Below are 115,343 nucleotides of genomic sequence, written 5' to 3'. Positions count from 1 at the left end.
GATTGAATTGGCAGATGGTTGGATTATTGTTCATTTGGGTATGTCGGGCAGTTTGCGGATCTTATTGGAGGAATGCCCAGCGGAGAAACATGATCATGTGGATTTAGTCATGGCAGACGGCAAGGTTTTGCGTTATACCGACCCAAGACGGTTTGGAGCGTGGCTATGGAGTGATGATCTCAATCAGTGCTCAGTATTAACGCATTTGGGGCCTGAACCACTTTCTAATGATTTTAACGGCGCTTATCTCTACACTCGCTCAAATAGTAAAAGAACATTGATTAAGCCTTGGTTAATGGATAATAAACTGGTTGTCGGCGTCGGTAATATCTATGCGAATGAAGCGTTGTTTACTGCTCATATTCGGCCTGATCGCCCGTCATATACATTAACTGAGCGTGAGGCGAGTTTACTGGCAGAAACGATTAAAAAGGTCCTGCAACGATCTATTGAGCAGGGGGGGACAACACTCAGGGATTTCCTGCAATCTGATGGTAAACCGGGATATTTTGCTCAGGAACTGTTTGTGTATGGCAGGGCAGGAGAGCCATGCCGGATTTGTGGTGAGAAAATAGAAAGTATTAAACTTGGGCAGCGCAGTACTTTCTTTTGTCGTCGCTGCCAGTTTTAGTGGATGCCGGAGGCTTGGGGAGGCGTAGCATAGGGAGATATCCTACTGTGCGTCGCTCCCAGTAAGCTCAGTAAATTACTTGCCGAGTTTTTTTAGCATGGCTTGTGCAACAGGTTCTGGCAGGAATGATGAGATATCGCCATCGTGGCGGGCGACATCTTTAATCAAGGATGAAGATACAAACGAGAGATTTTGTGATGGCAGCAAAAAGACACTTTCTAATTCAGGCATAAAGTGGCGGTTCATATTGGCGAGCTGCCATTCATACTCAAAATCAGATACTGAACGGAGACCACGGATAAGAACATTGACTTGTTGTTTTTTGGCGAAATTAGCCATCAATTCACAAAAACCGACCACTTCTACATTATCCAGATGTGAGGTCACCTCTTTCGCTAGGGTAATGCGTTCATCTAGAGTAAACATTGGGTTCTTTCTGGCACTATTGGCGATAGCAAATAAAACGTGGTCAAACATATTTGCAGCGCGGGTAACGATATCAATATGCCCATAGGTAACAGGATCAAATGTTCCGGGATAAATAGCTTTGGTTGTCATCAATTTTTACCCTTTTGCAATCTCTTTTCCCACAACGCAACATATTTATTAAACGTATATTGAGCGTTAACGATAGCTAGTACTAACCCTTGTTTACCATCAAGAAAGCCAGCACGCAACAGCCAGGTTTTAAAGAAAGCGCCAAAAGTATGACTGAAAATCGAAAAATAACTGCACTGTTTACCTTGTTCATGACGCTGTTTTGCCCATGCTTTAGCGTAATTCAGTTGTTTTGTCTGAAACTCCATCAGATTACGACAAGTAAGATGGCGTAAATCCCCTGGCAAAATAACAATTGGAACTCCATGAGATTCAAGGGATTCATGAACCTGATTATCATTGTATTGATAACGATTGCGGGCGTAGAGGCGAATAACCCGATCCGGGTACCAGCCGCTGTGTTGCATAAAGCGGCCAAGAAACAGATTCCGGCGGGCGCAACTATAGACCTTGTTGTCATCAGCATGTGCCAGAACCTGCTCTATGGATACTCTCAGTTCTGGCGTCACACGCTCATCGGTATCAATCATAAAAATATAATCGCCAGAAGCATATTGCTGAGCTAATTGACGCTGACGACCAAACCCCGGCCAGTGAATATTAGAGAATACTTTTGCCCCCATTGCCTGTGCTATCTGGCAGGTATCGTCTGAACTGCCAGAATCAAGCACGATGATCTCATCAGCCCAACTGACTGAGGCCAGGCAATCTGCTATCAGATCCGCTGAATTCTTAGCAATCATTACAACGGAAAGGCGCTTTCTCTCATTCATTTAGTGACTCCGGGGCGGGAGGTAGGGTTCCAGTAATTTAAGCAGACGTTGAAGCGCTCCCTGATTTTCATGTAATACCTCCGCTGCATGGCGGCCATAATACAGGCGATAATCTTCGTCAGTCAGTAAACTATTGATTTCGGTGAACAAAGACTGGCTATCCGTAACGGTAATCAGACCATTAGCCTGATCCAGTTTGGCGCAGATATCTTTAAAATTAAAGGTATGTGGGCCCATTAACACCGGAATGGCATGAGCTGCGGCTTCCAGTGGGTTATGCCCGCCGCGTTCAACCAGGCTGCCGCCAACAAAAGCCAGATCGGCAATACCATAGAGCAGCATCAGCTCACCCATAGTATCGCCGATAACAACCTGAATATTGGCGTCAGGAATTTTATCGTAGCTGCGAAGGATATAACTTAGCCCGGCTTTCTTTGTTAATTCTTCAGCTTTAGCAAAACGTTCAGGATGACGCGGCACCAGGATAAGCAGCAGATTTGGACACTGTTTTAGTAACTTGCAATGAGCATCCAGAATAATGCTCTCTTCTCCATCATGGGTACTGGTCGCTATCCAGACAGGACGGCGAGCAGCCCATTGGCGTCGTAATGTTACGGCTTTAGCTGCCAATTCAGGTGTTACTGAGATATCGAATTTCAAACTACCGGTGACAGCCAGTTGAGAGCGCCTCAAACCTAGTTCAATAAAACGTTCGCTATCTTCCTGATTCTGAGCCGAAATCAGGGTAATTTTTCGTAAAATTATTTTTACGAAATTACCGACTTTCTGGTATCCCGCCGCTGAACGTGCAGATAAACGGGCATTAGCAATAACCAGAGGAATGTTACGTTGGTGGAGTTGAAAAATCAGATTAGGCCAAAGTTCTGTTTCCATAATGATGACTAACTTTGGATTAACTTGATTGAGAAAACGCTCCATGGAGCCGGGAAGATCGTATGGCAAATAGACGTGATTGACATCATTCCCCAACGCGGAGAGGACTCTTTCTGAACCCGTTGGCGTCATCGTCGTCACCGTAATCGGTAAAAAAGGGTAATGATGGCGTAAAGCTCTAACTAAAGGGATTGCAGCCAATGTCTCACCGACGGACACTGAGTGAAGCAGAATGCCCCCAGCGGCAACTTTACCGGCACAGAAACCATAACGTTCACCCCAACGTTTACGGTAAGCAGGAGCCTTGCGGCTGCGAAGTAATAAACGCAACCAAATCAGAGGTTGGATAAGGTAGAGAAGTACCTGATATAAACGCAGTAACATTCTATCAAATTCATTTATATAAATTAGCGCCAATAGTATCACACTGCTTCAAAGAAAGTATGAAAATGCGTATGGCTTCTAGAATCTGAACAGAATAGGAGCGGTAAATTAGGTTTTTGGGGTAAAATTGTGCTTCTATTATATATAAAAGTAGCAGGAGTTTTTTACAGCTTCCGAACATATAGAGACAGCTTTTTCCTTATTATCTGTGCCTTTATACTGGGAATGCCATGAGTAAATTAACAACCCGATTTAGCCGTATTCTGATAATAAAGTTACGACATCATGGTGATGTGCTATTAGTTACACCTGTTATTAATACTCTGAAGGAGAATTATCCCTCAGTAGAAATTGATGTTTTACTCTACAAAGAAACAGAACCTATACTGGCTAATTTTTCTTCTGTAGCAAACATATTTTCTATGGATAGGCAATGGAAGAAGCAAGGAACCAGAGCACGTTTTAGTCATGAATGGAGATTACTTAAACAATTAAGGAGTCGTAAATATGACATAGTTATTAATCTCTCTGATCAATGGTATAGTGCGTTTGTGACACGATTTACCAGAGCAAAAGTACGTATTGGGTTTGATTTAGCAAAACGACGAAGCTTGTTTTGGAAAAAATGTTTCACAAATCTAGTGCCAACAGAGCATAGTGAATTTTTGCATATTGTTGAGCAAAATTTGTCAACTCTTTCGCTGTTAAATCTTTCATCGACCAGTACTAAAGTGACAATGAGTTACCGTCGGGAGGATAGAGACGCTGTCCGGGCACTTCTTGAGCAGCGCGGGGTAAGTCAAAAATATATTGTTGTGCAGCCAACATCCCGCTGGTTTTTCAAATGTTGGGATGAGAAAAAGATGGGTGAAACGATTAGTGCATTACAGTCTGATGGTTGGACAATTGTTGTTACCTCCGGGCCAGATCGTAAGGAAGAAGATATGGTCGAGACTATTTTATCAAGCTGCCCAAAAGAGAGAGTTATTTCTTTTGCTGGCCTATTAACTTTACCTCAACTTGCAGCGCTGATTGATGAAGCTAATTTATTCATAGGGGTAGACTCTATTTCTATGCATATGGCCGCAGCATTGAAAACACCTTGTATTGCTTTATTTGGGCCATCAAAGTTAGTATTCTGGCACCCATGGGAAGCGAAGGGTGAAGTAATTTGGGCTGGTGATTATGGTGATTTACCTGATCCTGATGATGTTGATACTAAAACGGGCATACGTTATCTGAATGTCATTCCCAGTGATGTAGTTATTGCTGCTGCCCGGAGAAATTTATTATGAAATCAGTACGTCTTGCGATTGTTCGGCAGAAATATCGTCCGGATGGCGGCGCAGAACGTTTTGTCTCCCGCGCCTTAGAAGCTTTAGGTAATGAAAATCTGGAGCTTAATGTTATTACTCGTTCCTGGCAGGGAGACATGAGTCCTGACTGGCATGTTCATTTAGCAAATTCTCATAAATGGGGAAGAATCAGCCGTGAGAGAGGATTTGCTAAAGCGGCCAGAGCAGTATGGGAAAAAGAGCAATTTGATCTTGTTCAAAGTCACGAACGCATTGCTGGTTGCGATATTTACCGTGCGGGTGATGGTGTTCATCAGCGGTGGTTGCAACAGCGTGCCCGGGTTTTATCCCCCTGGAGAGGCAAATTACTTTTTGCGAGTCGTTACCATCGTTATGTTATGGATGCTGAGCAAAAAATGTATTCGGCGCCAGAACTAAAAATGGTTATTTGTAACTCGGAAATGGTAAAATGGGAGGTCATGGCGGATTTTGACCTTTCGGAGAGAAAAATATCAGTTATTTATAATGCGATAGACCATAAGCAATTTTTTCCGGCAATAGAATCTCAGAGAATTCTGTTAAGGAAAGAATATGATCTTCCCCAACAGGCAAAATGTTTCATTTATGTTGGTTCCGGGTTTGAGCGAAAGGGGCTAAAAGTAGCGATTCAAGCAGTTAGTGCTACTGATGCATATTTAATTGTTGTGGGTCAGGATAAAGAAGAGAAGAAATATAAGCAGTTAGCCAATTCTCTGGGGTGCAATGCGCGAATCAGATTTATGGGCGTTCAGAAAAAGACACTGCCTTTTTATCAGATTGCAGATGGTTTGTTGTTACCTACCTTATATGATCCGTTCCCAAATGTAATATTGGAGGCAATGGCTTGCGGGCTTCCGGTCATAACCAGTACGACATGCGGTGGCGCTGAATTTGTTACCTCTGGAAGTAACGGGTTTGTATGTGATGCTTTGGATATCCGGGATATTACAGAAGCGATTCAAAATACGCCTTCTGATCATTTGAATAATAAAATGTCAGAATTAGCGAGAACTAAGGTGCTGCCTTACACACCGGAACATTTATCACAACAGCTGATTGGACTATACGAAAGGGTGCTCTCATCATGAAAGGACACATATTATTTATCATTGATGGATTACCTGGTGGAGGCGCAGAAAATGTCACTATCCGGCTTTGTGATGGTCTGCAACAGAAAGGGTATGATATTACGCTACTTTCTCTGGCGGAAAAATGTGAGTATTTAGTGCCTGATGGCATTGAACTGATTATTGATGCTGACGAGTACAATGGGCCTTTCAGAAGACAGACTGAGATTTGCCGTAGGGCTAAATCTATGGATAAAGTTTTAGAAAAAATATTTCTTCGGAAGGGAATCCCCTCATTGATTGTATCAAATTTGCATAAAACCGATCGCATTGTCGTAAAATCAAAGGTACTGGCGGGATTAAATGTGTGGTTTTGTATTCATGGTGTGTTCTCGAATTCGTACCTTGGCAATAAAAGCGGATTACCCCGTTGGATAAAGAAACAGAAAATTAAATGGACATATAATAATCGGAATCTAATTTGTGTCTCTGATGCCGTCGGGAAAGATTTAGCCATTAATCTGTCACTCAAGCCTAAGAAAATGGTGACAATTTATAATCCTTTCAACATTCCTGACATTAAAGAAAAATCTTGGCAAAATAATCCTTATTCGGATGAAACGTATTTATTACATGTTGGCCGATTTCACCAGGTTAAGCGGCATGATCGTTTATTGGAGGCTTTTGCGAAAGCAGCTCTGCCATGTAAATTATTGATTGTTGGTCATGGAGATGCGTCTATTACTCAACAGATAAAACAAAAGATTGCGGATTTAAACTTACAATCTAAAGTCATCCTAACCGGATTCCTCGAAAACCCATTACCTGTTATTCGTGGGGCTAAAGCGGTTGTCTTAAGTTCTGACAGTGAAGGGCTGGGTAATGTACTGATTGAATCATTGATTTGCGATACTCCAATTGTCAGTGTGGCATGTCCGGGTGGAGTGAATGAAATTATGGTTGGTGAGCTGGAAAAATATAAATCAGAACTGACCGTTGGCTCACTTGCAGAGAAAATGACGCTTGTTTTCTTGGAACCTCCAGTCATCACAGAGGATATGTATAAGAAGTTTGATTTAGATATTGTTTTGGCAAAATATTTATCTTTATAAAGCTTAATAAGCTAACTAATTGTTTATTCTGAGTAAATAAAGTTGCACATAGCTACTCTTTTAGCGATAAGTTAATTGCGCTGTATCGCTGACCTGCGTACCATAACGCCATTATTTTGGGTTTGTTTTGGGCACATCTCTAATGACTTTACCTGCATTTATTATCACGATTGATACTGAAGGTGATGACCTGTGGCAAAACCACAGCCAGATTTCAACAGAAAATACGCGTTATTTACCAAGATTTCAGGGTCTATGTGAACGTTTTGGTTTTAAACCAGTTTGGTTGACGAACTATGAGATGGCTATGGATGATTTATACATTGACTTTGCTAAAGATGTTATTGCCAGAGGTCAAGGTGAAATAGGTATGCATTTACATGCCTGGAATAATCCCCCTCTTGTTCCTCTTACCGACGATGATATGCGCTATAAACCTTATCTGATTGAATTTCCAAAAGAACAAGTCAGAGCCAAAGTTGGTCTAATGACTCAGTTATTAGAAGATAAACTACAAACTAAAATGTTGAGCCATCGGGCGGGTCGTTGGGCATTTAATGAATATTATGCTGAATTGTTGGTGGAATATGGTTATCAAGTCGATTGTTCGGTAACGCCGCGGGTTAATTGGCGTTTCACAAAAGGTGATCCTAATGGTAACGGTGGAACTGATTATAGCCACTTTCCATCTTATGCCTATTTTATGGATTTGCAGGATATCGCCAAAGAAGGCCGTTCTTCTTTGCTGGAAGTACCAATGAGCATCCAGTATAAGCACTCTCCGTTGATGAACTCCCTGAAACAGAAATACGATAATTTGCGTGGAAAGCAGCGTTCTCCTTCGGTTAACTGGTTACGGCCAAAAGGCGGTAATCTGGAGCAAATGAAGAAAGTTATTCAGCAAACATTGGCAGAAGGCGGCGATTATGTTGAATTTATGCTGCATTCATCTGAATTTATGCCTGGTGGTAGCCCGACATTTAAAAATGAAGAACAAATTGAGAATCTTTATCAGGATTTGGAGGAATTATTTAACTATTTGAAATCTCGGGTTCAAGGGATGACATTGGCTGAATATTACCAGTTAAAGAAGTCATAATAATTGAGAAAATAAAATTGACAGGATTAACAGATGCTACTGAATTTCGGTTGGAAATTAGGTTCTTTCAGTGATTATCGAGAGGCTTATAATTTATATGGAGGAAGTGTGATCACTTCTCCAAAAGTCTTGGATTTTTTCCATAAGCGTTTTCAGCTAAATGAGAAATTCTATATAAAAAGAGATAGTTCTGGGAATATCATTGGTGGTATCTGTAGCTGGAGAGATCGTTACCTCGCTGGTGAGCAGAAAATTGTCATTAAAGAAGGGATTAACAGATATCCACTTAATTTTGATGAGATAATATTGCCGATTAGATCGAATGTTAGATCTATTATTCCATTTAAATCAAAGTTTATGTCGTCAAAAAATAAAGTTAATACTATTAACTGCTCGGATAAATTAAATTCTAAAAGACAGATCTGTCTGGTTAAGGATATCTCTAGGAAAACAAGAGAAACAAGAAATAGAGAGTTGAATCGTTTTATAAAAAGTGGGGGTAGTGTTGTTAATGTTGATCATTATGATGCGAAAGAATTAACAGATATTTATGATTATCTCTATTTTAAACGCAGGAATGAACATGCATATAAAAGTGAAATACAGGAAATTCTTGAAGAAATACCCTCTATAAATTTTGGCAATATTTTATGGTTAGAAGGAAATCCTTGCGCAATGCAATTTATTGTTAAAAAACAATGTGAAAAATGGATTTGCTATGACTACGTTAATAGCGGAATGGATTTGAGTTATCCAAATCTATCGCTAGGAACGGTTTCTACATGGGTTAATGTTAAGGATGCTATTGAATATAGTCGTGAAAATAATTTAGAGATGAGATTTAGTTTCGGACGGCCAACATTTGAATATAAAAATAGGTGGTGTAATAGAGACAACTTACAAAGAGTGATTTTCCCTTAATTGTTATGATAATAATGGAGCATTAGCACAGGATATGAAAACTTTTATTGTTAACCTTAAACATTCTACAGAGAGAAGGAAAAGAATAGAAGAACAATGTATTAAACTAAACTTAGATTATGAATTTATTGAAGCCGTTGATGGCCGCCTGTTATCACAGGAGGAGTTACAGAGACAAACAAGAGAATTAAGTGATGCTATAACGCCTGGTGAGATTGGGTGTGCTTTAAGTCATATAAAAATCTACAGGAATATAGTTGAAAATAATATTCCTATGGCATTAATATTAGAGGATGATGTTATCTTAAATGAACGATTGCCTACATTCTTAAATGAAATTCAGCAAGAAAAGATAATAGCCCCTTCTACTATTCTTTTGAGTAAAGCCAGTCAATATTTTGAACACTCCAAATATAAGCTTCCTTGTGGTGTGGATATTAAATCGGTATTGAACGCTTCATTAACCTGTGGTTATGTATTGAATAATCAGGCAGCTAAAAACTTCATTGCTTTTCTTTATCCTGTATGGCTGGTTGCAGATCGCTGGCCGTTTTTCAGGGAAAATGGAGTTATAAAATTATGTTGTACAGTGCCCGTTTTGGTTACAGAAAGTGAGGATGCTGTTAATACAACCATATCGGGGAGAGATAGTGAGCATAATATTAAGGCAGGAAAAATTTGGAAAGAAATAAGGAAAAGAAGGCCCTTTTCGGTAAAGATTAAAAATATATTATGGAAAGTCTTTGTTAGAAAAATATATAAAATTAAAAAAGATTGAATACTGGCTAAAGGTACCCTTTAACCAGTATTTTGAAACTAATTTTATATTTTTTGCCGGAGATAGGAGAGTACTTTTGATGGCGTAATACATTTGATATTCCCATCTTCTGCTTTCAAGGATATCTGTTCCTTGCCGTATCCTCCGATCAGGCCCGGATCGGTTGGGCCAAACAGCGTAATATTAGGGCGATCCAGTGCGGCGGTGAGGTGGCTCAGGCCAGTATCAACAGAGACAATAGCTTGTGCCCCCGCCAATTCCTGAGCGACTTGTGCTAACGTCAGTTTTGGCAGAACTTCCACATGAGGGAGATCTTCCGCTAGCCTCAATGCACGTTGGTGCTCATGTTCTGCTCCCCAGGGAAGTTTAATTCGCATACCAGTCGGCTGAATCTCAGCAATAAGCTGACGCCAATGGCTTTCCGGCCAGTGTTTTTCATCACGGGTAGTGGCGTGGAGAAAGACCAGATAATTCCCTTGATTTTCTGATTGCTGCTTTAAAAAGTGACGGGCAATACCATAATCGCCCAGCTCTGCGGGTTTAGCATAACCCAGGCTGACAGCAAACAGCTCGCGGATACGTTCTACGGCATGTTGCTGCTTGCTGACTGCATGGCGGCAATCATAAAAAAAACTCGCTAATGGCTCACGGATACTTTTACGGTCGTAACCATGTTTAGGGCCATGAACTAATCGAGTGACCAGAAATGCACTCTTTAATAACCCCTGAGCATCAATAATGGCATCATAATGATGTAATTTTAGTTTTTCTTTAAATAAACGGCGTTCTGCGCGGATCTCTTTACCAAACCAGTTCTTACGCCAGCGGCGAATAGCAACAGGAATAACTTGATCGACTGCACTGTGCCAACCGGGAATTTGTGCAAATCCTTCTTCTACCACCCAGTCAAAACGGACGCCAGGCAGGTTTTTTTCTGCATCAGTCAGTGCGGGGAGAGAGTGAAGTACATCTCCCATGGAAGAAGTCTTAACCAGTAAAACCCGCATTAATCCTGGTTCTCCGCTTGTAATAATTTATCCAGAGAAGCTATAACCTGCTCTGGTTGAATATCAATCAGACTCTGATGATAGCCGTGTGCACTGTCACCTTTTCTGACCTTATGATAGCCAGTAATAAGGCGGATAACTTCTGCTTTATCAGACAATGGCGGAGTAAAATCTGGGCTGCTTGGGCCGTAGAGTGCAACGAGAGGGCGATTGAGTGCCGCGGCGACATGCATCAAACCGGAATCGTTGGTCACAATAGCATCACAGGCCGCAATAATATTGACCGCCTGCTCAAGAGATGTTTGTCCGGCAAGATTGATGCAGTATTCACGGGTTTCTTCAGTCAGTGACTTGCGGATATCTTCTCCACCTTCATGATCTTTGGCGGAACCAAACAGCAGAATTTGATATCCCTTTTTAGTGATAAGCTGTTGAGCCAACGCGGCATAATGATAGTGCGGCCAACGTTTTGCCGGGCCAAACTCTGCTCCGGGACAGAAACCGATAATCGTCCGGTGATCAGAAATATTGAATGCCGCGGTAGATTCAGCAACATCTTCATCACTGACAGCCAACTGAGGCCACAGTAATGGTTGAGGAAGCTCCGTAGCGCTACTGAGTTTTGCATCGTAAGCCAATGCGATATAGCGTTGAACCATTAATGGGAAAGCCTCTTTATTCAATATACGAATATCGTTGAGCAATCCATATCTCATTTCACCGCGCCAGCCGGTACGCAGAGGAATATTGGCGAAGAAAGGCACCAACGCAGATTTAAAAGAGTTTGGCAGCACATAAGCGCGATCATATTTATGTTCACGCAGTGCGACGCCAAGACGACGGCGCTCTCCCAATGCCAGTGCTCCATGGCCTAATGGCATTGCCAGTGTCTGATTGACTTCCGGCATTTTTGCCAGTAGCGGACGGCACCAGGCTGGAGCCATTACATCAATTTCTGCATTAGGGTGCAGGGCCTTGAATGTCCGGTAAAGGCTCTGCGACATCATCATGTCACCCACCCACGAAGGGCCGATCACCAATATTTTCATAATGAGTAGGTTATTTATCCTGATTAAGCCAATGCATATATTCCGTGACGCCTTCGGCGACTGTTTTGAATGGTTTATCATAACCAGCCGCGTGAAGTTTAGTCAGATCTGCCTGAGTGAAGCGCTGATAACGGCCTTTCAAATGTTCAGGAAAATTAATGTACTCAACGGCTGGTGATTTATCTTTATGGAATTCAACAACCGCATCTGCAACTGCCTGGAAAGATTCAGAGCGACCTGTTCCACAGTTATAAATACCGGAGACGCCGTTTTTCCAGAACCACAGATTAACCGCAGCGGCATCACCAACATAGATAAAATCACGTTGAAAGCTTTCACTGCCGGCAAATAGTTTGGGGTTTTGCCCCTGATTGATTTGACTGTTCAGATGGAATGCCACACTGGCCATACTGCCTTTGTGCCCTTCGCGTGGCCCATACACATTGAAATAACGGAAACCACAAATCTGGGAATCAGCGTGAGGCAAGAGCTCCCGGACATACTGGTCGAACAGGAACTTAGAGTAGCCGTAAACATTGAGAGGTTTTTCATATTGACGTTCCTCAATAAAATTATCACTGCGTCCACCATAGGTTGCTGCGGAAGAGGCGTACAAGAAAGGAATTCCACGTTCAAGGCAATAGTGCAGCAACTCTTTTGAATATTGATAGTTATTATCCATCATATATTTACCATCCCACTCGGTTGTGGATGAGCAAGCGCCTTCATGGAAAACAGCGTCAATATCACCTAAATCATCACCGGCCAGGATGCTAACAATAAACTCTTCCTTATCCATGTAATCAGCAATATCCAGGTCAGCCAGATTGGCGAACTTAGTACCATCTTTCAGATTATCTACGACCAGAATATCTTTATATCCTTCGTCATTTAGTGCTTTGACAATATTGCTGCCAATAAATCCAGCACCGCCAGTGACAATGATCATCAGACTCACCTCTATCAATCGGGTTAATGAAGCAAATTGCTTCTATAATAACATCTAACATCTATGACGACAGCAGCTTAAGCAGGGGAATATACTGAAATATTATGGTCATTCAGGTTGCATGACGTGACGGATACAGCAAAGTTAATATTAAATGCCTGATAGAGTCGTCAGTTGCCTGATCAATGAGTAAAATATGTAACGACCCTTCACTTAAATCAGGAGAAAATAAATGTCAGCATCATTTTATCAGCAAATTAATGAACAATTAGAGCAAGCCCATTCTGAAGGGTTATTTAAAAATGAGCGCATCATCACTTCTGCCCAAAATGCTGACATTGCTGTAGCCGATGGCAGCCACGTTATTAACTTCTGCGCAAATAACTACTTAGGTTTGGCTAATCACCCTGATCTTATTGCTGCCGCTAAAGCGGGAATGGATAGCCACGGTTTTGGTATGGCATCTGTTCGCTTTATTTGTGGGACTCAGGATACTCATAAAGCGCTGGAGAAAAAACTGGCAGAATTTTTGGGTATGGAAGATGCCATTCTTTATTCTTCTTGTTTTGATGCTAATGGCGGTTTATTTGAAACACTGTTTGGGCCGGAAGATGCCATTATCTCGGATGCTCTGAACCACGCTTCTATTATTGATGGCGTCCGCTTATGTAAAGCAAAGCGTTATCGCTATGCCAATAATGATATGCAGGAACTGAGAGCACAATTGGAGCAAGCAAAAGCAGATAACGCGCGTCATATTGTGATTGCAACAGATGGTGTGTTCTCTATGGATGGCGTCATTGCTGACCTGAAATCTATCTGTGATCTGGCGGATGAATTTGGTGCAATGGTGATGGTGGATGACTCCCATGCCGTAGGTTTTGTTGGTGCGCATGGTTGGGGTACGCACGAATATTGTGACGTCATGGATCGTATTGACATCATTACCGGCACATTAGGTAAAGCGCTGGGTGGCGCTTCCGGCGGCTATACTGCGGCGCGTAAAGAAGTTGTTGAGTGGTTGCGCCAGCGTTCACGCCCATATCTGTTCTCCAACTCACTGGCTCCGGCGATTGTCGCGGCATCCATTAAAGTGCTGGATATGCTGAAAGAGGGTGATGCATTACGTGATCGCTTGTGGAAGAACGCCAACTTGTTCCGTGAAAAAATGACCGCGGCGGGTTTCACTCTGGCAGGTGCTGATCACGCGATCATCCCGGTCATGTTAGGCGATGCAAAATTGGCGCAGGAATTTGCCGCAGAATTACTGAAAGAAGGCATTTACGTCACCGGTTTCTTCTATCCGGTAGTACCTAAAAATCAGGCCCGTATCCGCACGCAAATGTCAGCGGCACATACGGAAGAGCAAATTGAACGCGCGGTTGAGGCGTTCACGCGAATTGGTAAGCAATTAAAAGTAATTGCATAAGGCATCTCTATGAAAGCATTGTCAAAGTTAAAAGCAGAAGAAGGCATCTGGATGACCGATGTACCCGAGCCGGAACTGGGGCACAATGATGTGATGATCAAAATCCGTAAAACGGCGATTTGTGGTACGGATGTACACATCTATAACTGGGATGACTGGTCGCAAAAAACAATTCCTGTACCCATGGTTGTGGGTCATGAATATGTGGGTGAAGTGGTTGCTATTGGTCAGGAAGTGAAAGGTTTTAAGATTGGCGACCGGGTGTCTGGCGAAGGGCATATCACTTGTGGTCACTGTCGTAACTGTCGTGGTGGCCGCACTCACTTATGCCGTAATACCATCGGTGTTGGGGTAAACCGTCCGGGTTGTTTTGCTCAATATCTGGTTATCCCTGCGTTTAATGCGTTTAAAATCCCAGATAACATCTCTGATGAACTGGCTTCTATTTTTGACCCATTTGGCAATGCTGTTCATACCGCGCTTTCCTTTGATCTGGTTGGTGAAGATGTGCTGGTTTCCGGTGCAGGCCCAATTGGTATTATGGCTGCGGCAGTGTGTAAACATGTTGGCGCGCGCCATGTTGTGATTACCGACGTTAACGAATATCGCCTTGAACTGGCCCGCAAAATGGGGGTTACCCGTGCAGTGAATGTCAGCAAGGAAAATCTGACAGATGTCATGGCAGAGTTAGGCATGACTGAAGGTTTTGATGTTGGTTTGGAAATGTCCGGCGCACCGGCGGCGTTTCGTACCTTATTGAATACCATGAATCACGGTGGCCGTGTCGCACTGTTGGGTATTCCACCATCAGATATGGCAATCGACTGGAGTCAGGTGATTTTCAAAGGATTGTTTATTAAAGGCATTTATGGCCGTGAGATGTTTGAAACCTGGTACAAAATGGCGACATTGATCCAATCTGGCTTGGATCTAACCCCGATTATCACTCATCGGTTCTCTATTGATGACTTCCAGAAAGGCTTTGACACGATGTGTTCAGGGCAGTCTGGTAAAGTTATTCTGAGCTGGGATTAATCAATAAATTACTACTAAAATTAACAGGCGCTTGCCGTTTTTTGGGCGCCTGTTTTATTAGTCATTTTTTTGGATGACTTTTTATTCTGTTCTACCCTGAGATTTATCGCCAGCCAGTTTCCGGATATGTTGGCTCATTGTATTCACAACAGGGTTATCAACCAGAGTATTACTAATGACCGCCAGATAGTCTTGGGTGGTAACCGTCGTTGGCACCTCTTTTATTTCACACTGCCCGCCCCATTTACGGTGATTGTCGCCAACAGATGTGCTACTTAACAGCATCCTTGGGCTGATCAATTCAATATCAGCGGGAAGCGTTGGCAGTATCTGTTGTAATGCGCGAATAGTTGTCGGATGAGGATGACCGATAGCAAGAGCTGAACCATTCTTACGGGCAATGGAAATTGCCCGGTTTAACTGATAGCGGGTTTCCGCTTCTGACTGCACATCATCCAGAAAAATATTGCGGCGGATAACGCGAACAGGAGTGCCTTGTGCTGCCTTTGTTGCTTGAGTATTTCCAATCGTCACACTATCGAGAAAATAAAGCTCATAGCGGGACAGCGAGCGCATAACCTTCCGCATTCCCGGCAAGCTTGACGTCATCGCGCTGCCCATATGGTTATTTATTCCTACCGCATAAGGGACCTTCTGTATTGCGCGCTGAATAATGCGATCAATCTCTTCACTGCTCATTGTGGGCTGGAGAGTATCCGGTTCTAACCGTTGCTTACTTAAAGGCGCCATTGGCAGGTGGATTAAAATCTCCCGTCCTTGTTTATGGGCTTTTTCAGCCATTTCCCTGCCGTGGGGAGAGTCCGGCAGAATTGCGATAGAAACCGCAACAGGCATCTGCAATATTTTGTTTTCATTATGAGGACGATAGCCAAAGTCATCGATAACAATTGCCAGACGGGCAGCACTGGCTTGCAAGCTCAAGAGTAACAGGACGATAGTGCCAATGAGTTTTGTAAACTTGTGTTGTCTCACCTGATCATCTCCCAAGCCAAGGTTGTGGGTTTACCGCTCTACCCTGACGACGGATTTCAAAATACAGGGCGGGTTGTTCCTGACCGCCACTGTTGCCGACTAGGGCAATGGGTTGCCCGGCACGAACTTGCTGGCCGACACTGACCAGAGCGCTCTGATTATAGCCATAAAGGCTCATATCGCCTTTACCGTGCTCTACAACGACAACCAGCCCATAGCCTTGCAACCAGTCAGCCAACAGTACCCGGCCATCGGATATCGCTTTGACTTCAGTGCCTTCTGTGGCAGAAATCACCATGCCTTTCCAGCGCAGTTCACCTTGCAGTGCTTCACCAAACTCATGTATTACCCTGCCGCGGACAGGCCAGATTGCCTGACCAGCCGGACGGCCAAGGCCACCCGTCCGCGCCATTAATGCGCGTTCATCTTCAGTGGGTTTATAGCTGGAACCTTTTTTCTGCGCTTGTTTCTGTTTCGCCGCAATCTGAGCACGAACACGCGCAGCTTCTCTGGCTTCCCGTTCAGCACGTGCTTTCGCTTCCCGTTCTGCCTTGGCAATTTTATCCCGTAGGCGGGTTTCATTTTGTTTTAGTTCAGCGAGACTTTTTTGGTCTTTCTTCAGGGAAGACTCCAGTTCAGTCAGGGTTTTCTGCCGGGCGCTGCGGGCCACTTCCATCTGCTGCTTTTGTTGTTGTTGTTCCGTCAGAACTTGTTTCTGCTCTTCCTGTTTTTGCTGCTCAAGTTTTTTTTGTTCAGTTAAATCAACGGTAGTTTGCTCAAGCTTAACAATAGTATCCTGGCGGGCTTGATTAAGGTAACTATAGTAAGCGAGGATGCGCTCCCCCCTCTTGCCTTCCTCACCTCTGAACATGAGCTCAAGCCCTTGATGCTGCCCTTGACGAAAAGCGGCATCCAATTGACGTGCCAGCATATCCCGTTGCGCTGTTTGTTGTTTCGCCAGTTTCTTGATATTGGCATTAAGCGCGGCAATCTCTTTATGCAGCTTACTGAGTTGAGTTTGGGTACTGTGCAGAGAGAGGCCAACCTTAGAAATTGTATTTTCCTGATCTTTCAGTTGGCTCAACAGCGTACTGCGTTTTTGCTGTTGTTGTTGCACGCTCTTCTCTTTCTCTGCAATGTCTTGCTGAATATTTTTAAGCTGATTTTTATTGTCGATAATCTGATTGGCAAAGGTATGAAAGCTGAAAACAGCGGACAGGAAAGCACAGAACAATAAGGCACGAATTTTATTCTGCCATGAGTTCTGATTGAACCGATAATTACGGCCAGGTATTTCCTTGTTATTTGCCATTTCTATAAATATACCTTGCGACTGTATAGCATCAGATTATTTCATGTTGAACAATTGGTTACCAGATACTGTGCTGATTTTTTATACTTCCGGATAGTCCGGATAATATGGTTTCAACGTTGAAATCAGATAATAACTGGGCACATTAGCCACTTTAGCCTATTTATTGCTTAAATTCCTGTATTCATTCAGTGTGGCAGAGAATCTTCTGATCGTGTACTTAACGTGTTCCATTTCCAGCGTATTTTTATTTTTTCTCGAAACTCTCCGCAAAATTTGCATTGCGCTTGTGCTATTTGGCTGTAATTGACGCAGCACAAAGGTATACTCTGAAGACTTAGATATTTGTTAATAACCAACGGGAGTTTTTGCCCCCATGCTGCAAGAAATCATGCAATTTATTAATCAGCACATGATGTTAAGCCTCATCTGGATTGCGCTGCTGGTTGCCGTTATTGTGACTACGATGAACAGTCTCTTCTCTAAAACTAAAGAGATAACCCGTGCACAAGCGATTAATCTGATCAATAAAGAAGAAGCCATCGTCGTGGATTTACGTTCCCGTGAAGATTTCCGCAAAGGGCATATCATTGGTTCAATAAACCTGACCCCATCTGAAATTAAAGACAACAACCTGGCTGAGTTGGAAAAACATAAAAAGCAGCCGGTGATTGTTGTTTCAGCGAATGGCACTGAATCGCGTACCCCGGCAGAGAATCTTCTCCGTGCTGGTTTTGAACGCGTATGTTCCCTGAAAGAAGGTCTGGTGGGTTGGACAGGCGAAAACTTACCATTGGCGCGTGGTAAAAAGTAATCATTTTGGGTGTGAGTGGAGACATTCACGTAAAAAAAATTTAATAAGGACATCTAAAGGTAGCAATTATTATGTCAGAACAAAACAACACAGAAATGGCTTTCCAGATCCAACGTATCTACACCAAAGATATCTCTTTTGAAGCGCCAAACGCACCGCAGGTGTTCCAACAGGAATGGCAGCCGGAAGTAAAGCTCGATCTGGATACGGCTTCCAGTGAGTTGGCACAGGGGGTTTATGAAGTTGTTCTGCGTGTAACTGTGACGGCAGCTTTGGGAGAAGAGACGGCATTCCTGTGTGAAATACAGCAAGGCGGTATTTTCTCTATTGAAGGTATCGAAGGAACTCAGCTGGCTCATTGCCTAGGTGCATATTGTCCGAATATCCTGTTCCCATATGCCCGTGAATGCATCACCAGCTTGGTGAGTCGTGGTACCTTCCCGCAACTCAACCTGGCTCCGGTAAACTTTGATGCTCTGTTCATGAACTACCTGCAACAGCAGGCAGAACAGCCTCAGAATGATGAACAAGCTCAACAGGAAGCTTAATGAATAGTACTGTTTCTATGACAGTTATCGGTGCCGGTTCATACGGCACCGCATTAGCCATTACCTTGGCACGTAATGGTCATGATGTTGTGCTTTGGGGGCATGACCCAGAGCATATTCAGGCATTGCAACAGGCACGTTGCAATCAGAAATTTCTGCCGGATGTCTCCTTCCCTGACAGCTTATTGCTTGAAACAGACTTGACAAAAGCACTGACAGCAAGCCGCAACATTCTTGTTGTGGTTCCCAGCCATGTGTTTGGTGAAGTATTAAAACAAGTAAAACCCCATCTGCTGCCTGATTCGCGGATCGTTTGGGCAACTAAAGGCTTGGAAGCGGATACTGGTCGGTTATTGCAGGACGTGGCCCGAGAGATATTAGGCGACAAAATACCGTTGGCGGTGCTTTCTGGCCCAACCTTTGCGAAAGAATTAGCGGCGGGTTTACCCACAGCGATAGCGATTTCAGCCACTGAATCTGCTTTTAGTGATGAACTTCAGCAACTATTCCACTGTGGCAAAAGCTTCCGTGTTTATAAAAATCCTGATTTTATTGGCGTTCAACTTGGTGGCGCCGTAAAAAACGTGATTGCTATAGGTGCGGGGATATCTGATGGCATGGGGTTTGGCGCTAATGCTCGTACTGCGCTGATTACCCGAGGATTAACAGAAATGAGTCGCCTGGGTACCGCTCTTGGCGCGGATCCTTCAACCTTTATGGGCATGGCGGGATTGGGCGATTTGGTCTTAACTTGTACAGATAACCAATCACGTAACCGTCGCTTTGGCATGATGCTGGGGCAGGGAATTAGCGTCGAAGAAGCTCAGAATCAGATTGGGCAGGTTGTTGAAGGTTACCGCAACACCAAAGAAGTACGCGCATTGGCCGAACGTGCCGGTGTGGAAATGCCGATTGCAGAACAAATCTATCAAATACTGTATTGCAATAAAAACGTGATAGAAGCTGCTCAAGCATTATTAGGAAGAGCCAGAAAGGACGAGAGCGATAATGTACGCTCTTGAATCAGAAAAAATCTAATAAAAAAGATAGGTTCTAACTGTGAGAGTAAAAAACATGTCGCTGGAAGAATTGGACGAAGTTTGGAAAAACATAAGAACAGAAGCGAGAGCACTGGCTGAATGTGAACCGATGTTAGCCAGTTTTTTTCATGCGACATTACTCAAGCATGAAAATCTCGGTAGTGCTCTAAGTTATATGCTGGCGAATAAACTGGCTACGCCGATTATGCCGGCTATAGCTGTCAGAGAGATCGTCGAAGAGGCTTATAACTCAGATCAAAAAATGATAGTCTCTGCTGCCCGCGACATCATAGCGGTGCGCTTACGTGATCCTGCGGTAGATAAATACTCAACGCCTCTGCTTTACCTCAAAGGATTCCATGCCTTGCAAGCCTATCGTATTGCCCATTGGATATGGGGAGAAGGGCGTAAAGCATTGGCTATTTACCTACAAAACCAAATCTCGATGTCTTTTAGTGTTGATATTCACCCGGCAGCCAAGATTGGTTGTGGCATCATGCTTGACCACGCTACCGGCATTGTGATTGGTGAAACGGCGGTGGTGGAGAATGACGTTTCTATCCTGCAATCCGTCACCCTTGGTGGTACAGGTAAAACAGGTGGCGATCGTCATCCGAAAGTCAGGGAAGGGGTGATGATTGGCGCGGGTTCTAAAATACTTGGCAATATAGAAATTGGTCGTGGGGCAAAAATTGGCGCTGGCTCAGTCGTCCTTCGCTCGGTTCCACCACACACAACAGCTGCTGGTGTGCCAGCCCGTATTGTCGGTAAACCTGAAAGCGAAAAGCCATCATTGGATATGAACCAACATTTTAATGGTATCAACAATGGCTTTGAGTATGGTGATGGGATTTGATTTTGTGAATAAAACCGCGTTTGAGAAATATCGTTCACAAAACTGAATAGTCAAAAATGCCGTGATCTTTTAATTGATTAGATGCACGGCATTAACTTTAAGCAATGGCAATTACTCTTTCAATAAAGCACCTGAATAACCCAATTGCCGCCAGGCTTCAAAAACCACAACAGCAACTGAATTAGAAAGATTCATGCTTCGGCTGTCTGCCAGCATTGGGATACGGATCTTTTGTTGGGGTGGCAGATTATCCAGAACATAAGATGGTAACCCTCGGGTTTCCGGCCCGAACATCAAATAATCCCCATCCTGATAACTTACCGCACTGTGTGCCGGCGTTCCTTTCGTGGTGAGTGCAAACAGCCGGGCAGAAGATTCTCCAGTTAACCCTTCATTCCCCAAAAAGGCGTAATAATCATGATGCTGTTTGATATTGGCAAACTCATGATAATCCAGCCCGGCCCGACGCAGTCGTTTATCATCCCAGGTAAAGCCCAGAGGCTGAATCAGATGTAATTGAAAGCCAGTATTGGCACAAAGACGAATAATATTACCGGTATTAGGCGGGATTTCAGGTTCAAATAAAACGATGTTTAGCATAATGCCCCCCAGAAACGAGGGGCACAGATTAGCAGAAATAAGATAGAGATGCAGGAGGATTTATTGAGGGTGACAATTCTTCAGCTACGAAAACCATTAGGATTATTCTTCTGCCAGTTCCAGCTATCGCGCATCATATCGTCAATATTGCGTATCGCTTGCCAGCTAAGAGTATTGAGAGCTCTGGATGGATCAGACCAACATTCAGCAATATCTCCAGGGCGTCTATCTGTGATCTTGTATGGAATTGCTTTACCTGCTGCTTTTTCAAAAGCATGAAGTAGCTCAAGTACAGAATAACCAGTACCAGTGCCTAAGTTGAATACCTCATAAGATTGTTGTTTAGCCAGATAGTCAATCGCGGCAATATGGCCTTCAGCTAAATCCATCACATGAATATAGTCACGAACACCGGTACCGTCTTTGGTTGGGTAATTGTTGCCATAAATGGATAAACATTCCAGACGACCAATCGCGACCTGAGTGATATAAGGCAGCAGGTTATTAGGGATACCATTGGGATCTTCACCAATCATTCCAGATGGGTGTGCACCAACAGGGTTGAAATATCTCAGGCTAGTGATTTTGAAACTTGGTTCGGCTGCGGCAAAATCTTCTAGAATTTGCTCAACCATTAGTTTGGAGGTGCCATAAGGGTTGGTTGTACCACCTACTTTGGCATTTTCAGTTAGTGGGACAAATTCAGGATCACCATAAACCGTTGCAGATGAGCTGAAAATCAGTTGATGTACACCATTGGCACGCATAGCCTGTAACAAAACTAAAGTACCAGTAACATTGTTCTGATAATACTCAAGTGGCTTTCTGGTGGATTCACCAACCGCTTTTAAGCCTGCGAAATGAATCACAGATTCAATGTTATTTTCCTGGAAAATCTTATTGAGTAAATCTAAATCAAGTACATCTCCTTGATAGAATTTCACTGATTTGCCAGTGAGTTTTTCAACTCTGCGAAGAGATTCTGGTGATGAGTTGCAGAGATTATCGATAACAACAACATCAGATCCTTTTTCTAAAAGGGCTAATACTGTATGTGAGCCGATGTAGCCGGTTCCGCCGGTGATGAGGGTTGGCATTTAAATATTCCTGTGTACTTTATTAATTATTTCTGAGTTCATGATAATCTAACCAATACAATCCCTTATTATCTCAGGTAAAAGACAGATAATGTTTAGTATATAGATTTTATATTAACTGTTATTTAAATCCCATTTATAAAAGTCGCGAGGGGTGCTATTTTCTAAAGGAACTCGCTGAATAAAACCTGTTTCAGTCATAGTATTTGATTAAGCTGAATACGAGCTTAAAAGTTTATTTTTTAAATATTCTTATTGAAGAACCTGAAAATAAACTGTTCCGTTGTCAGTGATATTCTGTATTTATAGAAATACTATGGCACACAGTTTTACCTCACGATTAATAGGCACCATCTCGTTTAATTACTACATTGACTGTTTTAAACAAAATCGCAATATCATTCCAAAGTGCCCAATTTTTTACATACCAGCTATCAAGATATACGCGTGTCGCATAGTCAACATCGTTACGTCCACTCACTTGCCACAGTCCCGTCATACCAGGTTTCGCCATGAGATAATATGACTTGTCATCTCCGTAGCGTTCAAGTTCTTCCTGAACGATGGGTCTTGGACCAACGAGACTCATCTCCCCTCTTAATACATTGATCAACTGTGGAAGCTCATCAAGACTGGTCTTACGCAGAAAGTGGCCGATAGGGGTGATTCTTGGGTCATTCTTGAGCTTGAAATCCTTCTTCCATTCTTCCATGGCGTTCTGATCTGTCTTGAGCAGATTTTCCAGCACTTCTTTAGAGTTGATAATCATGGAGCGAAACTTCAAACATTTAAATCGGCGCTCTCCTTGCCCTATACGCTCATGACCATAGAAGGGAGACGCTCCATCACGGGAAACCTTCCAGCCGATAAAAAGAAACAGAGGGGAAAGGAGTATCAACAGAAGGGAAGAAACGACAATATCGAAACCACGCTTAAGAATACTCGATGACCGTCTGGCCAGATTATTCTTAACCCTCAGCATCAAAAGTTCATGGCTAAAAGAGTGAGACACATCAGTGCCATAGAGTGGCACCCCGCGTAAGGTTGGGATCACTGAGATATTACGAACACCATGGGCAGAGAGATAACGCAGCCACTCGTCCTGTAGTTCGTTCTGTTCATACTCAAGAGCGATGAAGATCTTGTGTTGATGGTGCCTTTCAAGCAACTGCTCAGGAGTGAGATGAAAGAGCGGAAGCGTTTCCACCGGACTGACAGCACAATTATTGTTTGGAGCAACAAAGCCTATGACCCCAAAGCCAAGTAAACGCTCGCTGCATATAGCCAGATAAGCTTCACGAGCGTTATTTCCACTGCCGATGATAATAGTCGGCATACTCCAGTATCTAAGCTTAACTAGTAACAGTTTAGTCAGCCACCGGCAAAATGGCAGGGCGAACATGATAATCAACCAGAACATTGCCCACTGGTAGCGAGAGAAATTCCACTTAGAGATAGCCACTATAGCCAAATCGGCCACGGCCAGTCCGATGATCATCAGCAGAGTTTCCCTCAGCTCATTCCAGAATGGCTTGTGGTAAGTGTAATGTCGCAAATGCGCCCAAGACCAGAGAAGCGCAGCTAAGGCAATTGCCAGAAAACTCCATGCTCTAGCCACATCCGATCCGTTTTTAAATACGAGGGAGAATGAAACATCGGTACGAATACTTTCAAACCACCATGAAAGAACAAAAGCACCAGCCATAGCCAGAAAGTCGCTTGCCATCAGAGAAAAACGGTTAACAGATGCTGAATAATTTCCATATTCGAGATGTCCGTCCTTCGAGTGCCGGATCATTGCTTTTGAATCCATATAATATTTACCTAAATTCGAAAGAGTATTCGGCAAAGTGCTAAATAAGCACTTTGCCGTAAGTTGCAATCATTTTTGGGTTGCAAGTGCGTCCAGACAGGTTCTGACAGCCTCTTTTGCCCTATCTATATCGTCGGCTTCAGCGTAGCAGCGTAGCTCTGGCGCATTACCGGATGGACGCAGGTGGACAATAATATTGTTATCAAGGGTCATTCTTAAACCATCAGTGAGATCAATATGAATAATTTGGCGATTATCGAGCCCCAATGAAGCCAGTAGTTGCTCTGGAGCCTGAATTCCTTTATCCAAAATAGTGCGGCTCAATGTTGCGGGAAATTCTTTAAGCCTGTCGGAATGCGTGTAACGCGAGGGCAGAGCACCCACCAGAGAAGCAACCCCTTTATCTTTGCTTGCACTCAATACGATAAGCGCGGGTAAAAGTGCATCTCGAGTAGGAAGAGCCGCTAATACTTTGTTTCCTACATCAACATCACTGCCGAGCAAGAAGCCGCCATTAGCTTCAAAACCGGCAATACGTTTAAACTGATGTGAAAGCGACACAAATTCGGCAATAACATAGGGAGAACCGATTTTGGTCAAAACAACACTGGCGAAACGACCACAACGCTGCACTGCACTGTTGCAGCTCACGGGTACTGCCAGAGCTTCGATGCCTAAGGCATCAGCACACAATAGCCCTAGTATGTCACCTCTCAACCACTCCCCGTGTTCATCCGCTAGCAACGGGCGATCACCATCGCCGTCAGTCGAGAAGATGGCATCCAGAGCAAGTTCGTCCGACCAGTCTCTGGCTTTAAGTCGATCTTCCTCAGCTACAGCCTCTGTATCAATGGGAACAAATTTATCAGTACGCTCAAGCGAAATAACCTCCGCCCCCAATGATATGAAAAGAGGGGCATAAAGATCGCGCCCGGCACTAGAGTGTTCATAGATACCAATACGTTTTCCTGCCAGCAGATCTGCGGAAAACAGAGAGCGGTAACGATTTATATATGCTTCGGCGGCATCTGATAAGACAATCGGCGATGTCATTTCAGTAAGGGGGGCAAAAATAACCTCTGTCAAGAGGATAGTTTCTTCGTCTGCCTTACTGATTTCCCCATCGGGGCGGTAAAATTTGAGTCCATTACGGTCAAAGGGAATATGACTGCCGGTAACCATGATGCATGGCATACCATCCTGCATTGCCTTATAAGCAAGTGCAGGCGTTGGTATCACTCCATAATAGACAGGTTCAATGCAAACCTGGCGAAGGGCTGTCGCACAAGCCATGACCATATCAGGACTGCTAGGACGGTTGTCGATAGCTAATGCAACTTGGGTTACCTTATATTGCTTCTGCATTACCGATACGAAGGCGTGGGTAAAAGCGGCGCATACATCTGGGGTAAAATCAACAACTAGCCCACGGGCTCCACTGGTACCAAAGATGATACCGCTGGTGGCAATGACCTCCCGGCTACTCAGTTTTTTGTTATTCATTTTCTTCTATTTCCACTCTGCCATAACGATCACTGAGGCGGACAACATCGTCATCTCCTAGATAAGAACCAGACTGGATCTCTATTACTTCCAGCGGAACCTTACCCGGATTTTCTAGAGTATGAACAACTCCCACAGGTATATAAGTAGATTCATTCTCGGTAACCAAATAAGATTTATCTCCCTGAGTTACCCGGGCCGTCCCTGCAACCACAATCCAGTGCTCTGCACGATGATGATGCATCTGGGTAGATAGGCTTTCTCCTGGCCTCACAGTAATGCGCTTGACCTGATAACGTTGCCCTTTATCAATAGAATCGTATCTTCCCCAAGGGCGATAGACTTCCCGATGTAAACGATGCTCTGAACGTCCGGAGTCTTTCAGATTCTCGACAATCTTCTTTACATCTTGTACTTGAGATTGATCCGTAACTAGAACGGCATCTTTGGTCTGAACCACAACCAAATTTTTTACGCCGACAAGACTAACCAAGCTGTTTTCAGAGTAAACGTAATTGCTGCTGCTATTGTGTTGCAATACATCCCCTCTGAATACATTACCATCATCATCCTTTTCTGATATGTCCCACAAGGAAGACCAAGAACCGACATCGGACCAGCCAGCAGACAGAGGAACGACAACGGCATCAGCCGTCTTTTCCATAACTGCATAATCAATCGATTCACTTGGACAGGCGAGAAATGCCGACTTATCTACTCGTACGAAATCGAGATCGGGATTGACAGTTCCCACCGCTGCTGCACAGGCTGAATGAATATCGGGTCGGAACGTTTTGAGTTCATCTAGAAAACGGCTGGCACGGAACAGAAACATGCCGCTATTCCAGTAATATTCTCCACTCTGTAAATATTGTTCTGCGGTCATTGCGTCAGGTTTTTCGACAAACTGCATCACGTCGAAGGCATCCTCCTGCCTGACTCCACGGCGAATGTAGCCATATCCGGTTTCTGCATGGGTAGGTACGATACCGAAGGTGACGAGTTTACCGGCCTCAGCATAAGGGATCGCCTGTCTCACCACATCAATAAAGGTTTCTTCATCCCGAATCACATGATCGGCGGCTAACACCAATAATAGTGGGTCTTCTCTTTCACTTGCTGTTTGAAGAGCGGTGAGTGCTGCCAGTGCAATTGCTGGTGCCGTATTACGCCCGATTGGTTCGAGAATGATGTTGTGTGCCAGCTTGCCCAGTTGACGCAATTGTTCAGCCACCAGAAAACGATGCTCTTCGTTGCAAATTACTAAAGGAGATTCTGTTGATAGTTCTCTCAGACGCTGCACTGTTGTTTGCAGCATGGTGAACTCACCATCAAGTTTAAGAAACTGTTTCGGGTATAACTCGCGGGAAAGAGGCCATAATCGACTGCCAGAACCACCGGCCATGATGACGGGAACAACTGAACGCATAACAATATCTCTATTGGTTAATAATGAATTTGTTTTCTTGCTTGAAACTGTTGCCATTTGTCTTCGACAAAGGAGGCAAATTCCTGAGCAAACCTTGTTTCTGAGAAACGTTCGGCATTTTTACGGCAGGATTGTGGTTGGATCAGGCTAGTGTTACGTTCAAAACGCTCCACAGCCGAATGGAGCGATGTCACATTTTGCTCTTCGAAAAACAACCCTGTAGGATTATCGTTTCCTAATGGTCGAACTGTTTCGAGAGCTCCGCCTTTCCCAAAAGCAATTACAGGAGTGCCACAGGCTTGTGCTTCAACGGGTGTAATACCAAAGTCTTCTTCAGCAGCAAATACAAATGCTTTGGCGCGCTGCATGTAAGACTTAAGTTCTTCAAACGGCTGGTAACCTAGTAAAGTAATGTTGGAATGTCCATCAGCTAGTGCTGCTATTCGTTTGTATTCACTACCATCGCCTATCACAATAAGCTTTTTGTCCGGCATCTGAGTAAAAGCTTCAACAATCAGATCCATTTTTTTATAGGGCACCATGCGTGAAGCGGTAAAATAGAAATCTTCTTTTTGTTCAACGCAAGGAAAATCATCTACGGCAACCGGTGGATAGATAACAGTCGCATCACGACCATAAACTTTTTTGATTCGCCTGGCGATAAAATGAGAATTAGCAATAAAATGGTCAACACCATTAGCAGTACGGTAATCCCATAGCCGTAACTTATGTAATAGCCATTTGGTGATCCACCCTTTAATTCCTTTGTTTAATCCTGATTCTCTTAAATATTGGTGTTGTAGATCCCATGCATAGCGCATTGGAGAATGGACATAACTGATATGTAATTGATCAGGGCCAGTCAGTACCCCTTTGGCGACTGCATGAGAGCTTGATATCACTATATCAGCATGGGTTACATCAAGCTGTTCTATTGCCAAAGGCATCAGAGGTAGATATTTTTGATAGTACTTTCTTGCGGCTGGAAGTTTCTGAATAAATGTAGTCACTGGGTGAATATTATTAAAATGATCACGCTGAGAGTCGGTTAAAAAATCAACTACAGAATACATATTCGCTATAGGGTATAAGTTCAATATTGCAGAAGATACCTGCTCAGAACCAGCATAACTCAGCAACCACTCATGGACCAATGCAATTTTCTTTTCATTTAACTTGTTCATTGGCTACTTGCTCCAAAACTTGCTGAACGCGTTCTGCAACTTTATCCCATGTAAACATTTTTGCTCGTGTTATACCTCGTTCAACCAGCATGGTTCTCAAATCCTTATTTATTACCAGTTGGTTAATTCCGTGAGCTATATCATCAACCGAATAGGGGTCAACCAACAGCGCAGCATCACCGGCCACCTCAGGCAAAGAAGTGATATTAGATGTTAACACTGGTATTCCACACGCCATCGCTTCCAGAATAGGCAGACCAAACCCTTCATAAAGTGAAGGAAATAAGAGTCCCAACGCGCCACGATAAAGAGAAGGGAGATCACTGTCATCAACAAAGCCATGGAAAACGATTCTTTCTGATAGATTAAGCTCTTTTATCAGCGTTGTTAACTCTTTGGTAGGATTACCCGTAAAGAGCAATTTAATAGCTGGGTCAATATTACTCTTTGCAAAGGCCTGAATAAGAGATGGTTCGTTCTTATGAAGCTTTCTATTACTGACACAAAGTAGATAGGAGTATCCAGGTGTAAATGGTTTTACTTTTATATTAAAAACGTCATCAACACCGTTGCCGACATTAATAATTTTATTTCCCGACACACCACTCCATTCGATTATTCTCTTTTTGGAAAATTCCGATACCGTTAATACTCTATTGCTGGTGAAACACCCTCTTTTAATTACTAGATTATAAAATACTCTTTTAAAAAAACCACTATTCTCCTCCCGATCTAAATGATTCAGATCATGGATGGTGAAAACAAAAGCACATTTTGAAAGCAACGGAGGAATATACCCAGGACAGAAAATAACATCTTCTCGGGAAAATTTTTTGGACTTGAAAAATAACCATATAGATGAAAGAGGATTAGATGGTTTACATTTGAGGCTAAATGATCCATTCCACTGTCCTCTTTCATATATTTCTTTGGAAAAACGACCAATTCCCCCCATCATGAGCCATGACTGATCGAACCATATTTTTTTATACATTAGATTTAACCATCGTATGTGAATATTTATCTTTAATTTTCGACGAATAATCCGATAATGCAAGCGCCACAGCAACCCAAAAATATGGCCTCATGATACTGGACTCGAAATTAAGCATCAAAAGCATAGAAAGAATAGCGATAAAAAAAGGCGACTTTTTTTTACGTGATAGGAAGCATATATATACTACAAGTATAAAAAAACCTAACAAGCCAACTATTCCGGAAGTAGCCATTAATTCAATATAAATATTGATAGCAGGTAACCCTTTAGCAGTTAGATATTCAATTCCACCTGAGTAATCATTAATTCCTTTTATTATCGAATATTCTTCGTATGCATTGAATCCCACTCCGAAAAAAGGATGAAGAAGGAAGACATCAATAGCGGAAAGAATTCTTGATATTCTATTTCCTCCCCTTAGGATAAGTTGCTCAAAATCAATATTTCCATTCAAAAAGTTTCGAATAGCAAGTGTATTTAAATCATCGATTATGAAAATATATGCAACGAGAATTGAACCTAGGAGTAATAAAAAAAGTAACATGTATCGGGGTTTTAACATTGTCATGTATATTAATGACACAATAAATACACTCAATAAAAAAATTGCTGAAAATGAAAAACATAAAAATGCCAATGCAAATAAAATATCTAGTTTTATAGATTTCCCACTCATGGCGTTACAAAAAATAGCTGATGTGTATAATACAAGAGATAACCCCATATAAGAAGGTTCATAATAAAAAAATTGCGCTCTCTCGGTTATTCCAAAAACTACAAATAGAATTGAAAAAGTAATTTGTACTCTATATACATAAATTATTATTCTAATTAGCGAATCGCGATTCAAATTTAGTTCCAATATTGCCATATGAATAAAACCAACTACAATGAATATATTCATAAACAGCATTATTGTCGAAAAAAAACTTTTCATTGGAGATAATGAGTAATATATACTTGGGATTAATGTAATCAAGAAGAACAGGCTAACAGTAATATATCCAGTTCTATATTTAAATCTACCAATAAATGTAAGAAAAACTGTAGCTATATAGATGTAGAAAAATCTAATACTATATCCATTGACATTGAAAGATAATAAGTCTGCTCCAGAGAGGAAAATAGTCGTAAACAAGAGGATATATAAAACCGTCTTATTATTATTTTTAATAATGAAGCTCAAAATGTACTCCTAATACATTTTACAAAAATACGTTATATTTATACATCTAAAACAAGCATAAATAGCCATATATTCTCGAATATTAGACAGATAGTGTGTACTCATTGTGCATTTAGACCTAACATTTTAATAAGAATCACATAGATTTGCATATATAAATGGTTTTGTAAGAAAAGAAAATTAATAATAAAATTGCACAATCCATAATCCTACGAAATGGTTCTTCTTCACTTTTACAAAATCAATTTATAAAGCTCATCAACTCGTGAGTTGTTTTTTTTATATCTTAATGAGTTCTCAAAGCCACTTTTAATCATTTCTTGTCTATAGCTAAAGTCAAATAATTTTCTGATTGCACTCAAATATTCTTCTAGTGAGAATGGATCACCTATTTTTATTCCGGAGTTGTCAAGAATTTCAGCAAGGGCAGATTCTTTTGTTGAGATAACAGGACACCCATGAATCTGAGCTTCAACAACAACCCTCCCAAAACCTTCATATATTGAAGCATTAACTAAGCAGAATGCATTTTCGTACAATTGGGAAAGGTTAATATCAGATATATTGTAATATGAAATACAAAATTCATATCCTGATGTAATATCTTCACTAATGCCAACTGTATATAATTTTAATCCAAATTTAATGTATGCCTCTTGTGCAACCTTTAGTACAGTCTTGAAATTCTTTCTTGATTCCTCACTTCCGACATATAAAATATAATTTTCACTATCTTCTTTCTCTAAAGGGTTAACCTGAGAAAGTTTCCCCTCTCCAGTTTTGTACATAAAACTATCAAAAACATTTGGAATTAAGATTGGTTTAGGTTTATTTGTGATCACCATTATAGTTCCTTGAGTAAATTTAGAAGGAACTATATAATTTTTTGCTCTTATAAATTTAACTTGAAGATAGCTAAAATAATCTCTGAAAGAAGATAGACTAGACTTAAATAAATCACGGTTTCGTAGGTCATGAACAATCAACACATGTCGTTTGAAAAATAAAAATAATGAGTAAAATGCGCAAGATTCATCAGAAATAATGTAAAAATTCTTTCTCGAAAGGAATAGTAAAGAAAGTGGATAGTATAGATAGTTAATAAAAAAGCGTCCTATTTTATACTTCGAATCTGGTACATAGTAAAAATTAGCATTTATTGATGGCTTATCATTTAACATATCAATAAGATCTTTATTATATTTCCCTACTCCTGTTTTTTCATTCCTTTTTTTCAAGCCAAGAAAAACAACTTTCATTCAATTTATCTCTGTATTAAAGAAAACGAGTATCTTGAGAGGATTTTAGATCTAGCTTTTTCTTTTTAATTATTTTATACATATGAGGGTATACTAATGACAATAATTTAGGGAAAAATAGTACAGTTTTTAAAAAATAGAAAAGCCAGTATTTAAAACCGGTATATCTTCTTGAAAATATACCTTTTAACAAAGAATTATATGTAATTCTAGCCTCGGGCCAAGAGTTATTCTTCATTGCGATTGATATTAGTTGATGAATAATATATTGAGGTTTAATCCAAATTTTAAGCGCTTTTGCTATACTTGCATCTAACAACTTTATAGATATTGAATCTAAGGGTAAGTTTCGTATTGATGGCAAACCTACAGCGATTGGAATAATAGATAAGTGGGTTGATTTAGGGCTCTCTTCTGCCCCATATCTAACTAATTTTTCTGATGAAAAAATGACTCTTCCATCAGTTCTTAATGAACTCATCAACGCACATAGAATTGGCGCGCAAGTAAATTGATAAAAAAATGCAAAACGCAAATTATCTCCAATAAATTTAGAGTTCCAGACACAGTCAGAAATAAACATAACTTTGTTTATCGTATCCATATTCTTAATAAATTCATGAATACCTATTGATATCATTGGCTCATCACGTTTGGTGCCAAATCCACACGAATCAAAATTATAGAAAGCACATCCAGGGTTTTTGTCTATAGTCTGTATTATAATGTCAAGACTATCTTCTGCAGGAATATCATCATCACTAAGTACCCAAGTATAATCTGCATCACCATATTGAAAAGACAATGGTATATTAGCATTTCCTCCAATATTATATTTATGACGAATAACTTTTAGTTTATCCTCAGTGTATTTTAACAATAGTTCTGATAATGTTGTTGATACAGGAGTGGGTGATGCGTTATCGAGAATAATTACTTGGATAGTATCGGGATGTTTTTGAATGATATTCATTAATATAGATAAGTTTTTTTTTAGAACTTCATTTCTATTATATGTAGGTATAACGATACAGAGTTTATTTTTGAATGACATAGTATTGTCCTTAATAGAATTTAGATATTTTAATAATTGTAACAGTCATTAGTCACCTATCAATGAGATAGTATTTTTTAAATAATAAAAAAGCCCAAGGGGGACTAACAAAAACCATTATAATAGAATATGCTAGTATTGTAGCTGTTGCACTGTGATAAGATGCAAGATATACAGAAACAAATGTTAAGATTGCAACTACGATAGTGCATCTGAGCATCGGCTCTTCTTTATGAGACCTCATATATGCTGCAAAACAGAATACTAGATGGTTAAATATAGCAACGATGGATAGTAGTAAAATAATATCTAAACTGGCAAGTCTTTCTATTATAGAAAAATTTAGGTATTTAAGAAAACAAAACATTATAATAAATGTTAGAATAACAAATAAGTTTAGAAAACCCGATTTTTTGGCCACATCAATAAATATCTGATTTAAAGTTTTTCTATCTTTTGATGCAACTAATCTACCCATGATATTTGTCTTAGCATATACCCAAGTCATAGATAAAGAAAGTAGTGTAGAAAAAACCGTCATGGTTAATCCAATTTGTCCTGCAATTTTTGCACCTTGATGGGCAAAAATGAGTGGTGTGATAGCTTGAAATATAAAATATCCACTTAACCAACTAATTGCTATTCTCCATTGAAATGGAAAAATATCTTTCTTCCATGATATGAAATTACCATCATAGTCACTTTTTTTCAAAAAAAATAAATTATTGAATCTTTTAAACATCCATAATATAGAACATATTGCAGCTATACCGGGAATAACAGCTATGGCTCCCAACTTAACACCAGAAACAAAGAGTAGCATTAGAATGCTATATCCCAGAATGGATTGTAATAACCTTATTTTGGCTACCTCTCCGACCAATCCCATACCTTCTAATACCGAAAGAAATGGGCTTATAAATAGATTCATGGATGAGAAAAAAACAAGTAACCCCCAAGGAATAGCCCATTTATCAAAGCATAGAGTTCCATTTTTTATGAAGAAATAGAATCCTATAATAAAAACAATGAATAAAAACATTATTGATATTACAGAATACCATTTCTTTAACATTCTAATAAGAGAGTAAACTCGTTTTACGTGGTTTGGATCACCTATTAGTAGTGAATTTTCCTTGTCAAATTTTAAATGAGCCATTTCATGTGCAACAAGCTGCACGATGACATAATTAAATCCTAACTCAAAGAATACCTGCAATGCTATGATGCTTGTAAATGTAAAGTAATATCCTTGTTCTTCTAAACTAAAAATAAAAGGAATTGATAACATCAAAATACCACCAGCTAACATACTCCAGAGGCGTAGAATAAGGCTATAGCCAATATGATAATCGATTGAGGTTTTCTTCAATATGAATTCTTGCCACATTTTTATTTTATTAAGGGTAAATTTACATAATAAGTGCAACAGCGCTAATCCGGAAGTAAACATGCTCGTATTCCTTTAAATAATTCATTCAATTTTCTCCCACCCCGTGTTTTTCAAGGGAGATTATCTAATCGGTTTACTACAGAATTTATTTCCTTAGCTGAGACTTCATGAAAATCGGCTCCTTTGGAAAGTATTGTCTATTAGCCCATTGATATTTTTATTGATCCTTCTTTCCCAAGGCGAGTAAGGGTGGGAAAAATATATTTGTGTTTCTAATTTTTTACTGACGATTTCATGATCTGCGAACTTCAAACCATTATCAAATGTGATGATCTTAACCTTTTTTTAATAGGGATAATGTCTTCATTACCGCTTCCACAACTTCCGATGTTTGTTTTCCGTTTAGTTTAATGATTATTGTATAAAATGTTTTGCGTTCAACTATTAGACTTTAATGGGCATGTAAGAAATATAATGAATATCTCACAAATAATAATCATCTATTTATTGGATATATGTTTACAATATGATCATAAGCATTAAAAATGAACACCCGATATTTTTCTCAAATAGTCCTGAGAGCCAGCAACACCAGTAAATTGATTATTTATTCCAATTCTCCTTATTTTGGGAAACACAGACAATTTTCCGGATAAATATAAATCGTTACATAACTCAAGAATATGGCTACCAAAACCACCATTAAGCTGATGCTCTTCAATTGTAATAATAGTATTGGCAGATAATATTGATTTCAAAATTGCTTCTTTTGTTAAACCTGAGATAAAAGGAACTGAATATAACACATAATCATCATATTCAGATTCTAATTGGCTTAGTGAGTAGGAGAGGATTGCTCCGGTAGAAAATACAACAGTTGAACCATGTCCTTTCTTTTTAATAAAAATTGGTAACTCCTTTTCTGATTCTAATTTTTCAACATGTATTCGTTTTTCACCAGCCTTATTAATTCTTACATAAGCCGGGCCACTATGCTGCTCACACAATTCTTTTGCCACTAATTCAGCTTCAGCAGGATCTCCCGGAGCACACACAAACATATTAGGAATGGCTCTCATCATCGCGATGTCTTCAGTCGTATGATGTGATGTTCCTAGTGGTCCATAAGCGTAGCCTGCACCTACAGCAACTATTGTTACATCTAGATTATGATAGCAAACATCATAACGGATCTGTTCCATTGCCCTTAATGTAGGAAAATTACCTATCGAATAAACAAATACTTTATAACCTTCTAAAGCAAGACCAGATGCAACTTGTAGCATATTCTGTTCTGCAATTCCCACATTTAAGTAGCGGTCAGGAAAACGTTCAGCAAATTGTTCAAGAACAGAAAAACCTAAATCACCACAGAGTAAAAATATTTTGTTGTTTTTTTCTGCCTGCTTGCACAAAGATTTTATAAAAGTATTACGCATTATTTACCTCCAGTTCTCCCTGCGCTTTAATATATTCCTCATCACTTGGTGAACGATAATGCCAGAGCAACTCATTCTCCATGAAAGAAACTCCTTTTCCTTTAACTGTATGAGCAATGATCACTTTAGGTTTGAGGTTATCAAATTTAATATCACACGCATTCTTGATTGCTTGGTGGTCATGACCATCAATATCTATAACATTCCATTGAAAAGCCTCAAATTTATCTTTCAGTGGCTCAAGTGCAAGAATTTCTTCAATTCGACCAAAACTCTGGATTTTATTATAATCAACAATCAATGTCATATTGTTCAATTTATGATGAGGAGCAAATAATATAGCTTCCCAGTTTGATCCTTCATCCAACTCACCATCGCTGACAATAGTATAAATATGATATTTCTTATTTTGGCGTTTAGCAGCTAGAGCAACACCACAAGCTACACCGAGAGCATGACCAAGACTACCTGTTGATAGTTCAATTCCTGGTAACTTATGATTCACATGAGATGTGAAGTATGAATTATCTGATGTGTAATCTTCGAATAGATTTAATTCTTTGAAAAATCCTTTTTCATGAAGAACCGCATATAAAGCTGTGCATGCATGCCCTTTACTGTAAAATAAGCGATCACGTTCAGGCCAATCGGGATTATCAACTTTTACATTCATTACATTACTATATAATACTGCAAGAACATCTGCGATTGAAAAAGCACCACCTATATGTGATGCCTTTTTCTTATGACACAATTCAAGTACAGACTTTCTAATCTGATTGCCTAAGATAACTGAATTCATTTTTTTTCCTCAATTGCCCAATGTGCAGTTCTTTCAATAGCATTTGTCAACGTAGTATCAATCGATAACCCCAGTTCTTGATAAGATTTTTGGATAGAGGGAATATACCTCGCAGGAGGAGTGTCTGGGGCGGGAGTTTTAGCTATATGAATTTTGGATGATGGATTTACAACATCTGATACCAACTGCGCAAGTTCTGCAATTGAAATAGCTTGATCAGAACCTACATTATATGCAGTTGCACTTTTACCATTGAGCATTAATACTAAGAGCCATTTTACTAAATCTGTTGCATACATATAAGAACGCAGAGGTGTTCCATCTCCATCAATATTAATATCTCTCCCATGTATCGCATCATTAATAAAATTACCAATTGCAAAATGTTTATCTAAAGGCAGAAATGGGCCAACAAATGCGAAGCAACGAGCACTAATAACGTTTAATGAATATTTAGAATGATATAAAGAACTTAACCATTCTGAATAGCGTTTTCCTAACCCATAAGCTGACTTAACATCAGTTGAAGAAGGAGCACCATTATATTCTTCAGTAAAATAATTCAATTGTGTAGGCTGAACACCATAAACAGCACCACTGCTAAGAAGTAAAACCGACTTAGCACCAACTAATCGCGCCGCTTCCAGAATATTTGTTGTACCCTTAGTATTTACATCCATTATACTCAGATAATCTGTAGCACCTGACGGATCTGCCACATCCGTTGCTGCATGAATATAATAATCACATTTAGGTAGTTTATTTGGATGTGATAAAACCACATCAGATTCAATAAAATAAATATCCTGACGTAATTTAAAATAAGGATTATCTTGAATAAATTTTTCTGGATTTCGGCTAATAACAACGAGCTCACATGATAGTCTTAATTCATCATTGGCATAACAAAAACTATATAATAACCACTTACCAATAAACCCAGTTCCTCCCGTAATAAATATTTTTTGTTCACGAAAGGATGAAAATAAATTTTTGTTATCTGAAATTAACCTCTGTAAATCATCTCTTAATATGCTATTCATTATTTTTAAGGTAGCCATTACTGGCTACCATCTACTTATTGTCAGAAATTCAACCCAAAGAACTCTTCAAACTTAGCAATGACATAATCCAAGTGGTCTTTGGTCAAGCCAGGATAAATACCAATCCAGAAAGTTTGATTCATAATGCGGTCGGTATTGGTCAACTTGCCAACCACACGATAATTACGGTTAGCAAAATAGGGTTGACGGGTTAGGTTGCCGGCAAATAACAAACGCGTACCAATTTTAGCTTCATCTAGGAACTTAACCAATTCAACGCGGTTAATACCACATGTTTCTTTTAAAGTAATTGGAAAACCAAACCAGGAAGGCTCGGAGTTTTCGGTTGCTTCCGGCAACTCAAGGAACTCAATACAGTTTGCCAGACCTGCTTTCAGATAGGTAAAGTTGGTCTTACGTTGTTCAACAAACTCTTCAATACGTTCTAGCTGAGCCAAGCCACAGGCAGCCTGCATATCGGTGATTTTCAGATTATAACCCAGATGAGAGTAGGTGTACTTGTGATCATAACCTTGAGGCAGAGATCCAAGTTGCTGACCAAAACGCTTACCACAGGTGTTATCGCAACCCGGTGCACAGTAGCAATCACGACCCCAGTCACGGAAAGATTCAATGATCGTCTTCAATTCACCTGATTTGGTAAACACGGCACCGCCTTCACCCATCGTGATATGATGCGCAGGGTAGAAGCTAACGGTACCAATGTCACCGAAAGTACCAACCATTTTGCCATCATAACGGGTACCCAGCGCATCACAGCAATCTTCAATAAGCCATAAGTTATATTTATCGGCTATACGGCGAACTTCGGCCAGATTAAATGGGTTCCCCAGAGTATGGGCGACCATAATAGCTTTAGTCTTGTCAGTCACCGCTGCTTCAATCAGTGTCGGCTCAATATTGTAGGTCGGGATATCCACATCGACGAAGACAGGGATAAGACCGTTCTGAATGGATGGGTTAACAGTTGTCGGGAAACCAGCTGCGACAGTAATGACTTCATCACCCGGCTTAAGTGCACGTTCACCTAGCTTATGGGAAGTCAGTGCGGTTAATGCTAGCAGGTTGGCAGATGAACCAGAGGTGGTGGTCAGCACATGAGGTACGCCAATGTATTCCCCCAGCTTTTTTTCAAAGGCATCATTGAAACGCCCAGTGGTCAGCCAGCCATCCAGAGAAGCTTCAACCATCAGTTGCAGTTCTCGGGCACCGATCACTTTACCGGAAGGTGGTACTACGCTGCTACCAGCCATAAAAGGTTTAGGAGCCATCGCTTCCTCTGCATACTGGGCAACCAGTGAGGAGATCTGTTCACGTAATGCTTGAGAACTCATTAATTCATTTCCTATCAATGGATTGTATTTCCTGTCTTTGCTGGCCTCAGGGCGGCAGACAAAAATATAAAGGGCAAAATATGTTACGGCTACAGACCTCAAAAGTCATGTGGCCTTAACAGACGGCATCTTATTGTGCCGTCATGTAATCACGAATTTCGCGCAGTGAGGTTTCACGCATATCCTCACTTGCCAACCATGCCTTATGCCAGTTGACGATACGTTCCAGTGTATTGACCAGATCCCAGCGGGGATGCCAGCCCATTCTCATCTTAGATTTGGAGCAGTCCAGTTTTAGGTAATGAGCTTCATGCGGGTGTTCTGCGCCATCGAGTTGCCAAGTAGCATCCGTCCCCCATAGTTGAGCCATCGTTTCAACAATAAACTGTACTGGCTTGGCATCATTGTCATTGGGGCCAAAGTTCCATCCCTCAGCAAAGGCGCACCCGTCCCGGTAAAGGTGCTGAGCTAAGAGTAGATAGCCGGAAAGTGGCTCTAATACATGCTGCCACGGACGAATAGAGTGCGGATTACGGATCACGACAGGTTCGTTATTTTGAAAAGAGCGTAGAATATCTGGGATCAGTCGATCCTTGGCCCAATCACCTCCCCCAATCACATTACCGGCACGTACCGATGCTAGCGCGACCCCATGATGCTCATAATCTTTGGGATTAAAGTAAGAGTTACGGTAGGCAGAAGCTACCAGTTCTGCACATCCTTTGCTGTTGGAGTAGGGATCGTATCCACCCATAGCTTCGTTTTCACGATAGCCCCAAACCCATTCCCTGTTTTCGTAGCATTTGTCACTGGTAATGTTGACAACGGCTTTAACCCCGCCAACCTGCTTGATAGCCTCCAGCAGATAAACGGTACCCATCACATTGGTGGAATAGGTTTCAATAGGGTTATCATAAGAGAGCCTTACCAGTGGTTGAGCCGCCATGTGAAAGACTATCTCGGGTTTGAAGTCAGCTATGGCTTCACGCAGATGGAAAAAATCACGGATATCCCCTTCTTCGGAAAGCAGACCTCTATGAACGTTCGCCACTTCAAATAGACTAGGTTCAGTTGGTGCAGGCAGTGAATAACCGCGAATAATCGCTCCCATCTCTTCAAGCCACAGGGAGAGCCATCCTCCCTTAAAACCGGTATGCCCCGTGAGAAAAACACGTTTTCCACGCCAGAAGTTCGCTTGAATCACTGTGTTTACTCCCAAATCTTCCACGGAGCCTGTCCCTTCTGCCATAGCGCTTCGAGATAATGTTTGTCGCGCAGAGTATCCATGGGCTGCCAGAAGCCTGTATGTTCATATGCCATCAATTCACCCTGTTCCGCTAGAGTCATTAGCGGTTCTTGTTCCCAGGTAGTAGCATCATTATCGATGAGATCAATCACTTTTGGGCTGAGTACAAAGAAACCACCATTGATCATGGCGCCATCGCCTTTTGGCTTTTCTTGGAAAGAGCGGATCTGTTTATTATTCTTGATATCAAGCGCACCAAAACGTCCTGGTGGGAAGGTGGCAGTGAGGGTAGCCAGTTTTCCATGATTGAGATGGAAATCGATAGTAGCCTGAATATTTACATCGGAAATACCATCACCATAGGTAAACAGAAAAGCTTCATCGTCCTTTATATAATCTGCTACTCGCTTCAGACGCCCTCCTGTCATAGAGGTATCTCCGGTGTCAACCAAGGTGACATTCCAGGGCTCAGCTCGCTTCTCATGCACTTCCATCCGATTCTCTGCCATATAAAATGTTACGTCAGACATATGCAGGAAATAGTTGGCAAAATACTCTTTGATAACATATCCCTTGTAACCACAGCAGATGACAAAGTCATTAATACCATGAGCAGAGTACATTTTCATGATATGCCATAAGACAGGTTTTCCACCAATCTCCACCATTGGCTTCGGTTTTACCACTGTCTCTTCGCTCAGACGGGTACCCAAGCCCCCGGCCAAAATTACTGCCTTCATGATTTCCTCATTTATTTAGATACGGTGAATGCATCAGAGAAGAAGTGCTTCCCAGGCAATCCATTTTTTACAAAATCAGCTCTTGCTGCTTCGATCATAATTGGAGATCCACAGGCATAAACGGCAAATGCTGAGAGATTATCAAAATCTGCCATTACCGCCTTATGGACGAATCCTCTTCTTCCTGACCATTGAGTATCTTCACCAGATACTACGGGTACATAATGTATATTCTCATGTTTGGTAGCCCACTCTATCGGCAGGTCTAAATAGAAATCAGCCCCGTTGTTCATTCCCCAATAGATGTGAATATCACGTTTGGAATTTTGTTCGATAAGTTTTTCCACCATGGCTTTAACTGGAGCAAACCCGGTACCGCCAGCAAGAAAGATGATTGGTCGATTATCGTCTCTGACGAAGAATGTTCCCAATGGTCCTTCTAGTCTCATCAGGGTATTCACAGCCAGCTCGTTGAATAAAAGCTCACTCATAGCCCCATTGGTGACTTGTCTAATATGTAATTCGATCCCTTCCGAAACCGCAGCATTGGCAATGGAATAGCTTCGTACGACACCTTGATAGTGAAGATTAATATATTGACCGGGTAAGAATGCAAAAGATGCAGTGGGCGGTAGCCTGAATTTAATGACCATATATTCATCTGCCGCTATGCTGGTTGAACTAACTTTGCAGGGCACAATCTTTTTCGTTAGCTCAGCAAGTTCTGGATAATATTCAGCTTCTATGACAATCTCATCAGAGCTAGGCTTACATTGGCAAGTCAAGAAATGCTCTCCAGCCTTATATACACGCTCTTGTTCATCGGAAACTTCACCAGCAAGTAGAAGTGATTCGCACATACCACATGAACCATTCTTACAGCTATATTCTAGTACTACGTTAGATTCCAGCGCAGATTCAAGAATTGTTTTATTTTTTACTGCGCTGAATTCAATCTGAGAGGGAGTCAATTTAACTATTGTAGTCATTATTTATTCTTGTGCATCTATAAATGTCGGAGTGGTTTGGTCTTTAGCAGAAAGCTGAGGGAAGATTTCCAAAGGTCAGTCAATAGCAAGATTCTCATTTTCCACATTATAAAAAGGTATTTAATATCAGTACAGATAATAGATTTAATCATATACTGGTAAAAGTTGTTTAGATATACATATAATCTGGTGCCGGAACCACTGGCTAGAATGATGCCTTTCATATTAATTTAGCCAAGCTATTTATATTATTACTGATTCAGGTTAATTGTATGGTTAACCATTAAATGAGGCTATTTAATGATTTTTGCTTAACATTTAGGAAGTTACTTAATACATACAGGTGAAAGATCTGAATCAGCATGTTAATAATCATTAAATAAAGCTACCGCACTAGGTTGTTGGCTCCCAGAACGCCTATAGGATTCTATAATCTTATCCACTACATTGATTTTCCAGTACTTTTATCTGTCGTAACAAAAAGTAATGGGGGATAAGATTTTGTAACTATTTGGGGGGAGAGTAAACTGTAAGCTTCTCCGGGTCAAGCTTAATACGCTGCTTGTTTAATTAATTGATAAAATAAAGCTGCCAATCGGGGATTTTGATGGTTTTTTGTTGGAATTGTTCCTGCGGTTGGATCCAAGGTTATTTGCTAGGTGAGAGTCAAGTTCGGTAGACTTAAGAAGGATTCAGTTAGCTGTTTAATTAAATAAAGGTGTGAAAATGTTATCTTTTCTGATCTGTGGGGCCATTTTGAAGGGTTTTAGATAATACGATTTATTTATTGAATTCTTTATCTTATATCATAACACCTATGCTTCTCCTATGTTTTTGGCGTAGGGCTATAAGGCATTTCCTCCATTCAATGTTGTCCACAATGATAGTCCGCTATTTATACTTCCTATTTTTTATAATATTGGTTAACTTTAACTCCATTACACTGTGAAGAAATTCTTTATAATTGTACTCACTTGAGGTCCAATATTAATTTTTTGATGTTACGAGGGTTGATGGCGGTTAAGAATGAGCCTAAGGAAACACCTATACACAGGATTAATAGTTTTATGGATATAGATTCATCCAGAAGGAAGTAGGCAAAGAATATTGCCCAAACGGTGTAGGTGATGTTTAAAGCCATCGCACGAATAGGTTGGAGTATGCTGATTGCCCGATAATAGAAGAGGTATGATACGGTCGTTGTCAGTGACGTTATTAGTAGCAGGCTGGGTAGTGTGAAACTTGAGAAGATGTCTATTACATTAGGCAGAGAGAATATGAAGGCGGTGATAAGAATAATATAACCTACCGAAGAGGAGAGTTGTCTTATAAAATAGGCGATGTCAGCAGGTATATTGTTGTTCATTCCGTAGGAACTGATAACAACTTCAGATCCCCAACCCAGTGCACAGATAAAGGCAAACAGGAATCCTGTCCAATTAGATATTGTTTGTGTTGTTGTTGAGTAGCCTAGTATTATGGTACATACAACGGCTAATATCAGGCCTAATGTTCCTATAAGGTGAATTCTGTCTTTAAATAGGCAGAATGATATTAGAGAACCAATGGCAGGGTAAGTTGCAGCGATAATTGCTGTATAACCAACACCAATATGTTGAATGGCCAGGATATAGCAAGACATGCCTATTGGGCCACCCAGCATTGCTGCCAGGACGATTATCCAATATTTTTTATTCTTGGTGATGGCGATTATTGCCCGATATTGATTCTGATATAGTAGATATATAAACATGTATACACATGAAATTAGGTCATTTAGGAAGGCAATAATGATAGGAATAAGAAAGTAATAGGAAAGAGTGTTGCTTTTTAATAAAATAGCTAAAAGAACACCTGTGAGTCCCCAAAAAATACCAGAGAATAGTCCATAGGCATTTGCTGTTACTTTACGGTTGATAAACATAGCTATTTGGGTACTTTTTCATAAATTTATGGGCTCGTATTAAGAGGTTAATTCCATAATTTCCATTTTCCTTTTTTGAATCAAAAACTGAAGGAAGTATAATGCATATGATATATCTAATGATGAGGTTTTTGTTGGCTTGTTATTTTAATTTTTTGAATTATATAATGTTTAATTACTCATGTATTAAAGATTTCATAGGGTTGTTGTTTATCCAGATAACCAATATAGCTTTCAGCCGGATCCATTGAGTATCTTCACGGATGCAGTGTGTGAGCTGGTATAGTTATCTCCTCCGGCAATTAATATGGTTATATTATGTTTATTTAGCCGGTTAGAAAGTTTAGATACTATTTCAAAAGATCGTAAATACGATCTTTTTTGGGATGAAACTCAATAGGGGAGTTAATAAGAATCTTTCTAATGTTTTCGAAATCATAATTTTCACAAGATATTTTTAAGTCATTTAATAATGAGTTTAATTTATCCCAAGGTAAAAATACTTCATTTGCTGTCATTATTCTAGGGTGATTGGTGCCAGAGACGTTATCACCAATGAGTAGCTCTTCATAAAGCTTTTCTCCTGGCCTTAATCCGGTAATTTTGATTTCTATATCACCATGAGGGTTGGTTTTATCTTTAACTGTCAGGCCGGAGAGGTTAATCATTTTTCGGGCAAGGTCATAAATTTTTACTGATTCGCCCATATCCAGAACAAAGACGTCGCCATTGTTGCCCATCGCGCCTGCTTGGATAACTAATTGAGCGGCTTCCGGGATCGTCATGAAGTAACGTGTGATATCTTTATGCGTTAGCGTGATTGGCCCGCCATTTTCCATTTGTTGCTCGAAAAGGGGGACTACTGAGCCAGATGAGCCAAGAACGTTGCCGAAACGAACCATCGAGAATTTTGTATGGCTGTTTTCTTTAGCAAAGGCTTGCAGTATAAGTTCTGCGAATCTTTTTGTTGCCCCCATTGTGTTTGTCGGGCGGACAGCTTTGTCGGTAGAGATTAATACAAATTTTTCGACTTTTTGTTTAATTGCTGCTTGTGCAAGTGAGAGTGTACCAAAAATATTATTATTTATACCCTCCAGTGTGTTCATTTCTACCAGTGGGACGTGTTTATATGCAGCAGCATGGTATATTGTGTCAATATTGAATTTGTTTATTATTTTATTTATCTTATCTGAGTCTTTTATATCACCTAAAATCGGAATGATATTTATATTGAGATCTCTTTCCAGATTGATTTTTTGCAGCTCCATTTCTATTGAGTAAAGGCAATATTCTGTTAGCTCAAATAATATTATCTGTGATGGTGACTGATTGATGATTTGTCTGCACAGTTCGGATCCTATTGAGCCGCCAGCGCCTGTAATAAGGACGTTTTTATTTTTGATGTTTTTACTGAGTAAGTCTTGTAATGGGTTAACTTGTTCTCTTCCTAGCAGATCATTAATGGAAACCCGCTTTAGTGAGCTTATTTGGGCTTTTCCTTCAACTAGATCATTGAAGCTTGGGATTGTGAGTATTTCACAATGTTCTTTTTGTAGTCTCTCAATTATTTTTTTTCTATTGGATATTGAAGCACTGGGTATAGCTAGTAATATTTTCTTTATATTATATTTTTCTATCAGGAAGTTTATCTTTTCTGGAGAGAAGACGTAAACTCCATGAATAGATAAATTATGTAATTTAGTATTGTCATCAACAAAGGCAATTGGGTTGAATTCTCTATGCATTGTCAATATGGGTAAAAGTTGCCGACCAGATTCTCCTGCGCCATAGATAATTACTGGGGTTCCTTTATATTTTAATAGATTACGTAGCGTTCTATATAAGAACCTTGTGCCACAGAGTGAGATAACCAAAAAAGAAAAATAAATAATAGGTACAGTTCTGGGTAAGAATGCCTGTTGATATAAGGAGAATGCTGTTAGGAATAGCGTCGATGATAATGAGCCAATAATGGCCCATTTCAATATACTCATATTAACGTATTTCAATATCGATCTATAAAAGCCAATTCTTAAGAAAATAAATAGCGTGCAAGGTACTGTGAATATAATAGTTATCCAATGTTGTAAGCTGTAGAGCGGTACTTCTCTGTCAAGACGTAGCCACATACTTAGCCAGTATGAAATACTGATTATAAATATATCTACTATCAGAAGAACGAGAGTCTTTATTAGTCTGTGTTGGCTGAAAACTATTCTTTTATTCATGGTTTTAATTACCTAAAAACTAATTTGTAAATTGTTTTAAAAATAATCTTCAGGTCATGGGAAAATGACTTGTCATCAACATATTCTAAGTAGTATTTGGCTTTTATAGGCATCAAAATATCAATATATGCTTGATAAGGATTTGCATATTTATCTAATATTTGATTTTCATCAATCATTTCTATAGAAGCCAAATCTGTTATGCCAGGTTTGACAGATAATATTTTGTTTCTTACGTCATCTGGGTATTTATCCATAAATTGTGGGACTTCTGGTCTTGGTCCGACTAGACTCATTTTTCCTTGAATAACATCAATGAGTTGAGCTAATTCATCAAGTTTGTATTTGCGTATAAATTTTCCAGAGTTTGTAATACGTCGATCATGACCTACAGTGAGTTGGCCTTTTTGCTCTGAACCGGTAGTCATACTTCTAAATTTGTGAATATAAAAATCTTTATTATATTGACCTACGCGCTTTTGCCGGAAAAAAATAGGCCCTTCCGAGTCTATTTTTATCCAGATAGCAATCGCGATTAAGATAGGAGAAAGGATGATTAGCCCAATTGAAGATGTAGTGAAGTCAAAAACTATTTTTATAGTTGAATAAGTTATTTTCATTTATTCAAGAATCCCTTTAATTGTCTTGATAACGTAGATCTGGTCTTCTTGGGTCATTTTTGTGTATAAAGGAATGGATACAATTCTTTTAAAGTTTTCTTCTGCTACTGGGAAGTTATTTTTATCAAGAGAATAGGTGTTTTTCCATATGGGTTGTTTATGTAGTGGGATAAAATGGACAGAACAACCTATATTTCTTTCTGCCATTTTTATTATAAAGTCGTCTCTTGATATCTTAACTTCATTATTCAGTCTGATAGCATATAAATGCCAGGCATGCTGGCTATTAGGTTCTTTAGGTTTAGTCGGTAAAATAATGGGTAAGTTTTTTAATTCACTATCGTAAAATTTAGCCATTTCTTCTCTTTTCTTCTGAAAAGAGTCTATTTTTTGTAATTGATGAATACCGATGGCCGCACAAATATCTGGCATATTATATTTATAGCCTGGTTCAATGACTTCATAGTACCAGGCTGGTGTTTTAGATTGATATCTGTCAAAAGCATCTTTGCTAATACCATGCAAACGCATAACTTTTGCTCTTTTTATAATATCTGGATTTCGGGTTACTAGCATCCCGCCTTCAGCCGTTGTCATGGTCTTATTGGCGTAGAAACTAAATACGGTTACATCGGTGTCCAGAGTGCCAATTTTTTTTCCTTTGTATAAGGTTGGGAATGAATGCGCGGCATCTTCAACGATTCGTAGATTGAATTCTTTAGCTATAGCAATGATTTCATCCATATCACAGGATAAACCGGCAAAGTGCACCGGTATAATCGCTTTAGTTTTGGATGTGATTGCTTTTCTTATTGCTGTTGGATCAATATTTAGGCTATTAGGTAAAGAATCAACGAAAATAGGGTGTGCGCCTAGGTAACGGACAACTTCTGCTGTTGCAGTAAAGGTGTAGGTAGGGACGATGATTTCATCACCCGGTTGGATACCAATAGCTTCCAACGCTAAGTGCAATCCCGCCGTTGCTGAATTTACCGCGATGGCTTCAACATCAGAATTTAAATAGTGAGCAAAATCTTGTTCAAATCTTTTGGCTTTAGGTCCGGTAGTTATCCAACCTGTTTTGAGTGAATCAATGACTTCATCAATTTCTTCTTGACCAATTTCTGGGAGTGCGAAAGGGAGAAAAAAAGAGCTCATGATATAATCCTTATCTTTTATTTTTTACGTGGAATTTCTTATTGAATATAATTTTCATTATTCCAATGAGATACCCTGATCCATAAGATAAATGTATGCACAGAAATATTAACGGTAAGAAAATATAGTTTTTTCTATTTTTAATGTGAGCTTTTATTGATACCAGTAAAGCTAGGGATAAATAGATAAAAATACAACTTATATATAGATATAAAAATATTGGGTTAATGAATGAGAGGATGAGTCCCAGGATTAATCCTAAGACAAAAGTCGGTGGTATTAATTGTCGGAATGATGTTGTTTTTTTTAATTTTAAATTGACTAATGGTTTAAATAAACCGTATTGATAGAACATAGAGCAAATTTTTTTAATTGAATCTCTGGGGTAGTAATCAATAATGACATCTGGGGCAAGATAGATACTACCTCCGTGTTTTATAATTCTGCTGTTGAATTCATCATCTTGGTTTCTAATTAAATCTTCATCAAATAGTCCTATTTTATCGAATATTTCTCTTTTGAAAAAACCAAAGGGTACTGTATCAACTTTTCTTATATTATTGACACCAACTCGAAAATAGGAATTACCCATACCAAACTGACTACTTAAGGCATATGCAATTGTATGGGCAATAATCGTAGAATTACATGGTCTTGTATTAAGAACACCACCTATATTATCAATATTAAATTGTTTTGATAAACTATATAGTTTGGATAAGTAGTTGCTTGGATAGTTAGAATGAGCATCGATTCTGGCTATATATTCTCCTGATGAATTTTTTATACCAATATTCAGTGCAGCAGGTACATGTTTTTTAGGATTGGATAGTAGTTTTATGAATTTATATTTCTCAGTATAACTTTGAATGATTTCTAAAGTGTTGTCTGAGCTACAGCCATCTATAAAGATAATCTCTAATTGCTCGGTAGGATAATCTTGTTTTAGAAGTGATTCGATACATCCTTTTATATATTTCTCTTCATTTAATATAGGGCAAATTACTGATATATTTATCATGATTGAATAATAACCTCTATTTGGACAGTAATGATAGTTATTTAAGTGAAATTTCTATATCTTGTTCAAATCTTCTGGTTTTAGGCCGGTAATTATCCAACCAGTTTTAAGTCAATCAGTAATTTTATTTATTTTAGATTTTCCAATTTCAGCTAATGCGAAAGGAAGGCGCCTGTTATTTATGATTTATCATTGCATTTAGGAATTTATTTGATAAAGTATTATATGTGTGGTTTTTTGATACGTATTTCTTACCGTTATTTCTTAATTCAATTTTCTTTTCCTTTGGAAGTTTATTTAATTTAAGTAATCCATTTGCAATAGCTTGGGGAGATTCAGGTGGGATGGATAATCCGCAATTTGCATCAGTAACAATGTCATTACCCGCTTCAACAGAATGTAATACTATGCATCCTGCCATCATATAATCTATTAGTTTATTCGGTGAAATACCAAATCTATATATAGGTTTTCTATGCCAACCTATGTAAGCAATATCGAATAATGGGAGCAGAGCAGGGATCTGTGTTTTCGGTATTGGATCACTAAAGGTAATGTTTCTCAAATTAAGTAAATTAGCTTGTTTTACTATATTTTCTTTTTCCAGCCCAGAACCTACCAGCAGAAAATGAAAGTTTTGTTTTTCTACTAATTTTGCAGCATCAATAAGGTAGTTCATGGCATTGGGCTTTCCAAGCGATCCGGCATAACCCACAATGATTTTATTCTCTGTTTTACAGCGATTGATTACTTCTCTGATATGAAGTGGAATAGGATCAATCTTTTCAATATTCCAATGATTTTCAACTATACCATTAGGTATAATATGCAATTTTTTTAGGTCCAGGCCACGATCTTTCATATGAGCATGTACATTAGGGAGTATTGAAATGACAGTATCCGAGTGGCGATAAGCAAAGTCTTCGGTAAATTGACATAATCTTATGAAAGGGTGATTTGGGGACATGCCGCCTATTTCGATAGGTGATAGAGGCCATAAATCGTGAACTTCGTAAATTAATTTAGCTTTAGATTTTTTTGCCAGACGCTTTGCGACCAAAATATCCAAGGGATAAGTACTTGATGCAATAACGATATCTGGTTTATTTTCTTTGATTAAATTATGTGTATCAAGCCATATCTGATTTAAGAAAGAAAATATATTTCTTAACCGGCTTATTCCATTGTGTTTATAATGAGGCGTTGGATACCAGATAAATTTTAATCCGCTAATGTTTTCAGTGGTTTTTTTATTATTTATTAGTTTAGGTTGTTTTGTTCGGACATGAGAGTAAGAGGCTGCGAGTATGGTAATATTATGTCCAGATTTAAGCCACTCTTGGCCTAGATAATATGGTCGAAATTCCATACCAAGATCTGGCGAACCGGCATAATGGTTTATGTAGACTATATTCATAATGACTTTTCTAATTCGTCAGCAATTTTTATAGCAGCAATGCCGCCACCATATATAGATTGAACAGAGTGTATATTTGTATTAATCATATTATGTACTGATTGGATTATTTTTTTATTCTCAGCATCTGATAATTTGTTCACACCTGTTTCAAGTAATTCTACCCATTCAGTTTGATCTCTAACTGTTACACACGGTTTTCTAAAGAAAAAAGCTTCCTTTTGTAGTCCTCCACTATCTGTAATTACCAGATCTGTATTTTTAAGTAGCCATAACATTTCTAAATATCCAACCGGTTCGATTAAGTGAACATCTAAATGTAAATGATATTTTTCCAACATTTTTTTAGTTCTTGGGTGAAGAGGAAGGACTACAGGGTAAATTGTTTTATGTATATAATTTAATGCGTTCACTATTTCGGTTAATCGTTTTTGATTATCTGTATTTTCAGCGCGATGTAGTGTTGTTAATATAAAGTGTTGTGTGGGAATGAGTTCATCAGGTTTTTTTGCCATTTGGCTAAAATATAAAGCAGCATCTTCCATAACATCACCCACTTTTTTTATATTAACTGGCTTTGAATTGAAGCCTTCTCGTCGTAGGTTATTAATTGCTGCCTCTGTGGGACAGAAAAGAATCGAGCTAACATTATCTGTTAATATTCTATTGATTTCTTCTGGCATATCCATATTAAAGCTACGTAAACCGGCTTCAATATGGATAATTGGAATATGTAATTTGGATGCAGATAATGCTCCAGCTAAAGTAGAGTTCGTATCACCATATACCATGACTGCATCGGGTTTTTCTGTGATAAGTACCTTTTCAATTTCAATTAACATTTTTCCTGTCATTTCACCGTGCGAGCCACCATGAATATTAAGCGTGTAATTAGGTTTAGGAATTTTTAATTGATTGAAAAATATATCAGACATATTAGTATCAAAATGCTGACCGGTATGAATGATAATTTCTTCGAATTTATTATGATCTTGTAAGGCGCGAGACACCGGGCTTGATTTTATGAATTGTGGTCTTGCACCTAATACTGTTATTATTTTTTTCATATTTATTAACTTCCGAATTGTTGATAGAATTTAATAAGTTTATTCTGTTCAATATCCCAATTGTATTTTTCATTTACTGCCAAAAAACCGTTATTACCCATTCTTTCCGCTATATCATAGTTATTCGATAAATAATCTATCGCATCAGCTAATTCTTTAGGATTTAGTGGGTCGATACAAATTCCACAGTTGTTTGCTACAATAATATCCTTCCATAATTTGAAATTTGAAGCGATGACAGGAATTCCTGCACTCATATATTCGAACATTTTATTCGGTTGGGCATCGATATGATTGGGTAATGGATGAAATAGAACAATCCCAGCAATAGATTTAGATAAAAGTTCTTTTGTTTCTATCCGATTTAAAAAACCAAGTTCATCTATTTTATGCCAGTTCTCCATGCTTTTTATTTTTTTTTCTAGATCTTTTTCAGAGAAATCACCCGCTAATTTCATTTTTGTATCAGTCTTAAGGTAAGATATTGATTCCACCATTTCCTCTATGCATCTAATGGCAGATATGCCTCCTACATAGCATATTTGTTTTTCTTTCTTATCCCAGTTGTTGTTATTATTACTTAGTTCGCCTAATATCGGATAATTATTAATGTCTATTGTGTTTTTATTTAATTTTAGGTATTTATCTCTTATTGCGGGTGTAGCAGTAATAATTCCGTTAAATTTAGGGATGGCATATTTTTCATAGAGAGAGAATGTTTTGGAAATAATCGTTTTTGCTAATTTATTTAAATAAGGTTTACTAAGAATTTGTTTGGGAACATCTTCATGGGCATCAAAGATAACTGTTTTACCTTTCTTTTTAAGTCTTAATCCTATAGGTATTAATTCCGGATCATGGAAATGATATAGGTCAGAATCTAATTCTAATGCTTTTTTATAAACTCTTTCGGTTGTTTTAAAGATTCTATTTAATCGGCCTGGCAGCATACCCACGTCAATGATAGTTATGTTATTCTTTACTTCATTATTTTTACCATCTGCAACAATAAGAGATACTTCATGTTTTCTTTGTAAAGCAGAGCATTCTTTTAGAAAAATACGTATATCGAAACGTGGATGTGCCGATGTCATATGTGTGATTTTCATAGGGAGTTCTTGTTATTTTTCGTAGGAAATAAGAATAATAGTATGCTTAATATCAGCAGCCCATATGTCAGTAGCAGTGCTGTAATTGCTGTGTTTGATGCCGTGTATACGAACGGTAAATATAATGTTGTTGAAAATTCAAATGGAACTTTTTTTGAACTCAGGTTCATTGCTAAGATAAGCATGTTAAATATAAAGAAATTTATTATTAAGCCAGCGATGCCATATCTGGCTATACCGTCTCCAATAAAGCCTGTATTAGCAGAGCCTATGGTGCCATAATATATCTGAGAGATTATTTTTGGAGCATCGTTAGTGAGTTCCCTATTATTATTGAATGTATAATCATAAAAATAGAAGGTATTTAATGTTGGTGTGAAGAATATTCTGCGTAACCAGTGTATAAGTGGATCATAGAAATCGAAAGTAAAATACAGTAATCCGGCAGCAAGGAATGAGTATAGGATTATATTTATCACAGAGTTACTTATATTTTTTTTTCCTTTGATATAGAAGAATAGAGTTATAACGGTGATATTCATGAACGCTATACTTTTTAATCCTGAAGAGCAATATATTGAATAGGAAATCATAATGCTTATTGCAATAAGCAGATATTTAACAAAACCTTTTACATAAAATGAAGATAATAATAATAATGGTGAAATTACGTATCCCCCGCTTGTTATAATATACATGGTTAATAATGATGTGTTTTCTTTAAAGTTCTCTCTTACTGAATAAACTTTAAATATATTAGGTGGTATTAAACTGAATGCAGGGTTGGTAATAACAAAGAATAAAACAATAATACCGCATCCTATGATAATTGCTTTATATAAATCCCAGGGGATTTGCAGTTTTGGTAACGTAATTCTATTTACTATTCGAAAGAATAAGATAGACAATGAAAATAATATATTTATTGCGGATATGAAAATCACTGAGTATATAGAAGCTGAATTAATTATAGGGAATATAATTGACATTGGTATAATGTAAATTATATATGTTAACCATAAAAAAACCATAATTGGATTTTTTTGGTTATTAAGTAAGACTAACGGTAATAATGATATCCAGCAGAATAAGATACTTAAGTGACCTTGTGGACTAATATTATAGCCTCTTACCTCTTGGAATGTGTCTAATATAAGCACGGAATTTAGATATATAATTACCTGATATAGGAATATTTTTAGTATTATTTTGATTTTATTTTGCATTTTTTCTAATAAAAAAATAAATGATTGATAATACTAATATAGAGAGTAAGTACATAATGATAAACTGATAGTATGCCCAACTAATAGGCCCATGCTTTATGTAATAATACCCTATATTAGAAACGGATCTATTCCAATTGTTATATAAGTTTGTTATTTCTTTATTTTTAAAATTTTGATTTCTATCTATAAGATCTTTTAGAAGAAGGGTATGTATTCTATGATATTTCATATTCGCCGGATTACCAACTAAATCATAGCTGGACCATTCATTTTTTATGTTGAACTTAAATATATTGCTGCTGATTGATTTATATAAATTTTCGGACATTTTTTTACTTTTATCTATATTGAGATAATTTTCGAAGGATTCAATACCATAAGTAGAGTAAATCATTCCGTTTAATACAAAGGCTAATTTATCTGAGCTTGCTTTAGGATCAACATATTCTTCGATCCAGGGCATATTATCTAAAATTGTCAGGCTACCTCCTTGATTGGCCGGAGCTAGCGATGATTTGTATAGTAAATGGGCGGTTAATAGATATTTATCATCACCAAAATAGTCATAAGCTCTTAATAAGAGAGTAATTGCATATGCATCTGTTAATCCAGACCACCAGGGAGCAGAGAGTTTATTATTTTCATATCCTTTATATGGCCAATCAAAATCATATAGGTAATGATTCTCACCATGGAATAATTTGATATTATTCAATAGCCAATCGGCTGAGAATTTAAAATTAGAAATTAATTCCTCTTTATTGAATTTAGGTGGTGGTACATTCCATCCTGATAAGGATGAGTCCGTTCTCCATAATATATTGGTGTTGTCTTTCTCTAAACTTAAGGATGAGTATATTATTCCATAGTGAACGACATAAAACGGGGATAGAAATGGCTTAGGGATACGTGGTGAATGTGATAATGGAAAACCATTGCTATTAAATTCACGTTGGGTAAATTTCCCTTTCATGACTAAGTTTCTAACATTACTGTTGAATTCATCTATCTCATAAGCATATTTATTGAATGTATAACTGACAATTATTACGATGATTATATATGGAATTATTTTAATTATATTTTTTGTTTTTTTCATTCTAATCCTCTTTGCCTCATAAAAGATAATCTTAAGATATAAGCTGTACTCATTAGGTAAAGACTGAAGCTTGTGAGTGAAAATAATAAAAGGGTGAGGTAAATGTCCCCTAATAAATATCCGACGAAAAGGGCTGTAAGTCTTAATATAATGGATGTTGATTGAATAAATAAATTGCTTTTCTGGTGTTCATAAATGGATAAATATATCGATAAAGATGAATATATTATTTGTCCAGATAAATGAGGTATTAAGCATAATAGATATTTACCTGATTCATACCATTCTTCACCAAAAATAAATGTTATGATTGGTATACCAACCAAGTATGTAACTGTAGCAAATAAAATAGAAATTAGCGTGAGGTAATAGAATGTTTTTTTAATTTTTAAGAAAGATGATGCAGGCGTACCTTTTAAATAGCCTTGTAATATAGACGAAACTGTTTGATTTAGCAGTGTAATCGGTGCGCCTGATATTTTAGATGCGATTAAATAAAATCCTGCGGGTTTTAGGCCGTATGCAGACATTATAAATAATTGAGGTAGTTCATTACTAACAGTGTTAATTAAACTGGCAGGGAAGTCATAAACTGGAAATTTATAATATTTCTTAGCGAGAAGTCTTATTTTTCTGAACTCGTTTTTCCTTATTACCAGGCGATATTGGGATTTTTTACGTAAAAATAGGACGCCTAGTGATTGGCCTAATACCTGTCCTAAGATAAGACTGCTTGCTCCCAAACTAGCTATGCCTCCAATTATCTGAATACTAATCATAGTGACCGTTTGAGCTATTTTAGTAATAGAGAACTCACGGTATTGTCTTTTTCTTATGCTATTGAAGCTCATTGCTCTATAAAACCCGTAAGTAATAATACCTAGAGGTATATAGTATATGTGATTTCCTATAATTATTTTTTCTGGGATATGAAATATTGCAAAAATAGTGATTGTTATAAAGCTAATTATGATCGAAATTATGCAGGATAATGTGACCAATGAATTAATTTCACTTTCTTTTTCTGACGCGCTGATTGAAAATTCATAACGAAGGCAAGCACCTACTGCCAAAATACTTAAAATGGATGAAAGTGAAGCATAAATTCCTAATTCTTCAGGTGAGAATAATCTTGTTAGTACCGGTGTTGATAGAAGTAATAATATCTGTCTTAATAATGACGAAATTAATAAGCCAGATAAATTCTTTATAAACTTATTATTCATAGAATTAAATTGAGCTGGAGATTTTGTTAATTAAATCTATGGATAGATAAGGATGCATAGGCAAACTAATCACTTCCTGGGCGATTTCGTCACCGACAGGCAGAACAATATTGCTGGCAACCGCGGGTTGTTTATTCAAGGGAATGGGGTAATGCACCGCAGTTGGAATGCCCTGTTCTTTTAGTCTGCGTTGCAATGCATCGCGGTTTTTAACCCGAATAGTATATTGCGCATAAGCAGAAAGATTGTGTGGCTCTATATATGGCGTGGTTATGATGCCGATGGCATTCAACGCCTGATTATAGTTTTCTGCCACACGCTGACGTAATGTCATTTCTTCCTCAAAGATGTCCAGTTTGGGCAGCAGAATGGCCGCTTGCAGCGTGTCTAAGCGGCTGTTAATGCCGACTCTGATATGATGGTAGCGTCTGTCTTGGCCATGACGGGCAATTTGACGGATAATTTTCGCCAGTTCTTCATCGTGGGTGAAAATAGCCCCGCCATCACCGTAGCAACCTAAGGGTTTGCTGGGGAAAAAGCTGGTGCACGAGATAGTGGTTAAATTACAGGAGCGCTTCTCTTTATAAATTGCGCCAAAACTTTGGGCCGCGTCTTCTATTACAGTCAGGTTATGTTTTTCGGCGATGGCATTAATTTCGTCAAAATCGGCACATTGGCCGAATAAAGAAACCGGAATAATCGCTTTGGTTTTCGGGGTAATGGCGGCTTCCAGTAGAGCCGGATCTAAATTATAGGTTGTGGGCTTGACGTCAACATAGACCGGAATGCCGCCCAGCAGCGCAACGGTTTCTGCGGTGGCAATATAGGTAAATCCGGGGGTGATAACTTCGTCGCCGGGTTTGAGGCCAATCGCCATTAGGGCAATTTGCAGGGCATCGGTGCCGTTCGCACAGGTAATGCAATATTTGGCCCCCGTGTAAGCCATCAGCTTTTCTTCTAATTCCGCCACTTCGGGCCCTAAAATATATTTTCCGTGGGTGAGGACTTTCTGGATATTCGCGTTAATTTTATCTTTAATTCTGCTTTGTTGTGCCGCGAGGTCGGTGAATTGCATTCTTCTTTACCTTTTATACTTTAATTCGGGTCACGGTATGATGGTTGAGTTGATAAATATGCTGCGTGTGCGGGCAGGTTGTTGTGGCTTGTCCGTGCAGCGGTAAATCTAGTTGTTCACCAAATTCACTCATCCAGCCAATCTGTTTGGCCGGCACGCCGACCATCAGGGCATAATCCGGCACATCTTTATTGACGACCGCGCCGGCGCCAATAAAGGCATAGGCGCCAATGGTGGCGCCACAAATAATGGTGCAGTTGGCGCCTAATGTGGCGCCTGTTTTCACCCGGGTGGTTTTATATTCACTTTTTCTTTCAATCAATGAACGTGGATTATAAACATTGGTAAATACCATGCTTGGGCCACAAAATACCCCTTCTTCTAAATGAACGTTGTCATAAACAGAGACGTTATTTTGTATTTTGCAGTGATTGCCGATGGTGACTTGATTACCAATAAAGACATTTTGCCCTAAAGAGCAGCCCTCGCCAATTTGGGCGCCGGAACAAACATGGGTAAAATGCCAAATGCGGCTGTTTTTCCCGATTTGGGCCCCTTCATCAATGATGGCGCTGGGATGTATCATTAGGTGTTCGGTTGACATGATATCTTTTCCTTTTATTTAATACGTTAAAGGTAAAGAAATGGTTTTATTGTCCCGGGCTGAGAGATAGGCGGCGATAAGCAACTCTAATGATTTTAATCCTTCCCGGCCATCCGTGATGGGATTGGCTTCGCCTTTCATGACATCAATGACATTTTTGTAATAAAGCGGGTGACCAAACCCATAAACGGAAGTGGTTTCATAATTTGTTTCTTTGATTTGCCGGTCATACTCTTTTTCGTCAGAAAAACGCCATTCCTGGATTTCATTGACGGCTAAACCCCCCACCCGGACGGTGCCTTTTTCACCCAGAATGGTGATAGAGCCTTCAAGGTTTTGAGGGTAAGTGCACATGGTGACGGCCATCGAGCCTAAGGTCCCGTCTCGCCAGCGGATGTTCAGTACCCCGGTATCTTCCGTTTCGATATCCCGGTGTGTTGATGTCATGGCCTGCACATCTTTGACCGGGCCGATCAGCCATTCAATTAAATCAACGTAATGGCTCGCCTGATTCATGAAGGCGCCGCCATCAAATTCCCATGTGCCCCGCCAGGCGGCCTGATCATAATATTCTTGCGGACGGGTCCAGAAAACATTGAGGTGAACCAGATGGATTTTGCCAAACCGTTTTTCACTGACCGCGCGTTTGAGTAATTGTAATGTGGCGTTTAAGCGATTCTGTTTGACGACGAAGAGGTGTTTTCCCGCTTTATCCGCGGCTTTGACCATGTTTTCGCCCTCGGCCAGTCGTGTCGCCATTGGCTTTTCGGTGACGACATGAAAACCTTTATTAAAGCAGGCAATGGCTTGTTCAGGATGCAGCCCGGAGGGGGTAGTCAGGATAATGATATCGGCGGTGATATTATCCAGCAGGGTATTGAGGTCGTTAAAACCCGGGACGCCGGTTTTTGCTATCGTCGCGGTTAATACCTGTTGATCGTTATCACAGATTGCCACTAATTCCGCGTGTTCCTGATGTGTTTCCAGAGCATTAAAATGGTTTTTAGCAATTCTTCCACAACCCACTAAAGCGAATTTTATTTTTCTGTCTTTAATTATGTTAAGCATGGTTTGTCCTGGATTAAGCTTTTATGACGTTTTGGTGATTTGGAGAATATTTACCGCGGGTATCAACGACTAATTTTGCGTTATTGATGATGAATTCATAATTAAATTTGTCGTGATCGGTGGCTAAAATAACGCAGTCGAATGCTTTGAGATTCTTTTCAGTGATAGACTGGCTGGTTAAGTTAAAATGGTGTTCACGCATTTTAGGAAATACCGGGACGTGGGGATCGGAATATTCAATATTGGCGCCTAAATCCCTGAGTCTTTCCATGATATGGACCGACGGGCTTTCTCGCATGTCATCAACATTCTTTTTATAGGCAATACCCAAAACTAAGATGCGGCTATTATTAATGGATTTATTTGCTTTATTCAGGGCTAAGACGGTTTTGGTGACAACATAATCCGGCATGGATGAGTTGACTTCACCGGAGAGTTCAATAAAACGGGTATTGATACCGTATTCTCTGGCTTTCCAGGTTAAATAGAAGGGGTCAATCGGGATGCAGTGACCGCCTAATCCCGGGCCGGGGTAATAAGGAACAAAGCCGAAAGGTTTGGTTGCCGCGGCTTTAATCACTTCATGGATATCGATGCCCATTTTGTCGGCAACCAGTTTCATTTCGTTGACTAAACCAATGTTGACCGCCCGGTGTATATTCTCCAGCAGTTTAGTCATCTCGGCCGCTTTGGTTGAGCTGACGGGAACCACCCGGTCAATGGCTGGTTGGTAAACGGCTATTCCCGCCTTTAAGCAGTTTTCAGTATGGCCGCCAATGACTTTGGGGATAGTGCGGGTTTCGAAATCAGGGTTACCGGGATCTTCGCGTTCGGGTGAATAGACCAGGAAGAAGTCTTCACCCACGGTTAACCCGTTTTTTTCCACCCGGGGTAATAACTCTTCTTCGGTGGTGCCCGGATAAGTGGTGCTTTCTAAAGAGAGGAGTTGTCCGGCTCTTAAATACGGTTTTATCATCTCTGTGGTGTTAATCACGAAACTGATATCAGGTTCACGGTATTTATTTAACGGCGTGGGGACGCAAAGAATAATTGCATCACATTCGGTTATTTTTGTGAAATCTGTTGTGGCTTCAAAACCGGAATGGATGGCCTGATTAATTTTGGCTGCGGGAATATGTTCGATATAACTTTGGCCTGAATTTAATTTATCTGTTTTTGCTTTATCAATATCAAACCCAATAACTTTAAAGCCAATATCGTTATATCTCAGCATTAACGGTAGGCCAACATAACCAAGGCCAACAATGGCAATAATGGCTGTTTTATTATCAAATTTATCGGTGAGAATGTTTAGTGATGACATATTTTGCCTTTAATATTATGACCTGAAAATGAACTTGTGAAAATAAATAATATTTCGCAGTTTCTAATTAGGGTGCTATTTATTTTCATAAGTGTTATTTGGCAGGTGAAACTTTAACAGGCTATTTTTAAATAGTTTGTGTAAGGTCTATTGTTGAAATAATAAATAGTGAAATAATAATAAAGCTACCGCACTAGGTTATTGGTTCCCAGAAATCCATATAGTTCTATAAATTCACTTAATGTTATGATTTTTAAATGATTTTTTTAGTTACTTGTCGCAACAAAAAGAAACAAAATATAAGATTTTTTAATGATTACTGAAAAGAGTAAACTGTCAGCCCTTCTGGGTCAAGCCTGACAGAATACTTGTTTGATGAATTGATAGAATAAGGTCACTTGATATTGGTATTACCGCCCATGAAGCGGCAGCCAGATGACCAGACGTAAGCCGCCTAATGGGCTGTCTTCAGCACGTACCCAGCCGCGGTGCTGGCTAACGGCGGTTTCAACAATCGCCAGACCAAGGCCTGTGCCGCCGGATTCCCGGTCGCGGGCTTCGTCTGTACGGTAGAAAGGACGGAATATGTGTTCGCGGTCTTCCGGGTTGACTCCTGGGCCATCATCATCAACGGTAATGGTGATCCCTTGATGATCAGCATGGAATGTGACCGCAATATGTTGGTGGGAGTAGCGTAAGGCATTACGCACGATATTTTCAAAAGCACTGCTAAGCGCTAATGGGTTGCAGTAAATGGTCCAGGAACCTAGTGGTAAGGTTGTTTCAAGGGTTTTATCCATTTGTTCAGCTTCGAATATGGCGTTATCAAGAATATCGTTCCATAAATCGGTTATTTTGATATTTTCCCGCAGGAGTTCGTTTTTATGCTGGCTGCGGGAGAGCACTAACAGATCGTTAATCATGCTGTCCAGACGTTGGGCTTCTGTCTCGATTCTTTCCAGTTCTTTGCTTTCGCCATGACGGCGGCGAAGTAATGCTGTTGCGAGTTGCAGACGGGTAAGAGGCGTGCGCAGCTCATGGGAGATGTCGGAGATGAGCCGTTGTTGTGCTGTGACCATTCTCTCTAATACGCTGATCATTTGGTTGAAGCTGCTACCCGCCGCCAGAAACTCTTGTGGCCCAGCTTCCAGTTCGGGATGTTGACGTAAATTACCTTTCGCAACATCATCGGCGGCATTTTTTAATTTACGGGCAGGTTTGGCTAAACTCCATGCCAGCCATAATAGTAATGGCGTGCTGATTAACATGGTGGCCGTTAATAATAGTAGTGGCCGGTCAAACATCAGGTTAATAAAGTCTGACTGCGGGCTGTTCGCTGGGCGAACTAAATAAAGTTGGTAATGATCTTCCCCATCCCGGATAGAAAATGGCCCTAACATCTCAGAACGGCCATATTTTTTCTTTTTCGGATGATCCGCGTTATCTGATTGGCCGATAAAGTTGCGGACAACTTGCATTTCGCTTCTCTGGGCGCCAATAACCCGCCCTTCACTGGTTACCAGGATCAGGCGTTGTCCTGGTGGCGCCCATTTTTCAATTGCACGAAATAAACGGCGCCACCAAAGTAAATCATTAGCTGGGTCTTGAGCTAATTCTGCTTCGATATGTTGTTCCAGCATGACGCCCTGCCGGTATTCATTTTCCAGCAGGGAGGTCAGTTGCCTGGAATCCAGTTTCGGCACCATTAAGACCAACATCAGGACTAATGCCAGGGTAAACCAGAAAATGGCGAAGATGCGTGCCGTTAGACTGTTTATCATGTTGCGGAAACCATTAAGTATCCGCGGCCACGTAATGTTTTAAACCATTGCTGACCATCTTCACGTTCAGGTAATTTCCGGCGCAGGTTGGAAATATGCATATCAATTGCCCGGTCAAACGGGGTCAATCGTTTACCTAATACTTCCTGGCTTAGGTGTTCGCGGGAAACGACCTGGCCTAAGTGTTGAGTTAATAAATAGAGCAAGGTGAATTCAGTCCCGGTTAAATCTAATATTTGATTAGCGAAGCTGGCTTCCTGCCGGCCAGGCTTTAATTGTAGTTTATCAACCTGAAGGGGAGGAGGGCCGTTTTCTGCCTGTTGCTGTTCACTCCAGTTTGAACGGCGTAGGATAGCGCGTATACGTGCTACCAACTCACGATCGTTAAATGGTTTGGCGAGGTAGTCATCTGCCCCTAATTCCAACCCCAGCACGCGATCTAAATCGCTGCCACGTGCTGTCAGCATAATGACTGGGGTTTGATGGTCTAGACGAAGTTCTTTCAGTGTTGCAATGCCATTTTTACGCGGCATCATAATGTCGAGTAATAGCAGATCAATTGAATCGTCAAGGAATTTTAATGCCTGCTCTCCATCATGAGCGATAACAACGTTAAATCCTTCCATTTCAAGTAATTCTTTTAATAGTGATGTCAGTTCTCGGTCATCATCAACTAATAGGATTTTATGCATCGATTACTTCCTCCAAGAACAAAAATACGATAACAAACTTTGCTATTCCACGACTTTACGTTCTTTTACAAGCTCTGACGCTAGTTTGCAGCTGCGTAGGTATAGTTGTCCACAATTTGAATCGAATAGCATCGTTCGGGGAAACGAGGAGTTGTTTAATGCGTAACATAGCAGCGTTAGTTTTAGCGTCAATATTTGTTCTTGGCTCGACAGTATCTTTAGCTGAAACAGCAAGTATAGTGCACGCTGCTACAATACCCGGTAATTGTGCGCCTTGTGGTTATAAAAGCGAGGGAAATCGTCATTACCGTAATAATAACATCGGTGATAACGACCATATGTTTAATGGTATCACTTTAACTGAGCAACAGCGTCAGCAAATGCGTGATTTGGTGGGGCAAAAGCATCAACAGCGTTCATCAATGTCTATGAGTCGCGCAGAACGTGAAGAGATGCGTAAGTTGGTTACCGCGAAAGATTTTGATGAAGCGGCAGTAAAGGCCCAGGTTGAAAAGATTGTTAAATATAATGTTGAACGTCAGGTAGAAATGGCCCGTATTCATCATCAGATGTACCAATTGCTGACTCCTGAGCAGCAGGTGCAATTGGAGCAACATCATCAGCAGCATATGTCTCAGTTGCCGAACTGATTTGTAATACCCATAGCAGTAAAAGCAGTAAATAGTAGCAAACGAAATTTTTCCTTGCCATAGACACCATCCCTGTCTTTCAGGCCCTTTTTAGGGCCTTTTTTTTCAGTCACTTACAACACATTTCTTTGTAAAACAACAACATAAAAAAGTATGAAGGGGTTAGAAAGTATACGAAAGTTTTTGAGTGTGGACGCTTGGTGGACGCTCGCCACACTCTCTAGCTTTATTCTACTTCTATCCCACCCTTAAGAGGGTTTAATGTAATAGCATGTTGCAGATAGTCCGGGGCAAGGTGTGCATAGACCATTGTTTGGATTATGCTGGCGTGCCCTAATATCGCTTGTCCTTTAGGTAAGTCGGGCTTTACTACATGTAAGATCTTACAGAAATTTATGTAGTCAACATTGAATAGCTTGCCCATTTTCTTTTTACCACGGATTTCTTTCTCTAATTTGTCAGAAATGGGAACGATGCGTTGATCTCTATTTTTGGTATTTAGAAAAATTACACGGCCTTTTAATACCTGTTGAGCGGCCAGACTTTCCGCTTCCCCCCAGCGCGCGCCAGTGCTAAGGCAGAGTAAAGCCAGCTTTTTTTCCTCTTTATTTAGAGAATTAAGCAGTAGTTCTATCTCTGGTGTTGTGAGATAGGTCATAGCAACATTTTTCTCGCTCTTGCAATTGGAAGTGAAAATTTCTGATTCAGATAGGGTATAGTTGCTTTAGTTACCAAAAACGAATATTTTTGATGCTTGAGCACGTTATTTTGACTATGAACGATTTCAGCAATATTTGACATGTGAAGATATTGAAAAGAGACAACGTGCAATAATCAAAATCATCGGCGCATCAAATCTTATTGGTAAATCTGAAAGTTGACTTTTGGATTCTATCAACTAGAGTACGATTATTCCCCATGAGGGCTTTGTTAAAAAATTTCTCCCGCAAAGGGCTTATAACCCCTCATACATAGTATGAGGGGGTTTCAGACCGCTGACAAACTTCGTTGAAAATAACGGGGTTTGTTTCCTTCATTATGAATCATAATGTCTCCATTTTCCTCATTAACCCGGTCTAATCCCCCGCCCGCTCAAAGAAGATAACGGGGGTGATTCATCTGTTGATGAAGGATACGTGCAATCAGAATATCGGTATCCCGGATAGTATAGAAAACTGTGTGGCGGTGAAACTCAACCCGCATGACACCTGGGACAGATGGGTATTCCCTCCCTATATGTGGCATTTCAGCTAGTGTGTCAAAAAATGCTTCCAGTGCCTCCGTATAATGGTCAGCCTGAACTTCACCGAATTGCAAAAGTGTATAATCATAAATCCCAGCAAAATCTTCAGCAGCCTGATCCGTGAGCTTATACATTATGTCTGTGTTTCCGTTGTTCCGCTATATCCCGTAGGGTCAGCGAGCTTTCCCCACTTTCCAAGCCAGCAATAACCGCTTTGCGTACAATCTCATCGTAAGCTTCTTGTTGCTCCAGCAAACGCAGCGCCGAACGCATAACTTCACTGGCATTTCCATAACGGCCACTTTCAATCATATGCTGTACGAACCTGTCAAGTTGTTCGCCCATACTGACAGTAGTAATTTTTCTCATATTTCACCGATGTATTAATAGTTAATACATCAAGTGTACAGCAAATGAGGCTGCATTACCAATGTCCTGAAGCCCCGAAAAAAATCGGGGCTTATGTCGATGTGGTCAAGGTGTGGACACTTACTTAAATAAATCCTTTTATTACAATGTGTTATGTTTTAAAAACAAACACCATTCCTGTCTTTCAGGCCCTTTTTAGGGCCTTTTTTTTCAGTCACTTACAACGCATTTCTTTGTAAAACAACAACATAAAAAAGTATGAAGGGGTTAGAAAGTATACGAAAGTTTCGGCGAACAGCCTTCAATTATCGTCTGGGAAAATGTCCCCGGAGTTCTATCCAGTAGGGATAATGCCTTTGGTTGTTTTCTTGCGGGACTTACCGGAGAAGATGAACCATTGCAGCCGTCAAGGAAGAAATGGACGAACTCAGGTTATGTGTCTGGACCACAAAGAGCTGTTGCGTGGCGGGTGCTGGACGCTCAATATTTCGGAGTGGCCCAACGACGTCGCCGTGTGTTTGTTGTCGCAAGTGCTAGAACAGACATCTGTCCCGCAAAAATACTTTTTGAGCTAGGCAGCATGTGCCGGGATTCTGAACCGCGCAGAACAGCGAGGGAAACAGTTACCGGAAATGCTGGAAGCTGTACTGTTATCGGCAGTCACTGGGAGTCAGGACTAAACCCGCATCCGACATTAAACCAGAGCCACAATGTCGGCGGTATCGGAATGAGCAATCAGGAGCTGTTTTCCCAGCGTGGCAGTGGGCTGATATCAACATACCGTCTGCTTTCGTTTGGTGAGTACCGAACGGATGATATTTCCTCAACCCTGAGAGCCAGAGACGATAAAAGTGCCACTGACCTGATCGCAACGCTGGGTGTCGTGCGCCGTTTAACGCCTGTTGAGTGCGAGCGGTTGCAGGGTTTTCCCGATAATCACATCCAAATTCCGTGTAATGGCAAGGCTTCGGCTGATTGTCCTGATGGTCACCGTTACCGGGCAATCGGAAATGCAATGGCTGTGCCTGTAATGGCATGGATTGGGAAACGAATTTTAATGCAAGCGAGGAATAAATAATGATGCGTTACAACGGAGTATCACTCTAGGAAATGATGAATTACCTCGTTAAATCGAAATTGTTCACTGAAATGACCGGGGCACGATCCCTATGAGGTGGTTGAATATCTGGCGTTGCTGATCCGCATCCGGTGACGGAATGCTGCTTCTTTGGCGAGGCTGCCTGTTGGAATACGTCGGGTTGGCATGAACTAAAATTGCAGTTGTGATTGTGTGACATGTCACGCGATTATCACTAAACCCGCTTTCAAAGCGGGTTATTGCTATGTGTCGATGCTAGATATTATTAGCACAAGGGCTAACTTAGCTCTTGTGCTAATTTAGCTCAAGGACTATTATTTAGGCATCAATAGGGGATTGTCGAATGTTTGAAATTAAGTTTCATGATGCTTTTAAGGAAGAATTAAAATCACTGCCTGACTCGCTGGAATTGCGCATGGTCGCGTTAATTAAGCGTTTGAGGGAAAACCCAACCAGCCTGAGAGAGCCGCATTCAAAACCGATAGAGGGATATAAAGGGCTGTTTGAGTTGAGAGCAAAAGCCAAAGACGGAATAGCCAGAAGTTTTTTTTGTTATGCCGCAGGGAAGAAAATCTATCTGTTACGATGCTTTGTGAAAAAAACTAATGCCACTCCCCTGAATGAACTCAGGATAGCGATTGCGCGAAAAAATGAACTGACAGAACCATCAAGAGATTAAGAGGAAATATGATGCGTGATGACTTAGACCTCTACATTGAGGAAAGAACCAAAGAAAACCCCCGATTTAAAGCCACGTTAGCGGAAGAGGAGAAAGAGCTTGAGTTCGCGATTGAGATGCAGAATATGCTGACTGAATGGCGGAAACATGCTGGGCTGACCAGCGCTCAGGTTGCTGAAAAAATGGGTATCAAACCACCGACTGTATCAAAAATAGAAAGAAATATCGTTAAGGCATCCATTGATACACTCAGTCGCTATGCGCGTGCCTGTGGTGTTAACGATATCAAAATATCCTTATCATTAATAAAGTGATCGTTTTTTATTCTTTTGTTGCGGGTGCGCATAAGGGAGCATAACCCCCCATTCCCCGCACCAATCCGCAAGATCAAAAAAGGATCTCATGCCCCACAAAGCGCCAATACTGGTGCCTTTGAGATGATCTCTTGCAGGTGCATAAAAAGCACTGTATTTAGTGAGCAGGCGCGGCGGGGTCATGGCCGCCTTCTCAACATCACCAAAACCACCAGTATTCTGTGGAATAATCCCCATCATCTGTGGTGGTGCGCGGCCAGTATGTCGTCACGGCTGGCATTCTTGATATTTAAAAATTCGTCCTTAGCTGCGGGGCTTCAGACAGTGGAATAGTCTGGATACCGTCTTTTTTACCGCCCGGCGCATATAAAAATAGATTGCGGAAATTACCCGGCCCCTTGGCGTTTTTCAGCGCATCGCGAATATTATCGATATCGGACAGGTTTTGTGAGGCATCGCTGATATACAGGATGTAACCTGCGTGGCTGCCGTTCAGGTAATACTTGCGGCGAAAAAGCGTAGCTGATTCATTTAGCCTACCGTAATCTGAACAAGTTTTCCTATACGGGTTAACATATTAACTAATGCGTCAATGGTGAATTTATTTACCTTTTTATTCACAACGTCAGATACTCTTGGTCGAGAAATGTGTAACACCGTTGCTACTTCAGTTTGTTTCATTTTTTTATCTGCAATCCATAAAGTAATTTCCTCCATTAACTGTTCTTTGATTTGCAATGTGTTTTCTATTTCTCGTAAAGAGGTTGCATGAAGTTGCTGAGCCTCTTGCTCAGTAAAACCTAACTCAGTAAAACCTAACTCAGAAAATATATTATGTCCGGCTGGAGTTACTCTACGAATTTCAGTGTCAATTTTAGTGGTCATTTGATATTTCTCCGCTGCTGGATAACTGCGTTGTATCGTACTTTAGCGATATCCTTATCATGTTTATTCGTTTGTTGAGTTTTTTTCTGAAAACTATGCAATACATAAATAGCTTCATCGAATTTAGCGACATACATAATACGATAAATACCTGTACTGTCTCTTCGAGCGGCTTTTAAACGTTTGTTAATCATAAACTTAACCGTCAGTTATTAGAAATATAGCTGACGATATATGTAACATTTCTTAGTGCTTTTTTTGTCAAAATTTACTTAACAATAGTCTTAATGTTTAATTTGTCATTTAGGGTAGTGATCGGATAGCTGCGATAACTGCCAACAAATGCGGGCTACACTGGCCTCCACATTTGTTAGCTTTATTACTATTGCTTAATGCTTTGAAGTAAGTTGCGGCGTTTTGTCATTGTCGCCGTATAGAATGATTCCTGACGTGTCGATCTCATCTTCCAGTTGGCGCAAGTCGTAGTTCGTCTGTAAGCGCATCCAAAACGCCGGATTACTCCCCAGCGCAGCAGACAGTCGGATGGCAAGTGCCGGGGTTAACGCCGTTTTGCCCGAAAGAAAGCGGGAAACCGTCGCTGGAGTTACGCCAATATTTTTAGCAAATTGGCGAACGCCAACTCCTAAATCCTCCAGCATGTTGGATACCATAACGCCCGGATGAGAAACAATAGCCTGTCTCATTAGTGATAATCCTCCAGGTTTAAAATGTAAGCATCACCATTTTTAAATTCGAATGTGATGCGCCAGTTAGCTCTGACAGTAATTGACCATATGTCAGCCCGATCCCCTTTCAAGGGGTGTAACTTGTAGGCATGAATATTTAAGTCTTCTATCATGCTAGCCGTGTCGATGGCCTGTAAGCGGTCATTGATTCGGACAGCATCCTGCGCCGGGATGCCTGAAATAACTCCTTTTTCAAAAAGTTGTTTCAGCCCTTTGTGTTTAAATGACTTAATCATTTGCTCCCGTCCTTGTTACACCATGCGTAACATTATGCGCCGTTGTTACACGCCATGCAACGCCAACAATAAATAACCAAGGGCCATAGCCTCAAATCTCAAAAAATTTTGCAGACAATGGTTGCGTTAACTAATTGCCATTTGGAGATTTGGCAATAGCTTTTTGCAATGGATAAACCACTGATCTATCGGTCAGAAGAATGGGATTGTACAAACGAATGCTTTTGTTCTTATGGTTGGTGTAGATTCATCTGTTGCAAGGTTGGATGTGGTTGAATTTGTTCATATAGCACATTTGTTATCATTAGAGCTAAGTGTTCTCATAAAAAGAATCCCAAGAAGATATTCCTCAATATGCTGATAACTTTCTATCTATATTAAGAAGCAAAAAACGACGTCATTGTTTGACATCATAATGGGACCAAAGTAGAGTGATATCATCAAATGACGTCAATGGGATGATGTAGTCAGCCTGATTAACAAACTGGGGGGAAGATCAAGAACGGCAACGGATCACGCCGGAAGTTTATCCTCATGGGCTCAGTTTATCAGACTCATCAACCTCATCCTGGTAACGTAATGGATAAAGGCGCAGTAAATGGCCTTCGTGAGTGGTTCGAAAATGTAATAGGGGTCGAACATGATTAAAAGCAACAACATTATGACTATCGACGGTCATCCCGCTTCTGTTACCTACGAAGCAGAGATTAGGGCCTTTCGCGGCAAGTTTCTGGATGTCACCGGATATTGTGATTTCGTATCAAACAGTATTGACGGGCTTGAAAAAGAGGGACAAATCTCACTGGCTGAATATATAGAAACGTGCGAGGAAGAGGGAATTAGCCCATTCAAGGAAGAGGGCAGGATAAAATCTTTTACTCTTCGTTATCCTAGCTGGCTGGAAGCTCGTTTGACTGCGGCGACAATATCACACGCAGTCTCAAAGAACCAGTTCATAGTTCAGCTGCTTGAGCGGGAACTTCAATAAAATAGATAACGCCGGACAGTGATAAAACTTGTTTTTATTGCTGTTTGGGGTTGTTGGGGTCTACTCAACCACCCCAGCGATAACAGATACTGCAATAGTGAACTTAAGGAGGATGAATGGAGACGATTCATTTTCGTATTGATGAAGAAACCAAGCGCTTAGCCATGCAAACCGCCAACCCCCAAATCTTCCAGCATGTTGGATACCATAACGCCCGGATGAGAAACAATAGCCTGTCTCATTAGTGATAATCCTCTAGGTTTAAAATGTCAGCATCACCATTGCCGGGCTGGTCTGTACAGGGGATGATGCTGACATCAAAACCTTTCCCTCTTTCTTCCGGCAGGTTTTTTTATTGTTGTTATTCTAACCAATCCTGTTTATCTTATTTCATTTAACTTAAGTGGATTTGATTGTTCATTTGTTTTTTGGAAGGGAGATGATATGTCTGGTAATGAGGTAAAAGATAGGCGTCCGATCAAAACACGTAATGCAATGTGGGTCGGGAAAACGGCTAAGTGGCTGCAATATAGAGGGGTGACACCAAATGGTATATCTGTTGCCAGTGTTGTTTTTGCTGTATTAGCTGGGTTGTGTTTTGCGGTTTGTTTTTTGGTCAAGCCTCTCTGGCTGACTTCAGTTTTATTGATTACTGGAGCGATGCTTATTCAAGCCAGGTTAATGTGTAATTTATTGGATGGGATGGTTGCTGTTGAAGGGGGATTGAAGACGGCTGCCGGCGCTGTTTTTAATGATCTTCCAGATCGTATTGCGGATTCTTTTATTCTGATTGGATTGGGATATGGTTTAACACTTTTTCCATTTGCGATTTCTCTTGGCTGTATTGCTGCATTATTGGCTGTTTTGACAGCCTATATTCGTTTATTAGGTGGTACTTGTGGTTTGCCTCAGCGTTTCCTTGGCCCCATGGCGAAACAGCACCGAATGGCATTAATTACTGTTGGTTCAATTGTCGCCGCTTTTTTATCTCAGTTATGGGGCCAGTATCTTTTGTTTGCGATACTAGTCGTTATCACGTTGGGTTGTCTCTGGACATGTATTCGGCGAACCAGAGTTATATTGGCTGAATTGCAAGAGAAGGATGCTTGTAATGAATAGATCACAAGAAGTGACGTTGGTAAGTAAAGGGATGGGCTCTTTTCTGTCTGGGCTTTGCCGTTTATTAACCGGGGTGAGTATTCGTTGGATTGGATGTAAGCCATCAGTAGTTGCCCGGATTTATTATGCCAATCATACCAGCCATTTGGATGGATTAGTTATTTGGGCTGGATTCCCCCGGGTATTACGCTATCGGGTGCATCCGGTCGCTGCCCGTGATTATTGGAGTAAGACAGGTCTGCGCAGATATTTTATCAATAAAGTTTTTCGGGCTGTCCTGATTGATCGCAAAGGGGAGGATGGTTTAAAAGAAAATACGCTTATACCAATGGAGGATGTATTAAGGCGCGGGGAGTCTTTGATCTTATTCCCGGAAGGGACGCGGGGAAATGGCGAGCAAATCAATAAATTTAAAGGTGGTCTGTATTATTTAGCCAAGAAATACCCTGATGTTGAACTTATTCCTGTCTATCTGGAGAATTTAAATCGGGTTTTGCCAAAAGGTTCGGCACTTGTTGTTCCGGTTATTTGTTCGGCGACATTTGGCCGACCTTTGGAAAAATTAGGTGAAAAAGAGGAAAAAGCGGATTTTCTACAGCGGGCTCGTTTGGCATTGGAGGCGTTAATACTATGACCATGCTTAATAATAAATTGCTTTTGTTGCTGGGTGGCATGTTTGTGCCGTTAATTATTGCCAGTATTGTTGGGGCAATGTTGGCCTATAAGCATTCAGGGGGAAGCCATCCGACAATTGAGAATCTGAATGCCCGCATCCGCGGTTGGTGGGGAATGTGCATTGTTTGTGTGTTGTCCGTCATTGTTGGGTCAGTCGGTTCAGTTTTATTATTTGCAAGTATGTCATTTTTTGCTTTACGGGAATTTTTCACTTTGACGCCAACACGACGAAGTGACCATGAGGCCATGTTCTGGTGTTTCTTTATTTTCATGCCATTGCAATACATTGCTGTTGGTATTGAGTGGTATGGCGTGTTTTCTATTTTCATTCCTGTTTATGTTTTCCTGTTTTTACCTGCCCGTATTGCATTGGCTGGAGATACGACGAACTTTCTGGAGCGGACAGCTAAAATACAGTGGGGGATGTTAGTTGCTGTATTCTGTATTAGCCATGCGCCTGCTTTATTGATGTTGGATATTCCAGGTTATGAAGGGGAGAATGTCGAATTATTGCTGTTTTTAATGATTGTGGTGCAGATGTCGGATGTTTTGCAGTATGTGTTTGGTAAATTGTTTGGCAAGCATTTGATTGTGCCTAAGTTAAGCCCGAATAAAACCGTTGAAGGTTTTGCCGGCGGCATTTTGGCTTCCGTTTTATTGGGAATGTCACTTTACTGGGTAACGCCATTTTCTCCGTGGGAAGCGGGTTTGATGTCGTTGGCGATTACGTTGATGGGTTTTATCGGCGGTTTGTGTATGTCAGCGATAAAACGTGATAGTGGTATCAAAGATTTTGGTGAAATGATTGAAGGTCATGGCGGAATGTTAGACAGAATCGATTCTTTATGTTTTGCCGCCCCAGTATTTTTCCATCTGACACGTTATTTCTATACGTAGTGGAAAGATACTAGGGCAATGAATGAGGGTTATAGGTGATTGATCAGCACTGCGGTATGGAATTCCGCAGTGCTGGTTTCTGTTTTTATTGTTGATTCTGAACTCTTTTGAATACCGTATCGATGGTTCTGAGTTGTTTTCATTGAAATAAATGCTTACATACTCTTAAGATTTTCGCCGGTATATCTTAATCCTTTAAGGTTCAAGGCATTAGTCAGCTATGCCTGAAAAGGGGACATTTTTGAATTGGCTCTGCATCAGGAACTATAATTAGATTATTTTCAGTTAAATTGATCTCAAAAAGGGACTTATTGTTAATGCAGACTTGATTTTTTACCGTATTATATGCAGGGTTGAATCAATTCAGCATGATTGTCTCAGCGTGTTGGGCGATAACAGACTAAAAAGGCAGATTTCTGTTTCAGGCAAAGTGATAGCATACGAAGTCCGCCGTCAGCGGGTTTGCAATTATTACATCTACAAGTTTAGAGGTCATCATGATCAACGAGATCAAAAGAATCGGTGTCTTAACGAGTGGCGGTGATGCGCCGGGTATGAATGCGGCTATTCGTGGTGTGGTTCGTGCAGGATTAACCGAAGGGTTAGAGGTTTTCGGTATTTATGATGGCTATCTTGGCTTGTATGAAAACCGTATGAAGAAACTTGACCGTTTCAGTGTATCCGACATGATTAACCGCGGTGGTACTTTTCTGGGTTCAGCTCGTTTCCCTGAGTTCAGGGATGAGAAAATTCGTGCTATCGCTATTGAGAATATGAGAAAAATCGGTCTTGATGCACTGGTGGTTATTGGCGGTGATGGTTCTTATCTTGGAGCGAAGAAACTGACCGAAGCCGGTTTCCCATGTATCGGTCTGCCGGGTACCATTGATAATGATGTGGCGGGTACGGACTATACCATCGGCTATTTCACCGCGCTGGAAACGGTTGTTGAAGCCATTGACCGCCTGCGTGATACTTCAACTTCCCACAAACGTATTTCCATTGTTGAAGTGATGGGACGTTATTGTGGTGATCTTACTTTGTCAGCCGCTATTGCGGGAGGTTGTGAGTTTATCGTTTTGCCTGAAGTTTCATTCAGTCGTGATGAATTGGTGGCTGAGATTAAAGCGGGTATCGATAAAGGTAAACGCCATGCGATCGTTGCGATTACTGAGCATGTTTGTGATGTCTATGAACTTGCGAGGCATATCGAAAAAGAGACTCATCATGAAACCCGTGCAACCGTATTAGGCCATATTCAGCGTGGTGGTTCTCCGGTCGCTTATGACCGTATTCTGGCTTCCCGTATGGGAGCATATTCCATTCAATTGCTGTTGGAAGGTTATGGTGGCCGTTGTGTTGGTATCCAGAACGAGAAACTTGTTCATCATGACATCATTGATGCAGTACAGAATATGAAACGTGTGTTTAAACAGGATTGGCTGGAAACTGCGAAAAAGCTGTATTGATCACGTCAATACAAGCAAATTTGAATCTGTTGCAGCCTCTTTGGAGGCTGTAATTACTCCTCAGTATATTCCTCTTGCATATAAGTAAATGTTTTTAATTATTTCTGAGTGATAACGCTTTCTGTCAGCCTTGAATTTCATAACAGTTAAAACAGCTTGTGGAGAGATTCAAATGAAAGTCAGATGGCGTGTGGCATTGGCGTTACTGTTGATTTCCAGTAGCAGTGTGTGGGCAAAGAATCTTCAGCTTCTTAATGTTTCCTATGATCCAACCAGAGAGTTATATCAACAATATAATCAGGCTTTCAGTGATTACTGGCAGCAGAAGACTGGGGATAAAGTGACAATCCGGCAATCTCATGGCGGTTCCGGCAAGCAGGCAACGTCTGTCATCAATGGCCTTGAGGCGGATGTGGTGACACTGGCTCTGGCCTATGATGTGGATGCCATTGCCGAGCGTGGCCGGATAGATAAAGGGTGGATTAAGCGTTTACCGGATAATTCTGCCCCCTATACTTCAACAATTGTTTTTCTGGTGCGGAAGGGCAATCCAAAACAAATTAAAGATTGGCCGGATTTAATTCGCCCTGGTGTAGCTGTTGTGACGCCAAATCCAAAAACCTCGGGTGGAGCACGCTGGAATTATCTGGCTGCGTGGGGTTATGGGTTGGCGCATAACAATCAGGATCAGAGTAAAGCCAAAGCGTTTGTTAAAGCGCTTTATCAGAATGTTGAAGTGCTGGATTCCGGCGCCAGAGGAGCGACCAATACTTTCGTCGAGCGTGGAATTGGTGATGTCTTAATTGCCTGGGAGAATGAAGCTTTGTTGGCTATCCATGAGCTTGATAAAGATAAATTCGAAATTGTGACACCCAGTGTTTCAATCCTTGCTGAACCGACGGTTTCTGTCGTTGATAAGGTGGTTGATAAACGTGGCAGCCGTCAGTTGGCAACGGAATATCTGCAATACTTTTACTCTCCTGTTGGGCAGGAGATAGCGGCTAAAAACTATTATCGCCCACGTGATAAAGCGATTGCCGATAAATACCGGTCTATCTTCCCGGAATTAACATTATTTACTGTTGATAAAGTATTCGATGGTTGGGGCAAAGCGCAAAAAGTGCATTTTGTGACTGGCGGTGTATTTGATGAGATTATTCAACGTCAGAAGTGAATAACCGCCGTAGATGTACGGCGGACAATTATCATTTGCATCAGGTTCTTTTCGCTGCTGCTGCGGCTTTTACGATGACTGCAAAAGCGTCAGCTTTTAGAGAAGCGCCGCCAACTAGTGCACCGTCAATATCCGGCTGGGTGAATAATTCAGCCGCGTTACCCGCGTTCACAGAACCACCGTACTGGATAATCACTTGCTCTGCGATTGCCGCGTCTCTCTTTGCAATGTGATCACGAATAAATTTGTGTACGGCCTGAGCTTGCGCTGGTGTTGCTGATTTACCGGTACCAATCGCCCAAACGGGTTCGTAAGCGATTACCGCATCTTGGAAGGCTTCTACACCTAATGTGTTCAGGACAGCATCAATTTGTCTTGCGCATACTGTTTCAGTTTGGCCGGCTTCATTTTCTTGTTCAGTTTCACCGATACACAGAACCGGGATCAGACCTTGTTCTTTAAGAACGGCAAATTTCTTCGCAATGAATTCGTCACTTTCTTTGTGGTAAGTACGGCGTTCAGAGTGACCGATGATGATGTATTCTGCGCCAATGTCTTTCAGCATTTCAGCGGAAGTTTCACCGGTAAATGCGCCAGACAGATTGATGTCAACATCTTGTGCGCCCAGAGCAATGTGGCTGCCAACCAGCGCTTGTTTAGCCTGGGAGAGATAAAGTGCTGGTGGCGCGATAGCGACTTCACAGCCAGCAATATGGTTCAGTTCTTTACGCAGGCCAATGATAAGCTCGTTGACCATATGGGTGCTGCCATTCAATTTCCAGTTACCCATAACTAATGGATGTCGCATATTTTTTCCTCCAACCAGAGAATTTTTAAGTAGTGGATTGAATGAAATTCATTCTTGGGATCAAGTCGTTAGATCAGTGGTCCACAGTATAGTGGTCATTGCAAACAATAGCTTTGCTTTTTATCACTAATTTTGATTAGTTTTCTGGTCCAGATAGCGATAGCTTAATCGGTTCAATTGCGAAAGTAAGCGTTTTTTTGCTGCCGTTTACCACAATATAGCGAATGGCGCCGATGTTATGGCTGAAAAATGGCAATTTTTTACTGTTTTTCAGCAAATTATCAATATTCTCTTTGCTTTGCTCCTGTGAAAGGGTCGGATTAAAGTGGTGCATTAACGCTATCATGTACTGCTCTGTTAGAATTTGATTTTTCTGGGGTTCTTTTTCATTTTCTGATAGCAGTAATGTCAGTTGCAGACTTTTGATTTTTTCACTTCCCCGTTCCAGTACCGCCGAAGAGTAAAGTTTCTCATTGATTTTGCTGACTGCCCGTGTCAGAGGCGGATAAATGTCTTTGCCGGTAATGACCCGGTACTCGTGTAGTGGCAATGCCGGGTTGCGGCGATTATATTTTTCACGAAACTGTGGAATGGTTTCATCAAAAGAGGGGGCATTTGGCAAAAGGTAAGCCGCTTGTGCGATGGAGCCAGTTGTTTTGGATTTATCGGCATGGGTTACCAACGGTAAGCCCGCGCTGCTTGCCATTAACGTTATCGCCAGAAATTTATTAATGTCCATTTTCATGTTGCCGCTCGCTTGGGTTAAACTGCACCGAAAAACAGAATACACGATTGGAAAAGAATAGATGACATTACAACAATGGGGTTTTTCATTTAAAGGGCGAATTGGGCGACGGGAATTCTGGATTGGCATCGGTGTTTGTCTGGTCTTGATGTTTGTTATCTTGGCTATTCAGGGAATGAGTTCTTTGACCATGCACTATGCTGTTTTTGCGCTGGCTTTGGTAATGTATCCTGCGGCGGCAATAATGGCGAAGCGTTTGCATGATCGCAATAAGCGGGGAGGCTGGTCGTTGCTTTTATTGCTGGCATGGTTGCTGATTGCCGCTGATTGGGGTGGCATGGAACCATTTTGGCAATGGGGGATTGGCCGCTTTATCCCTACATTAATCATCGTTATGATGGTGCTTGATTGCGGTGTATTCCGTGGCACGGATGGGCTAAACCGGTTTGGTGAAGGGGCAGAAAAAGTGGATTTTATTTCTGCCGAAGATGATTGAAATTACCAGTACTGTTCGCTGGTGATATGCCCTGGTTTGCGGCGCAGGTGTTTTGCCATTCCTCGCTGTTCTTTTAGCAGTTGTTGGGTATCTTTCACCATTTGGGGATTACCGCATAGCATTATATGGCTGTTGTCGCTGTTCATCGGCAGCCCGACAGCCGCCTCAAGTTCGCCATTTTCAATCAATGCCGGGATACGGCCAGTCAATGAGTCAGGATTTTGTTCGCGACTGACGATCGTCTGAATTCTTAATTTGCCGTTGAAGCGCTGAACTAATTGCTCCATTAAGGGCAGGTAGCTTAAATCTTGTGTTAGCCTGACTGCATGCACCAATACGATGTTCTCGAATCTGTCCAGATAATCCCCTTGTTGAAGGATTGACAGATAAGGGCCAATGGCTGTTCCCGTTGAAAGCATCCATAATGTTTTGCAATCCGGTATCTCATCAAGAATAAAAAATCCGGCGGCTTGTTTTGTAACCAATAGATTATCACCGGGTTGCAGGGCTGCTAACCGTGGGCTGAGTTTGCCTTCTGGAACTGTCACTAAATAGAATTCAAGATTATTATCTGTCGGCGCATTAACGTAAGAGTAGGCCCGTTGAACCCGTTCATCCTCTATTTCCAGCGCCAGTTTCGCAAATTGACCAGCGGTAAACTCTTCAACCGGTGCATGCATCCTGATGCTGAATAAGGTATCCGTCCAGTGAATAACTTGTGTAACTTTTCCTGTAATCCAGTTTGCCATTGGAATTAATCTCCTATCCTGAAACCCCGGAACAGTTTGTTTTTATGCCGTGATTTTAGTCTATTGATATAAATACCATTATCGATTCTGTGTCATAGGAGAATGAATTTATTTTTCTTCATATCGGGTTTGAATAGTCGAGATTATCTTAATAGCCGGTAAGAATTTCAGTAGAAAATTCAAAAAACTAATAGTTTACCATGCTATAGATTTTATCTATAAATATGGAGATAAATTATCAAAGGAATATTCTGATTTTATCTACGAGATAATAAAAAGTTTGTCAAAATTAGGCTTTACGTTAGATCCTAATGTTCGATTCAGTTTTAAAAGAAAATTTCTGAAGATTAGAAAGAAATAGGATTTCAAAGGGTGGAAAGTTCCACCCTTTCTTTATCTTTCTATCAGCAAATCTTAGCTTTTATCTTCCCAGTCTTGCGCGCGGGCAACGGCTTTTTTCCAGCCATTGTATTTGTAATTACGCTCGGTGGTTTCAATACCCGGACGGAATTCTTTCTCAATGGTGGCTTTGCTTTTCACTTCATCCAGATCTTGCCAGTAGCCTATAGCTAATCCTGCGAGGAATGCGGCTCCCAATGCGGTGCTTTCTCGCACTACAGGGCGTTCTACGCGGGTACCCAGGATATCTGACTGGAATTGCATCAGGAAGTTATTGGCAACGGCGCCGCCATCCACACGCAGTGCTTGCAATCGGGTACCTGCATCCGCTTGCATGGCATCCAGTACATCACGGGTCTGATAGGCAATGGATTCCAGCGTTGCACGAATAATGTGATTACTGTTTGTCCCGCGGGTCAGGCCGAAAATGGCGCCGCGGGCGTAAGGGTCCCAGTAGGGTGCGCCAAGACCGGTAAACGCGGGAACTACATATACGCCGTTACTGTTTTTAACTTTGGTGGCAAAGTATTCGGAGTCAGCAGCATCTGCAATGAGTTTCAGTTCATCACGCAGCCACTGAATAGAAGCGCCACCAACGAAAACTGCACCTTCAAGCGCATAGTTCACTTCACCGCGGGGGCCACAGGCAATGGTTGTCAGCAAGCCGTGGTTGGAACGTACGGCATCATTACCGGTGTTCATCAGCAGGAAACAGCCTGTCCCGTAGGTGTTTTTCGCCATACCGGGTTGGACACAAAGCTGACCATACAGAGCTGCTTGTTGGTCACCGGCAATGCCGGCGATAGGGATCCGGGTACCGCCTTTACCGCCAATGTTGGTCTGACCATAAATCTCAGAAGATGAATGAACAGTGGGTAGCATGGCTCGTGGGATTTGTAACTCATCAAGAATATGTTGATCCCACTCCAGATTGTGAATATTGAACAGCATCGTACGGGACGCGTTGGTGTAGTCCGTAACGTGGACACGGCCCTGGGTCATTTTCCATACCAGCCAGGTGTCTACAGTACCAAACAGTAACTCGCCTTTTTCTGCCCGCTCACGCGCACCTTCAACATGATCCAGAATCCATTTTACTTTGGTGCCAGAGAAGTAAGGGTCAACGACCAATCCTGTGTTCTGGCGAATATATTCTTCCAGGCCTTCTTTTTGTTTCAGTTTGGTACAAGCATCTGCGGTACGACGACATTGCCAAACAATGGCATTGTAGATTGGTTTACCGGTTTCCTTTTCCCAAATAATTGTTGTTTCACGTTGGTTGGTAATGCCAATGCCGGCAATCTGATCCGAACTAATATCCGCTTTCGCTAATACTTCTACCAGCGTTGAGCTTTGGGTTGCCCAGATTTCCATGGGATCATGTTCGACCCAGCCCGGTTTAGGATAAATTTGAGTAAATTCTCTTTGGGAAATAGAGATAATATTGGCGTCGTGATCAAGAATGACTGCTCGGGAACTGGTTGTTCCCTGATCAAGAGCGACAATATATTTTTTCTCAATCATATTTTTTGTTGTCATGATAATAACCTGTTCTGGTAATGCTCTACTTTAGGCTTTCTTTTTGCTCTGGTCTTTAGTCTTGTTGGTATCCGATGGCAAATGGCGACCAATAAGTTTGCGGTAGCCGAATGCGCCTATAATACCGCCGATAATTGGTGCGGTCAGAGTAACCAGACAGTAAGGGATTTCACGTCCACCAGTCAGAGCGATATTTCCCCAACCTGCCAGATAAGCAATGAGTTTAGGGCTAAAGTCACGGGCCGGGTTTAGGGCGAAACCGGTTAATGGGCCAAATGCGCCACCAATAACGGCAATCAGAATACCAATCAGTAACGGAGCCAGAGGCCCGCGTGGAACACCGTTACCATCGTCAGTTAGTGACAGAATCAGACACAGCAGAGCTGCGGCAATGATGACTTCTACCATAAATGCTTGAGAAATAGATAGTGATGCCATCGGGTAAGTGGAGAATACACCTGCTGTAAATAGGCTTTCAGGGGTGCCGCGAACAATATTATGTACTTGCTCGTAATCAAGGAATACGCTGTAGTACATCATATAGATGATAGCGGCAGCGACAAAACCACCGATCATTTGGGCAATAATAAAAGGAACGACTTTTTTGCCCTCGAAACGGGCAAACAGCCATAAGGCAATTGTCACCGCAGGGTTAAGGTGACCGCCGGAAACACCTGCGGTGAGATAAACTGCCAATGCGACACCCATCCCCCAAATAATACTGATTTCCCACAAGCCTAGTTGTGCGCCGGCAATTCGGGCAGCGGCAACACAACCTACGCCAAAGAAAACCAATAGTGCGGTACCAAGAAACTCAGCGATACATTGTCCGGTTAATGTCGTGCTAGTGGTTTGGCTCATATGTTCTATCCTACGAAGAAGATTTTGGAGTGGTAATTATTATTTTCGCCTTTCAGCATTGAAAGGAAGGTTTTGTAAATTTATCGTTAATGCGCGGAAACGAGAAATAGCGAAATTGAAATGTGTGTGTTGTGTCAACAAAATGAGTGGTTCCGCATTTTTTTGGCATTTTGCTAAAAATTAAAGTGTGAGGCACTTTGTCGTTTTTATTTGATAGTTTTTTTCATGTGTTGGGGATGTTGCTAGACAGGGACGCTTTGGCTACATACAATCAGACGATTGCTTATAAGGGGGAACCGAGAATGTCATTTGAAGTTTTTGAAAAGCTGGAAGCTAAGGTTCAGCAGGCGATTGATACTATTACCCTGCTACAAATGGAAATTGAAGAATTAAAAGAAAAGAATAAGTCTTTGTCTCAGGAAATTGAAACCGCAGCCAGCAGCCGCGAGTCTCTGGTTCATGAGAATGAGCAATTGAAACAAGAGCAGCAAGTATGGCAGGAGCGTTTGCGTGCCTTGTTAGGCAAAATGGAAGATGTCCAGTAATTACAAATTGCCGGCAGACAAAAAAGGGCGATCCAAAAAATCGCCCTTGATCTTATACGCTGTCGTTAGATGATCTCTTCATCTTCACTGTCATCAAGTGCCAGTGGCTCTTCAGATAGAATGATGCCTGTATTGTCAGCATACAGATAATCGCCGGAGAAGAAGGTTACACCACCGAAATTTACCCGGATATCGCTTGCACCAGTTCCTTCATCACGACAGCCAGCAGGAATGGCTGCTATAGCCTGAATACCAAGGTCAAGCTCTGCCAGCTGGTCAACTTGACGTACCGCACCGTAAACGACAATGCCCTCCCATCCATTTTGCACAGCGAGTTGTGCCAGTTCTGCGTCAATCAATGCCTGACGTACAGAACCACCACCATCTATCAGTAAAATACGGTCGTGACCGTTGTCTTCAAGCAGGTCGTAAATTAACCCGTTGTCTTCAAAACATTTGACTGTGATGATTTGACCACCAAATGAAGTACGCCCACCAAAATTGGAGAACATAGGCTCTACCACATTTACTTCTTCTTGATAGATGTCACAAAGCGCGGAAGTATCATATTTCATAGGATTTACGTCTGGTTAAGGTATGGAACAGTAAGTATATCCCTTTCAGGTTGATGTTAGCAAAATCATCAATAATTAAGAACAAGTCCGGCCGAAAACAGAATGTTAGTCAGTAATGCCGCTTTAACCATATGTTCCAGCATTGGGCGCATGCCTTCTGGTGTGGGTTCGTTGAGCACATACCACATATGTTTGAGCAACAAAGGCAATGCGAGCAAGAACAGCCAACCGGACCAGCCTGGCAGATTTTGTATGGTAAACAAGACCAAGCAGAGGGTTGCCCCGATGATGAGACAGGCATGATAATAGCGGGCTTTTTGGGGGCCGAGACGGACAGCAAGGGTGTTTTTGCCATTCCGTTTGTCATCTTCAATATCGCGCAAATTATTAATATTTAAAACAGCAGCGGAAAGAAGACCACAGGCGGTTGCCGGCAGCATGACAATTGAGTCAAAAAACCCCGCTTGAAGATAATAAGCCCCGGCAACACTTAACCAGCCAAAGAATATCAGTACGGAAATATCGCCAAGTCCTATATAGCCATAGGGTTTTGCGCCGACTGTATAGGTAATTGCAGCAACAATTGCCAGCAGACCAAGGATCAGAAAACCTAATATGTCCCTAGGTTCTTCACAGGCAACGGCAATGAGGGCAATTCCAGACAGGCAAGCCAACAGCACCGTAATCTTCAGCGCTTTTTTCATCTGTGAGGCGGTGATAACGCCTTTTTGCATACCGCGCAGTGGCCCGATACGTTTTTCAGTATCACTTTCTTTGACAACATCGCCGTAATCATTGGCGAGATTGGACAGAATTTGTAACATAGCCGCTGTTAACAGAGCCAGTAAGGCAACAGGCAGCTTGAAATGCCCTGTCCAGACGGCAAGGGCGGAGCCGGTAATAATGGCTGCGAGGGCGAGTGGCAACGTTTTAGGGCGTAAACTCTCCAGCCATGCTTGAGTTTGACTGACGGAAGTTGGTGAGTTCATTTCTACGTTAACTTACTCCTTTAAATATTATAAAAAATAAATGGGAGGCGAGCCTCCCATCAATAATTATAGCGGATAAGAAACCGTATATTCCGATTATAGGATAAATCGGCTCAGATCTTCATCTGCAACCAGCTCATCTAAATGTTCTTTGACGTAATTGGCATCGATATCAACTGATTGACCAGGACGTTCGCTGGCGTCAAAAGAGATATCTTCCATTAGTCGCTCAAGAACAGTATGCAAGCGACGGGCGCCGATATTTTCGGTTGATTCGTTTACCTGCCATGCCGATTCAGCGATTTTGCGGATGCCATCAGCGGTGAAACTGATGTTCATTCCTTCTGTCGCCATCAGCGCTTTATACTGTTCCGTCAGGGATGCATTAGGTTCAGTCAGAATACGTTCGAAATCTTCTGTGGTTAATGCTTGTAATTCCACACGGATTGGCAGACGCCCTTGTAATTCAGGGATCAGATCAGAAGGGCTGGAAACCTGGAATGCGCCGGAGGCGATAAACAGGATATGGTCTGTTTTTACCATACCGTGTTTGGTGGATACCGTACAGCCTTCCACCAGTGGCAGCAGGTCACGCTGAACACCTTCACGGGAAACGTCAGGGCCTGAAGTCTGGCCGCGTTTACAGATTTTGTCGATTTCATCAATGAAGACGATACCGTGTTGTTCAACCGAATCAATAGCCTGTTGTTTCAATTCTTCCGGGTTAACCAGTTTAGCGGCTTCTTCTTCCACTAACAGTTTGAAAGCGTCTTTGATTTTCAGCTTACGGGATTTATGTTTTTGACCGGCAAGGTTCTGGAACATGGATTGCAACTGGTTAGTCATCTCTTCCATGCCAGGAGGCGCCATGATCTCTACGCCCACTGGTGTGGTGGCGACATCGATCTCGATTTCTTTATCATCAAGCTGACCTTCACGTAACTTCTTACGGAATGCCTGACGAGCGGCTGAGGGTTCAGATTGCGTCTCCGCTTGTCCCCAGTTATTTTTGGCTGGTGGGATCAAGACATCCAGAATGCGCTCTTCCGCCAGTTCTTCAGCCCGGTAACGATTTTTTTCAATGGATTGCAGACGAACCATTTTAACCGCAGCATCGGTCAGATCACGGATGATAGAATCGACTTCTTTACCAACATAGCCAACTTCGGTGAATTTTGTCGCTTCAACTTTGATGAATGGCGCGTTCGCCAGTTTTGCCAGCCGACGGGCGATTTCGGTTTTACCGACACCTGTTGGGCCAATCATCAGAATATTTTTAGGCGTCACTTCATAACGCAGCATTTCATTCAGCTGCATACGACGCCAGCGGTTACGGAGTGCGATAGCTACAGCGCGTTTCGCTTTGTCCTGACCAATGATGTGGTTGTTAAGTTCGCTGACAATTTCGCGTGGAGTCATTTCAGACATACTATCTACCCTTACGCTTTTGAAGGAAGTTCTTCGAAGTTGTGATTATGGTTGGTGTAAATACAGATATCACCGGCAATTGTCAGTGCTTTCTCTGCAATTTCTCTGGCGCTGAGATCGGTATTTTCCAGCATTGCCCGTGCAGCAGACTGCGCGTATGGGCCACCGGAACCAATGGCAATCAGGTCATTTTCCGGCTGAATGACATCGCCGTTACCTGTAATGATCAAGGAGGTATTTTCATCTGCGACTGCCAGCAATGCTTCCAGTTTGCGTAGCATGCGGTCGGTCCGCCAGTCTTTGGCAAGCTCAACGGCCGCCTTGGTCAGATGTCCTTGGTGCATTTCAAGTTTACGTTCAAACAGTTCAAACAGAGTAAAAGCGTCTGCTGTACCGCCAGCAAAACCCGCGATGACTTTGTCATTATAGAGGCGGCGAACTTTGCGGACATTGCCTTTCATGACGGTATTACCCATCGTTGCCTGTCCATCACCACCGATTACGACTTGGCCGTTACGGCGAACACTTACGATTGTAGTCACGAGTAAGCCCTTGGTTACAAAAATAGATAAATGTGACGCACGGTACTTTCGACAGTGTATTGGCTATCGAAAATACCGTGTGCACGGTGTTAGCAGTATAAATGGGGGAGAATTATCATTTTTCAACCCCCAGTAGCACGGAGAATACAACCGGGTACGCCAGCGCCTTTCAGGCGTTCCTGCATTTTTCCTGCGGTGCTTTTGCTGTAAGGGCCAAGAACGACACGATGCCAGCCGTTTCCCGTTGTGATTTGGCTTTCAATACCCGCAAATGCCAGGCTGGCGCGTACTGACTCAGCTTGGTCCATATTGCGGAATGAACCGCATTGCAAAATCATACGCTGTGCATTTTCTGCTGGTTTAGGCTTACTGGGTTCAGCCAGCGGCGGTGTCTGTGGCTGAACTGGCTGAGTTTGTATTTGTTGTTGTGGCAATGTTTGCTGAGGTTGTGGTCTTGTTTCCAATGGTTGTTGCGTCTCTGCTGATGGTTTGATGATCACTTGTGAACGCGGTACTTGAACGCCATTGTATGGGACTTCTGGTAATGAAGTCGCTGGTTGGCGCATATCTGCCTGCATTTGTTCAAGCAACTGCCGTTGTTCTGCCGTCAGCGGAATGCGTGATTTTGTCTGCTCGCCGGATGATGGCTCACGTGGCGCCGCGATACCAACAGGGCGATTTTCCAATTCTTTGATATAGCGCCAGCGCTCTTCTGGTTTTGGCGGTAAACCATTATTTTGCTGGGGATGTTTTGGTCGTGCGTCTGGCGCGCTTTCTTGTCTATTGTGGGTAATAAAGTAGAGGCCGCCGATAAAGATAACGACCAATGCTACCGCGACTGCCAGAGTGGTTTTTGGCAGACCTTGGGACGGGTATTTTTTCTTATCGGTGTTTTTACGGCGGGCGTTTGAACGCCCGCGACTCACATAATCTCGTTGTGCCACTGTCTAATTCGCTGAGTTATTTAAATAAAAGGAAATAAACAACATGTTACTTAACCTGGAGTTATTTGCCTAGCTTTTAGGCGAACAGGTGCTTTGCCGGATGATTAATTCAGATTCCAGTAATTGAGATCCGCCAGATGTTGTATGGCCCTGGATTTGATCCAACAACAATAACATTGCTTTTTGACCAATCTTATAACGGGGTTGTCCAACGGTTGTTAATGGCGGATCGCTGTACATGGCCAGGCTTAAGTTATCAAACCCAATGATTGATAAATCTTGCGGTATTCTTAAGCCCATTCTTTTAGCCTGCCACATAACGCCAATCGCCATCACATCGCTGTGGCAGAAAATAGCTGTTGGGGGTTCTGGCAGAGACATCAGCTGCTCGGTCAGCTTTGCGCCGCTTTCATGGGTAAAGTTACCTTGGACGATATAATCTTCACGGATTGTCCCGCCAGAACGACGCAATGCCTGAATATATCCCTGAAGGCGGTAGCGGCAAAGCAGGATATCGTCCGGCCCGGAGATACAGGCAATGTGTTTATGCCCCAGTGTTTGCAGGTAATGAGTGGCATTGAATGCTGCGGTCAGGTTATCAATATGAATAGTCGGCAGTTCCAGCTCTGGCGCAAATTCGTTTGCCATGACCATGGGGGGCAAGTTTTTTTGTTCTTCTTTGCTGGCGTCAAATGGAATATTGGAGCCAAGCAGCAACAGGCCATCAATTTGTTTGGTGACAATCAAGTTGAGAAATGCGTGTAGCTGTTTTTGCTGATGTTGACAATCACCGATTAAAACCAGATAACCCTGTTGCGTTGCTGTTTCTTCAATACCGCAAATCACATCAGTGAAAAAAGGGTCACTGATATTCGGCACTATGACTAAAACCGTTTTCGACTCACTGCGTTTAAGATTACGGGATGAATTATTTGGGTAATAACCCACAGCCAGTACAGCTTGTTCCACTTTTTGTCGTGTCTGGGAAGAAACCTTTTCTGGATTCATGAGTGTTCTTGATACTGTTGCGGTAGAAACGCCAGCCACTTCAGCGACATCTTTCATCGTTGCAGAGGTGCCATTCTTTTTCTGCTCCAAAACTCACTCCTCATTTCCTGACTGATTAGTTAAACGATTGTCATTTTCTGGTTGCCGGGAGACCGTCAGTGACCTTAGGAAAGTCACGACATTTTGGTTTAAGGTGATGACAATGTTATTAAGGGACCATTCTAAACAGTTTGGCAAATTCGTTTGTTCTTTAGTTTGCAAAAAAGTGTGATATGAATCATTTATTCGATATGGCTCGCAAATTATTGAATAATTTTTTATTAATTGAGGGTGACTTAGTTGATTTTACTAATGTGTTAATAGAAGTATGCTTAATCTGATAACGTTATACCCTTCATCTTTCAAGTTGCTGCTTTGTTGGCTGCTTTCACTTACCCCAGTTACATCGTTATCTATGCTCCTGGGAATGCGTTCACTTGCCACCGCGCTGCAACTTGAAATCTATTGGGTATATATGGTTTAAAATAAAGATAATTAATCACTAACTATCCGTTGGGTCAACATCAATATTCCATTTCACTTTTCGGGTTTGCGGCAGAGCCATTATTTGTGGATAAACCATCATCATGATTTTTTGTAAAAAAATTCTGGATGGATGTTGAATCAATAGTTGCCAGCGATAACGTCCACCTCTTTTTGCCTGTAATGCGGGAACTGGCCCCATTATCCATAAGTTATCATCACGCAGAGGATGATTTTCAAAAAGCAGGCGCAATTGCTGTAAAAAAGCCGGTGCTTGCTGATTATCGTGATCTTCTGACCGCAAGATAATGTGGCTGGTAAATGGCGGCAAAAATACACTTTGGCGTTCATCCATCGCCTGAGTTGCGAAGGCGTCATAACCTTTATTCAGCAGAATTTGCAGTAACGGATGGTCAGGATGATGAGTTTGGAGAACCACCTCTCCCTGTTTACCTGCCCGGCCGGCACGACCAGAAACTTGCGTATAAAGCTGTGCGAAGCGTTCTGCTGCCCGGAAATCGGCTGAGAACAGGGCGCCATCCACATCCAGCAACGCGACCAGTGTGACATCGGGGAAATGGTGGCCTTTTGCCAGCATTTGGGTACCAATCAGTATACGGGCGCCACCGGCATGAATGTCGGCCAGTTGTTGTTCCAGTGTTCCTTTGCGGTTGGTGGTATCCCGGTCAATACGGGTAACTGGTACATCAGGGAACAGCGCTGTAATACCGTCTTCAAGCTGCTCTGTGCCAAGGCCAACAGGTTGAAGATGAGTAGAGCCGCATTGTGGACACTGGCGGGGAACCGGACGTTGGCTGTCACAATGATGGCAACGCAACTGACGATGGTGCTGATGCAAGGTGTAATAATGGTCACAGCGTTGGCATTCTGCAATCCAGCCACATTCATGGCAGAGCAGAGCAGGTGAGAAACCGCGGCGGTTGAGAAACAGTATTACCTGATTATCTGCTTGCAGGTGTTCTTCAATGCGCTTTATCAGTGGTTGAGATAACCCGACTTTGAGTGGCAAGCCTTTTAAATCCAACAGATGTTGAGTTGCTGGCTGGGCATGACCTGCTCGTTTGGATAATGTTAGTTGGCTGTATTTGCCTTGTCGCACATTATAAAGTGTCTCCAGTGCCGGAGTCGCAGAACCCATAATCACTGGGATATTCTCTTTTTTTGCTCTGAATACCGCTAAATCACGGGCATGGTAACGCCAGCCCTCCTGTTGTTTATAAGAGCTGTCGTGTTCTTCATCGATAATGATGACGCCAAGGCAGGCAAAGGGGGTAAATAAGGCTGAACGTGTACCGATGACAATTGCGTTCTCACCACGTTGCGTCCGTAACCATACAGCAAGGCGTTCACTGTCATTGAGGGCTGAATGAAGGACATCAACCGGAGCATTGAAGCGTTCTCTAAAACGATGGATTGTTTGTGGTGTCAGGCCAATTTCCGGTACAAGTATCAGTGCTTGTTTACCTTGCGCCAGAATATTTTCCAGCACACTGAGATAAACTTCCGTTTTACCTGATCCGGTAATGCCGGCCAGTAACCAAGGAGAAAATTGCTGTTCTTCTGCGCGGATAGCACCAACTGCTGTGGCTTGTTCTGTATTCAATTTCAGGCGTTCGCCGGTGATTTGGAAATGATTTCGCCAGTTCTGAGATTCAGGTTGCACCGGGTATAAATCAATAAGTGACTTCTTTTTAAGTGACTGGAAGGCGCTTTCGCTTAATTCCAGTTCTGTAATCTGATGGCGATATATTGCTTTTCGGCGCAGTGCTGCCAGCACCTGTTGCTGTTTTGGTGAACGTTTCAATTGCGCCAAGGGTATTTCAGCTCCCGCCGGAGTTAGTTGCCATTGCCAGAGCGGGGAGGATTCAGTGGGCTTTCCTTGACGAAGCAGTGTCGGCAATGCATGGAACAGCACTTCTCCGATGGGATAATGGTAATAGCTGGATGCCCAAAGTAGTAATTGCCAGAGATCTTCTGAAAATAGGGAATGAGTGTCGAGAATAGATTCAATCGATTTCAGTTGTTCCGTTGGAATATCACTGCTGTCAGTTGTTCCGGTGACGATACCAATTGTCTGACGGTTACTAAAAGAGACGGCTACCCGCATCCCTGCAACGGGTACTTGGTTCTCTGCGGACAACAGATAATCAAAAGAGCGGGCAAGAGGGATAGGCAGGGCAACCTGAACGACGGTCATAAAATTATTCCGGGCGATCAATAAATAAAGTAAAAATTGGTTATAGAGTATCATAGACAATCAGCGGATTTCATTGCGGGATAGACAGATATTCTGTATGATCCGCCGCCTTTGGTACGAAAGATATCAAACTTATTTTATCAACACGACGTGTGGTGTCTGGCGGCAACAGGGCTGGATAGCGACACGGCCTTAACAGAGGTTATCCCATGAAAAAAGATATTCATCCTAAATATGAAGCAGTTACTGCAACTTGTTCTTGCGGAAATGTAATGCAGATCAAATCTACCGTTAATCGCGCTCTGAACTTGGACGTATGTGGTCAATGCCACCCATTCTATACTGGTAAACAACGTGATGTTGCTACCGGTGGTCGTGTTGATCGTTTCAACAAACGTTTCAACGTTCCAGGTGTTGGTAAGTAATTGCCAAATTGTGTCTGTTTATAAAGCAGATCAACTGGTACGAACAAACGCCCGATGTTTTGCATCGGGCGTTTTGTATTTAAATCGGTTATTTTGTATTTCAATTAGTAAAAAACCCCCTGAATTTTGCAGGAGGTTTCGTTATGCCACTATCAATATTCCCAGGTATCGGGATCAATGCCTAATTCCCGCATGATCCCTTTAGCCGCCTCTGGGATTTCGTCATTACGCTCTTTGCGTAAATCAGCGTCATCGGGCAGTGGTTGCCCAGTGAATGCATGTAGGAATGCTTCACACAGCAATTCACTGTTAGTCGCGTGACGCAGGTTATTTACCTGGCGACGGGTGCGCTCATCAGTGAGGATCCTCAACACTTTCAACGGAATTGAAACTGTGATTTTCTTCACTTGTTCGCTTTTTTTGCCATGTTCAGCATAAGGGCTGACATATTCACCGTTCCACTCAGCCATGGGGTACCTTAAATAGTCGTGAAGTCATAAAAATAAGCCGGATAACAGAACCCGCTTTCGTCGCAAAATATTGCCATTTTATCGTGATTTCCTTATCAATTATACAGTTATAGTATATGCGATAAACTAATGACTACTAATAATAAAAGCAGCATAGTTATGATGGATAATTATCCCATTACTTAATCTAACCGTAAAGAGGTTTAGATGTCTAGATGTGTTGACGTCTATTGTGGCGGCGGGTATTCTTCCCTGACTCGAATTTATGACAGGCAGTGGTAACTGATATGACACGCAAACAGGCAACAATAGCAGTCCGCAGTGGGCTGAATAATGATGAGCAGTATGGCTGTGTTGTTCCACCTATTTATCTTTCCAGTACATATAATTTTACTGATTTTAATCAGCCGAGAACACATGATTATTCTCGGAGGGGTAATCCAGGCCGAGATATGGTGCAGAGGGTATTGGCTGAACTGGAGGGGGGAGTAGGCGCTGTTATGACCAGCAGCGGCATGTCAGCGATTCATCTGTTATGTACGGTTTTTCTTAAGCCGGGTGATCTGTTGGTTGCTCCCCATGACTGTTATGGCGGCAGCTACCGCTTGTTTGACAGCCAGAGTAAACGTGGTGCTTATGACGTGGCTTTTATCGATCAGAGTGATGAACAGGCGTTAAAACAGGTATTGTCCAGAAAGCCAAAGTTGGTATTAATTGAAACGCCAAGTAATCCTTTGTTGCGTATCGTGGATATTGCCCATATATGCCGGCTTTCCCATGAGGTCGGTGCGACAGTGATTGTTGATAACACTTTCCTGAGTCCTGTATTACAAAAACCGCTGGCATTGGGGGCAGATCTGGTTGTTCATTCCTGCACTAAGTATCTTAACGGACATTCTGATGTTATTGCCGGAGCTATTATTGCAAAGGATGAAGATATTGCGACGGAGCTTGCCTGGTGGGCGAATAATATTGGTGTGACTGGTGCGGCGTTTGATAGTTATCTTCTGTTGCGTGGGATGCGTACTTTATCGCCACGGATCCTTTTACAGCAAAATAATGCGCGGGAAATTGTGAATTATCTTCAACAGCAACCGTTAGTGAAGAAACTTTTTTATCCTGCTTTGGAAGATCATCCAGGGCATGAAATTGCCTGTAAGCAACAGTCCGGTTTTGGCGCAATGATAAGTTTTGAGTTAGATGGCAGTGAATCGGCAATACGCTGTTTTCTGTCTGAGTTGAAATTATTTACTTTGGCCGAATCATTGGGAGGCGTGGAAACGTTGATTTCCCATACTGCTACCATGACTCATGTGGGAATGTCAGCACAGGCAAGGGCGGAAGCAGGTATTACGGATTCACTGTTGCGTGTTTCTGTAGGTATTGAAGATAGTCAGGATTTAATCGCTGATTTGGAAAATGCATTTCAGGCAGTATTAAAGGAGTGACCATGAGTGCACTGGCAGTAGCAGGGGCGGAGAATGGCCGCCAATTACATAAGTTTGGTGGTAGCAGCCTCGCGGATGTGAAATGTTATCAACGGGTAGCTAAGATTATGGCCAATTATAGCCAACCTGGTGATTTGATGGTGGTATCCGCGGCAGGCAGCACAACCAACCAGTTAATTAACTGGCTTAAACTCAGCCAGAACGACCGTATTTCTGCCCATCAGGTACAGCAGGTTTTGCGCCGTTATCAGCAGGATCTTATCAGAGGTTTGCTGCCTGAGACTGTTGCTGAAGAGTTAGTGAAGCGTTTTATTGCCGATCTTGAAAGGTTGAGTGCATTACTGGATAAACCGGTGAGTGATGTGACTTATGCAGAAGTTGTGGGTCACGGGGAGATCTGGTCTGCACGTTTGATGTCAGCGGTACTTGAAGCTCGGGGGATCGCCAGTGACTGGGTGGATGCCCGTCAATTTTTACGCGCTGAACGGGCGGCTCAACCCCAAGTTGATGTTGACCTTTCTCTGCCATTACTGAATCAGCTGTTAACTCAAAATCTTAATAAGCGACTGGTTGTAACGGGATTTATCTCCAGTAATCATGATGGAGAAACGGTTTTACTGGGGCGAAATGGCAGTGACTATTCTGCAACGCAGGTTGGTGCTTTGGCAGGGGCTAAACGGGTAACCATCTGGAGTGATGTCGCCGGTGTTTACAGCGCCGATCCGAGAAAAGTAAAAGACGCCTGCCTGTTACCTTTATTACGCCTGGATGAAGCGAGCGAGCTTGCTCGTCTTGCCGCACCTGTGCTGCATACTCGTACCTTACAGCCTGTTTCCGTCAGTGATATTGATTTACTGCTGCGTTGCAGCTACCAGCCGGAGCAGGGATCCACCCGTATTGAAAGGGTGTTGGCGTCCGGGACTGGGGCAAAAATTGTCACCAGCCATGATGAAGTTTGCCTGATTGAATTGCATGTGGCTGCTCATAATGATTTCAAACAGATATACAAAGATATTGATCTGTTGTTAAAGCGGGGACAAATTCGCCCACTGGCAACCGGTATCCATCCGGACTGTAACCTGATTCAGCTCTGCTACACTTCCGAAGTGGTGAATAGTGCACTGGAGGTTTTGGAAGATGCCGCGCTGCCGGGGAAACTCTCCCTGAGAGAAGGATTGGCGCTGGTGGCGCTGGTTGGGGCGGGAGTCTGTAAGAATCCATTGCATTGCCATCGTTTTTATCAGCAGCTTAAAGATCAGCCGGTAGAATTTATCTGGCACGCGGAGGATGGTATCAGTCTTGTCGCTGTGTTGCGGACCAATCAGACTGAACATGTGATTCAGGGGTTGCATCAGAGTTTGTTCCGTGCTGAAAAGCGAATTGGCCTGATTTTGTTTGGTAAAGGAAATATCGGCTCCCGTTGGTTGGAGCTATTCGCTCGTGAGCAGAAAAATATTTCTGCCCGCAGTGATTTTGAATTTATTCTGGCGGGTGTAGCGGATAGTCGCCGGAGTTTGCTTGATTATCAGGGGATTGATGCTAGCCGGGCATTAGCTTTCTTTGATGCTGAAGCGACAGAGCATGATGTCGATGAGTTGTTCCTGTGGATGCGGGCACACCCTTATGACGATCTGGTGATCTTAGATGTGACTGCTAGTGAAGAACTGGCACGATGTTACAGTGATTTTGCTAGTTATGGTTTCCATGTTATCAGTGCCAATAAAATTGCCGGTGCTTCCAGTAGTAACGATTATCGTCTTATTCGTGACGCATTTGCCAAAACCGGTCGTCACTGGTTTTACAATGCAACCGTTGGCGCAGGCTTACCGATCAACCATACAGTGAGAGATTTACGCGAGAGTGGCGATACCATTTTGTCCATAAGTGGTATTTTCTCTGGTACGCTATCTTGGCTGTTTCTGCAATTTGATGGTTCAGTACCATTCAGTGATTTGGTTGAACAGGCGTGGCAGCAGGGACTGACAGAACCTGATCCGCGAATTGATCTGTCTGGTCAGGATGTCATGCGTAAACTGATTATCCTTGCCCGTGAAGCTGGCTATGAGATTGAGCCAGAGCAGGTGCGTGTTGAGTCATTAGTGCCGAAAGAAGCGAAATCAGGTTCTATTGAGCAGTTCTTTGATAACAGCGGTGCTATCAATGAGCAAATGGTACAGCGATTGGCTGCGGCACAGGAAATGGGCATGGTATTGCGCTATGTCGCCCGTTTTGATGCGAATGGTAAGGCTAAAGTCGGTGTTGAGGCGGTACGTCCCGATCACCCATTGGCTTCTTTGTTACCGTGCGACAATGTATTTGCGATTGAGAGCCGTTGGTATCGTGATAATCCGCTGGTGATCCGTGGGCCGGGTGCCGGTCGTGATGTTACAGCAGGCGCGATTCAGTCTGATCTTAACCGTTTGTCACAACTGCTTTAGGTTGCAAAATCCCCACTTGTTTGCTGATGCAATTTCCTTCGCTTGATATTTGAGGTAACGAGGGGAAGGGTGTTCTGGTAAAGACACCCTTCTTCATCGTTGCTTTGGGTATCTTGATTTGTTAACTCGATATAAACAAAGCCAAATATTCTCTGATGAATTTTTTTCCGATTCAGGATGAATATTACTCATTATCTTAACTCAAATTTATTGTTGACTAAAAAATCCCAATCCTTCATCTTATTTAGACGTCTAAACGTATAGGTGGTTAGGTGGTTGGGTGTTTAGATGTTTAAATAAAAGTAACTGGCAAATTATAAGACAGGAAATTATTCCGCTTGTTTAACGAGGTACAGGGTATGAGTTTTTTTCACGCTAATCAGCGAGAAGCGCTGAATCAGAATCTGGCTGAATTGGAAGGACAGATCCGTGTTTCATTTGAATTCTTTCCACCGCGTACAGCTGAGATGGAAAAAACCCTGTGGAAATCCATTGGTCGCTTGAGCACTCTCAAGCCTAAATTTGTTTCTGTTACTTATGGGGCTAACTCTGGTGAACGTGACCGTACCCATAGCATTATCAAAGGAATAAAAGAGAAAACCGGTCTTGAGGCTGCTCCGCACCTCACCTGTATTGATGCCAGCCGCGATGAATTGTGCGAAATCGCCCGTGATTATTGGAATAATGGTATTCGTCATATTGTGGCTTTGCGGGGTGATTTACCTGATAACAGTGAAAAGCCTAAAATGTATGGGGCTGATCTGGTTGAATTACTTAAGAAAGAAGCTGATTTTGATATTTCAGTGGCTGCTTACCCTGAAGTTCATCCTGAAGCGAAAAATTCTCAGGCTGATCTGATTTGCCTGAAACGAAAGATTGATGCGGGTGCGAACCGTGCGATTACTCAATTCTTCTTTGATGTAGAAAGTTATTTGCGTTTTCGTGACCGCTGTGTTGCCGCCGGAATTGATGTGGAAATCGTACCGGGTATTCTGCCGGTATCCAACTTCCGTCAGTTGAAACGTTTTGCGACAATGACCAATGTTCGTATTCCAAGTTGGATGACCAGAATGTTTGAGGGGCTGGATGATGACACTGAGAGCTCTAATCTGGTTGGCGCTTCTATCGCAATGGATATGGTGAAAATTTTAAGTCGTGAAGGTGTGAAAGATTTCCACTTTTATACCTTAAACCGCGCGGAACTGAGTTATGCAATCTGCCATACTCTGGGTGTTCGTCCTTAATCATTGGCTCTTATTAAGAAATGTCGCTTAGTAAGAGCATATTTTTTTCCGCTGTATTGCTATGAATAGTGAATTCTTATTTTCTTTATGAATATTAAGGTTAATATGTTTTTAATATTTAATTTTATAGAGTTGAGAGAATAAAAGGGTTTTAATTTTAGTAAATAATTCATTGTTATCAATTAAATCATTAAATATAGTAAACGGTTGCTATGGTTATTATAATTTTCATAATATCTTTTCACACGATTATCACTCTTAATCTCTGGTCGTTAGATTCATTATTTCGTATTAACCTCCCGCATTCTGCTAAACATTAACAGTTACCATATTATGTGAATCTACCAGTTGAAATTAATATATTATTTCATAAAATTTACTGATTTACTGCATAAGTATGGGACACAGCCTAGTTTTGAGGAGAGAGCTATCCGGGTGGCTAGGTAGGCCTTCTCAATCACCGGTTATGTACCAAGTGGTAGATAGAGCGTCATTGGGTTATCGCGACATGAAATAAATCCGTAATGTTCGTAGAAATTTTTGGCCTTTTCTCCCTTTGCATCGACCATAAGGGCATACGCGGCGACATGTTTCTTGGCCTCAAAACAACGCTCAACTGCGCATCCATCCAGTATGAACTGTTGTGGTTCAATAATCTTGAACACCTATCCCCGGAGAATCCTTTTCTCTACACCTGAAACAGATAAAAATCGGGTCACTTTTTTACATAAGCAGGGTAGGAAAAATACTAAGATGACCTTAATTAATTCAATTTATGTTGGAAAAAGTTATGCCAATTTCATCCATCAGCGGCCATACGTTGCTTAGCCAAACGCAAGTTCCTCAGCACGCAGCAGCTTCTCCCCTACTTGAACAGGGTAACCGCTTGTTCGAACAGTCTGTCCGACGTGGCCCTCTGCACTTCCAGAGCTCGGATCTCAAGCATTTAATCACCGAATTGCGCCAGTTGCAGAGTGCTCCCAACAGTGCGCAGGCCCAACGGGTGCAGGATGCTATCCAGCATTGGGAGAGCCACCACCCTAAAGAGGTGGCAGCCCGTAGTACCCGCCTTGCCGAGCTTAAACAGGCTCTGGCAGAACAAGGCGCTGTGGTGCGCACCCTCCAGCCAAAGGTGACGACGACTAGCCCTCAGGCCATGTTAAAGCAGGCTATGCCAGCTTTACAGAAGATGGGAGCTTATGCATGCACCGATGCTGACACTTTCGTCAGTAAGCAGACCCCTAATTATCGGAAGATTAAAGAGAGATTGGATTCATTCGGAAGCAATCAGAGTCGCAAGGATGCTAACAAACAGGCCAATGACATGTCCAATATGGCGGCTATTGCCGCTAAACGAGGAAACGTCAGTCTTAACCAACTGAAATCTATTGCCGCCTGTGTCGCTCAAGCCCAAGCTGGTTGCTGCACGACTTTTGCCTACTCTGCGGCAGCCGAGCTGATGAAGCACAATCAAGATAACCAGCAGCGCATTGAGGTAGTTGCTCATCGTGGTGCCAAGGGGCATAGCCAGACCCACTGCTTCGTGGTGGTCGGTCGCGATCCTAACAGTGAACTCAGCAAACCCGAAACTTGGGGTAAGCAAGCACATGTCATCGATCCTTGGGCTGCAACCATAGGTGGTAGGTTGCAAGGCATGCCGAGTAATCCACCGATCGCTAACCTGTGGCCGCCGACTGAATCTGTGTTTGACAACCATAAAGAGTAACCATGTTTAATGCCTTATTATCGGAACTGTGCCGACGCCTTGGGCAGACCGAAGAATCTCTGCATTCGGAAGGGCTCGATCTACCTCTCGGCCCTTTTAGTTTGCATATCCGCCAACGCGATGAGTTGGTAACTTTGTTTATTCCACTAGGTGATGTCGAACCTTGTTCGTTGGCTACACTGGCCGATTGGCCATCATTGCAACTGAGCCGTAGTGGTGAGGGAGAGACTCTGCTCTGGAGCCGTGAATGGTTGGAGAGGCTAGATGCTGAGCTGTTGACCAACTTGGTCGAGCGGATGTTACAGCAAGCTAGGGACCTTACGGCTACGGCACCTATCACTGAAAGCCAAGAATGGCCGCCGTTAAGTATTCAAGGGAGTTCGTGGCATAAAGTCTAGGCGAAAAACCTTAAGAAGCTTTAAGAGATTAATCAGGTGTATTATTGCAAGCCACGAGCGATATTATTTTGTGCATTCGTTGATTAATGACTTTATTACTGGGTACAGGCATTTCTACAGAGGGAGCCTAACGGAAATAATTTGTGAAAAATTCACAGAAGTAAACTTTTAAGTTAATTTAATATAATTACTTAATTACGAGGCTAAACCATCGGCGTCGATATCTGTGCGTAAAAATGAACAAGGGCGGTTTCCCGCCCTTTACAGACTCTTAAGTGGGTTTCAGCAGTAGATCAAAGAATGCTAATCTGCGCTGACATGGTATTTCGAGGCCAATTAGCGGAAGTATTTTGGTAGCTGAATATACCGTTCTGGTAGCCATCGAGGCTGTATTCCTTAAGGAAGCCAACCACAATTTGGCCTCCAGCACATGGCCAATTGTAGTACCCGTTTGTAATGCAAACTGGTGTAGAAGAGTACAACGAGTATGGCAGTATACTGCCGTTCATCCAAGCAAAGGAGTTATAGCCGTAGCCAACTTCCAGAACGGCGGCGCGGAGCTGCTGTCCTCCGTGATTGCAGTTTGTCACCGGCAAGTTGGAAGTGTATTCCCATCCGCAAGTCGTCGAGCCAACGGCATAGACCCACATATTGGTTAGTGGAGGTGCGGAGATGTAAGCTATCTCAGACTTAGTATCGAGTTCTTTCTCGTCGGCACGGATGGGGTTCTCAGGGTTAGGCAGCAGCTGGGATTGCGCTGTCAGGGCATTTTTAGCAGCAGGAGCTTCCTGTGGTTGCTCTGTTTGGGCATAGGCATTAACGCCAAACAGGGCAGCAAGTGATAACAAAATGGCAAGTTTATTTTTCTTCATGATTGAACCTTCTTATAAATGGAAAGGCACAATTCTAGGGAAGTGAGCAAAAATCACATTATCAAATTTTATTTATGTAATGAGTGGAATTTAGGCTATTCTTGTCGTGTCTTTGCTTAACGGAACAGGGGTAGGGTAAATTATTAAGGAATTGCTCTTCAAGCAGGTTTCATCTGGCGAGAAATGACTTCTTTTTCGTTTGCATCCAAAATATTTAGCTGAGTTTAGCAAACGGCTATCACGGCAAATGTGGCAAAACCGTGATACCATTGAGCACATCTTGTCCAGGGTTATATGGAGATGAAAGATACCCGTACTGTGCTCAATAATATCACTGCCGTCGCGCGGAGATTGCTTCCTACTTGACAGCGATTAACCTGTATTTCGCATTCCTGCCGCTACACCCGCTATTGTGACCATCAGCGCCTGTTCAAGCTGTGGATCAGGGTGTTGCTGCTGACGGGAACGTAGTAGAAGTTCTGCCTGCAAAACGTTTAATGGATCGGTATAAACATTACGCAGGGCGATTGATTCTGCAATCCACGGTAAATCTGCCATCAGATGTTCATCTTTGGAAATGGTTAATACTGTTTTAATATCCGCTGAAAGTTGCTCACGCAGCTTCTGACCTAATGACCACAAACGCTTATCCACCAAGCGGTGATCATAATATTCCGCCAGCCATAGGTCCGCTTTAGCGAAAACCATTTCCAGCATCCCAATGCGGGTTGTAAAGAAAGGCCAATCGCGGCACATTTCTGCCAGTACATCCTGTTTACCATTATTCACGACTGTTTGTAGTGCAGCACCTGCGCCTAACCAAGCCGGCAACATCAGGCGGTTCTGTGTCCAGGCAAAAATCCACGGGATAGCTCGTAAACTTTCCACACCCCCTGTCGGGCGGCGTTTGGCTGGGCGAGAACCCAAAGGGAGTTTAGCTAATTCCAGTTCTGGCGTTGCAGCACGGAAATAAGGCACAAAATCAGGTTGTTCACGCACATAATCACGATACATCCGACAAGAAACATCAGACAAGGTATCCATTATCTGATGCCATTCCGGCTTAGGTTCCGGTGGTGGTAGCAAGTTGGCTTCCAGAATTGCGCTGGCATACAACGCTAAGCTACTGATAGTGACCTGTGGCAGACCGAATTTGAAGCGAATCATTTCACCCTGCTCAGTGACACGTAGCCCACCTTTCAGGCTTCCCGGTGGCTGGGAAAGCAGCGCTGCATGTGCTGGTGCGCCGCCACGGCCAATGGTACCGCCGCGACCGTGGAACAAGGTCAGCGTGACGCCTTCTTTTTCACAGGCTTTGATCAATGCATCTTGTGCGCGGTATTGCGCCCATCCTGCTGCCATCACCCCGGCATCTTTTGCCGAGTCAGAGTAGCCAATCATCACCATCTGTTTGTCCTGAATCAGAGAGCGATACCATTGAATATTCATCAATTGTTGAATGACATTTTCGGCGTTGTTCAGGTCATCAAGGGTTTCGAACAGCGGGGCAACTGGTAAGGTGAACGGACAACCGGCTTCTTTCAGCAGCAGGTGAACCGCTAATACATCAGAAGGTACTTTAGCCATTGAGATAACGTAAGCAGCGATGGCGTCTTGAGGTGATTCTGCAATCACTTTACAGGTTTCGAAGACTTCTTGAGTTTCAGCGCTTGGTTGCCAGTTATGTGGGATCAGTGGGCGTTTGGAATTCAGTTCATGCAGCAGGAAAGCCTGTTTCTCTTCTTCGGACCAGTTTTCGTAGTCGCCTAATTCCAGGTATTGCGTCAATTCAGACATGGCGGCTGTATGGCGGCTGCTTTCCTGACGGACATCGATACGTACCAGTGATAGCCCGAAACAACGAATACGGCGCAGGATATCCAATAATTGGCCGTTGGCGATGATTTCCATGCCACAGGTTTTCAATGATTGATAACAGGCGTAAAGGGGCTGCCAGAGCTGTTCATTATCCACCAGCAGATCGGTGGGCGGCAGAACTTGTTCCCCTTTCAGCCGTTTCTCTAAATATTCCAATGTATTGCTGAGTTGTGTTCGCAGTTTTTTGGCAATTTCCCGGTAAGGTTCCAGAATTTCATCACCACCAGCCAGTTTGCGAACTTCTGGTGTGCATTCAGACATGGATAATTCAGAAACCAGAACCTGAATATCTTTTAGGAACAGATCGGCTGCTTTCCAGCGGCTAAGTAGTAATACATGGCGAGTAACTTCAGCCGTGACATTTGGGTTGCCGTCGCGGTCGCCGCCCATCCAAGAAGTAAAACGGATGGGAACTGCTTCAACCGGCAAGCTGTAATCAATAGACTCTTCCAACTGTTCATTGAATTCACGCAGGAATGCTGGTACCCCATCCCATAAGCTGTTTTCCACCATAGCGAAGCCCCATTTAGCTTCATCAATTGGAGTAGGGCGGATTTTACGGATTTCATCGGTATGCCATGACTGGGCGACTAACTGGCGCAGGCGGCGCATAATGTTATTACGCTCATAATCCGCCAGGTCATCATGATCTAATTGTGACAGGCAGGTGTTAACGGCTACCAGTTTGTGGATTAAGGTACGACGCGCGATTTCAGTTGGGTGAGCGGTGAGGACCAGTTCAATAAACAGCTCATTCACCGCTTTTTTTAGATTGTCATTACTGAAATTTTTTTCTTTTAACTGGGTGAATAACTTTGCCAAAGCAACCGGGTTGCTGGCAGCTTCACCATGTGGGGATATGCTGTGATATTGTTCCGCGACGTTTGTCAGGTTGAGAAATTGATTGAAAGCGCGGGCAACCGGCAACAATTCATCATTGGATAAGTTTTGCAATATGGACAATAGTTGCTGGCGGTGTGCTTCATTGCCGGCACGGGATGATTTGGATAATTTGCGGATAGTTTCAACTTTATCGAGAATATCTTCCCCTAAAGCTTCTTTGATCGTATCTCCCAGCAGCTTACCTAGCATGCTGACATTACTGCGCATTGCGGAATATTGTTGATTCATGTGACTCTTGGCCTTTATTGCTGGCAGAATGTTGATTCTGTTCCTGTAGAAAAATTTTATTTAAGTGGCGGGAAGTTATTTTTTGTGGCGCCACAGTGTTGAATTTACCCTAAGCCCTCATATTCATATCAGAAAATAATCAGTTTGGGCGAAATTTCTAAAATTTAATACTGGGTTGTTTTCTATAAGTTTTACTTATTATCTGCACTGTGTTTATGTGCAAAGCGACTGGGAAAGGTTTGTTTCTTGTTCTGATGCTTGAGTCCCCCCTGATTTTTGGGGGGATAAATTAAAACAATTAATTATTGCTTAGACAAAAATGATCTATTAACTGAGAGATTATCTTTCTGGTAGGTTCAATAAATGATATATCAATAAACTCATCCGGCTGATGTGCCTGTTCAATCGAACCTGGGCCAAGTACCAACGTTGGGCATAATTCCTGAATAAATGGCGCTTCAGTACAGTAATTCACGGTTTCAGCCTTGCGGCCCAAAAGTTTTTCTATTACATCAACCATCTTGTGGTCTGTTGGGCATTCATAACCGGGAATGGGTGGATGTAATTCATTGATGGTCAGACGACCAGGCCAACGTTGTTTCACTGGTTCCAGGGTCTCGTTTAACAGCCCATTCAGATCCTGTAATGTCAGCCCCGGTAATGGGCGAATATCCATATGCAATTCACAATGTGCGCAAATCCGATTTACCGCATCACCGCCATGAATATAGCCGAAGTTCATGGTCGGGTACGGAATGGCAAATGCCGGATTGTTGTAACGCTTTTTTAGCGTGTCTCGTAATTCAATTAGATGACCAATAGATTCATGCATTAAATCAATGGCATTGACACCGTGGGCTGGATCACTGGAATGCCCTGACTGGCCGACAATGCGAATAGCGTTCGATAAATGCCCTTTGTGTGCATAGATAGGCCGCAATGCCGTCGGCTCACCGATAATTGCGAAATCCGGTCGGATAGTTGTACTTGCCGCAAAATAACGGGCGCCTGCCATTGTTGTTTCTTCATCTGCGGTAGCCAGAATGTACAGCGGACGGGTTATTTTACTGACATCAATATCCCGCAAGGCATCAATGATAAAGGCGAAAAAGCCTTTCATGTCTGCCGTACCTAAACCATATAGCTTGTTATCACGTTCTGTCAGGGTGAAGGGGTCTTGAGTCCAGCGCCCTTCGTCAAAAGGAACGGTATCGGTATGCCCACATAGTAGTAGTCCACCTGAACCACTCCCCAAAGTCGCCAGTAAATTATATTTCCCGCGGACTTCGGGTACCGGTTGTATCTCAATCTCGAAACCAATTTCCTTTAACCAGCTTGCCAGCAGGTTGATTAAAGACTCATTACTTTGATCGATACTGATATCAGTGGCGCTGATTGAGGGAGTCGCGATTAACTGCCGAAATAGCTCAATAAATGGAGGTAATTTAATATTCACTGTTGACAGCCTTTATTCATGATAGTATCAATATTCATGCATTTTTTTTGAATAAAAATACATTATCCCGTTAAAATACTGAGCACAAGGTAAAGATATCCCATGTTGAATACGCTGGTTGTTGGTGCAAGTGGTTATACCGGAGCAGAACTGGCAGCATATCTGCATCGTCACCCACATATAAATCTGATTAGGCTAATGGTTTCTGCTCAAAGCGTTGATGCAGATAAATGCTTCTCAGATTTACATCTACAGTATAAAGGCATCGTTGATCTACCGCTGCAACCGTTGACTGACATTACTGATGCTGCTAAAGGGATTGATGTGGTTTTCCTTGCCACCGCCCATGAGGTCAGTCATGACATTGCGCCGGTATTTCTGGCAGCAGGTTGCGTTGTGTTCGATCTGTCCGGTGCCTATCGCGTACAAAATGCTCAGATTTATCAACAATACTACGGATTCAAACATAAGCATACTCAATGGTTAACACAAGCTGTATATGGACTTGCCGAATGGCAGACTGAAGAAATTAAACAGGCCCAGTTGGTTGCTGTCCCGGGATGTTATCCAACGGTTTCTCAACTCGCGCTAAAGCCGCTACTGGAAAAGGGTTTGTTGGATACCGGTCACTGGCCGGTGATTAATGCGACCAGCGGCGTGAGTGGTGCAGGTCGGAAGGCCAGTATGACCAACAGTTTCTGCGAAGTTAGCCTGCAACCTTATGGGATATTTACTCATCGTCACCTACCAGAGATTGAGGAACATCTGGGGACCAGGGTGATTTTTACTCCGCATCTTGGTAATTTTGCGCGGGGTATTCTTGCCACGATTACCTGTAAATTGAAGTTGGGTGTTACCGCAGAACAGATAAGTGAAGTTTATCAACAGGCATATAAAGATAAGCCTCTGGTGCGTCTCTACAGCAAAGGGGTGCCAGCTCTGAAATCGGTTGTTGGATTACCATTTTGTGATATTGGTTTTGTTGTACAGGGTGATCACCTGATTATTGTGGGTACTGAGGATAATCTTTTGAAAGGCGCGGCAGCTCAGGCAGTTCAGTGTATGAATATTCGTTTTGGGTTTGAAGAAACCCAGGCATTACTTTAATTATTGGCGTGAGGGAGTAAATCAGATGGAACCTTTAGTCATAAAGTTAGGTGGAGTGTTACTGGACAATGAAGAAGCACTGGAACGCTTGTTTACTGCATTACAGGAATATCGGCAAACACATAAACGCCAGTTGGTGATTGTTCATGGTGGTGGTTGTCTGGTAGATGAATTGATGCAGAAGCTGCAACTGCCGGTAGTGAAGGAGCAAGGATTACGGGTAACACCCGTTGAGCAGATAGGGATTATCACCGGCGCATTGGCAGGTATCGCTAATAAAACTTTGTTGTCGTGGGCGACTAAGTATCAGCTTGCATCAGTTGGATTATATTTAGGAGATGGTAATGTGGTCACGGTTTCCCAATTGAGTGAAGAGTTGGGGCATGTGGGGAAAGCGATACCGGGTGATACTAAGTTGCTAAGAATTTTACTGGATGCTGGTTATATACCCATTATTAGCTCGATTGGTGTAACTGATAAAGGGGAGCTGATGAATGTGAATGCTGATCAAGCGGCAACGGCGATAGCTCAAACTTTGGGGGCTGATCTGGTATTGCTCTCTGATGTTAGCGGTATTTTGGATGGTAAAGGGCAGAAGATCCCTGATATGACCGCTCAGAAAGCTGAACAACTTATTGTGCAGGGCATCATTACTGACGGCATGATCGTGAAGGTGAATGCAGCTTTGGATGCAGCTAAAACATTAGGCCGCCCGATAGATATCGCCAGTTGGCGTCATGCGGATCAACTGACCGCCCTATTTAACGGTGTTCCCATCGGTACTCGTATTCTGGCTTAAATCAAGTTTGATTAATTTTCGGCAATGAACAACAACGGAATTTCAAAGGGTAACTTCATGCATACTAAAGATATTAAAAAAATAGTTCTCGCTTATTCTGGTGGTCTGGATACTTCTGCCATTATTCCCTGGCTGAAAGAGCATTACGACAACTGCGAAGTTGTTGCATTTGTCGCCGATGTGGGGCAAAGCCGTGAAGATCTGGAAGGAGTGGAACAAAAAGCTTTGCGTTCTGGCGCATCAGAATGTCACGTTGTGGATCTGCGTGAGGAATTCATTAAAGATTATGTTTATCCAGTACTGAAAACCGGTGCCTTGTATGAAGGCAGCTATTTGCTGGGAACTTCAATGGCGCGACCAATTATTGCTAAAGCACAGGTTGAACTGGCACTGAAAGTGGGGGCAGACGCACTTGCTCATGGCGCGACAGGTAAGGGTAACGATCAGGTTCGGTTTGAAAGTACTTATACCGCGTTAGCGCCTCATCTGAAAGTAGTGGCTCCGTGGAGAGAATGGGATTTACGTTCCCGCGAAGCGTTGTTGGATTATCTGAAAGCACGGGATATCCCAACGACGGCAACACTGGAGAAAATTTACAGTCGTGATGAGAATGCATGGCACATCTCTACAGAAGGTGGCGTGCTGGAAAACACTTGGAATGCATCCAATAAAGATTGTTGGGTGTGGACAGTGGAACCAGAAGAAGCGCCAGATGAAGCTGAACTGGTGAACATCACTATTGAGAAAGGTGAAGTTGTTGGGATTAACGGTGAGGTGATGTCGCCATATCAATGTCTTGAAGCGCTGAATGTGTTGGGGGCAAAACATGGTATTGGCCGGATTGATATCGTGGAAAACCGGCTGGTGGGAATGAAATCCCGTGGTTGTTATGAAACACCGGGAGGAACCATCATGATGGCCGCATTGCGTGGTGTCGAACAACTGGTGCTGGACCGCGATAGTTTTAAATGGCGTCAGCAACTTGGGCTGGAAATGTCCTATGTCGTTTATGACGGACGTTGGTTCGCGCCGCTGCGTCAGTCTATTCAGGCAGCCGCTGAGACGTTGGCTGCGGATGTCAGTGGTGAAGTAGTACTGAAACTCTATAAAGGCCAAGTGACGGCTATCCAGAAGAGATCGGCAAACAGCCTTTATTCTGAAGCGTTTGCAACGTTTGGTGAAGATGAGGTTTATGATCACAGTCATGCAGAAGGGTTTATTCGTCTGTATTCTCTCTCTTCACGTATTCGGGCATTAAATAGTAAAGAGTAATTTCATCGTTCGTGGCAACGGAGGTAATGGCTAGATCGTGAATCCGTCTCCCGGATTGACTTTTCTGGTCCATTATCTCCACTTAACTGCATGCAGTTATGGCTTACAAAAGGCAATCACTCAGACATCAGATAATCAGGAATGAAAATATGGCACTTTGGGGTGGGCGTTTCAGTCAGCAGGCAGATCAACGGTTTAAACAATTTAATGATTCACTTCGCTTTGATTACCGACTAGCGGAGCAGGACATTATAGGTTCGGTTGCATGGTCGAAAGCGTTGGTGGCTGTTGGTGTGCTGACGGCAGAGGAGCAACAAAAGCTGGAGATGGCATTAAATGAATTGCTGAGTGAGGTTCAAGCTAGTCCACAAGCCATCTTGCAAAGTGATGCGGAAGATATTCATAGTTGGGTGGAAGGGCAGTTGATCAGCAAAGTCGGTGATCTGGGTAAGAAACTTCATACTGGTCGTAGCCGTAATGATCAGGTGGCAACAGACCTCAAACTTTGGTGTAAAGAACATATTACCTATATTCATCAGGCAATTGTGGCATTACAGCAGGCATTGGTTGTTACCGCAGAGAATAATCAGGATGCGATTATGCCGGGTTATACCCATCTGCAAAGAGCACAGCCTGTCACATTTGCTCATTGGTGTCTGGCTTATGTAGAAATGTTGGCTCGTGATGAAAGCCGGTTACAGGATACGTTGAGACGGCTGGATACCAGCCCGCTTGGATGCGGAGCATTGGCCGGAACCGCTTATGATATTGACCGCGAACAGTTGGCGTCATGGCTGGGGTTCGCTTCTGCGACTTGTAACAGTCTGGATAGCGTTTCAGATCGTGACCATGTGCTGGAATTGCTATCTGATGCCAGCATCAGCATGATCCACCTTTCTCGTTTTGCTGAAGACCTGATTTTCTTTAACAGTGGTGAAGCGGGTTTTGTTGAACTGTCAGATCGAGTGACTTCTGGTTCTTCCCTGATGCCACAGAAAAAAAACCCGGATGCGCTGGAGCTAATCCGTGGGAAATGTGGTCGGGTGCAGGGTTCATTGATCGGTATGATGATGGCCCTGAAAGGCCTGCCGCTGGCCTATAATAAAGATATGCAGGAGGATAAAGAAGGGTTGTTTGATGCGCTGGACACTTGGCTCGATTGCTTGCATATGGCAGCGTTGGTACTGGATGGTATTCAAGTCAGGCGTTCACGTTGTGAAGAAGCGGCTAAACAGGGTTATGCCAACGCAACGGAATTGGCTGATTATCTGGTCGCAAAAGGCGTTCCATTCCGTGAGGCTCACCATATTGTCGGGGAAACCGTGATTATGGCGCTTGCTCAAGGTAAGGCGCTGGAAGAGATGTTATTGGAGGAGTTGCAGAAATTTAGCAGCACAATTACAGAAGATGTATATGATATTTTGTCTCTGCAATCTTGTCTGGATAAGCGTCTTGCAAAAGGTGGTGTATCGCGGAAACAGGTCATGAAAGCGATTACAGATGCTAAACAGAGACTAAAGCTTAAGTAAGTTATCGTTAGGGGGTATTAATATCCCCTATAAAATAAATGAGATCTTTACATATAAGTTTTTAAGGATTATCTGATAGTCTTCTCCTCACATTGATATAATTATCTATTGGTAGTTTCTATCATTTATATTCAATATGTTGAGGTGGGAATGAATATCCGCGATCTGGAATATCTTGTGGCTCTTGCGGAGCATCGGCACTTTCGCCATGCTGCTGATTCATGCCACGTCAGCCAGCCTACGTTAAGCGGGCAAATTCGTAAGCTTGAGGATGATCTGGGTGTCATGCTGTTAGAACGCACCAGTCGTAAGGTTTTGTTCACGCAACAGGGGATGTTATTAGTGGAACAGGCCAGAACGGTTCTCCGTGAGGTTAGGATCCTACAGGAAATGGCATCACTTCAGGGGGAAAATATGTCTGGCCCTCTGCATATTGGTTTGATCCCAACAATTGGCCCATATTTGTTGCCTCATATTATTCCTGAACTTCATAGTTTGTTTCCTAAGTTGGAAATGTATCTGCATGAAGCTCAGACGCAAAGTTTGTTATCCCAGTTGGATAGTGGCAAATTGGATTGTGCGATTCTGGCGATGATTAAGGAGACAGAAGCTTTCATCGAAGTGCCGTTATTTGAAGAATCAATGAAACTGGCAATCTATGATGACCATCCCTGGGCAGATAGAGAAAAAATTGCGATGGATGAATTGGCAGGTGAGAAGTTGCTGATGCTGGAGGATGGTCATTGCTTACGTGATCAAGCCATGGGTTTCTGTTTTCAAGCTGGAGCGAAGGAAGATACACATTTCCGTGCAACCAGTTTGGAAACTCTGCGTAATATGGTTGCTGCCGGTAATGGAATCACTTTATTGCCTGATCTGGCCGTTCCGCAGGAGAGAAAACGTGATGGTGTCTGTTATCTGAGGTGTGGCAACCCTGAACCTAAGCGGTCTGTTATTTTGATTTATCGGCCTGGTTCACCTCTGCGTAGTCGCTACGAGCAACTGGCAGAGGTTATCAGCGCTAAAATGGGGCGCTATTACGGGCAATCAAAATAGTCGGTTCAGGCCATTCAGGGCCGCGACACGATAGGCTTCAGCCATAGTTGGATAGTTGAAGGTAGTATTGACGAAATATTCGATAGTATTACTTTCACCTTTTTGTTCCATAATCGCCTGGCCGATATGAATGATTTCAGCGGCACGCTCCCCGAAACAGTGAATACCAAGAATCTCTTTGGTTTCTCTGTGGAACAGTATTTTCAAGCTTCCGACATTCATCCCGGCAATTTGTGCGCGTGCAAGATGTTTAAACTGCGCGCGCCCAACTTCATAAGGCACTTTCATTGCTGTTAATTGTTGTTCGGTTTTACCCACAGAGCTTATTTCAGGAATGGTATAGATACCCGTTGGAATATCTTCAATCAGATGAACTTCGGCGCTTCCTTTAGTCATTGATTGCGCGGCAATTCGGCCCTGATCATAAGCAGCGGATGCCAGGCTTGGATAACCGATAACATCTCCTACAGCGTAGATATTTTCGTTGCTGGTTTGATAGATCTTATTGACTTTCAGTAACCCGCGGCCATCGGCTTCCAGACCAATGTTTTTCAGGCCAAGAGTATCGGTATTGCCTGTTCGGCCGTTAGCATAAAGCAGACAGTCGGCTTTGACTTTTTTACCGGATTTGAGGTGAACGATAACACCATCATCAACACCTTCAATTTTAGAATATTCTTCATTGTGGCGGATCACGACACCACTATTCCAAAAATGGTAGGAAAGGGCATCTGACATCTCTTGATCAAGGAAAGCCAGTAAGTGGTTACGGGTATTGATCAAATCAACTTTTACGCCTAATCCGCGGAAAATTGACGCATATTCACAACCAATCACCCCAGCGCCATAAATAATCACATGCCGTGGTTCGTGATCCAGTTTCAGAATGGAATCGCTGTTATAAATACGGGAATGGGTGAAATCAACATCCGGCGGACAATATGGACGGGAGCCGGTCGCGATAATAATTTTATCTGCACTTAAGATATCGTAGTTATCATCGGCATAGCGCACACTCACCCGGTGGTCATCAATAAATGTTGCTTCCCCGGAAAACATACGGCACCCATTGCGCTCATAAAATCCCTGGCGCATTTTAGTTTGCTGATTAATGACGATTTCAGCGCGACGTAAGATTTCAGCAAATGAAGAGCGAAGGATACGGGAATTATCACTGTACAGCGGGTTTTGGTTAAATTCGATAATACGGCTGACGGCGTGGCGGAGGGCTTTGGACGGGATAGTACCCCAGTGAGTACAACCACCGCCGACGTTGTTATAGCGTTCGATAACGGCAACGCTTTTACCCTGTTTCACCAATCCCATTGCTGCTCCTTCTCCACCGGGGCCGGAGCCAATGACAATGGCGTCAAAATGAATATGTTGCATAGAGGAAAGACCTGTTTTTACACAAAATTACAACGCCATATTAACATTGGTTGAGTTAATAGCCCAATCGTCATAAGGATTTTATGTCACAGTTTAAATGATGAAACAAATCCGTATCAGTGACATGATAAGAGCATGATTATAAAATTTGGTATATTTCTTCACTATATTCAGGCAGAGATATCAGGATTCGTGTGAGTAACATTACTGGCGTCAGAGCGAAACAGAAAGAAAGAACCCGCCGCTCACTGGTTGAGGCGGCATTCAGTCAACTGAGTGCTGAACGGAGTTTTACCAGCCTTAGCTTGCGTGAGGTGGCTCGTGAAGCAGGTATTGCGCCAACTTCATTTTATCGCCATTTCCGTGATGTTGATGAATTAGGGTTGACTATGGTGGATGAGAGTGGCTTGATGCTACGTCAGTTAATGAGACAAGCCCGGCAACGTATTGCTAAAGGTGGCAGTGTCATCCGTACATCTGTTTCAACTTTTATGGAATTTATTGGTAATAATCCAAATGCATTCCGCTTATTATTACGTGAACGCTCAGGTACCTCTGCTGAATTCCGTGCCGCTGTCGCACGGGAAATCCAACATTTTATTGCTGAGTTGGCAGACTATTTAGAGCAGGAAAGCCGTATGCCGAGACATTTTACTGAAGTACAGGCAGAGGCAATGGTAACAATAGTATTCAGTGCAGGTGCAGAAGCATTGGATATTGATTTGGAGAAAAGACAGCGTTTGGAAGAACGTTTAGTCTTACAACTACGGATGATTGCTAAAGGTGCATATTATTGGTATCGCAGAGAAATAAATCCACCGGACCCTAAACTTAAATAACTATGAAGAAGGAGAACGAAATGATGGAACAATACCGCCAGGACAAAAGTACATTGTTACTCGCTTTTATTGTCGGATTAGCAACTAATGGAACGTTTTCAGCAGTTTTTAGCTCAGTTGTTTCTTTTTCAGTTTTCCCATTGATAACACTGGTGCTATCAATTTATTGTCTCCACCAGCGCTATTTGAATCACTCAATGCCTGATGGGGTGCCTAAGCTGGTTGTCGCTTGCTTCCTCTTGGGATTATTTAGTTATAGTGCGATTATCAGGGTGGAATATCCCGAAATGGGTTCTAATTTCCTCCCCGCGGTAATAGGGACTGTATTGGTGTTCTGGATTTACAGAAAAATAAAAGTCCGTAAAAACCAGGCCATTGCAGAAAACAGCCATTAATTGATGAAAAACGCCGGAGAGATAACTATCTGCGGCGTTTTTATTTTGTATGTTGGTTAAGATCAGTTTAATTTTTCCAGAAGTACGCCGCATTCCATATGGTGTGTATAAGGGAATTGATCAAACAGAGCCAGACGGCTGATTTTATGCGTTTGGGTTAATGTTTCCAGATTATGGCAAAGGGTTTCCGGGTTGCAGGAAATATAAAGAACCCGGGGATATGCCTGGACCATTTCAACCGTTTTTTCATCAAGGCCGCTACGTGGTGGATCGACAAAAATAGTTTCACATTGATAGCTTTTCAAATCTATTCCCTGAAGGCGATTGAATTCGCGTTCGCCATTCATTGCTTGAGTAAATTCTTCCGCCGACATTCGGATAATTTGCACATTATTAATATTATTGGCGGCGATATTGTATTGAGCAGCAGCAACGGATGGCTTGGCAATTTCTGTCGCCAATACTCTTTCAAAATTTTGAGCTAACGCCAGAGAGAAGTTGCCATTACCGCAATAAAGTTCAAGTAAATCGCCTTGTGAACCTTTGGTAATATCAATCGCCCATTCTAGCATGTGAATATTGACGCTGGCATTTGGTTGGGTGAAACTGTTTTCTACCTGACGATAGATCATATTCCGACCTGCAATAGGTAGAACCTCATCAATGTAATCATGGTTCAATACGATTTTGGTTTTAGCTGCCCTGCCGATTAGCTCAACGTCAAACCCTTTATTTCTTAACTCTTCACGTAGCTTTAGTGCCTGTTGTGTCCATTCATCACCTAGCTTTTTGTGATAAAGCAGAGAAACAAGGATTTTATTATTGCTAGTGGACAGATAATCAATCTGAAATAGCTTATGGCGCAGGATCTGTTCGGATTTAATGGCGTCAATTAACACTGCCATCATGTTGTTGATTAATTTACTGGCGGCAGGAAATTGTACAATGTGAATACGCTGTTTTGTCTGTTGATCAAACATAATATGGTACAAATCATCCTGCTCATGCCAGATTCGGAATTCTGCCCGCATTCTGTAATGAGATACCGGTGAGCGGAAAACCTCTGGCTCCGGAGTTTGGAAAGGCGCCATCATGTTTTTTAAACGGCTTATCTTCTCTGCAAGTTGTTGCTCATAGCTTTCCGTTGGCAGGAGATTTTGCATTATGTTTGTTCTCTTATATCTGTAGTAAGAAAAATTTTCGTGCGAAATTGTAGGGAAAGAGCAAAGGATGTCCAGTTTTCTTATTACTCCATTCACAATCCTGTCTATGATTATATTCTAAACAGGTTTGATCCTTCATCGTAGCATGGAGGTTGGGCCTTCTAACAATCATTGTTGGGGGTTTTCTCTATATGATAAATAAAAACCGGTTTTTGTTATCCTCAATTTCAGTTGCAGTGATCTCTGGTTGGAATCCTGTTGCTGTTGCGGAAGAACAGCAGGATTCATTGGTTGTTACGGCCAGTCGGTTTAAACAGCCTGTTTCAAGCATACTGGCTCCTCATGCCGTTGTAACCCGAGATGAAATTGAGCGTTGGCAGTCAAATAGCGTAGCCGATATTTTACGCCGCTTGCCTGGTGTTGATATTGCGCTGCATGGTGGCATTGGACAGTTAAGTTCTCTGTTTATCCGTGGTACTAACTCTAGTCATATATTAGTGCTGGTGGATGGAATACGTCTAAATCAAGCTGGTATCAGTGGCTCCTCTGATTTAAGCCAAATACCTGTATCATTGATTCAGAAAATTGAATATATCCGTGGGCCACGTTCTGCGGTTTATGGTTCTGATGCGATTGGCGGCGTTATCAATATCATAACGAACAGAGAGAAACCGGGAACCAGTCTAAATGTAGGTATTGGCTCACACGGTTACCAGATTTATGATGGCGCAACCCAGCAAAGATTAGCTGAAAACACCTCACTGATAGCAGCAGCTAGCTATACCTATACTAAAGGATTTGATGTAGTTGCTGCGGGTAATACCGGTAGTTTCAGGCAGCCTGACCGTGATGGTTTTATGAGTAAAATGCTCTGGTTGGGAGTTGATCAAAAATTTAATGAGCAATTCAGCGGATTTGCCCGTGCTTATGGCTATGACAATAGAACATCTTATGATGCGGATATTAACTGGAGTTATCCATATGCCAGGCCAGATACTCGTGAACTTTATAGCCGTCACTATGATGTAGGGATCCAATTTAACCAAGGGATTTACTCGTCTCAATTAATTGCAAGTTATAGTCATATAAAAGACTACAACTTTGATCCTAAGTATGGGCGTTATGACAAATCCGCGACTCTTGGTGATTCTGAACAATATAACTTGCAATGGGGAAATACTTTTCAGTTATATCAGGGAATGATGAGTGCTGGTGTTGACTTCCAAAAACAGTCAATTGACGCTGGAACACGTTATATTCCAACGGGTGAAACAGTACGTAATACAGGGATATATCTGACAGCACAGCAGCAATTAAATGATTTTATCCTGGAAGGCGCGATTCGGTCGGATAAACATTCAGAAGCTGGCTGGAATACTACATGGCAAACCAGTGTAGGCTGGGAGTTTATTGAAGGTTATCGTTTGATTGCTTCTTATGGTACGGCGTTTAAAGCGCCGACTCTTAGCCAGATGTATGGTTCTTGGGGAGGTAATCGAGATTTGAAACCTGAAGAAAGTAAACAATGGGAAGGGGGTTTAGAAGGCGTAACAGGTTTGTTGAATTGGCGTCTTTCTGTATATCGTAATGACATTGAACAATTGATCGATTATACAAATAGTCGCTATTACAATATTGGCAAAGCAAAAATTAAAGGCGTTGAATGGACTGGTTCAATAGATACTGGAATATTTCAGCATTTATTGACATTGCAATATATCGATCCACGTAATGGTGAAACTAATGAGATTTTAACTCGCCGTGCGAAGCAGCAAGTGAAATATCAACTTGACTGGCAGCTATATGATTTTGATTGGGGATTAACCTATCAATATCTTGGGCGGCGTTATGATAAAGATTACAGTACATATCCTGCTCGAGAAGTAAAATTAGGCGGAGTTAGCTTTTGGGATTTAACTGTTTCATATCCGGTCACTGCTCATCTGACAATTCGTGGTAGAATAGCCAACCTGCTTGATAAAGATTACGAGACAGTTTATGGCTATCGCACTCCAGGACGTGAATACTACCTCACTGGGAGCTATAACTTCTGATTTGAATAAACCTGTCCGCCCGACAGTTTTAGTTTTTGATTCGGGTGTTGGTGGTTTATCCGTTTACCAAGAGATCCGGCAATTATTGCCGGATCTCCACTATATATACGTATTTGATAATGAAGCATTCCCTTATGGTGAAAAATCGGAAGAATTTATTATTAGACGAGTCGTTAAAATTGTTGATGCTGTTCAGCAAAAACATTCTCTGGCAATAGTCGTTATTGCATGTAACACCGCAAGTACCGTCAGTTTGCCAGCTTTGCGCGAACGGTTCTATTTCCCGGTGGTTGGTGTGGTTCCAGCGATAAAACCCGCAGCGAAGTTAACTCGTAATGGTATTGTTGGGCTACTGGCGACGAGAGCAACAGTGAACCGATCCTATACAAAAGAACTTATCGGAAGATTTGCGATAGATTGCAGAATTGAATCTATAGGTTCTGCTGAGTTGGTAGAATTAGCCGAAGCTAAACTGCATGGTGATAAGGTATCTTCCGACGCTTTAAAAAAGATACTGAAACCTTGGCTCAGAATGAAAGAACCACCTGATACAGTGGTATTGGGTTGTACTCATTTTCCACTATTGGCAGAAGAATTAGTCCAGGTACTGCCTGATGGTACACGCTTAGTTGATTCCGGTGCCGCTATTGCCCGAAGGACAGCTTGGTTGGTTAAACATCAGGAGAATCTTATTTGTACTTCAGCAGATAGCCTTGCTTATTGTATAAAAATGAATGCTGATACTGATGAATTAATCCCTGTTTTGCAGGAATATGGATTCTCAAAACTGGAAAAATTAATAACTTAAGTTAAATTTGGCGTAATAAGCAGCAGTCGTTAACTTTTTTCAAAATAATTATTGCCAGCGGCGAAGAACACCCTATAATGCGCCACCACTGACCGACACAACGCTGACAAAGCGTGTGAGGCCAGGCAGAGCAAAGCAAATAAGCGCTTGACTCTGCGGGCGAAAAGCGTAGTATACGCAG

General features: G+C 41.9%; 108 protein-coding genes and 4 pseudogenes (1 of these 112 running past the window's edge). 42 read left to right on the top strand and 70 right to left on the bottom strand.

Going from position 1 to position 115,343, the window contains the following annotated elements:
- Positions 1-631 carry the 3' portion of a bifunctional DNA-formamidopyrimidine glycosylase/DNA-(apurinic or apyrimidinic site) lyase gene (gene mutM, locus ABR397_RS01470; protein WP_350304158.1) on the top strand. Its footprint begins 179 nt before the window's first position, so 631 of the gene's 810 nt are visible here — the last part of the coding sequence; its start codon lies beyond the left edge, outside the window; it ends in the stop codon at positions 629-631.
- Positions 632-706: 75 nt separating this feature from the next.
- Here mutM and coaD read toward each other — a convergent pair whose 3' ends face one another.
- Genes coaD through waaA form a run of 3 tightly spaced genes read right to left on the bottom strand, consistent with a single transcriptional unit; the run spans position 707 to position 3,240 of the window.
- Entirely contained in the window at positions 707-1,189 is a 483-nt protein-coding gene (gene coaD / locus ABR397_RS01465; protein ID WP_046974543.1) for a pantetheine-phosphate adenylyltransferase, read from the bottom strand.
- Complete coding sequence (locus ABR397_RS01460) at positions 1,189-1,962, bottom strand: glycosyltransferase family 2 protein (protein WP_350304157.1); 774 nt, start codon at positions 1,960-1,962, stop codon at positions 1,189-1,191. Before ABR397_RS01460 ends, coaD begins: the two co-directional genes overlap by 1 nt.
- Entirely contained in the window at positions 1,963-3,240 is a 1,278-nt protein-coding gene (gene waaA, locus ABR397_RS01455; protein WP_350304156.1) for a lipid IV(A) 3-deoxy-D-manno-octulosonic acid transferase, read from the bottom strand.
- Between the two features lie 230 nt (positions 3,241-3,470).
- On the opposite strand from waaA, the gene rfaQ reads away from it, so the two are divergent.
- The 6 genes from rfaQ (at position 3,471) to ABR397_RS01425 (ending at position 9,551) form a co-directional block, all read left to right on the top strand.
- Positions 3,471-4,535: a putative lipopolysaccharide heptosyltransferase III gene (gene rfaQ / locus ABR397_RS01450; RefSeq protein ID WP_350304155.1), complete on the top strand. Its 1,065-nt coding sequence runs from the start codon at positions 3,471-3,473 to the stop codon at positions 4,533-4,535.
- On the top strand, positions 4,532-5,662 hold the full coding sequence (locus tag ABR397_RS01445; protein WP_350304154.1) for a glycosyltransferase family 4 protein: 1,131 nt from the start codon (positions 4,532-4,534) through the stop codon (positions 5,660-5,662). Before rfaQ ends, ABR397_RS01445 begins: the two co-directional genes overlap by 4 nt.
- Positions 5,659-6,753 carry a glycosyltransferase gene (locus ABR397_RS01440; protein WP_350304153.1) on the top strand — a complete coding sequence of 365 codons (1,095 nt, stop codon included), beginning with the start codon at positions 5,659-5,661 and terminating at the stop codon, positions 6,751-6,753. Before ABR397_RS01445 ends, ABR397_RS01440 begins: the two co-directional genes overlap by 4 nt.
- 142 nt (positions 6,754-6,895) lie before the next feature.
- Positions 6,896-7,852 carry a polysaccharide deacetylase family protein gene (locus tag ABR397_RS01435; protein ID WP_350304191.1) on the top strand — a complete coding sequence of 319 codons (957 nt, stop codon included), beginning with the start codon at positions 6,896-6,898 and terminating at the stop codon, positions 7,850-7,852.
- Positions 7,853-7,885: 33 nt separating this feature from the next.
- Entirely contained in the window at positions 7,886-8,773 is an 888-nt protein-coding gene (locus ABR397_RS01430) for a GNAT family protein (protein ID WP_350304152.1), read from the top strand.
- A 34-nt stretch (positions 8,774-8,807) separates the two neighbouring features.
- On the top strand, positions 8,808-9,551 hold the full coding sequence (locus tag ABR397_RS01425) for a glycosyltransferase family 25 protein (protein ID WP_350304151.1): 744 nt from the start codon (positions 8,808-8,810) through the stop codon (positions 9,549-9,551).
- Positions 9,552-9,595: 44 nt separating this feature from the next.
- On the opposite strand, the gene rfaC is transcribed toward ABR397_RS01425, so the two are convergent.
- From rfaC to rfaD, 3 genes are read right to left on the bottom strand one after another with little or no spacing between them, the layout of a single operon-like run.
- Positions 9,596-10,558 carry a lipopolysaccharide heptosyltransferase RfaC gene (gene rfaC / locus ABR397_RS01420; RefSeq protein ID WP_350304150.1) on the bottom strand — a complete coding sequence of 321 codons (963 nt, stop codon included), beginning with the start codon at positions 10,556-10,558 and terminating at the stop codon, positions 9,596-9,598.
- Positions 10,558-11,607 (bottom strand): ADP-heptose--LPS heptosyltransferase RfaF, encoded by a 1,050-nt coding sequence (gene rfaF / locus ABR397_RS01415; RefSeq protein WP_350304149.1) that lies wholly within the window; start codon positions 11,605-11,607, stop codon positions 10,558-10,560. The genes rfaC and rfaF overlap by 1 nt, the downstream gene beginning before the upstream one ends.
- A 10-nt stretch (positions 11,608-11,617) precedes the next feature.
- A complete protein-coding gene (gene rfaD / locus ABR397_RS01410; RefSeq protein WP_350304148.1) occupies positions 11,618-12,556 on the bottom strand; it encodes an ADP-glyceromanno-heptose 6-epimerase in 939 nt (312 codons plus the stop codon).
- 232 nt (positions 12,557-12,788) lie between these two features.
- Here rfaD and kbl point away from each other — a divergent pair, with 232 nt between their 5' ends.
- Positions 12,789-13,985, top strand: a complete 1,197-nt coding sequence (gene kbl, locus ABR397_RS01405; RefSeq protein ID WP_350304147.1) for a glycine C-acetyltransferase — start codon at positions 12,789-12,791, stop codon at positions 13,983-13,985.
- Between the two features lie 9 nt (positions 13,986-13,994).
- On the top strand, positions 13,995-15,020 hold the full coding sequence (tdh, locus tag ABR397_RS01400) for an L-threonine 3-dehydrogenase (protein ID WP_350304146.1): 1,026 nt from the start codon (positions 13,995-13,997) through the stop codon (positions 15,018-15,020).
- An 81-nt stretch (positions 15,021-15,101) separates the two neighbouring features.
- Here tdh and ABR397_RS01395 read toward each other — a convergent pair whose 3' ends face one another.
- Positions 15,102-15,986: a divergent polysaccharide deacetylase family protein gene (locus tag ABR397_RS01395; protein ID WP_407072846.1), complete on the bottom strand. Its 885-nt coding sequence runs from the start codon at positions 15,984-15,986 to the stop codon at positions 15,102-15,104.
- A 31-nt stretch (positions 15,987-16,017) separates the two neighbouring features.
- Positions 16,018-17,325 carry a murein hydrolase activator EnvC gene (envC, locus tag ABR397_RS01390; RefSeq protein WP_350304144.1) on the bottom strand — a complete coding sequence of 436 codons (1,308 nt, stop codon included), beginning with the start codon at positions 17,323-17,325 and terminating at the stop codon, positions 16,018-16,020.
- A 376-nt stretch (positions 17,326-17,701) separates the two neighbouring features.
- Here envC and ABR397_RS01385 point away from each other — a divergent pair, with 376 nt between their 5' ends.
- From ABR397_RS01385 to cysE, 4 genes are all read left to right on the top strand, one after another.
- Positions 17,702-18,139 (top strand): rhodanese-like domain-containing protein, encoded by a 438-nt coding sequence (locus ABR397_RS01385; protein ID WP_350304143.1) that lies wholly within the window; start codon positions 17,702-17,704, stop codon positions 18,137-18,139.
- A gap of 71 nt (positions 18,140-18,210) precedes the next feature.
- A complete protein-coding gene (secB, locus tag ABR397_RS01380; protein ID WP_021324088.1) occupies positions 18,211-18,687 on the top strand; it encodes a protein-export chaperone SecB in 477 nt (158 codons plus the stop codon).
- Positions 18,687-19,709, top strand: a complete 1,023-nt coding sequence (gene gpsA / locus ABR397_RS01375) for an NAD(P)H-dependent glycerol-3-phosphate dehydrogenase (RefSeq protein WP_350304142.1) — start codon at positions 18,687-18,689, stop codon at positions 19,707-19,709. Before secB ends, gpsA begins: the two co-directional genes overlap by 1 nt.
- Before the next feature lie 52 nt (positions 19,710-19,761).
- Positions 19,762-20,583, top strand: coding sequence for a serine O-acetyltransferase (cysE, locus tag ABR397_RS01370; protein ID WP_350304190.1), 822 nt, complete (start codon positions 19,762-19,764; stop codon positions 20,581-20,583).
- A 111-nt stretch (positions 20,584-20,694) separates the two neighbouring features.
- Here the strand turns inward: cysE and trmL are convergent, their stop codons facing one another.
- The 36 genes and pseudogenes from trmL to cpxR all read right to left on the bottom strand — a co-directional run bounded on the left by trmL (position 20,695) and on the right by cpxR (position 62,354).
- Positions 20,695-21,183: a tRNA (uridine(34)/cytosine(34)/5-carboxymethylaminomethyluridine(34)-2'-O)-methyltransferase TrmL gene (gene trmL, locus ABR397_RS01365; RefSeq protein ID WP_350304141.1), complete on the bottom strand. Its 489-nt coding sequence runs from the start codon at positions 21,181-21,183 to the stop codon at positions 20,695-20,697.
- An 80-nt stretch (positions 21,184-21,263) separates the two neighbouring features.
- Positions 21,264-22,280: a UDP-glucose 4-epimerase GalE gene (gene galE / locus ABR397_RS01360; RefSeq protein ID WP_350304140.1), complete on the bottom strand. Its 1,017-nt coding sequence runs from the start codon at positions 22,278-22,280 to the stop codon at positions 21,264-21,266.
- A 340-nt stretch (positions 22,281-22,620) separates the two neighbouring features.
- Positions 22,621-24,093: an undecaprenyl-phosphate galactose phosphotransferase WbaP gene (wbaP, locus tag ABR397_RS01355; RefSeq protein WP_350304139.1), complete on the bottom strand. Its 1,473-nt coding sequence runs from the start codon at positions 24,091-24,093 to the stop codon at positions 22,621-22,623.
- Between the two features lie 69 nt (positions 24,094-24,162).
- Positions 24,163-25,596: a phosphomannomutase gene (locus tag ABR397_RS01350; RefSeq protein WP_350304138.1), complete on the bottom strand. Its 1,434-nt coding sequence runs from the start codon at positions 25,594-25,596 to the stop codon at positions 24,163-24,165.
- Positions 25,589-27,025 carry a mannose-1-phosphate guanylyltransferase/mannose-6-phosphate isomerase gene (locus ABR397_RS01345; RefSeq protein ID WP_350304137.1) on the bottom strand — a complete coding sequence of 479 codons (1,437 nt, stop codon included), beginning with the start codon at positions 27,023-27,025 and terminating at the stop codon, positions 25,589-25,591. The genes ABR397_RS01350 and ABR397_RS01345 overlap by 8 nt, the downstream gene beginning before the upstream one ends.
- A 17-nt stretch (positions 27,026-27,042) precedes the next feature.
- Complete coding sequence (locus ABR397_RS01340) at positions 27,043-28,209, bottom strand: glycosyltransferase family 4 protein (RefSeq protein ID WP_350304136.1); 1,167 nt, start codon at positions 28,207-28,209, stop codon at positions 27,043-27,045.
- Positions 28,193-29,203, bottom strand: coding sequence for a glycosyltransferase family 4 protein (locus tag ABR397_RS01335; RefSeq protein ID WP_350304135.1), 1,011 nt, complete (start codon positions 29,201-29,203; stop codon positions 28,193-28,195). Before ABR397_RS01335 ends, ABR397_RS01340 begins: the two co-directional genes overlap by 17 nt.
- On the bottom strand, positions 29,196-30,392 hold the full coding sequence (locus tag ABR397_RS01330) for an O-antigen ligase family protein (protein WP_350304134.1): 1,197 nt from the start codon (positions 30,390-30,392) through the stop codon (positions 29,196-29,198). The genes ABR397_RS01335 and ABR397_RS01330 overlap by 8 nt, the downstream gene beginning before the upstream one ends.
- A gap of 233 nt (positions 30,393-30,625) precedes the next feature.
- Positions 30,626-31,651: a glycosyltransferase gene (locus ABR397_RS01325; protein ID WP_350304133.1), complete on the bottom strand. Its 1,026-nt coding sequence runs from the start codon at positions 31,649-31,651 to the stop codon at positions 30,626-30,628.
- 16 nt (positions 31,652-31,667) lie between these two features.
- Positions 31,668-32,705 (bottom strand): glycosyltransferase family 2 protein, encoded by a 1,038-nt coding sequence (locus ABR397_RS01320; protein WP_350304132.1) that lies wholly within the window; start codon positions 32,703-32,705, stop codon positions 31,668-31,670.
- Positions 32,706-32,757: 52 nt separating this feature from the next.
- Positions 32,758-34,158 carry a hypothetical protein gene (locus ABR397_RS01315; protein ID WP_350304131.1) on the bottom strand — a complete coding sequence of 467 codons (1,401 nt, stop codon included), beginning with the start codon at positions 34,156-34,158 and terminating at the stop codon, positions 32,758-32,760.
- A pseudogene (locus tag ABR397_RS01310) lies at positions 34,140-34,543 on the bottom strand (IS30 family transposase); the annotation flags it as partial. The gene ABR397_RS01315 and the pseudogene ABR397_RS01310, both read right to left, overlap by 19 nt.
- A 94-nt stretch (positions 34,544-34,637) precedes the next feature.
- Complete coding sequence (locus ABR397_RS01305; protein WP_350304130.1) at positions 34,638-35,537, bottom strand: transketolase family protein; 900 nt, start codon at positions 35,535-35,537, stop codon at positions 34,638-34,640.
- Entirely contained in the window at positions 35,530-36,339 is an 810-nt protein-coding gene (locus tag ABR397_RS01300) for a transketolase (protein WP_350304129.1), read from the bottom strand. Before ABR397_RS01300 ends, ABR397_RS01305 begins: the two co-directional genes overlap by 8 nt.
- The gene (locus tag ABR397_RS01295) at positions 36,336-37,400 is read right to left on the bottom strand and encodes an NAD-dependent epimerase/dehydratase family protein (RefSeq protein ID WP_350304128.1); all 1,065 of its coding nucleotides are present in this window, start codon (positions 37,398-37,400) and stop codon (positions 36,336-36,338) included. Before ABR397_RS01295 ends, ABR397_RS01300 begins: the two co-directional genes overlap by 4 nt.
- 23 nt (positions 37,401-37,423) lie before the next feature.
- The gene (rfbH, locus tag ABR397_RS01290; protein WP_350304127.1) at positions 37,424-38,737 is read right to left on the bottom strand and encodes a lipopolysaccharide biosynthesis protein RfbH; all 1,314 of its coding nucleotides are present in this window, start codon (positions 38,735-38,737) and stop codon (positions 37,424-37,426) included.
- 130 nt (positions 38,738-38,867) lie between these two features.
- A complete protein-coding gene (gene rfbG, locus ABR397_RS01285; protein ID WP_350304126.1) occupies positions 38,868-39,941 on the bottom strand; it encodes a CDP-glucose 4,6-dehydratase in 1,074 nt (357 codons plus the stop codon).
- A gap of 5 nt (positions 39,942-39,946) precedes the next feature.
- Positions 39,947-40,723, bottom strand: a complete 777-nt coding sequence (rfbF, locus tag ABR397_RS01280) for a glucose-1-phosphate cytidylyltransferase (protein ID WP_350304125.1) — start codon at positions 40,721-40,723, stop codon at positions 39,947-39,949.
- An 11-nt stretch (positions 40,724-40,734) separates the two neighbouring features.
- Entirely contained in the window at positions 40,735-41,712 is a 978-nt protein-coding gene (locus tag ABR397_RS01275) for a CDP-6-deoxy-delta-3,4-glucoseen reductase (RefSeq protein WP_350304124.1), read from the bottom strand.
- A 970-nt stretch (positions 41,713-42,682) separates the two neighbouring features.
- Positions 42,683-43,636 (bottom strand): DMT family transporter, encoded by a 954-nt coding sequence (locus tag ABR397_RS01270; protein ID WP_350304123.1) that lies wholly within the window; start codon positions 43,634-43,636, stop codon positions 42,683-42,685.
- Between the two features lie 350 nt (positions 43,637-43,986).
- Positions 43,987-45,864, bottom strand: a complete 1,878-nt coding sequence (locus ABR397_RS01265; RefSeq protein WP_350304122.1) for a polysaccharide biosynthesis protein — start codon at positions 45,862-45,864, stop codon at positions 43,987-43,989.
- Between the two features lie 8 nt (positions 45,865-45,872).
- The gene (locus tag ABR397_RS01260) at positions 45,873-46,484 is read right to left on the bottom strand and encodes a sugar transferase (protein WP_350304121.1); all 612 of its coding nucleotides are present in this window, start codon (positions 46,482-46,484) and stop codon (positions 45,873-45,875) included.
- Positions 46,485-47,642 (bottom strand): DegT/DnrJ/EryC1/StrS family aminotransferase, encoded by a 1,158-nt coding sequence (locus tag ABR397_RS01255; protein WP_350304120.1) that lies wholly within the window; start codon positions 47,640-47,642, stop codon positions 46,485-46,487. It lies immediately after the preceding gene.
- 10 nt (positions 47,643-47,652) lie between these two features.
- Complete coding sequence (locus ABR397_RS01250; protein ID WP_350304119.1) at positions 47,653-48,663, bottom strand: glycosyltransferase family 2 protein; 1,011 nt, start codon at positions 48,661-48,663, stop codon at positions 47,653-47,655.
- Between the two features lie 175 nt (positions 48,664-48,838).
- Positions 48,839-50,080, bottom strand: coding sequence for a glycosyltransferase family 4 protein (locus tag ABR397_RS01245; protein ID WP_350304118.1), 1,242 nt, complete (start codon positions 50,078-50,080; stop codon positions 48,839-48,841).
- On the bottom strand, positions 50,077-51,147 hold the full coding sequence (wecB, locus tag ABR397_RS01240; RefSeq protein ID WP_350304117.1) for a non-hydrolyzing UDP-N-acetylglucosamine 2-epimerase: 1,071 nt from the start codon (positions 51,145-51,147) through the stop codon (positions 50,077-50,079). Before wecB ends, ABR397_RS01245 begins: the two co-directional genes overlap by 4 nt.
- Before the next feature lie 5 nt (positions 51,148-51,152).
- Positions 51,153-52,256 carry a glycosyltransferase family 4 protein gene (locus ABR397_RS01235; protein WP_350304116.1) on the bottom strand — a complete coding sequence of 368 codons (1,104 nt, stop codon included), beginning with the start codon at positions 52,254-52,256 and terminating at the stop codon, positions 51,153-51,155.
- Complete coding sequence (locus ABR397_RS01230) at positions 52,253-53,245, bottom strand: hypothetical protein (protein ID WP_350304115.1); 993 nt, start codon at positions 53,243-53,245, stop codon at positions 52,253-52,255. The genes ABR397_RS01235 and ABR397_RS01230 overlap by 4 nt, the downstream gene beginning before the upstream one ends.
- Before the next feature lie 226 nt (positions 53,246-53,471).
- Positions 53,472-54,584 (bottom strand): D-glucuronyl C5-epimerase family protein, encoded by a 1,113-nt coding sequence (locus ABR397_RS01225; protein WP_350304114.1) that lies wholly within the window; start codon positions 54,582-54,584, stop codon positions 53,472-53,474.
- The gene (locus tag ABR397_RS01220; RefSeq protein ID WP_350304113.1) at positions 54,581-55,810 is read right to left on the bottom strand and encodes a lipopolysaccharide biosynthesis protein; all 1,230 of its coding nucleotides are present in this window, start codon (positions 55,808-55,810) and stop codon (positions 54,581-54,583) included. The genes ABR397_RS01225 and ABR397_RS01220 overlap by 4 nt, the downstream gene beginning before the upstream one ends.
- 4 nt (positions 55,811-55,814) lie before the next feature.
- Entirely contained in the window at positions 55,815-56,885 is a 1,071-nt protein-coding gene (locus ABR397_RS01215) for a DegT/DnrJ/EryC1/StrS family aminotransferase (protein ID WP_350304112.1), read from the bottom strand.
- Positions 56,886-56,898: 13 nt separating this feature from the next.
- Entirely contained in the window at positions 56,899-57,489 is a 591-nt protein-coding gene (locus tag ABR397_RS01210; protein WP_350304111.1) for an acyltransferase, read from the bottom strand.
- 18 nt (positions 57,490-57,507) lie between these two features.
- Positions 57,508-58,557: a Gfo/Idh/MocA family protein gene (locus ABR397_RS01205; RefSeq protein ID WP_350304110.1), complete on the bottom strand. Its 1,050-nt coding sequence runs from the start codon at positions 58,555-58,557 to the stop codon at positions 57,508-57,510.
- A 13-nt stretch (positions 58,558-58,570) separates the two neighbouring features.
- Entirely contained in the window at positions 58,571-59,881 is a 1,311-nt protein-coding gene (locus ABR397_RS01200) for a nucleotide sugar dehydrogenase (RefSeq protein ID WP_350304109.1), read from the bottom strand.
- Between the two features lie 410 nt (positions 59,882-60,291).
- Positions 60,292-61,662 carry an envelope stress sensor histidine kinase CpxA gene (cpxA, locus tag ABR397_RS01195; protein ID WP_350304108.1) on the bottom strand — a complete coding sequence of 457 codons (1,371 nt, stop codon included), beginning with the start codon at positions 61,660-61,662 and terminating at the stop codon, positions 60,292-60,294.
- Entirely contained in the window at positions 61,659-62,354 is a 696-nt protein-coding gene (cpxR, locus tag ABR397_RS01190) for an envelope stress response regulator transcription factor CpxR (RefSeq protein WP_350304107.1), read from the bottom strand. The genes cpxA and cpxR overlap by 4 nt, the downstream gene beginning before the upstream one ends.
- Before the next feature lie 158 nt (positions 62,355-62,512).
- Here cpxR and cpxP point away from each other — a divergent pair, with 158 nt between their 5' ends.
- A complete protein-coding gene (cpxP, locus tag ABR397_RS01185; protein ID WP_350304106.1) occupies positions 62,513-63,004 on the top strand; it encodes a cell-envelope stress modulator CpxP in 492 nt (163 codons plus the stop codon).
- Positions 63,005-63,230: 226 nt separating this feature from the next.
- Here cpxP and ABR397_RS01180 read toward each other — a convergent pair whose 3' ends face one another.
- The 3 genes from ABR397_RS01180 to ABR397_RS01170 all read right to left on the bottom strand — a co-directional run bounded on the left by ABR397_RS01180 (position 63,231) and on the right by ABR397_RS01170 (position 64,616).
- Positions 63,231-63,662, bottom strand: a complete 432-nt coding sequence (locus tag ABR397_RS01180) for a tyrosine-type recombinase/integrase (RefSeq protein ID WP_350304105.1) — start codon at positions 63,660-63,662, stop codon at positions 63,231-63,233.
- Between the two features lie 434 nt (positions 63,663-64,096).
- Positions 64,097-64,381: a type II toxin-antitoxin system RelE/ParE family toxin gene (locus ABR397_RS01175; protein ID WP_105394682.1), complete on the bottom strand. Its 285-nt coding sequence runs from the start codon at positions 64,379-64,381 to the stop codon at positions 64,097-64,099.
- Complete coding sequence (locus tag ABR397_RS01170; protein ID WP_036811444.1) at positions 64,374-64,616, bottom strand: type II toxin-antitoxin system ParD family antitoxin; 243 nt, start codon at positions 64,614-64,616, stop codon at positions 64,374-64,376. The genes ABR397_RS01175 and ABR397_RS01170 overlap by 8 nt, the downstream gene beginning before the upstream one ends.
- Positions 64,617-64,920: 304 nt before the next feature.
- Between ABR397_RS01170 and ABR397_RS01165 the strand changes: the two genes are divergently transcribed.
- The 3 genes from ABR397_RS01165 to ABR397_RS01155 all read left to right on the top strand — a co-directional run bounded on the left by ABR397_RS01165 (position 64,921) and on the right by ABR397_RS01155 (position 66,708).
- On the top strand, positions 64,921-65,694 hold the full coding sequence (locus ABR397_RS01165) for a DNA cytosine methyltransferase (RefSeq protein ID WP_350304189.1): 774 nt from the start codon (positions 64,921-64,923) through the stop codon (positions 65,692-65,694).
- A gap of 364 nt (positions 65,695-66,058) precedes the next feature.
- Positions 66,059-66,394 carry a type II toxin-antitoxin system RelE/ParE family toxin gene (locus tag ABR397_RS01160; protein ID WP_036773962.1) on the top strand — a complete coding sequence of 112 codons (336 nt, stop codon included), beginning with the start codon at positions 66,059-66,061 and terminating at the stop codon, positions 66,392-66,394.
- Between the two features lie 8 nt (positions 66,395-66,402).
- Positions 66,403-66,708 carry a helix-turn-helix domain-containing protein gene (locus ABR397_RS01155; RefSeq protein WP_051691050.1) on the top strand — a complete coding sequence of 102 codons (306 nt, stop codon included), beginning with the start codon at positions 66,403-66,405 and terminating at the stop codon, positions 66,706-66,708.
- A gap of 183 nt (positions 66,709-66,891) precedes the next feature.
- On the opposite strand, the pseudogene ABR397_RS01150 reads toward ABR397_RS01155, so the two are convergent.
- The 5 genes and pseudogenes from ABR397_RS01150 to ABR397_RS01130 form a co-directional block, all read right to left on the bottom strand.
- Positions 66,892-67,243: pseudogene (locus tag ABR397_RS01150) on the bottom strand (phage portal protein); the annotation flags it as partial.
- The gene (locus ABR397_RS01145) at positions 67,240-67,593 is read right to left on the bottom strand and encodes a helix-turn-helix domain-containing protein (protein ID WP_350304104.1); all 354 of its coding nucleotides are present in this window, start codon (positions 67,591-67,593) and stop codon (positions 67,240-67,242) included. The pseudogene ABR397_RS01150 and the gene ABR397_RS01145, both read right to left, overlap by 4 nt.
- Positions 67,590-67,757 (bottom strand): annotated as a pseudogene (locus ABR397_RS01140) (type II toxin-antitoxin system RelE/ParE family toxin); the annotation flags it as partial. The gene ABR397_RS01145 and the pseudogene ABR397_RS01140, both read right to left, overlap by 4 nt.
- A 225-nt stretch (positions 67,758-67,982) precedes the next feature.
- A complete protein-coding gene (locus tag ABR397_RS01135) occupies positions 67,983-68,297 on the bottom strand; it encodes a HigA family addiction module antitoxin (RefSeq protein ID WP_323835400.1) in 315 nt (104 codons plus the stop codon).
- The gene (locus ABR397_RS01130) at positions 68,297-68,575 is read right to left on the bottom strand and encodes a type II toxin-antitoxin system RelE/ParE family toxin (RefSeq protein WP_166287717.1); all 279 of its coding nucleotides are present in this window, start codon (positions 68,573-68,575) and stop codon (positions 68,297-68,299) included. Before ABR397_RS01130 ends, ABR397_RS01135 begins: the two co-directional genes overlap by 1 nt.
- A 472-nt stretch (positions 68,576-69,047) precedes the next feature.
- Between ABR397_RS01130 and ABR397_RS01125 the strand changes: the two are divergent.
- The 8 genes and pseudogenes from ABR397_RS01125 (at position 69,048) to ABR397_RS01090 (ending at position 74,897) form a co-directional block, all read left to right on the top strand.
- Positions 69,048-69,223: pseudogene (locus ABR397_RS01125) on the top strand (type II toxin-antitoxin system HicA family toxin).
- On the top strand, positions 69,216-69,563 hold the full coding sequence (locus ABR397_RS01120) for a type II toxin-antitoxin system HicB family antitoxin (RefSeq protein ID WP_350304103.1): 348 nt from the start codon (positions 69,216-69,218) through the stop codon (positions 69,561-69,563). The pseudogene ABR397_RS01125 and the gene ABR397_RS01120 overlap by 8 nt, the downstream one beginning before the upstream one ends.
- A gap of 116 nt (positions 69,564-69,679) precedes the next feature.
- Positions 69,680-69,808, top strand: a complete 129-nt coding sequence (locus tag ABR397_RS01115; protein ID WP_350304102.1) for a hypothetical protein — start codon at positions 69,680-69,682, stop codon at positions 69,806-69,808.
- Positions 69,809-70,007: 199 nt separating this feature from the next.
- Positions 70,008-70,682 (top strand): CDP-alcohol phosphatidyltransferase family protein, encoded by a 675-nt coding sequence (locus ABR397_RS01110; protein ID WP_350304101.1) that lies wholly within the window; start codon positions 70,008-70,010, stop codon positions 70,680-70,682.
- Entirely contained in the window at positions 70,675-71,316 is a 642-nt protein-coding gene (locus ABR397_RS01105; RefSeq protein ID WP_350304100.1) for a lysophospholipid acyltransferase family protein, read from the top strand. The genes ABR397_RS01110 and ABR397_RS01105 overlap by 8 nt, the downstream gene beginning before the upstream one ends.
- Entirely contained in the window at positions 71,313-72,254 is a 942-nt protein-coding gene (locus ABR397_RS01100) for a phosphatidate cytidylyltransferase (RefSeq protein WP_350304099.1), read from the top strand. Before ABR397_RS01105 ends, ABR397_RS01100 begins: the two co-directional genes overlap by 4 nt.
- Before the next feature lie 497 nt (positions 72,255-72,751).
- Positions 72,752-73,723 (top strand): 6-phosphofructokinase, encoded by a 972-nt coding sequence (gene pfkA / locus ABR397_RS01095; RefSeq protein WP_350304098.1) that lies wholly within the window; start codon positions 72,752-72,754, stop codon positions 73,721-73,723.
- 172 nt (positions 73,724-73,895) lie between these two features.
- Positions 73,896-74,897 carry a sulfate ABC transporter substrate-binding protein gene (locus tag ABR397_RS01090; RefSeq protein WP_350304097.1) on the top strand — a complete coding sequence of 334 codons (1,002 nt, stop codon included), beginning with the start codon at positions 73,896-73,898 and terminating at the stop codon, positions 74,895-74,897.
- 40 nt (positions 74,898-74,937) lie between these two features.
- Here ABR397_RS01090 and tpiA read toward each other — a convergent pair whose 3' ends face one another.
- Positions 74,938-75,705 carry a triose-phosphate isomerase gene (gene tpiA / locus ABR397_RS01085; RefSeq protein WP_350304096.1) on the bottom strand — a complete coding sequence of 256 codons (768 nt, stop codon included), beginning with the start codon at positions 75,703-75,705 and terminating at the stop codon, positions 74,938-74,940.
- Between the two features lie 136 nt (positions 75,706-75,841).
- Positions 75,842-76,444, bottom strand: a complete 603-nt coding sequence (locus ABR397_RS01080; protein WP_350304095.1) for a DUF1454 family protein — start codon at positions 76,442-76,444, stop codon at positions 75,842-75,844.
- 67 nt (positions 76,445-76,511) lie between these two features.
- Here ABR397_RS01080 and ABR397_RS01075 point away from each other — a divergent pair, with 67 nt between their 5' ends.
- Positions 76,512-76,946, top strand: coding sequence for a DUF805 domain-containing protein (locus ABR397_RS01075; protein ID WP_350304094.1), 435 nt, complete (start codon positions 76,512-76,514; stop codon positions 76,944-76,946).
- A 2-nt stretch (positions 76,947-76,948) separates the two neighbouring features.
- Here the strand turns inward: ABR397_RS01075 and fpr are convergent, their stop codons facing one another.
- The 3 genes from fpr to ABR397_RS01060 all read right to left on the bottom strand — a co-directional run bounded on the left by fpr (position 76,949) and on the right by ABR397_RS01060 (position 80,494).
- Positions 76,949-77,695 carry a ferredoxin--NADP(+) reductase gene (fpr, locus tag ABR397_RS01070; RefSeq protein ID WP_350304093.1) on the bottom strand — a complete coding sequence of 249 codons (747 nt, stop codon included), beginning with the start codon at positions 77,693-77,695 and terminating at the stop codon, positions 76,949-76,951.
- A 414-nt stretch (positions 77,696-78,109) separates the two neighbouring features.
- Complete coding sequence (gene glpK, locus ABR397_RS01065; protein ID WP_350304092.1) at positions 78,110-79,633, bottom strand: glycerol kinase GlpK; 1,524 nt, start codon at positions 79,631-79,633, stop codon at positions 78,110-78,112.
- Positions 79,634-79,663: 30 nt separating this feature from the next.
- A complete protein-coding gene (locus ABR397_RS01060) occupies positions 79,664-80,494 on the bottom strand; it encodes an MIP/aquaporin family protein (RefSeq protein ID WP_350304091.1) in 831 nt (276 codons plus the stop codon).
- Between the two features lie 302 nt (positions 80,495-80,796).
- Here ABR397_RS01060 and zapB point away from each other — a divergent pair, with 302 nt between their 5' ends.
- Complete coding sequence (gene zapB / locus ABR397_RS01055) at positions 80,797-81,039, top strand: cell division protein ZapB (protein ID WP_021325396.1); 243 nt, start codon at positions 80,797-80,799, stop codon at positions 81,037-81,039.
- Between the two features lie 65 nt (positions 81,040-81,104).
- Here zapB and rraA read toward each other — a convergent pair whose 3' ends face one another.
- From rraA to priA, 7 genes are all read right to left on the bottom strand, one after another.
- Positions 81,105-81,614 carry a ribonuclease E activity regulator RraA gene (gene rraA / locus ABR397_RS01050; protein WP_350304090.1) on the bottom strand — a complete coding sequence of 170 codons (510 nt, stop codon included), beginning with the start codon at positions 81,612-81,614 and terminating at the stop codon, positions 81,105-81,107.
- 68 nt (positions 81,615-81,682) lie between these two features.
- Positions 81,683-82,603, bottom strand: coding sequence for a 1,4-dihydroxy-2-naphthoate polyprenyltransferase (locus tag ABR397_RS01045; RefSeq protein ID WP_350304089.1), 921 nt, complete (start codon positions 82,601-82,603; stop codon positions 81,683-81,685).
- A 96-nt stretch (positions 82,604-82,699) separates the two neighbouring features.
- Positions 82,700-84,031: an HslU--HslV peptidase ATPase subunit gene (gene hslU / locus ABR397_RS01040; RefSeq protein ID WP_350304088.1), complete on the bottom strand. Its 1,332-nt coding sequence runs from the start codon at positions 84,029-84,031 to the stop codon at positions 82,700-82,702.
- An 11-nt stretch (positions 84,032-84,042) separates the two neighbouring features.
- Positions 84,043-84,573, bottom strand: a complete 531-nt coding sequence (gene hslV / locus ABR397_RS01035; protein WP_133813993.1) for an ATP-dependent protease subunit HslV — start codon at positions 84,571-84,573, stop codon at positions 84,043-84,045.
- Between the two features lie 122 nt (positions 84,574-84,695).
- Complete coding sequence (gene ftsN, locus ABR397_RS01030; RefSeq protein ID WP_350304087.1) at positions 84,696-85,517, bottom strand: cell division protein FtsN; 822 nt, start codon at positions 85,515-85,517, stop codon at positions 84,696-84,698.
- A gap of 69 nt (positions 85,518-85,586) precedes the next feature.
- Entirely contained in the window at positions 85,587-86,615 is a 1,029-nt protein-coding gene (gene cytR / locus ABR397_RS01025) for a DNA-binding transcriptional regulator CytR (RefSeq protein WP_350304086.1), read from the bottom strand.
- A gap of 451 nt (positions 86,616-87,066) precedes the next feature.
- The gene (gene priA, locus ABR397_RS01020) at positions 87,067-89,265 is read right to left on the bottom strand and encodes a primosomal protein N' (RefSeq protein WP_350304085.1); all 2,199 of its coding nucleotides are present in this window, start codon (positions 89,263-89,265) and stop codon (positions 87,067-87,069) included.
- A 209-nt stretch (positions 89,266-89,474) separates the two neighbouring features.
- Between priA and rpmE the strand changes: the two genes are divergently transcribed.
- Complete coding sequence (gene rpmE, locus ABR397_RS01015; protein ID WP_021325402.1) at positions 89,475-89,690, top strand: 50S ribosomal protein L31; 216 nt, start codon at positions 89,475-89,477, stop codon at positions 89,688-89,690.
- Between the two features lie 152 nt (positions 89,691-89,842).
- On the opposite strand, the gene metJ is transcribed toward rpmE, so the two are convergent.
- Complete coding sequence (gene metJ / locus ABR397_RS01010; protein WP_021325403.1) at positions 89,843-90,160, bottom strand: met regulon transcriptional regulator MetJ; 318 nt, start codon at positions 90,158-90,160, stop codon at positions 89,843-89,845.
- Between the two features lie 287 nt (positions 90,161-90,447).
- On the opposite strand from metJ, the gene metB reads away from it, so the two are divergent.
- From metB to ABR397_RS00985, 5 genes are all read left to right on the top strand, one after another.
- The gene (gene metB / locus ABR397_RS01005) at positions 90,448-91,608 is read left to right on the top strand and encodes a cystathionine gamma-synthase (protein ID WP_350304084.1); all 1,161 of its coding nucleotides are present in this window, start codon (positions 90,448-90,450) and stop codon (positions 91,606-91,608) included.
- A 2-nt stretch (positions 91,609-91,610) separates the two neighbouring features.
- A complete protein-coding gene (locus ABR397_RS01000) occupies positions 91,611-94,046 on the top strand; it encodes a bifunctional aspartate kinase/homoserine dehydrogenase II (protein WP_350304083.1) in 2,436 nt (811 codons plus the stop codon).
- 359 nt (positions 94,047-94,405) lie between these two features.
- A complete protein-coding gene (gene metF / locus ABR397_RS00995) occupies positions 94,406-95,290 on the top strand; it encodes a methylenetetrahydrofolate reductase (RefSeq protein WP_350304082.1) in 885 nt (294 codons plus the stop codon).
- Between the two features lie 790 nt (positions 95,291-96,080).
- The gene (locus ABR397_RS00990) at positions 96,081-97,016 is read left to right on the top strand and encodes a hypothetical protein (protein ID WP_350304081.1); all 936 of its coding nucleotides are present in this window, start codon (positions 96,081-96,083) and stop codon (positions 97,014-97,016) included.
- 2 nt (positions 97,017-97,018) lie between these two features.
- Positions 97,019-97,414 carry a type III secretion system chaperone gene (locus ABR397_RS00985; protein WP_350304080.1) on the top strand — a complete coding sequence of 132 codons (396 nt, stop codon included), beginning with the start codon at positions 97,019-97,021 and terminating at the stop codon, positions 97,412-97,414.
- Between the two features lie 293 nt (positions 97,415-97,707).
- Here the strand turns inward: ABR397_RS00985 and ABR397_RS00980 are convergent, their stop codons facing one another.
- From ABR397_RS00980 to argE, 3 genes are all read right to left on the bottom strand, one after another.
- The gene (locus tag ABR397_RS00980) at positions 97,708-98,286 is read right to left on the bottom strand and encodes a YolA family protein (RefSeq protein WP_350304079.1); all 579 of its coding nucleotides are present in this window, start codon (positions 98,284-98,286) and stop codon (positions 97,708-97,710) included.
- 372 nt (positions 98,287-98,658) lie between these two features.
- Positions 98,659-101,295, bottom strand: coding sequence for a phosphoenolpyruvate carboxylase (gene ppc, locus ABR397_RS00975; protein ID WP_350304078.1), 2,637 nt, complete (start codon positions 101,293-101,295; stop codon positions 98,659-98,661).
- Between the two features lie 298 nt (positions 101,296-101,593).
- Complete coding sequence (gene argE, locus ABR397_RS00970) at positions 101,594-102,751, bottom strand: acetylornithine deacetylase (protein WP_350304077.1); 1,158 nt, start codon at positions 102,749-102,751, stop codon at positions 101,594-101,596.
- Between the two features lie 102 nt (positions 102,752-102,853).
- On the opposite strand from argE, the gene argC reads away from it, so the two are divergent.
- From argC to oxyR, 5 genes are all read left to right on the top strand, one after another.
- Positions 102,854-103,858, top strand: a complete 1,005-nt coding sequence (gene argC, locus ABR397_RS00965) for an N-acetyl-gamma-glutamyl-phosphate reductase (protein ID WP_350304076.1) — start codon at positions 102,854-102,856, stop codon at positions 103,856-103,858.
- A 25-nt stretch (positions 103,859-103,883) separates the two neighbouring features.
- Positions 103,884-104,657, top strand: coding sequence for an acetylglutamate kinase (argB, locus tag ABR397_RS00960; RefSeq protein WP_350304075.1), 774 nt, complete (start codon positions 103,884-103,886; stop codon positions 104,655-104,657).
- A 57-nt stretch (positions 104,658-104,714) separates the two neighbouring features.
- Positions 104,715-105,929, top strand: a complete 1,215-nt coding sequence (locus ABR397_RS00955; RefSeq protein ID WP_350304074.1) for an argininosuccinate synthase — start codon at positions 104,715-104,717, stop codon at positions 105,927-105,929.
- Positions 105,930-106,078: 149 nt separating this feature from the next.
- Positions 106,079-107,458 (top strand): argininosuccinate lyase, encoded by a 1,380-nt coding sequence (gene argH / locus ABR397_RS00950; protein WP_350304073.1) that lies wholly within the window; start codon positions 106,079-106,081, stop codon positions 107,456-107,458.
- 150 nt (positions 107,459-107,608) lie between these two features.
- Positions 107,609-108,514 (top strand): DNA-binding transcriptional regulator OxyR, encoded by a 906-nt coding sequence (gene oxyR, locus ABR397_RS00945; protein ID WP_350304072.1) that lies wholly within the window; start codon positions 107,609-107,611, stop codon positions 108,512-108,514.
- Here the strand turns inward: oxyR and sthA are convergent.
- Positions 108,506-109,903, bottom strand: a complete 1,398-nt coding sequence (gene sthA / locus ABR397_RS00940) for a Si-specific NAD(P)(+) transhydrogenase (RefSeq protein ID WP_350304071.1) — start codon at positions 109,901-109,903, stop codon at positions 108,506-108,508. The genes oxyR and sthA overlap by 9 nt on opposite strands.
- A 194-nt stretch (positions 109,904-110,097) precedes the next feature.
- Between sthA and fabR the strand changes: the two genes are divergently transcribed.
- Positions 110,098-110,742, top strand: a complete 645-nt coding sequence (gene fabR, locus ABR397_RS00935; protein WP_350304070.1) for an HTH-type transcriptional repressor FabR — start codon at positions 110,098-110,100, stop codon at positions 110,740-110,742.
- 23 nt (positions 110,743-110,765) lie between these two features.
- The gene (locus tag ABR397_RS00930; RefSeq protein ID WP_350304188.1) at positions 110,766-111,137 is read left to right on the top strand and encodes a YijD family membrane protein; all 372 of its coding nucleotides are present in this window, start codon (positions 110,766-110,768) and stop codon (positions 111,135-111,137) included.
- A 62-nt stretch (positions 111,138-111,199) separates the two neighbouring features.
- Here ABR397_RS00930 and trmA read toward each other — a convergent pair whose 3' ends face one another.
- Positions 111,200-112,303: a tRNA (uridine(54)-C5)-methyltransferase TrmA gene (gene trmA / locus ABR397_RS00925; RefSeq protein ID WP_350304187.1), complete on the bottom strand. Its 1,104-nt coding sequence runs from the start codon at positions 112,301-112,303 to the stop codon at positions 111,200-111,202.
- 188 nt (positions 112,304-112,491) lie between these two features.
- Here trmA and btuB point away from each other — a divergent pair, with 188 nt between their 5' ends.
- Both btuB and murI read left to right on the top strand, forming a co-directional pair.
- Complete coding sequence (gene btuB, locus ABR397_RS00920; protein WP_350304069.1) at positions 112,492-114,354, top strand: TonB-dependent vitamin B12 receptor BtuB; 1,863 nt, start codon at positions 112,492-112,494, stop codon at positions 114,352-114,354.
- The gene (gene murI, locus ABR397_RS00915) at positions 114,299-115,162 is read left to right on the top strand and encodes a glutamate racemase (protein WP_350304068.1); all 864 of its coding nucleotides are present in this window, start codon (positions 114,299-114,301) and stop codon (positions 115,160-115,162) included. The genes btuB and murI overlap by 56 nt, the downstream gene beginning before the upstream one ends.
- Positions 115,163-115,343: the final 181 nt, after the last annotated feature.

This window comes from Photorhabdus viridis, assembly GCF_040256935.1.
GTDB lineage: Bacteria > Pseudomonadota > Gammaproteobacteria > Enterobacterales > Enterobacteriaceae > Photorhabdus > Photorhabdus viridis.
This window is presented reverse-complemented; position numbering and strand designations above follow the sequence as displayed.

Bases quoted from the DNA above. Each gene is read 5' to 3' on its own strand.
- coaD (WP_046974543.1), bottom strand. From the start codon at position 1,189: ATGACAACCAAAGCTATTTATCCCGGAACATTTGATCCTGTTACCTAT.
- ABR397_RS01460 (WP_350304157.1), bottom strand. From the start codon at position 1,962: ATGAATGAGAGAAAGCGCCTTTCCGTTGTAATGATTGCTAAGAATTCA.
- waaA (WP_350304156.1), bottom strand. From the start codon at position 3,240: ATGTTACTGCGTTTATATCAGGTACTTCTCTACCTTATCCAACCTCTG.
- rfaQ (WP_350304155.1), top strand. From the start codon at position 3,471: ATGAGTAAATTAACAACCCGATTTAGCCGTATTCTGATAATAAAGTTA.
- ABR397_RS01445 (WP_350304154.1), top strand. From the start codon at position 4,532: ATGAAATCAGTACGTCTTGCGATTGTTCGGCAGAAATATCGTCCGGAT.
- ABR397_RS01440 (WP_350304153.1), top strand. From the start codon at position 5,659: ATGAAAGGACACATATTATTTATCATTGATGGATTACCTGGTGGAGGC.
- ABR397_RS01435 (WP_350304191.1), top strand. From the start codon at position 6,896: ATGACTTTACCTGCATTTATTATCACGATTGATACTGAAGGTGATGAC.
- ABR397_RS01430 (WP_350304152.1), top strand. From the start codon at position 7,886: ATGCTACTGAATTTCGGTTGGAAATTAGGTTCTTTCAGTGATTATCGA.
- ABR397_RS01425 (WP_350304151.1), top strand. From the start codon at position 8,808: ATGAAAACTTTTATTGTTAACCTTAAACATTCTACAGAGAGAAGGAAA.
- rfaC (WP_350304150.1), bottom strand. From the start codon at position 10,558: ATGCGGGTTTTACTGGTTAAGACTTCTTCCATGGGAGATGTACTTCAC.
- rfaF (WP_350304149.1), bottom strand. From the start codon at position 11,607: ATGAAAATATTGGTGATCGGCCCTTCGTGGGTGGGTGACATGATGATG.
- rfaD (WP_350304148.1), bottom strand. From the start codon at position 12,556: ATGATCATTGTCACTGGCGGTGCTGGATTTATTGGCAGCAATATTGTC.
- kbl (WP_350304147.1), top strand. From the start codon at position 12,789: ATGTCAGCATCATTTTATCAGCAAATTAATGAACAATTAGAGCAAGCC.
- tdh (WP_350304146.1), top strand. From the start codon at position 13,995: ATGAAAGCATTGTCAAAGTTAAAAGCAGAAGAAGGCATCTGGATGACC.
- envC (WP_350304144.1), bottom strand. From the start codon at position 17,325: ATGGCAAATAACAAGGAAATACCTGGCCGTAATTATCGGTTCAATCAG.
- ABR397_RS01385 (WP_350304143.1), top strand. From the start codon at position 17,702: ATGCTGCAAGAAATCATGCAATTTATTAATCAGCACATGATGTTAAGC.
- secB (WP_021324088.1), top strand. From the start codon at position 18,211: ATGTCAGAACAAAACAACACAGAAATGGCTTTCCAGATCCAACGTATC.
- gpsA (WP_350304142.1), top strand. From the start codon at position 18,687: ATGAATAGTACTGTTTCTATGACAGTTATCGGTGCCGGTTCATACGGC.
- cysE (WP_350304190.1), top strand. From the start codon at position 19,762: ATGTCGCTGGAAGAATTGGACGAAGTTTGGAAAAACATAAGAACAGAA.
- trmL (WP_350304141.1), bottom strand. From the start codon at position 21,183: ATGCTAAACATCGTTTTATTTGAACCTGAAATCCCGCCTAATACCGGT.
- galE (WP_350304140.1), bottom strand. From the start codon at position 22,280: ATGCCAACCCTCATCACCGGCGGAACCGGCTACATCGGCTCACATACA.
- wbaP (WP_350304139.1), bottom strand. From the start codon at position 24,093: ATGGATTCAAAAGCAATGATCCGGCACTCGAAGGACGGACATCTCGAA.
- ABR397_RS01350 (WP_350304138.1), bottom strand. From the start codon at position 25,596: ATGAATAACAAAAAACTGAGTAGCCGGGAGGTCATTGCCACCAGCGGT.
- ABR397_RS01345 (WP_350304137.1), bottom strand. From the start codon at position 27,025: ATGCGTTCAGTTGTTCCCGTCATCATGGCCGGTGGTTCTGGCAGTCGA.
- ABR397_RS01340 (WP_350304136.1), bottom strand. From the start codon at position 28,209: ATGAACAAGTTAAATGAAAAGAAAATTGCATTGGTCCATGAGTGGTTG.
- ABR397_RS01335 (WP_350304135.1), bottom strand. From the start codon at position 29,203: ATGTATAAAAAAATATGGTTCGATCAGTCATGGCTCATGATGGGGGGA.
- ABR397_RS01325 (WP_350304133.1), bottom strand. From the start codon at position 31,651: ATGAAAGTTGTTTTTCTTGGCTTGAAAAAAAGGAATGAAAAAACAGGA.
- ABR397_RS01320 (WP_350304132.1), bottom strand. From the start codon at position 32,705: ATGTCATTCAAAAATAAACTCTGTATCGTTATACCTACATATAATAGA.
- ABR397_RS01315 (WP_350304131.1), bottom strand. From the start codon at position 34,158: ATGTTTACTTCCGGATTAGCGCTGTTGCACTTATTATGTAAATTTACC.
- ABR397_RS01305 (WP_350304130.1), bottom strand. From the start codon at position 35,537: ATGCGTAATACTTTTATAAAATCTTTGTGCAAGCAGGCAGAAAAAAAC.
- ABR397_RS01300 (WP_350304129.1), bottom strand. From the start codon at position 36,339: ATGAATTCAGTTATCTTAGGCAATCAGATTAGAAAGTCTGTACTTGAA.
- ABR397_RS01295 (WP_350304128.1), bottom strand. From the start codon at position 37,400: ATGGCTACCTTAAAAATAATGAATAGCATATTAAGAGATGATTTACAG.
- rfbH (WP_350304127.1), bottom strand. From the start codon at position 38,737: ATGAGTTCTCAAGCATTACGTGAACAGATCTCCTCACTGGTTGCCCAG.
- rfbF (WP_350304125.1), bottom strand. From the start codon at position 40,723: ATGAAGGCAGTAATTTTGGCCGGGGGCTTGGGTACCCGTCTGAGCGAA.
- ABR397_RS01275 (WP_350304124.1), bottom strand. From the start codon at position 41,712: ATGACTACAATAGTTAAATTGACTCCCTCTCAGATTGAATTCAGCGCA.
- ABR397_RS01270 (WP_350304123.1), bottom strand. From the start codon at position 43,636: ATGTTTATCAACCGTAAAGTAACAGCAAATGCCTATGGACTATTCTCT.
- ABR397_RS01265 (WP_350304122.1), bottom strand. From the start codon at position 45,864: ATGAATAAAAGAATAGTTTTCAGCCAACACAGACTAATAAAGACTCTC.
- ABR397_RS01260 (WP_350304121.1), bottom strand. From the start codon at position 46,484: ATGAAAATAACTTATTCAACTATAAAAATAGTTTTTGACTTCACTACA.
- ABR397_RS01255 (WP_350304120.1), bottom strand. From the start codon at position 47,642: ATGAGCTCTTTTTTTCTCCCTTTCGCACTCCCAGAAATTGGTCAAGAA.
- ABR397_RS01250 (WP_350304119.1), bottom strand. From the start codon at position 48,663: ATGATAAATATATCAGTAATTTGCCCTATATTAAATGAAGAGAAATAT.
- ABR397_RS01245 (WP_350304118.1), bottom strand. From the start codon at position 50,080: ATGAATATAGTCTACATAAACCATTATGCCGGTTCGCCAGATCTTGGT.
- wecB (WP_350304117.1), bottom strand. From the start codon at position 51,147: ATGAAAAAAATAATAACAGTATTAGGTGCAAGACCACAATTCATAAAA.
- ABR397_RS01235 (WP_350304116.1), bottom strand. From the start codon at position 52,256: ATGAAAATCACACATATGACATCGGCACATCCACGTTTCGATATACGT.
- ABR397_RS01230 (WP_350304115.1), bottom strand. From the start codon at position 53,245: ATGTCAATTATATTCCCTATAATTAATTCAGCTTCTATATACTCAGTG.
- ABR397_RS01225 (WP_350304114.1), bottom strand. From the start codon at position 54,584: ATGAAAAAAACAAAAAATATAATTAAAATAATTCCATATATAATCATC.
- ABR397_RS01220 (WP_350304113.1), bottom strand. From the start codon at position 55,810: ATGAATAATAAGTTTATAAAGAATTTATCTGGCTTATTAATTTCGTCA.
- ABR397_RS01215 (WP_350304112.1), bottom strand. From the start codon at position 56,885: ATGCAATTCACCGACCTCGCGGCACAACAAAGCAGAATTAAAGATAAA.
- ABR397_RS01210 (WP_350304111.1), bottom strand. From the start codon at position 57,489: ATGTCAACCGAACACCTAATGATACATCCCAGCGCCATCATTGATGAA.
- ABR397_RS01205 (WP_350304110.1), bottom strand. From the start codon at position 58,557: ATGCTTAACATAATTAAAGACAGAAAAATAAAATTCGCTTTAGTGGGT.
- ABR397_RS01200 (WP_350304109.1), bottom strand. From the start codon at position 59,881: ATGTCATCACTAAACATTCTCACCGATAAATTTGATAATAAAACAGCC.
- cpxA (WP_350304108.1), bottom strand. From the start codon at position 61,662: ATGATAAACAGTCTAACGGCACGCATCTTCGCCATTTTCTGGTTTACC.
- cpxR (WP_350304107.1), bottom strand. From the start codon at position 62,354: ATGCATAAAATCCTATTAGTTGATGATGACCGAGAACTGACATCACTA.
- cpxP (WP_350304106.1), top strand. From the start codon at position 62,513: ATGCGTAACATAGCAGCGTTAGTTTTAGCGTCAATATTTGTTCTTGGC.
- ABR397_RS01180 (WP_350304105.1), bottom strand. From the start codon at position 63,662: ATGACCTATCTCACAACACCAGAGATAGAACTACTGCTTAATTCTCTA.
- ABR397_RS01175 (WP_105394682.1), bottom strand. From the start codon at position 64,381: ATGTATAAGCTCACGGATCAGGCTGCTGAAGATTTTGCTGGGATTTAT.
- ABR397_RS01170 (WP_036811444.1), bottom strand. From the start codon at position 64,616: ATGAGAAAAATTACTACTGTCAGTATGGGCGAACAACTTGACAGGTTC.
- ABR397_RS01160 (WP_036773962.1), top strand. From the start codon at position 66,059: ATGTTTGAAATTAAGTTTCATGATGCTTTTAAGGAAGAATTAAAATCA.
- ABR397_RS01155 (WP_051691050.1), top strand. From the start codon at position 66,403: ATGATGCGTGATGACTTAGACCTCTACATTGAGGAAAGAACCAAAGAA.
- ABR397_RS01145 (WP_350304104.1), bottom strand. From the start codon at position 67,593: ATGACCACTAAAATTGACACTGAAATTCGTAGAGTAACTCCAGCCGGA.
- ABR397_RS01135 (WP_323835400.1), bottom strand. From the start codon at position 68,297: ATGAGACAGGCTATTGTTTCTCATCCGGGCGTTATGGTATCCAACATG.
- ABR397_RS01130 (WP_166287717.1), bottom strand. From the start codon at position 68,575: ATGATTAAGTCATTTAAACACAAAGGGCTGAAACAACTTTTTGAAAAA.
- ABR397_RS01120 (WP_350304103.1), top strand. From the start codon at position 69,216: ATGATTAAAAGCAACAACATTATGACTATCGACGGTCATCCCGCTTCT.
- ABR397_RS01115 (WP_350304102.1), top strand. From the start codon at position 69,680: ATGGAGACGATTCATTTTCGTATTGATGAAGAAACCAAGCGCTTAGCC.
- ABR397_RS01110 (WP_350304101.1), top strand. From the start codon at position 70,008: ATGTCTGGTAATGAGGTAAAAGATAGGCGTCCGATCAAAACACGTAAT.
- ABR397_RS01105 (WP_350304100.1), top strand. From the start codon at position 70,675: ATGAATAGATCACAAGAAGTGACGTTGGTAAGTAAAGGGATGGGCTCT.
- ABR397_RS01100 (WP_350304099.1), top strand. From the start codon at position 71,313: ATGACCATGCTTAATAATAAATTGCTTTTGTTGCTGGGTGGCATGTTT.
- pfkA (WP_350304098.1), top strand. From the start codon at position 72,752: ATGATCAACGAGATCAAAAGAATCGGTGTCTTAACGAGTGGCGGTGAT.
- ABR397_RS01090 (WP_350304097.1), top strand. From the start codon at position 73,896: ATGAAAGTCAGATGGCGTGTGGCATTGGCGTTACTGTTGATTTCCAGT.
- tpiA (WP_350304096.1), bottom strand. From the start codon at position 75,705: ATGCGACATCCATTAGTTATGGGTAACTGGAAATTGAATGGCAGCACC.
- ABR397_RS01080 (WP_350304095.1), bottom strand. From the start codon at position 76,444: ATGGACATTAATAAATTTCTGGCGATAACGTTAATGGCAAGCAGCGCG.
- ABR397_RS01075 (WP_350304094.1), top strand. From the start codon at position 76,512: ATGACATTACAACAATGGGGTTTTTCATTTAAAGGGCGAATTGGGCGA.
- fpr (WP_350304093.1), bottom strand. From the start codon at position 77,695: ATGGCAAACTGGATTACAGGAAAAGTTACACAAGTTATTCACTGGACG.
- glpK (WP_350304092.1), bottom strand. From the start codon at position 79,633: ATGACAACAAAAAATATGATTGAGAAAAAATATATTGTCGCTCTTGAT.
- ABR397_RS01060 (WP_350304091.1), bottom strand. From the start codon at position 80,494: ATGAGCCAAACCACTAGCACGACATTAACCGGACAATGTATCGCTGAG.
- zapB (WP_021325396.1), top strand. From the start codon at position 80,797: ATGTCATTTGAAGTTTTTGAAAAGCTGGAAGCTAAGGTTCAGCAGGCG.
- rraA (WP_350304090.1), bottom strand. From the start codon at position 81,614: ATGAAATATGATACTTCCGCGCTTTGTGACATCTATCAAGAAGAAGTA.
- ABR397_RS01045 (WP_350304089.1), bottom strand. From the start codon at position 82,603: ATGAACTCACCAACTTCCGTCAGTCAAACTCAAGCATGGCTGGAGAGT.
- hslU (WP_350304088.1), bottom strand. From the start codon at position 84,031: ATGTCTGAAATGACTCCACGCGAAATTGTCAGCGAACTTAACAACCAC.
- priA (WP_350304085.1), bottom strand. From the start codon at position 89,265: ATGACCGTCGTTCAGGTTGCCCTGCCTATCCCTCTTGCCCGCTCTTTT.
- rpmE (WP_021325402.1), top strand. From the start codon at position 89,475: ATGAAAAAAGATATTCATCCTAAATATGAAGCAGTTACTGCAACTTGT.
- metJ (WP_021325403.1), bottom strand. From the start codon at position 90,160: ATGGCTGAGTGGAACGGTGAATATGTCAGCCCTTATGCTGAACATGGC.
- metB (WP_350304084.1), top strand. From the start codon at position 90,448: ATGACACGCAAACAGGCAACAATAGCAGTCCGCAGTGGGCTGAATAAT.
- ABR397_RS01000 (WP_350304083.1), top strand. From the start codon at position 91,611: ATGAGTGCACTGGCAGTAGCAGGGGCGGAGAATGGCCGCCAATTACAT.
- metF (WP_350304082.1), top strand. From the start codon at position 94,406: ATGAGTTTTTTTCACGCTAATCAGCGAGAAGCGCTGAATCAGAATCTG.
- ABR397_RS00990 (WP_350304081.1), top strand. From the start codon at position 96,081: ATGCCAATTTCATCCATCAGCGGCCATACGTTGCTTAGCCAAACGCAA.
- ABR397_RS00985 (WP_350304080.1), top strand. From the start codon at position 97,019: ATGTTTAATGCCTTATTATCGGAACTGTGCCGACGCCTTGGGCAGACC.
- ABR397_RS00980 (WP_350304079.1), bottom strand. From the start codon at position 98,286: ATGAAGAAAAATAAACTTGCCATTTTGTTATCACTTGCTGCCCTGTTT.
- ppc (WP_350304078.1), bottom strand. From the start codon at position 101,295: ATGAATCAACAATATTCCGCAATGCGCAGTAATGTCAGCATGCTAGGT.
- argC (WP_350304076.1), top strand. From the start codon at position 102,854: ATGTTGAATACGCTGGTTGTTGGTGCAAGTGGTTATACCGGAGCAGAA.
- argB (WP_350304075.1), top strand. From the start codon at position 103,884: ATGGAACCTTTAGTCATAAAGTTAGGTGGAGTGTTACTGGACAATGAA.
- ABR397_RS00955 (WP_350304074.1), top strand. From the start codon at position 104,715: ATGCATACTAAAGATATTAAAAAAATAGTTCTCGCTTATTCTGGTGGT.
- argH (WP_350304073.1), top strand. From the start codon at position 106,079: ATGGCACTTTGGGGTGGGCGTTTCAGTCAGCAGGCAGATCAACGGTTT.
- oxyR (WP_350304072.1), top strand. From the start codon at position 107,609: ATGAATATCCGCGATCTGGAATATCTTGTGGCTCTTGCGGAGCATCGG.
- sthA (WP_350304071.1), bottom strand. From the start codon at position 109,903: ATGCAACATATTCATTTTGACGCCATTGTCATTGGCTCCGGCCCCGGT.
- ABR397_RS00930 (WP_350304188.1), top strand. From the start codon at position 110,766: ATGGAACAATACCGCCAGGACAAAAGTACATTGTTACTCGCTTTTATT.
- btuB (WP_350304069.1), top strand. From the start codon at position 112,492: ATGATAAATAAAAACCGGTTTTTGTTATCCTCAATTTCAGTTGCAGTG.
- murI (WP_350304068.1), top strand. From the start codon at position 114,299: ATGGCTATCGCACTCCAGGACGTGAATACTACCTCACTGGGAGCTATA.